The sequence below is a fragment of the Streptomyces sp. NPDC051286 genome (assembly GCF_044455345.1).
GTDB lineage: Bacteria > Actinomycetota > Actinomycetes > Streptomycetales > Streptomycetaceae > Streptomyces.
Map to the genome: position 1 here is coordinate 1 of NZ_JBITER010000021.1, position 113,543 is coordinate 113,543.

Annotated in this window: 97 protein-coding genes and 9 pseudogenes (1 of these 106 running past the window's edge); 42 read left to right on the top strand and 64 right to left on the bottom strand. The window is 70.3% G+C overall.

Annotation, left to right across the window (positions count from 1 at the left end):
- The 7 genes and pseudogenes from ACIBB8_RS21465 to kdpC form a co-directional block, all read left to right on the top strand.
- Positions 1-135 (top strand): annotated as a pseudogene (locus tag ACIBB8_RS21465) (IS110 family transposase); the annotation flags it as partial.
- Positions 136-213: 78 nt separating this feature from the next.
- Positions 214-750, top strand: a pseudogene (locus tag ACIBB8_RS21470) (HEAT repeat domain-containing protein); the annotation flags it as partial.
- 3 nt (positions 751-753) lie between these two features.
- Positions 754-1,173: pseudogene (locus ACIBB8_RS21475) on the top strand (MerR family transcriptional regulator); the annotation flags it as partial.
- Positions 1,174-1,419: 246 nt separating this feature from the next.
- On the top strand, positions 1,420-1,509 hold the full coding sequence (kdpF, locus tag ACIBB8_RS21480; protein WP_398954379.1) for a K(+)-transporting ATPase subunit F: 90 nt from the start codon (positions 1,420-1,422) through the stop codon (positions 1,507-1,509).
- Between the two features lie 12 nt (positions 1,510-1,521).
- The gene (gene kdpA, locus ACIBB8_RS21485; protein WP_398954381.1) at positions 1,522-3,186 is read left to right on the top strand and encodes a potassium-transporting ATPase subunit KdpA; all 1,665 of its coding nucleotides are present in this window, start codon (positions 1,522-1,524) and stop codon (positions 3,184-3,186) included.
- On the top strand, positions 3,186-5,315 hold the full coding sequence (kdpB, locus tag ACIBB8_RS21490) for a potassium-transporting ATPase subunit KdpB (RefSeq protein ID WP_398954383.1): 2,130 nt from the start codon (positions 3,186-3,188) through the stop codon (positions 5,313-5,315). The genes kdpA and kdpB overlap by 1 nt, the downstream gene beginning before the upstream one ends.
- A 43-nt stretch (positions 5,316-5,358) precedes the next feature.
- A complete protein-coding gene (kdpC, locus tag ACIBB8_RS21495; protein WP_398954385.1) occupies positions 5,359-6,027 on the top strand; it encodes a potassium-transporting ATPase subunit KdpC in 669 nt (222 codons plus the stop codon).
- Here kdpC and ACIBB8_RS21500 read toward each other — a convergent pair.
- The 3 genes from ACIBB8_RS21500 to ACIBB8_RS21510 all read right to left on the bottom strand — a co-directional run bounded on the left by ACIBB8_RS21500 (position 6,008) and on the right by ACIBB8_RS21510 (position 11,525).
- On the bottom strand, positions 6,008-6,754 hold the full coding sequence (locus ACIBB8_RS21500; RefSeq protein WP_398954387.1) for a DUF4118 domain-containing protein: 747 nt from the start codon (positions 6,752-6,754) through the stop codon (positions 6,008-6,010). The two genes, kdpC and ACIBB8_RS21500, sit on opposite strands and share 20 nt — an antisense overlap.
- Before the next feature lie 409 nt (positions 6,755-7,163).
- On the bottom strand, positions 7,164-8,489 hold the full coding sequence (locus ACIBB8_RS21505) for a geranylgeranyl reductase family protein (RefSeq protein ID WP_398954389.1): 1,326 nt from the start codon (positions 8,487-8,489) through the stop codon (positions 7,164-7,166).
- 489 nt (positions 8,490-8,978) lie between these two features.
- Positions 8,979-11,525, bottom strand: coding sequence for an ATP-dependent Clp protease ATP-binding subunit (locus tag ACIBB8_RS21510; protein ID WP_398954391.1), 2,547 nt, complete (start codon positions 11,523-11,525; stop codon positions 8,979-8,981).
- Positions 11,526-11,884: 359 nt separating this feature from the next.
- On the opposite strand from ACIBB8_RS21510, the gene ACIBB8_RS21515 reads away from it, so the two are divergent.
- Both ACIBB8_RS21515 and ACIBB8_RS21520 read left to right on the top strand, forming a co-directional pair.
- A complete protein-coding gene (locus ACIBB8_RS21515; RefSeq protein ID WP_398954393.1) occupies positions 11,885-12,514 on the top strand; it encodes an alpha-ketoglutarate-dependent dioxygenase AlkB in 630 nt (209 codons plus the stop codon).
- 105 nt (positions 12,515-12,619) lie between these two features.
- Positions 12,620-13,018: pseudogene (locus ACIBB8_RS21520) on the top strand (DUF4032 domain-containing protein); the annotation flags it as partial.
- On the opposite strand, the gene ACIBB8_RS21525 reads toward ACIBB8_RS21520, so the two are convergent.
- The 3 genes and pseudogenes from ACIBB8_RS21525 to ACIBB8_RS21535 form a co-directional block, all read right to left on the bottom strand.
- Positions 12,980-13,849 carry a hypothetical protein gene (locus tag ACIBB8_RS21525; RefSeq protein ID WP_398954618.1) on the bottom strand — a complete coding sequence of 290 codons (870 nt, stop codon included), beginning with the start codon at positions 13,847-13,849 and terminating at the stop codon, positions 12,980-12,982. The pseudogene ACIBB8_RS21520 and the gene ACIBB8_RS21525 sit on opposite strands and share 39 nt — an antisense overlap.
- Positions 13,850-14,364: 515 nt before the next feature.
- Positions 14,365-14,754: pseudogene (locus ACIBB8_RS21530) on the bottom strand (hypothetical protein); the annotation flags it as partial.
- Between the two features lie 614 nt (positions 14,755-15,368).
- Complete coding sequence (locus ACIBB8_RS21535) at positions 15,369-16,214, bottom strand: polysaccharide deacetylase family protein (protein ID WP_398954394.1); 846 nt, start codon at positions 16,212-16,214, stop codon at positions 15,369-15,371.
- Positions 16,215-16,474: 260 nt separating this feature from the next.
- Between ACIBB8_RS21535 and ACIBB8_RS21540 the strand changes: the two genes are divergently transcribed.
- Complete coding sequence (locus tag ACIBB8_RS21540; RefSeq protein WP_398954396.1) at positions 16,475-16,678, top strand: hypothetical protein; 204 nt, start codon at positions 16,475-16,477, stop codon at positions 16,676-16,678.
- 4 nt (positions 16,679-16,682) lie between these two features.
- Here the strand turns inward: ACIBB8_RS21540 and ACIBB8_RS21545 are convergent, their stop codons facing one another.
- Entirely contained in the window at positions 16,683-17,231 is a 549-nt protein-coding gene (locus ACIBB8_RS21545; protein ID WP_398954398.1) for a nucleoside-triphosphatase, read from the bottom strand.
- 111 nt (positions 17,232-17,342) lie between these two features.
- Here ACIBB8_RS21545 and ACIBB8_RS21550 point away from each other — a divergent pair, with 111 nt between their 5' ends.
- A complete protein-coding gene (locus ACIBB8_RS21550; protein WP_398954399.1) occupies positions 17,343-17,795 on the top strand; it encodes a YbhB/YbcL family Raf kinase inhibitor-like protein in 453 nt (150 codons plus the stop codon).
- A gap of 40 nt (positions 17,796-17,835) precedes the next feature.
- Here the strand turns inward: ACIBB8_RS21550 and ACIBB8_RS21555 are convergent, their stop codons facing one another.
- Complete coding sequence (locus ACIBB8_RS21555) at positions 17,836-18,933, bottom strand: hypothetical protein (protein WP_398954401.1); 1,098 nt, start codon at positions 18,931-18,933, stop codon at positions 17,836-17,838.
- Positions 18,934-19,588: 655 nt separating this feature from the next.
- Here ACIBB8_RS21555 and ACIBB8_RS21560 point away from each other — a divergent pair.
- Positions 19,589-20,413: an SAM-dependent methyltransferase gene (locus ACIBB8_RS21560; RefSeq protein WP_398954403.1), complete on the top strand. Its 825-nt coding sequence runs from the start codon at positions 19,589-19,591 to the stop codon at positions 20,411-20,413.
- A gap of 469 nt (positions 20,414-20,882) precedes the next feature.
- Here the strand turns inward: ACIBB8_RS21560 and ACIBB8_RS21565 are convergent, their stop codons facing one another.
- The 8 genes and pseudogenes from ACIBB8_RS21565 to ACIBB8_RS21600 all read right to left on the bottom strand — a co-directional run bounded on the left by ACIBB8_RS21565 (position 20,883) and on the right by ACIBB8_RS21600 (position 27,857).
- Positions 20,883-22,388 carry a hypothetical protein gene (locus tag ACIBB8_RS21565; protein WP_398954405.1) on the bottom strand — a complete coding sequence of 502 codons (1,506 nt, stop codon included), beginning with the start codon at positions 22,386-22,388 and terminating at the stop codon, positions 20,883-20,885.
- 132 nt (positions 22,389-22,520) lie between these two features.
- The gene (locus tag ACIBB8_RS21570; protein WP_398954407.1) at positions 22,521-22,727 is read right to left on the bottom strand and encodes a hypothetical protein; all 207 of its coding nucleotides are present in this window, start codon (positions 22,725-22,727) and stop codon (positions 22,521-22,523) included.
- Between the two features lie 205 nt (positions 22,728-22,932).
- Positions 22,933-23,124: pseudogene (locus ACIBB8_RS21575) on the bottom strand (hypothetical protein); the annotation flags it as partial.
- A complete protein-coding gene (locus ACIBB8_RS21580; protein ID WP_398954409.1) occupies positions 23,097-23,468 on the bottom strand; it encodes a hypothetical protein in 372 nt (123 codons plus the stop codon). The pseudogene ACIBB8_RS21575 and the gene ACIBB8_RS21580, both read right to left, overlap by 28 nt.
- A 40-nt stretch (positions 23,469-23,508) precedes the next feature.
- Positions 23,509-24,582, bottom strand: a complete 1,074-nt coding sequence (locus ACIBB8_RS21585; protein WP_398954411.1) for an acyl-CoA dehydrogenase family protein — start codon at positions 24,580-24,582, stop codon at positions 23,509-23,511.
- A gap of 250 nt (positions 24,583-24,832) precedes the next feature.
- Positions 24,833-25,831, bottom strand: a complete 999-nt coding sequence (locus ACIBB8_RS21590; RefSeq protein WP_398954607.1) for an acyl-CoA dehydrogenase family protein — start codon at positions 25,829-25,831, stop codon at positions 24,833-24,835.
- Positions 25,831-27,000, bottom strand: a complete 1,170-nt coding sequence (locus ACIBB8_RS21595) for an acyl-CoA dehydrogenase family protein (protein ID WP_398954413.1) — start codon at positions 26,998-27,000, stop codon at positions 25,831-25,833. Before ACIBB8_RS21595 ends, ACIBB8_RS21590 begins: the two co-directional genes overlap by 1 nt.
- On the bottom strand, positions 27,000-27,857 hold the full coding sequence (locus ACIBB8_RS21600; protein ID WP_398954415.1) for an enoyl-CoA hydratase: 858 nt from the start codon (positions 27,855-27,857) through the stop codon (positions 27,000-27,002). The genes ACIBB8_RS21595 and ACIBB8_RS21600 overlap by 1 nt, the downstream gene beginning before the upstream one ends.
- Positions 27,858-27,902: 45 nt before the next feature.
- On the opposite strand from ACIBB8_RS21600, the gene ACIBB8_RS21605 reads away from it, so the two are divergent.
- The 4 genes from ACIBB8_RS21605 to ACIBB8_RS21620 are packed head-to-tail and all read left to right on the top strand — an operon-like array spanning position 27,903 to position 31,675.
- Positions 27,903-29,069, top strand: coding sequence for an acyl-CoA dehydrogenase family protein (locus ACIBB8_RS21605; RefSeq protein WP_398954418.1), 1,167 nt, complete (start codon positions 27,903-27,905; stop codon positions 29,067-29,069).
- The gene (locus tag ACIBB8_RS21610; RefSeq protein WP_398954420.1) at positions 29,066-29,854 is read left to right on the top strand and encodes an SDR family oxidoreductase; all 789 of its coding nucleotides are present in this window, start codon (positions 29,066-29,068) and stop codon (positions 29,852-29,854) included. The genes ACIBB8_RS21605 and ACIBB8_RS21610 overlap by 4 nt, the downstream gene beginning before the upstream one ends.
- A 42-nt stretch (positions 29,855-29,896) precedes the next feature.
- Positions 29,897-30,484 carry a TetR/AcrR family transcriptional regulator gene (locus ACIBB8_RS21615; protein ID WP_398954422.1) on the top strand — a complete coding sequence of 196 codons (588 nt, stop codon included), beginning with the start codon at positions 29,897-29,899 and terminating at the stop codon, positions 30,482-30,484.
- A 33-nt stretch (positions 30,485-30,517) separates the two neighbouring features.
- Positions 30,518-31,675, top strand: coding sequence for an acetyl-CoA C-acetyltransferase (locus tag ACIBB8_RS21620; RefSeq protein ID WP_398954425.1), 1,158 nt, complete (start codon positions 30,518-30,520; stop codon positions 31,673-31,675).
- Here the strand turns inward: ACIBB8_RS21620 and ACIBB8_RS21625 are convergent.
- The 5 genes from ACIBB8_RS21625 to ACIBB8_RS21645 form a co-directional block, all read right to left on the bottom strand.
- A complete protein-coding gene (locus ACIBB8_RS21625) occupies positions 31,659-31,910 on the bottom strand; it encodes a VOC family protein (RefSeq protein WP_398954427.1) in 252 nt (83 codons plus the stop codon). The two genes, ACIBB8_RS21620 and ACIBB8_RS21625, sit on opposite strands and share 17 nt — an antisense overlap.
- A gap of 171 nt (positions 31,911-32,081) precedes the next feature.
- On the bottom strand, positions 32,082-33,146 hold the full coding sequence (locus ACIBB8_RS21630; RefSeq protein WP_398954429.1) for an NAD(P)H-dependent flavin oxidoreductase: 1,065 nt from the start codon (positions 33,144-33,146) through the stop codon (positions 32,082-32,084).
- A complete protein-coding gene (locus ACIBB8_RS21635) occupies positions 33,143-33,925 on the bottom strand; it encodes a CoA-transferase subunit beta (protein WP_398954431.1) in 783 nt (260 codons plus the stop codon). Before ACIBB8_RS21635 ends, ACIBB8_RS21630 begins: the two co-directional genes overlap by 4 nt.
- Positions 33,922-34,770 (bottom strand): CoA transferase subunit A, encoded by an 849-nt coding sequence (locus ACIBB8_RS21640; RefSeq protein WP_398954609.1) that lies wholly within the window; start codon positions 34,768-34,770, stop codon positions 33,922-33,924. Before ACIBB8_RS21640 ends, ACIBB8_RS21635 begins: the two co-directional genes overlap by 4 nt.
- A 14-nt stretch (positions 34,771-34,784) precedes the next feature.
- Entirely contained in the window at positions 34,785-35,558 is a 774-nt protein-coding gene (locus ACIBB8_RS21645; RefSeq protein WP_398954433.1) for an enoyl-CoA hydratase family protein, read from the bottom strand.
- Positions 35,559-35,636: 78 nt separating this feature from the next.
- On the opposite strand from ACIBB8_RS21645, the gene ACIBB8_RS21650 reads away from it, so the two are divergent.
- Positions 35,637-36,413: an SDR family oxidoreductase gene (locus ACIBB8_RS21650; protein ID WP_398954435.1), complete on the top strand. Its 777-nt coding sequence runs from the start codon at positions 35,637-35,639 to the stop codon at positions 36,411-36,413.
- A gap of 55 nt (positions 36,414-36,468) precedes the next feature.
- Positions 36,469-37,380, top strand: coding sequence for an SDR family oxidoreductase (locus ACIBB8_RS21655; protein ID WP_398954437.1), 912 nt, complete (start codon positions 36,469-36,471; stop codon positions 37,378-37,380).
- 208 nt (positions 37,381-37,588) lie between these two features.
- On the opposite strand, the gene ACIBB8_RS21660 is transcribed toward ACIBB8_RS21655, so the two are convergent.
- From ACIBB8_RS21660 to ACIBB8_RS21675, 4 genes are all read right to left on the bottom strand, one after another.
- Positions 37,589-38,041 carry a pyridoxamine 5'-phosphate oxidase family protein gene (locus ACIBB8_RS21660; protein WP_398954439.1) on the bottom strand — a complete coding sequence of 151 codons (453 nt, stop codon included), beginning with the start codon at positions 38,039-38,041 and terminating at the stop codon, positions 37,589-37,591.
- Positions 38,042-38,144: 103 nt separating this feature from the next.
- On the bottom strand, positions 38,145-39,047 hold the full coding sequence (locus ACIBB8_RS21665; RefSeq protein WP_398954442.1) for an iron-containing alcohol dehydrogenase: 903 nt from the start codon (positions 39,045-39,047) through the stop codon (positions 38,145-38,147).
- Positions 39,004-39,612, bottom strand: coding sequence for a CBS domain-containing protein (locus ACIBB8_RS21670; protein WP_398954444.1), 609 nt, complete (start codon positions 39,610-39,612; stop codon positions 39,004-39,006). Before ACIBB8_RS21670 ends, ACIBB8_RS21665 begins: the two co-directional genes overlap by 44 nt.
- A gap of 188 nt (positions 39,613-39,800) precedes the next feature.
- Positions 39,801-40,199 (bottom strand): hypothetical protein, encoded by a 399-nt coding sequence (locus tag ACIBB8_RS21675; RefSeq protein WP_398954446.1) that lies wholly within the window; start codon positions 40,197-40,199, stop codon positions 39,801-39,803.
- Positions 40,200-40,566: 367 nt separating this feature from the next.
- Between ACIBB8_RS21675 and ACIBB8_RS21680 the strand changes: the two genes are divergently transcribed.
- Complete coding sequence (locus ACIBB8_RS21680) at positions 40,567-41,250, top strand: response regulator (protein WP_398954448.1); 684 nt, start codon at positions 40,567-40,569, stop codon at positions 41,248-41,250.
- A gap of 161 nt (positions 41,251-41,411) precedes the next feature.
- On the opposite strand, the pseudogene ACIBB8_RS21685 reads toward ACIBB8_RS21680, so the two are convergent.
- Together ACIBB8_RS21685 and ACIBB8_RS21690 are read right to left on the bottom strand one after the other, a co-directional pair.
- Positions 41,412-41,720, bottom strand: a pseudogene (locus ACIBB8_RS21685) (cyclic nucleotide-binding domain-containing protein); the annotation flags it as partial.
- 360 nt (positions 41,721-42,080) lie between these two features.
- Positions 42,081-43,799, bottom strand: coding sequence for a SulP family inorganic anion transporter (locus ACIBB8_RS21690; protein ID WP_398954449.1), 1,719 nt, complete (start codon positions 43,797-43,799; stop codon positions 42,081-42,083).
- A 243-nt stretch (positions 43,800-44,042) separates the two neighbouring features.
- On the opposite strand from ACIBB8_RS21690, the gene ACIBB8_RS21695 reads away from it, so the two are divergent.
- The 3 genes from ACIBB8_RS21695 to ACIBB8_RS21705 all read left to right on the top strand — a co-directional run bounded on the left by ACIBB8_RS21695 (position 44,043) and on the right by ACIBB8_RS21705 (position 48,285).
- On the top strand, positions 44,043-44,663 hold the full coding sequence (locus ACIBB8_RS21695; protein WP_398954451.1) for a hypothetical protein: 621 nt from the start codon (positions 44,043-44,045) through the stop codon (positions 44,661-44,663).
- Positions 44,664-44,825: 162 nt separating this feature from the next.
- On the top strand, positions 44,826-45,731 hold the full coding sequence (locus tag ACIBB8_RS21700) for a universal stress protein (RefSeq protein WP_398954453.1): 906 nt from the start codon (positions 44,826-44,828) through the stop codon (positions 45,729-45,731).
- Positions 45,732-45,900: 169 nt separating this feature from the next.
- Positions 45,901-48,285, top strand: coding sequence for a phosphoketolase (locus tag ACIBB8_RS21705; protein WP_398954612.1), 2,385 nt, complete (start codon positions 45,901-45,903; stop codon positions 48,283-48,285).
- Positions 48,286-48,636: 351 nt separating this feature from the next.
- Here the strand turns inward: ACIBB8_RS21705 and ACIBB8_RS21710 are convergent, their stop codons facing one another.
- Entirely contained in the window at positions 48,637-49,221 is a 585-nt protein-coding gene (locus tag ACIBB8_RS21710) for a hypothetical protein (protein ID WP_398954455.1), read from the bottom strand.
- Positions 49,222-49,390: 169 nt separating this feature from the next.
- Between ACIBB8_RS21710 and ACIBB8_RS21715 the strand changes: the two genes are divergently transcribed.
- Entirely contained in the window at positions 49,391-49,591 is a 201-nt protein-coding gene (locus tag ACIBB8_RS21715; protein ID WP_398954457.1) for a hypothetical protein, read from the top strand.
- Positions 49,592-49,615: 24 nt separating this feature from the next.
- Here ACIBB8_RS21715 and ACIBB8_RS21720 read toward each other — a convergent pair whose 3' ends face one another.
- Together ACIBB8_RS21720 and ACIBB8_RS21725 are read right to left on the bottom strand one after the other, a co-directional pair.
- Entirely contained in the window at positions 49,616-49,771 is a 156-nt protein-coding gene (locus ACIBB8_RS21720; RefSeq protein ID WP_398954459.1) for a hypothetical protein, read from the bottom strand.
- 33 nt (positions 49,772-49,804) lie between these two features.
- Entirely contained in the window at positions 49,805-49,945 is a 141-nt protein-coding gene (locus ACIBB8_RS21725; RefSeq protein WP_398954461.1) for a hypothetical protein, read from the bottom strand.
- A gap of 386 nt (positions 49,946-50,331) precedes the next feature.
- Between ACIBB8_RS21725 and ACIBB8_RS21730 the strand changes: the two genes are divergently transcribed.
- Genes ACIBB8_RS21730 through ACIBB8_RS21740 form a run of 3 tightly spaced genes read left to right on the top strand, consistent with a single transcriptional unit; the run spans position 50,332 to position 52,510 of the window.
- On the top strand, positions 50,332-51,012 hold the full coding sequence (locus tag ACIBB8_RS21730) for a hypothetical protein (protein WP_398954462.1): 681 nt from the start codon (positions 50,332-50,334) through the stop codon (positions 51,010-51,012).
- Complete coding sequence (locus ACIBB8_RS21735; RefSeq protein ID WP_398954465.1) at positions 51,012-51,458, top strand: hypothetical protein; 447 nt, start codon at positions 51,012-51,014, stop codon at positions 51,456-51,458. The genes ACIBB8_RS21730 and ACIBB8_RS21735 overlap by 1 nt, the downstream gene beginning before the upstream one ends.
- A 32-nt stretch (positions 51,459-51,490) precedes the next feature.
- Positions 51,491-52,510, top strand: a complete 1,020-nt coding sequence (locus ACIBB8_RS21740) for an Acg family FMN-binding oxidoreductase (RefSeq protein WP_398954467.1) — start codon at positions 51,491-51,493, stop codon at positions 52,508-52,510.
- 303 nt (positions 52,511-52,813) lie between these two features.
- On the opposite strand, the gene ACIBB8_RS21745 is transcribed toward ACIBB8_RS21740, so the two are convergent.
- Entirely contained in the window at positions 52,814-53,236 is a 423-nt protein-coding gene (locus ACIBB8_RS21745; protein ID WP_398954469.1) for a pyridoxamine 5'-phosphate oxidase family protein, read from the bottom strand.
- 66 nt (positions 53,237-53,302) lie between these two features.
- Between ACIBB8_RS21745 and ACIBB8_RS21750 the strand changes: the two are divergent.
- A pseudogene (locus ACIBB8_RS21750) lies at positions 53,303-53,800 on the top strand (MFS transporter); the annotation flags it as partial.
- Positions 53,801-54,347: 547 nt separating this feature from the next.
- On the opposite strand, the gene ACIBB8_RS21755 reads toward ACIBB8_RS21750, so the two are convergent.
- Positions 54,348-56,036 carry a GAF domain-containing protein gene (locus tag ACIBB8_RS21755; RefSeq protein WP_398954471.1) on the bottom strand — a complete coding sequence of 563 codons (1,689 nt, stop codon included), beginning with the start codon at positions 56,034-56,036 and terminating at the stop codon, positions 54,348-54,350.
- Positions 56,037-56,468: 432 nt separating this feature from the next.
- Between ACIBB8_RS21755 and ACIBB8_RS21760 the strand changes: the two genes are divergently transcribed.
- The 3 genes from ACIBB8_RS21760 to ACIBB8_RS21770 all read left to right on the top strand — a co-directional run bounded on the left by ACIBB8_RS21760 (position 56,469) and on the right by ACIBB8_RS21770 (position 58,618).
- Complete coding sequence (locus ACIBB8_RS21760; RefSeq protein ID WP_398954473.1) at positions 56,469-57,086, top strand: dihydrofolate reductase family protein; 618 nt, start codon at positions 56,469-56,471, stop codon at positions 57,084-57,086.
- Between the two features lie 4 nt (positions 57,087-57,090).
- A complete protein-coding gene (locus tag ACIBB8_RS21765; RefSeq protein WP_398954475.1) occupies positions 57,091-57,933 on the top strand; it encodes an alpha/beta fold hydrolase in 843 nt (280 codons plus the stop codon).
- Between the two features lie 331 nt (positions 57,934-58,264).
- The gene (locus ACIBB8_RS21770; RefSeq protein ID WP_398954477.1) at positions 58,265-58,618 is read left to right on the top strand and encodes a hypothetical protein; all 354 of its coding nucleotides are present in this window, start codon (positions 58,265-58,267) and stop codon (positions 58,616-58,618) included.
- Between the two features lie 122 nt (positions 58,619-58,740).
- On the opposite strand, the gene ACIBB8_RS21775 is transcribed toward ACIBB8_RS21770, so the two are convergent.
- Positions 58,741-60,432 (bottom strand): ISAzo13 family transposase, encoded by a 1,692-nt coding sequence (locus ACIBB8_RS21775; RefSeq protein ID WP_398954479.1) that lies wholly within the window; start codon positions 60,430-60,432, stop codon positions 58,741-58,743.
- Between the two features lie 237 nt (positions 60,433-60,669).
- On the opposite strand from ACIBB8_RS21775, the gene ACIBB8_RS21780 reads away from it, so the two are divergent.
- The gene (locus tag ACIBB8_RS21780) at positions 60,670-61,410 is read left to right on the top strand and encodes a class I SAM-dependent DNA methyltransferase (protein WP_398954481.1); all 741 of its coding nucleotides are present in this window, start codon (positions 60,670-60,672) and stop codon (positions 61,408-61,410) included.
- A 96-nt stretch (positions 61,411-61,506) separates the two neighbouring features.
- Positions 61,507-61,620: a transposase gene (locus ACIBB8_RS21785; RefSeq protein WP_398954483.1), complete on the top strand. Its 114-nt coding sequence runs from the start codon at positions 61,507-61,509 to the stop codon at positions 61,618-61,620.
- A gap of 361 nt (positions 61,621-61,981) precedes the next feature.
- On the opposite strand, the gene ACIBB8_RS21790 is transcribed toward ACIBB8_RS21785, so the two are convergent.
- Entirely contained in the window at positions 61,982-62,764 is a 783-nt protein-coding gene (locus ACIBB8_RS21790) for an SDR family NAD(P)-dependent oxidoreductase (protein ID WP_398954485.1), read from the bottom strand.
- Between the two features lie 86 nt (positions 62,765-62,850).
- Here ACIBB8_RS21790 and ACIBB8_RS21795 point away from each other — a divergent pair, with 86 nt between their 5' ends.
- Positions 62,851-63,702: a helix-turn-helix transcriptional regulator gene (locus ACIBB8_RS21795; protein WP_398954487.1), complete on the top strand. Its 852-nt coding sequence runs from the start codon at positions 62,851-62,853 to the stop codon at positions 63,700-63,702.
- Positions 63,703-64,680: 978 nt separating this feature from the next.
- Here the strand turns inward: ACIBB8_RS21795 and ACIBB8_RS21800 are convergent.
- A complete protein-coding gene (locus ACIBB8_RS21800; protein WP_398954489.1) occupies positions 64,681-65,688 on the bottom strand; it encodes an AraC family transcriptional regulator in 1,008 nt (335 codons plus the stop codon).
- A 236-nt stretch (positions 65,689-65,924) separates the two neighbouring features.
- On the opposite strand from ACIBB8_RS21800, the gene ACIBB8_RS21805 reads away from it, so the two are divergent.
- From ACIBB8_RS21805 to ACIBB8_RS21840, 8 genes are all read left to right on the top strand, one after another.
- Positions 65,925-66,902 carry an alpha/beta hydrolase gene (locus ACIBB8_RS21805; protein WP_398954491.1) on the top strand — a complete coding sequence of 326 codons (978 nt, stop codon included), beginning with the start codon at positions 65,925-65,927 and terminating at the stop codon, positions 66,900-66,902.
- Positions 66,895-67,617: a GPR1/FUN34/YaaH family transporter gene (locus tag ACIBB8_RS21810; protein ID WP_398954493.1), complete on the top strand. Its 723-nt coding sequence runs from the start codon at positions 66,895-66,897 to the stop codon at positions 67,615-67,617. Before ACIBB8_RS21805 ends, ACIBB8_RS21810 begins: the two co-directional genes overlap by 8 nt.
- Positions 67,618-67,651: 34 nt before the next feature.
- A complete protein-coding gene (locus ACIBB8_RS21815) occupies positions 67,652-69,550 on the top strand; it encodes an amidohydrolase (RefSeq protein WP_398954495.1) in 1,899 nt (632 codons plus the stop codon).
- 50 nt (positions 69,551-69,600) lie between these two features.
- Positions 69,601-70,275 (top strand): hydrolase, encoded by a 675-nt coding sequence (locus tag ACIBB8_RS21820; protein ID WP_398954497.1) that lies wholly within the window; start codon positions 69,601-69,603, stop codon positions 70,273-70,275.
- A 16-nt stretch (positions 70,276-70,291) separates the two neighbouring features.
- On the top strand, positions 70,292-70,828 hold the full coding sequence (locus ACIBB8_RS21825) for a DoxX family protein (protein ID WP_398954499.1): 537 nt from the start codon (positions 70,292-70,294) through the stop codon (positions 70,826-70,828).
- Entirely contained in the window at positions 70,825-71,670 is an 846-nt protein-coding gene (locus ACIBB8_RS21830) for an alpha/beta hydrolase (RefSeq protein ID WP_398954501.1), read from the top strand. The genes ACIBB8_RS21825 and ACIBB8_RS21830 overlap by 4 nt, the downstream gene beginning before the upstream one ends.
- A 33-nt stretch (positions 71,671-71,703) precedes the next feature.
- On the top strand, positions 71,704-72,588 hold the full coding sequence (locus tag ACIBB8_RS21835; RefSeq protein ID WP_398954503.1) for an alpha/beta hydrolase: 885 nt from the start codon (positions 71,704-71,706) through the stop codon (positions 72,586-72,588).
- Between the two features lie 1,287 nt (positions 72,589-73,875).
- Positions 73,876-74,556: a phosphatase PAP2 family protein gene (locus tag ACIBB8_RS21840; protein ID WP_398954505.1), complete on the top strand. Its 681-nt coding sequence runs from the start codon at positions 73,876-73,878 to the stop codon at positions 74,554-74,556.
- A 17-nt stretch (positions 74,557-74,573) separates the two neighbouring features.
- Here ACIBB8_RS21840 and ACIBB8_RS21845 read toward each other — a convergent pair whose 3' ends face one another.
- The 21 genes from ACIBB8_RS21845 to ACIBB8_RS21945 form a co-directional block, all read right to left on the bottom strand.
- Positions 74,574-75,947, bottom strand: a complete 1,374-nt coding sequence (locus tag ACIBB8_RS21845; RefSeq protein WP_398954507.1) for a glutamate-1-semialdehyde 2,1-aminomutase — start codon at positions 75,945-75,947, stop codon at positions 74,574-74,576.
- A 7-nt stretch (positions 75,948-75,954) separates the two neighbouring features.
- Positions 75,955-76,506 carry a dTDP-4-dehydrorhamnose 3,5-epimerase gene (rfbC, locus tag ACIBB8_RS21850; RefSeq protein WP_398954509.1) on the bottom strand — a complete coding sequence of 184 codons (552 nt, stop codon included), beginning with the start codon at positions 76,504-76,506 and terminating at the stop codon, positions 75,955-75,957.
- Entirely contained in the window at positions 76,503-77,744 is a 1,242-nt protein-coding gene (locus ACIBB8_RS21855; RefSeq protein ID WP_398954511.1) for a polysaccharide pyruvyl transferase family protein, read from the bottom strand. Before ACIBB8_RS21855 ends, rfbC begins: the two co-directional genes overlap by 4 nt.
- Positions 77,741-78,688, bottom strand: a complete 948-nt coding sequence (locus ACIBB8_RS21860) for a glycosyltransferase family 2 protein (protein WP_398954513.1) — start codon at positions 78,686-78,688, stop codon at positions 77,741-77,743. Before ACIBB8_RS21860 ends, ACIBB8_RS21855 begins: the two co-directional genes overlap by 4 nt.
- Positions 78,685-79,974 carry a hypothetical protein gene (locus tag ACIBB8_RS21865; RefSeq protein WP_398954614.1) on the bottom strand — a complete coding sequence of 430 codons (1,290 nt, stop codon included), beginning with the start codon at positions 79,972-79,974 and terminating at the stop codon, positions 78,685-78,687. Before ACIBB8_RS21865 ends, ACIBB8_RS21860 begins: the two co-directional genes overlap by 4 nt.
- Before the next feature lie 5 nt (positions 79,975-79,979).
- Positions 79,980-81,263: a DUF4910 domain-containing protein gene (locus tag ACIBB8_RS21870; protein WP_376345357.1), complete on the bottom strand. Its 1,284-nt coding sequence runs from the start codon at positions 81,261-81,263 to the stop codon at positions 79,980-79,982.
- Positions 81,251-82,276 (bottom strand): NAD-dependent epimerase/dehydratase family protein, encoded by a 1,026-nt coding sequence (locus ACIBB8_RS21875; RefSeq protein ID WP_384140091.1) that lies wholly within the window; start codon positions 82,274-82,276, stop codon positions 81,251-81,253. The genes ACIBB8_RS21870 and ACIBB8_RS21875 overlap by 13 nt, the downstream gene beginning before the upstream one ends.
- Positions 82,277-82,279: 3 nt before the next feature.
- Positions 82,280-82,927, bottom strand: coding sequence for a PIG-L deacetylase family protein (locus tag ACIBB8_RS21880; RefSeq protein ID WP_398954516.1), 648 nt, complete (start codon positions 82,925-82,927; stop codon positions 82,280-82,282).
- Positions 82,924-83,754, bottom strand: a complete 831-nt coding sequence (locus ACIBB8_RS21885; protein ID WP_398954518.1) for a glucose-1-phosphate cytidylyltransferase — start codon at positions 83,752-83,754, stop codon at positions 82,924-82,926. The genes ACIBB8_RS21880 and ACIBB8_RS21885 overlap by 4 nt, the downstream gene beginning before the upstream one ends.
- Positions 83,751-85,025 carry a class I SAM-dependent methyltransferase gene (locus ACIBB8_RS21890; RefSeq protein ID WP_398954520.1) on the bottom strand — a complete coding sequence of 425 codons (1,275 nt, stop codon included), beginning with the start codon at positions 85,023-85,025 and terminating at the stop codon, positions 83,751-83,753. The genes ACIBB8_RS21885 and ACIBB8_RS21890 overlap by 4 nt, the downstream gene beginning before the upstream one ends.
- On the bottom strand, positions 85,022-86,296 hold the full coding sequence (locus ACIBB8_RS21895) for a glycosyltransferase (RefSeq protein ID WP_398954522.1): 1,275 nt from the start codon (positions 86,294-86,296) through the stop codon (positions 85,022-85,024). The genes ACIBB8_RS21890 and ACIBB8_RS21895 overlap by 4 nt, the downstream gene beginning before the upstream one ends.
- 2 nt (positions 86,297-86,298) lie before the next feature.
- Positions 86,299-87,531: an O-antigen ligase domain-containing protein gene (locus ACIBB8_RS21900; RefSeq protein ID WP_398954524.1), complete on the bottom strand. Its 1,233-nt coding sequence runs from the start codon at positions 87,529-87,531 to the stop codon at positions 86,299-86,301.
- Position 87,532: 1 nt separating this feature from the next.
- Positions 87,533-89,053, bottom strand: a complete 1,521-nt coding sequence (locus ACIBB8_RS21905; protein ID WP_384140079.1) for a right-handed parallel beta-helix repeat-containing protein — start codon at positions 89,051-89,053, stop codon at positions 87,533-87,535.
- An 8-nt stretch (positions 89,054-89,061) separates the two neighbouring features.
- Complete coding sequence (locus ACIBB8_RS21910; protein ID WP_376345369.1) at positions 89,062-91,008, bottom strand: alginate lyase family protein; 1,947 nt, start codon at positions 91,006-91,008, stop codon at positions 89,062-89,064.
- The gene (locus ACIBB8_RS21915; RefSeq protein WP_398954526.1) at positions 91,005-93,185 is read right to left on the bottom strand and encodes a bi-domain-containing oxidoreductase; all 2,181 of its coding nucleotides are present in this window, start codon (positions 93,183-93,185) and stop codon (positions 91,005-91,007) included. Before ACIBB8_RS21915 ends, ACIBB8_RS21910 begins: the two co-directional genes overlap by 4 nt.
- A 25-nt stretch (positions 93,186-93,210) precedes the next feature.
- A complete protein-coding gene (asnB, locus tag ACIBB8_RS21920) occupies positions 93,211-95,139 on the bottom strand; it encodes an asparagine synthase (glutamine-hydrolyzing) (protein WP_398954528.1) in 1,929 nt (642 codons plus the stop codon).
- Positions 95,140-95,141: 2 nt separating this feature from the next.
- Positions 95,142-96,662: a Wzz/FepE/Etk N-terminal domain-containing protein gene (locus tag ACIBB8_RS21925; protein ID WP_398954530.1), complete on the bottom strand. Its 1,521-nt coding sequence runs from the start codon at positions 96,660-96,662 to the stop codon at positions 95,142-95,144.
- On the bottom strand, positions 96,659-98,056 hold the full coding sequence (locus ACIBB8_RS21930) for a Wzz/FepE/Etk N-terminal domain-containing protein (protein ID WP_376345377.1): 1,398 nt from the start codon (positions 98,054-98,056) through the stop codon (positions 96,659-96,661). The genes ACIBB8_RS21925 and ACIBB8_RS21930 overlap by 4 nt, the downstream gene beginning before the upstream one ends.
- The gene (locus ACIBB8_RS21935; RefSeq protein ID WP_398954532.1) at positions 98,053-99,318 is read right to left on the bottom strand and encodes a glycosyltransferase family 4 protein; all 1,266 of its coding nucleotides are present in this window, start codon (positions 99,316-99,318) and stop codon (positions 98,053-98,055) included. Before ACIBB8_RS21935 ends, ACIBB8_RS21930 begins: the two co-directional genes overlap by 4 nt.
- Positions 99,308-100,624 carry a nucleotide sugar dehydrogenase gene (locus tag ACIBB8_RS21940; protein WP_376345381.1) on the bottom strand — a complete coding sequence of 439 codons (1,317 nt, stop codon included), beginning with the start codon at positions 100,622-100,624 and terminating at the stop codon, positions 99,308-99,310. Before ACIBB8_RS21940 ends, ACIBB8_RS21935 begins: the two co-directional genes overlap by 11 nt.
- Positions 100,625-100,697: 73 nt before the next feature.
- Complete coding sequence (locus ACIBB8_RS21945) at positions 100,698-102,176, bottom strand: sugar transferase (protein WP_398954534.1); 1,479 nt, start codon at positions 102,174-102,176, stop codon at positions 100,698-100,700.
- A 622-nt stretch (positions 102,177-102,798) separates the two neighbouring features.
- On the opposite strand from ACIBB8_RS21945, the gene ACIBB8_RS21950 reads away from it, so the two are divergent.
- Positions 102,799-103,809, top strand: coding sequence for a TetR family transcriptional regulator (locus ACIBB8_RS21950; RefSeq protein WP_398954536.1), 1,011 nt, complete (start codon positions 102,799-102,801; stop codon positions 103,807-103,809).
- A gap of 206 nt (positions 103,810-104,015) precedes the next feature.
- On the opposite strand, the gene ACIBB8_RS21955 is transcribed toward ACIBB8_RS21950, so the two are convergent.
- From ACIBB8_RS21955 to ACIBB8_RS21990, 8 genes and pseudogenes are all read right to left on the bottom strand, one after another.
- Positions 104,016-105,539 carry an aldehyde dehydrogenase family protein gene (locus ACIBB8_RS21955; protein WP_398954538.1) on the bottom strand — a complete coding sequence of 508 codons (1,524 nt, stop codon included), beginning with the start codon at positions 105,537-105,539 and terminating at the stop codon, positions 104,016-104,018.
- 103 nt (positions 105,540-105,642) lie between these two features.
- A complete protein-coding gene (locus tag ACIBB8_RS21960) occupies positions 105,643-106,893 on the bottom strand; it encodes a GAF domain-containing protein (RefSeq protein ID WP_398954540.1) in 1,251 nt (416 codons plus the stop codon).
- A 96-nt stretch (positions 106,894-106,989) separates the two neighbouring features.
- A complete protein-coding gene (locus ACIBB8_RS21965) occupies positions 106,990-107,583 on the bottom strand; it encodes an N-acetylmuramoyl-L-alanine amidase (protein WP_398954542.1) in 594 nt (197 codons plus the stop codon).
- A 197-nt stretch (positions 107,584-107,780) separates the two neighbouring features.
- Positions 107,781-107,963, bottom strand: a pseudogene (locus ACIBB8_RS21970) (acetamidase); the annotation flags it as partial.
- The gene (locus tag ACIBB8_RS21975; RefSeq protein WP_398954544.1) at positions 107,960-109,447 is read right to left on the bottom strand and encodes an APC family permease; all 1,488 of its coding nucleotides are present in this window, start codon (positions 109,445-109,447) and stop codon (positions 107,960-107,962) included. The pseudogene ACIBB8_RS21970 and the gene ACIBB8_RS21975, both read right to left, overlap by 4 nt.
- A 166-nt stretch (positions 109,448-109,613) precedes the next feature.
- Complete coding sequence (locus ACIBB8_RS21980) at positions 109,614-109,736, bottom strand: hypothetical protein (RefSeq protein ID WP_398954546.1); 123 nt, start codon at positions 109,734-109,736, stop codon at positions 109,614-109,616.
- 98 nt (positions 109,737-109,834) lie between these two features.
- Positions 109,835-111,217 (bottom strand): SWF or SNF family helicase, encoded by a 1,383-nt coding sequence (locus tag ACIBB8_RS21985; RefSeq protein WP_398954548.1) that lies wholly within the window; start codon positions 111,215-111,217, stop codon positions 109,835-109,837.
- Positions 111,214-113,543: the 3' portion of a DEAD/DEAH box helicase gene (locus ACIBB8_RS21990; protein WP_398954550.1), read on the bottom strand. 556 nt of this gene lie beyond the right edge of the window; the window shows 2,330 of its 2,886 coding nt (coding positions 557-2,886); its start codon lies off the right edge, out of view; it ends in the stop codon at positions 111,214-111,216. Before ACIBB8_RS21990 ends, ACIBB8_RS21985 begins: the two co-directional genes overlap by 4 nt.

Sequence of the window (113,543 nt, forward strand, 5' to 3'; positions counted from 1 at the left end):
CGCAAACGTGCGGAGGGGAAGAAGCACGTCCAGGCCGTACTCGCCCTCGCCCGCCGACGCGTCAACGTTCTGTGGGCCCTGATCCGTGACCGGCGGTGCTATCAAGTCGCACCTCCAGTGACTACGGCTGCTTGACAACAGCATTAGGAAGCGAAGCCGCCCTTCACGCCGACTGCGCCGCACGGGACTTGCCCGGCCCGACTCCCTCAGAGCAAGCTCATTGAGCGATGCGCGATCGAACCCGAGTTCTACGTGCGCGAAATGCTGACATGGGCACTTACCCGCCAGGCGGCATCGATGACGGTCCCGATGCTTCTCGACGAAGTCCGCTCGGAGCGTGCGCAGGCACGGAGCCAGGCGTTGCACACGCTGTCCAAGATCGGGGATCGCCAAGCGTGGCCGGCGATCACACCGGCGCTGTTGTCCGATGCCGACGACGAGGTGGCCCGGAGCGCCTGGCGGGCAGCGGTCGTGCTCGTGCCCGAAGGTGAGGAGCACGAGTTGGCCGTAAAGTTGGCGACACAGCTCGGGCGCGGTGAACGCGAGACGCAGCTGAGCCTCAGCCGGGCGCTGATCGCGCTCGGGGCGGTGATGTTGCCGGCACTGGGCGGCGCGACGACGGATCTCGACCCTTGCGTGCGCGCGCACGCGATCGCCACGGAACGGCTGTGGCGCGACCCGGATGCCGGATTCGAGTTCGCGATCGAGGAGGCGAAGCGCATCGCAGCCCTCGGCCAGGAGGGACGGTAGACAGTGTTGATCGGTGATGTCGCGCGACGGTCCGGGGTCAGCGCCCGCATGCTCAGGCATTACGAATCGGTCGGCCTGGTGAAGGCAACGGGTCGTACCGATTCTGGCTATCGAAAGTACTCCAGCGACGACATCCGGCGAATCTTCCACATCGAGAGCCTGCGGTCCTTGGGGCTGTCGCTGCGCGACGTCAGGCGCGCGCTCGATGAACCCGGCTTCGCGCCCGCGGAGCTCGTCGACGACCTCATTCGCCAGACACGAGACCGTATCGCAGCGGAGACGGAGCTGCTCACGCGACTCCGTCGGATCGGTGCCGCCGAACCCGCCCGCTGGGAGGACGTCCTTCAGGTCGTCGCGCTCCTCCAGGCGTTGGGGTCGAAGAGCGCGGGGGCGCGGCAGCGCGCGGCCCTGTCCGCGGAGGGACCCGCAACTGCCCGGATCGCTGACGCAATAGCCCGTCACCCCATCGGCCCGCATCACGGCAGGTCGATCCCGACAGCGCCTGATATAGCATCAGAAACGGGCATAACCCCATACGCGGGCGAGGCAAGACCTACTGCCCCTGATGACTCTGCGGGGTCTATAGCACATGTCGGACGTTGCGTACATCGGCCTTACAGTCGTCGTGTTTGTCCTCATCGGTCTGGCCGCCAAGGGGGTTGAACGCTTGTGAGCGTCGAGAACATCGCCGGCCTGATTGTTGCCGTCGGTCTGGTGAATTACCTGGTCGTCTGCCTGATCTTTCCCGAGAAGTTCTAGGGACGCGCCCGGATGAACGACACTCTCTCGGGCTGGCTCCAAGCGATCGCCCTGGTGGTGGCGCTGGCACTGTCGTTTCGCCCGTTGGGTGACTACATGGCCCGCGTCCTGACCACCGATCGCCACTGGAGGGCGGAACGCCTGATCTACCGGGTGGGTGGAGTGAACGGCGACGCCGACCAGGGCTGGCCGGTCTACCTGCGCAGTGTTCTGGCCTTCGCCGCCGTGTCGGTGCTGTTCCTGTACGGGTTCCTGCGTCTGCAGAACCACCTTCTGCTCTCCCTGGGCACGAAGCCGGCTGCTGCGGGCCTGTCGTTCAACACCGCCGCGTCCTTCGTCACCAACACCAACTGGCAGGCGTACTCGGGCGAGTCGACGCTGGGCCACCTGGTCCAGATGGCGGGCCTCGCCGTGCAGAACTTCACCTCCGCGGCCATGGGTATCGCCGTCGTCGCCGCACTGATCCGCGGCTTCACCAGGAAGAAGACCGATCGTGTGGGCAATTTCTGGGTGGACCTGACTCGGATCGTCCTGCGCCTCCTGCTGCCGATCGCATTCGTCTTCGCGATCGTTCTGGTGGCCGCCGGCGTCATCCAGAATTTCCATGGCGCCCAGGGCATCGCCACCATCGCGGGCGGCCACCAGAGCCTGACCGGCGGTCCCGTAGCCTCCCAGGAAGCCATCAAGGAACTGGGTACCAACGGGGGCGGCTTCTACAACGCGAACTCCGCCCACCCCTTCGAGAACCCCAATGCCTTCACCAACCTGATCGAGAACTATTTGATGCTGGTGATCTCGTTCTCGCTGCCGCGGACCTTCGGTGCGATGGTCGGCGACCACCGCCAGGGCTACGCGATCCTCGCCGTGATGGGAGCGATCTGGGCTGCCTTCGTCGCTGTCGCGACCGCCAATGAGCTCCACAGCGTGAGCAGCACGGCCGGGCACGCGGCCGGCGGAATGATGGAGGGCAAGGAGACACGGTTCGGGATCTGGGCCTCGGCCCTGTTCGCGGTGTCCACCACCCTCACGTCGTGCGGGGCGGTCAACTCCGCCCACGACTCGTACACGCCGGGCGGCGGCGGAATGACGATCTTCGACATGATGCTCGGCGAGATTGCACCGGGCGGTACCGGCTCCGGCCTCTACGGAATCCTGATCCTGGCGGTCGTCGCAGTCTTCGTCGCCGGGCTGATGGTCGGCCGCACGCCCGAGTACCTGGGCAAGAAGCTCCGCGGCCGGGAGATGAAGTTCGCCTCGCTCTACATCCTGACCACACCCGTCCTCGTGCTCGTAGGAGCGGGCCTGGCCATGGCGTTCCCGGGCGAGCGGGCGGCCATGCTCAACACTGGGGCACACGGCTTCTCCGAGGTTCTGTACGCCTTTACGTCCGCGGCGAACAACAACGGCTCGGCGTTCGCCGGTCTGAGCGCGAACACCGTCTGGTACAACACCACGCTCGGCGTGGTCATGCTGCTCGGCCGGTTCCTGCCGATGGTGTTCGTCCTCGCTCTCGCAGGATCGCTCGCCGGCCAACAACCCGTACCGGTCACCGCGGGCACTCTGCCCACCCACCGTCCGCAATTCGTCGGCCTGCTCACCGGCGTGATCCTCATCGTCGTAGGGCTGACCTACTTCCCGGCCCTGGCACTGGGCCCCCTCGCAGAGGGGCTGCGCTGATGTCCACAACCGCCGCTTCCGGCCCCACTCCGCCGGGTGCCGGCCCTCGGCAGGCCCGGCTCTCGGGCGGGCTGCTGGATCCGCGGCAGTTGTTGAGGTCCTTCCCTGATGCCTTGCGCAAGTTGGATCCGCGCTCAATGGTCCACAACCCGGTCATGTTCGTGGTGGAGGTCGGGGCGCTTCTGACCACACTGTCGGCGATCAGAACCCCCAGCGTCTTCGCGTGGGTGATCACCGCAGGGCTGTGGCTGACGGCCGTGTTCGCCAACCTGGCCGAAGCCGTGGCCGAGGGGCGGGGCAAGGCGCAGGCGGAGACATTGCGCCGCACCAAGACCACCTTGATGGCTCGGCGCCTCACCGGTTGGCGGGCCGGCGCGACCGACGCCGCAGAGGAAGAAGTGCGGGGCGTCGACCTGCGGGTGGGTGACCACGTGGTCGTCGAAGCCGGGCAGATGATCCCGGGTGACGGCGATGTGGTGGAGGGCATCGCGAGCATCGACGAATCGGCCATCACAGGCGAGTCGGCGCCGGTGATCCGCGAGTCGGGCGGCGACCGGTCGGCGGTCACGGGTGGCACGAAGGTGCTCTCGGACCGGATCGTAGTGAAGATCACCTCGAAGCCGGGGGAGACCTTCATCGACCGGATGATCGCCCTGGTCGAGGGGGCTGCCCGCCAGAAGACGCCGAACGAGATCGCGCTGAACATCCTTCTGGCATCCCTCACGATCGTCTTCCTGATCGCCGTGGTGACCCTGCAGCCCTTCGCCATTTTCGCGGGGGCCGAGCAGACCATCGTCATCCTCGTCGCCCTCGTCGTGGCGCTGATCCCGACGACCATCGGCGCGCTGCTCTCCGCGATCGGCATCGCGGGCATGGACCGGCTCGTCCAGCGCAATGTGCTGGCGATGTCCGGACACGCCGTGGAGGCCGCAGGCGACGTCAACACGCTCCTCCTCGACAAGACCGGAACCATTACCCTCGGCAACCGCCAGGCCGCCGAATTCCTGCCTGTGCACGGGGTGAGCGTCGACGAACTTGCGGACGCCGCCCAGCTGTCCTCCATCGCCGACGAGACACCCGAGGGCCGCTCGATCGTCGTTCTCGCCAAGCAGCAGTACGCGCTGCGCGGGCGCAGCGAGGGCGAACTGGACCAGGCCGAATTCGTCCCGTTCACCGCGCAGAGCCGGATGAGCGGAGTCGACCTCCACGATCCACAAGAGAACCGTGCACTGCGCAAAGGCGCTGCGACCGCGGTGATGCGCTGGGTCCGCGACAACGGCGGCCATCCCACCGCCGACGTCGGCCAAATCGTCGACGGCATCTCCGCGAGCGGCGGAACCCCGCTGGTGGTCGGCATGGTCTCCCGGGGCGACGGTACGCAGACCGCTCGCGTGCTGGGCGTCATCCACCTCAAGGACGTCGTCAAGGCAGGCATGCGTGAACGCTTCGACGAACTGCGGCGCATGGGCATCAGGACCATCATGATCACCGGGGACAACTCGCTCACCGCACGCGCCATCGCTGAGGAAGCCGGTGTGGACGACTTCCTCGCGGAAGCGACACCCGAGGACAAGATGGCCCTGATCCGGCGCGAACAGGAGGGCGGGAAACTCGTCGCCATGACCGGCGACGGCACGAACGACGCCCCGGCCCTCGCCCAGGCCGACGTGGGCGTGGCGATGAACACCGGCACGTCGGCTGCCAAGGAGGCCGGGAACATGGTCGACCTCGACTCCAACCCGACGAAGCTCATCGAGATCGTTGAGATCGGCAAGCAACTCCTCATCACCAGAGGTGCGTTGACGACCTTCTCCATCGCCAACGACGTCGCGAAGTACTTCGCGATCATCCCCGCGATGTTCGCGAGCGTCTACCCGGGTCTCGACCGGCTCAACATCATGCGTCTGCACAGCCCCACGTCGGCGATCGCCTCCGCGATCGTCTTCAACGCACTCATCATCATCGCGTTGATCCCGCTGGCACTGCGTGGCGTGCGCTACCGGCCATCCTCCGCCTCCCAGCTGCTCAGCCGCAACATCTGGATGTACGGGCTCGGCGGCCTGGTCATGCCGTTCGTCGGCATCAAACTGCTCGACCTTGTCATCCAGTTCATTCCCGGCCTGCGCTGACGAACGGCCCGACGAGAGAACGACGAGAGAACAAGGTGATCTCATGGCGCCCGCCGCCCTTCCCGCCGTACTCCGTCACCATCTGGCGGCTCTGCGGATGCTGCTCGTATTCACCGTGATCACAGGCCTCGCGTATCCCTTGCTCGTCACCGGCATTACTCAGGCCGGCCTCTCCCACCAGGCCAATGGCTCGCTGCTCACCACGAACGGCAGCCCCGTGGCCTCCAGCCTGATCGGCCAGAACTTCGCCCTGCCGAAGAAGAACCCCCGTGACCCGAACGAGGCGCTGCGCCCGGACCCCGCATGGTTCCAGCCCCGTCCGTCCGCTGGTGACTACGACCCCATGAGCTCCGGCGCTTCCAATCTCGGCCCGAACAGCACCGAACTGATCAGGGCTGTCCGGGACCGTCGCGCCGCCGTCGCCGCACTCGACGACGTCCCGCCGGCGTCCGTCCCCGCGGACGCCGTCACCACCAGTGGCTCCGGTCTCGACCCGGCGATCTCCCCGGCATATGCCTACGAGCAGGTCGACCGCGTCGCGAAGGCCCGTCACCTCGCCCCCGCCCGGGTAAGGAGCCTGGTCACCGAGCACGTCCAGGAACGTGTGCTGGGCTTTCTGGGGGAGCAGCGCGTCAACGTCGTCGAACTCAACCACGCTCTGGCCGGGTTGGGAGACTCGGCGCTCCTGGGTCTCAAGCGCGCACGTGACTGATGGTGTCGAGTGCGGTCCCGACCTGGTTGGCCAAGGTCACCGCGACGAGGCGGGCGGCAAGTGGAGGGGCGGCGCCGGGCGCGGCCTGGAGCATGTACCGGCCATAGAAGCGCCCGTTGTGGAAGACACGCAGTTCCAGCTCCTCGCCCGGCAGTCCGTTGCGGTCGACGTCCCAGCGCCGGCGGCCCCAGGAGATGCTGCCGTCCTCCCTCAGACTGGGCGGGTGTCCGATGAGGGTGCCGTATTCGAAGCGGCAGCCGCTCAGGCCGAGCAGTCCCACCAGCTGCCCACGCACGTGGTCGATCACGGTGTGCGGGTCGGTGGCGGTCTCGACAAGGCGGGCGGTGTGGTGGATCTGTGCCAGGTAGTCCTCGTCGGTGATGGCGATGACCTTCAGTTCCCGGGCGCGGGCCGCAAGCTGGGAGACGACGACGCCGACGACAAGGAGCAGCACGGCGGTGGTGATGTCGGCGGACTTGGTGATCGCGAACTGTTCGTAGGGGCGGGTGAGGAAGAAGTCGAACCACACGGCCGCGGACAGCGCGGTGAGTACGCCGGCGAGGCGATGGCCCAGCGCCGCCACGCCCACCACGGCCACGACGAGCACCAGAGCCGCGTTGGTGTTGGACATGCTGGTCCGGAAGGGCACCAGCACCGCGCACACGACCGGCGGCAGAGCCACAGCCGCCACGAGCGCCACCCGGTCCCGGGAGAGGTACGGAAGCATGGGGTTCACCTCCACCTCAGTTGTAGTCACAGGTGGCCGCTCGTGCGTTCCGTTCCGTCCCGCTTTGACGCAACCTTGATTGGGTGACTACCGGCCTGTCGGCCTTGCACGTCGCGGACAGGGTGGCCGCCAGCACAGGGTGCACCAAGGGGCTGGCCCCTTGCCGTCCCGAGAAGCCGAGGGGCGGTCCCCATCACCAGTGCACGCCGGAGCTCCTCCACCAGAGCCGCCACCGCCTGCCACTGGTCCTCCCACAGGACTGCCGAACCCCGGACCCACCGACGCACTCAGCGAGGACGGCGACCGGCGGCCCTCAGGTCCGCCGTCGACTCCATGGACCTGCTTTCCTCCGGCGTGGCGGCGTGCGGCCGGGACGACCACGCTGGGAGAGGCACCGCGGGCGGGCTGTTCAGTGTCTGCGCACATGCGGCGACGGGACCAGACGGACGACGGTGTTGAGTACATGGTCGATCACGTCGTGCGAGGGCTTGTCCGTGAGGTTGGTGAGCATCCGTGCCAGGGCGTTGAGCAGAAACGGCGATCCCATGACGTACCGATTGAGGATCGGCTGGAAGCCCGCACGGCTGAAGACGACGTCGGCGGCCGCGTTGCCGAGACGGTAGTAGCGCCCCCAGCGGCGGTTCATCTCGGCAGGGTAGCCGTGCAGCACTCGCTCCCGCCCGGGGCCCGGGGGAAGGGCGAGGGCGAGCGCAGCGCTCTCGGCTGCGACTTCGCCGGCTTCCATGGCCTGGCCAATGCCCTCCCCGTTCCAGGGGCTGATCATGCCTCCGGAGTCGCCGACGAGAAGGAGCCCCCGAGTGTAGAGGGGGTGACGGTTGAAACCCAGGGGCAGCGCCGCGCTCCGGACAGGGCCCTCGGCGTTCTCCTCGTGCAGCCCCCAGGCGTGAGGAGTACGGGCCAGCCACTGGTTCAACGTGGTCCGCAGGTCCGCGATTCCGTGCCGCCGGTGAGGCAGCGCACCGAGCCCGACGTTGACGCGGCCGTCTCCCATGGGAAAGATCCAACCGTATCCCGGCAGGTAGTGATCGCTCCCCGGGAAGCGGAGATCGGCCCACAACTCCAGGTACTCCTCTTGAGACCGTTCTGGGCTGCGGTAATAGCGGCGGGCGGCTGTCGCGATCTGCCTGCTCTTGTCCCGCTGCAGGCCCATGGCGAGGGCCAGGCGGGCGGAGGCGCCGTCGGCGGCGATGACGATCGGTGCCTGGAAGACCACCGGCTCCTTCGCTCCGGCCGTGGCGGTGACGCCGATGATGCGGCCCGCGCGGTCGGTCACGGGCTGGGTCACCTTCACCCCGTTGCGCAACCGTGCTCCGGCAGCAACCGCGTGGAGGGCCAGGATGTTGTCGAAGTCATGCCGGCTGCGCGAGAGCCCGAAGTCCGGGTAGCGCCCCAGGGCGGGCCAGTCGATGTGCACCTGATGCTCACCGGCCACCCATCGCATACCGCGTGAACGCGTCCACCCCGGAGCCTTGATGTCGATGCCCATCCGGATGAGCTGGTGCACCGCTCGCGGGGTCAAGCCGTCTCCGCACACCTTTTCCCGGGGAAAGCGGGCCTTTTCCAGGAGCAGGACATCGATGCCTGCCTTGGCGAGGTGGAAGGCCGCGGACGAGCCCGCAGGCCCCGCACCCACCACGATCACATCGGCTTCTTCGTTCGAGCTGTGGACGGAGCGGTCGTCCGACGGGGACTGCGCTGGCGTCGTTTCCCGCATAGGAAACCCCTTCCTGGGACAGCCGGTGGCGTACCGAGGACGGCAGCCCGGTACGTCATCATCGATCAGGACGAGCCGGTGCGGAACATGGCCGGATGTCCGGCCACGCCCCAGCACGCCGGTTCACCTCGGCCGATTTCCTCAGCACACTCGCGATCTTCTCCGCCGTCCCGCCCCATCGGTGACTCCGGCACTGGCAAGTCCCACCGGGTGGTCGCCCTCCCTGCCAGTCTCGGCGATATTTCCGAGCCGACTCGAGGCCACCCGATGCCGGAGGCCGTAAGCATCCGCTCTCGTAGGGGACCAACGCAGCCACCACCTCGTTTTCGGCACGTGGCGCAGTCCACGGCATCGGCCCGGCCCAAGGACGGTGCGATCGGCGGCTTCGCCGGGGCCGTTGCGGCCGTGTGCGCGGGGCGGCACTGTACCGACGACGCACGTGTCGTGAGGCGGCGGGTATGGGTGAGCTGTCCAGGACGCCGCCCGGGGTCAGGTCGCGGGGCGCGGTGGTTCTTCGTCTTTGTGGATGGTCAGCTCGCCGTTGGCGACGTCGATCCGGAGGCGGCTGTGGGGCTGCAGGCTGCCGTCGAGCAGCATGCGGGAGAGCCGGTTGTCGACCTCACGCTGGACCGTACGGCGCAACGGGCGGGCGCCGTATTCGGGCTGGTAGCCGCGTTGGGCGAGCCATTCGACGGCGTCCAGGGTGACCTCGACGGTGACGTCCTGGGCGCGGAGCCGGCGCCTGGAGTCGTCCAGCAGCATATTGGTGATCTGCCGTAGCTGCTGGTCGGCGAGTTGGCGGAAGATCACGATCTCGTCGATGCGGTTGAGGAACTCCGGCCGGAAGTGTTCGCGCAGTGGGCGCAGCACGCGCTCGCGGCGGGCCTGCTCGTCGGTGTCCGCGGAACCGGCGCCGAAGCCCATTGCGCCGCCGCGCCCGGTGATGGCCTGTGAACCGAGGTTGCTGGTCATGACGATGACGGTGTTCTTGAAATCGATTGTGCGGCCCTGGGAGTCGGTGAGCCGCCCGTCGTCGAGCACCTGCAGCAGGATGTTGAAGACGTCGGGGTGCGCCTTCTCGATCTCGTCCAGGAGCAGCAGCGAGTAGGGGTTCCTGCGTACCGCTTCGGTGAACTGTCCTGCCTCCTCGTGGCCGACGTAGCCGGGGGGAGCGCCGACCAGGCGGCTGACGGTGTGCCGTTCCTGGTACTCGCTCATGTCGAGACGGATCATCCGGTCCTCGCTCCCGAAGAGTGCCTCCGCGAGCGCGCGGGCGAGTTCGGTCTTGCCGACGCCGGTGGGACCGAGGAAGAGGAAGCTCCCGATCGGGCGGCCGGGGTCGGCCAGGCCGGCCCGCGAGCGCAGGACGGCGTCGGAGACGGCGGTCACCGCTTCGTCCTGGCCGATGACGCGCTGGTGCAGATGTTGCTCCAGGTTCAGCAGTCGGTCCCGCTCCTCCTGGGTGAGGCTGCTGACGGGAATTCCGGTACGGCGGGAGACGATGTCAGCGATGTCCTCGACGGTGACCTCGGCGACGTGGCTGCGCGGCTGCGGCGCGTGGTTTGCCTGGTCGATCTGCTGTTCGAGGTCGGCCAGCCGGTCGCGCAGCTCCGTCGCCCGCTCGTACTGCTCGGCGGCGACGGCCTGGTCCTTGTCCCGTGTGAGTTGCTCCACTTCGCGTTCCAGGGCGCGGATGTCGGTGCCGCGGGTGGAGGAGCGCAGCCGGACCCGGGCGCCGGCCTGGTCCATGAGGTCGATCGCCTTGTCGGGCAGATAGAAGTCGGTGAGGTAGCGGTCGGACAGCTCGACGGCGGCGAGCAGCGCCTCATCGGTGTAGCGGACCTGGTGATGGGCTTCGTAGCGGTCCTGCAGACCGCGCAGGATCTCGACGGCGTCCGCCGGGCTGGGCTCGGGCACCAGAACCGGCTGGAACCGTCGTGCAAGCGCGGCGTCCTTCTCGATGTAGCGGCGGTACTCCTCGAGCGTGCTGGCCCCCACGACATGGAGTTCGCCGCGGGCGAGGGCGGGCTTGAGCATATTGCTCGCGTCCATCGGGCCGCCCTCGGAGCCGCCGCCCGCCCCGACGACGGTGTGCAGTTCGTCAATGAACACGATCAGCTCGCCCGAGTGGGCACGGATTTCCTCGATGAGGCCGTTGAGCCGTTCCTCGAAGTCCCCACGGAAGCGGGTACCGGCAACGACTCCTGAGAGGTCGAGCTGGACGACACGCCGATCGAGCAGGATGTCCGGCACGTCGCTGTCCGCGATGCGCTGGGCCAGTCCCTCGACAATGGCGGTCTTGCCCACTCCGGCTTCGCCGATCATGACGGGATTGTTCTTGCCTCGGCGGGCGAGGACCTCAATGGTCTGCTCGATCTCCTCGTCACGGCCGATGACCGGGTCAATACGGCCCTCCCGGGCCAGGTCGGTGAGGTCGCGGCCGAACTTGTCCAGGTTGGGGGTGTTCCGCTCACCGGGGCCGGTACGCTGGCCGGCGCTGCCGGGCACGGGCCCGTGGCCCTCCCGGGCGCCGGCGGGCGGCGAGAAGTGCGCGGCGTTGAGCATTTGCCCCGCTGTGGAGTCGCGGTTGGCGGCGAGTGCCGCCAGCACGTGTTCCGGGCCGATGTAGGAGGCTCCGGTGGAGCGCGCGATCTCATGGGCGTCGAGCAGAGCTCGCTTGACCGCCGGCGTGACGGCGATGAAGTGGCTTCGTGGCCCTTCCCCGGCCTGCCGGTCGATCTCGGCGGCGAGCGCGTCGGGATCGGCGCCCGCTCGCGAGACCATGCGACGAGTCGGCTCGGTGGTGAGCGCGGCCCGCAGGAGGTGCTCCGTGTCCAGGTCGGTACTCCCGTGCCGGGCGGCGTAGGACGCTGCGACGGTGACGAGCTGGCGTGCGGGACCGCTCAGCATACGGCTGAAGTCGATGCGCCGCGGGTCGGGCGGCTCCCCACCCTGTCCGGTGCCGAGAAAGTGCGAGAGGAAGTCTCCGAGGGGGTCCGGACCGTTGTCTTCTGGACCCTGATGGCCGTCGGTCATGGGTATCCGTCCCCGTGGCCCGGCCGGACCGGGTCACGCTGTCTCAATACACGTGCAGCCGTGTCGACGCAGTCCCGCAAGTCCGGCGTGACCACAGACAGCCACGACCCCACTTGCACCAATTTAGACGATATAGGCGCTACGTGTCGGTATGTGTGACCAAGGGGCGGTGGGGGGGGCACGCCACGCATCGATTCGCTATTCCCGGCGCGCGGGGTGGCTGGTGCCTGCCGGGGCAGTCCCCAGGGTGGCCGGCCCGTACCGCGGCGCCCGCCCGTAACGCCCAGGCGTCCATGGATGGCGGAAGCGCGGGGTCCTTACCAATAGCGCACGTGTTCGATTCTGGGTAGGCTGCAGGTATGGCATCGCACCAGCTCCAGGGGTCCCTATTCGATCAGAGCGACGACGCCTTTCTGCGCCCACTGGACAGTCTCCGCAGAACGGGGCTCGGCGACGGCGCCTGGATCGACCTCCTGCCGGGCTGGCTGAGCGGCGCCGATGCCCTGTTCGAACAGCTGGCCACGGACGTTCCCTGGAAGGCCGAGCGACGGCAGATGTACGAGCGGGTCGTGGACGTCCCGCGCCTGCTCGCCTTCTACCGTGTCGGCGAAGCGCTGCCGCACCCCGTCCTCGACGAGGCGCGGCAGGCACTCTCCACGCACTACGCTGCCGAGCTCGGTGAACCCTTCACAACAGCCGGCCTGTGTTACTACCGCGACGGGCACGACAGCGTGGCCTGGCACGGCGACCGCATCGGCAGGGGCGCCCGCGAGGACACGATGGTCGCCATCCTCTCCGTGGGAGCGCCCCGCGACCTGCTGCTGCGCCCGTGCCGCGGCGGCGATGTCGTCCGGCGGTCGCTCGGACACGGCGACCTGGTCGTGATGGGCGGTTCCTGCCAGCGGACCTGGGAGCACGCCATCCCCAAGACCTCGCGGGCCGCGGGAGGGCGCATCAGCATCCAGTTCCGGCCGCACGGAGTGCAGTGACCGCTCCTGGTCAAGGGGGCGTACGCTTCCGCCCCCCTTGGCCACGGCGCGCGCGACTTGCTACGCCACATCGGTGGTCCCGTCACCAGACCAGCGAGGCGACCGATGGCTTTGCAGTTCAGCGCCACCAACCGCGAACACCCCGCGGTCCTTCTCGAACTGCCCTGGCGCCTACCGCTCGAGGAGCGGGTGGAGAAGCATCTGGTGACGCTGCCGCGTGGCATCTCCCGCCACGTCGTGCGCTATGCACGAGCGGGGGCCGACGTGGTGGCCGTCACGAAGCTTGCCGAACGGCCGGCGGCCCGCGAATACGAGCTCTTGCGCACCCTGGCCTGGGTCGGGATACCCGCAGTGGACCCACTCGCGGTGGTTACCGGGCGCACCGGCGCCGACGGGGGACCGCTGGAGCCGGTGCCGATTGCTCGTCATCTCAACGGGTCCCTGCCCTACCGATTCCGTAACGGCCTACACGACCTTCGGCGGCCAGTGCCGGAGCACCGCCTTCACCCCGTGCGCGGCCCCGGCGATCGGGGCGCCCAGGGAGGGGCTGCTGTTGCGCTGCCGGAACGCCGTGTCCAGCTCCAGGACCGTGGCGGCCAGCACCTCCAGCTGTCGCAGCTGGGTGAGGATTTGGGCACGGGCTTGCTCGCTCCGACGAGCGGCGATCACCAGGGCGTGCCACTGCAGGGCGTCCAGCTTCAGCGCCAGATCCGACTTGTCGACGAAGTCGCCGCCGTCGATCGCGCGGGAGCGACGGATCGCCGCGCATCCCTGCAGCACCTGAACCGCCATCTCGCCCTCCGGGCTGTCCAGGTCCCGCTGGATCACGTAGCTGTGGTGCAGGCGGCGCAGCACCTCCGCCTTGGAGGTTATGCCGCGCACCACTGCCTTCCCCCGGCTGGGCACGGCGTCGTTCCACAACGGCGCGGCCTCGAAGGGCTTGCCGCGCCCGAAACGGACCCGGTGTAGATGGTTCCACCGCTCGTAGGGCAGATCCGGGTCGGTCATCACCGGGTCGTCCAGGCGCCGCGCATAGTCCGGCAGATACAGCTCCACCAGCTCGTCGAGCGCCGTCCCGGACTCGGAGACCGCGCTCTTCGCCGACGGTACGGTGTCCTGCACCTCGGGCTCGCTCCGGTGCGACGGGGAGTCCTCGACGGCTTCCCCGTCCAGGCGCGCCAGCACGTTGTTCGTCAGGACCCTGGCTGCCGCCGACAACTCCCGCGCCCGTACGGCATCCGGATGCTCGGCCGCCGCCTCCAATAGTCCCGCGGCCATGCGCCGCAACCCCTGGGTCAGCTCCGCGACCCGCGCGTCGACATCCCGCTCACTCATGTGTTCCCCCTGCGTACGACTGAGGGCAGTGTGCCAGGGGGAGACACGGCATCCCACGCTTCCCCCACGCCTGCCGCGTCCCGCGCCCGACCCGGAGACCGATGATCTCCTCGCCCACCTGGAGGCCCTCGACACACCTCGCAGCGGCCCTCAGACATACGGCATCTGACGGGAGCTGTCTTCCAGGCATTCAGTAGGGTCGGGGACTGGCGCGGTGGCTGACGCTCCGTTTCCAGTCCTCGCCGCTTCACGTCGTGCATGCGTTGGGTAGGCCGCCAGCGAGGTACCTGTGACCAGGCCCCTTTCCAACGGCTTCCCACCGGAGATGCGGTACTTCGGCGTGAGCGCCTTGACCACGTACGCCGCATCACGTATTTCATCCGTCCAAGGCGGTCTTTACGGCCATGCGGACGCGGACTTGCCCGCCGGATACGCAATCTCGGTACCGCTACGTCGGCGACGATCGCGAGCCGCGTCAAGTGAGGGAGGGCCACCTGATTGGCCAGCGCGGCGAGCTACGCCCCGGGCTCCTCGGCCCACAGGCCGGCCTCCTGGGGCCGACCGGACGGTGCCGCCGTCACCAGGATGAGGGGGACGCCGTCGCAGGGCCGCAACCGCAGCCCGCTGTGTTCGGCGCCGCCTGCCGGTGCGGTCAGTACTGCCGCGAAGTTCGGGCCCTTGGTGAGCGATCCGACCAGGTGGTGGGGGTCGGTGGAGGCGGCGACTCGGCCGCGCGCGTTGACCAGGCGCGCGGGTCCCGTCAGGCGTTGGAGCAAGGGCATGACCACCGCTTCGAAGTGCCGCAGATAGACGTCCGCAGCGACCACCCCCATGAAGCGCCCCCCGACCGTCACCGGTGCGGAGAGGGTGAGGCTGTACTCGTCGGAGCAAAGGTAGTCGACATAGATCTACCTCGCCCAGCGGCTGTCGTCGGACACCGCCTCCGGCAGCCGCATCTGGCTACGGGAGCCTACGCACGGATTGACCGCGCCGAGGTCCTGCAGGTCACGAAGTCATCCGTGACCTGCAGGACCTCGGCGCCCTCGATTCGCAGCCGCCCGTCGAGCGAAGCCGGGGAATCGTCGTCCGCACCCGGGACGGGGGTCACTCCGGCGGAGGATCCGAAGCACGCCAGGCGAACGCGAGTCCTTCCAGCCACGCCGGAGGCAGTTCGGCGTCCTCCCGTTTTCTCCGCAGCGCTGACGGTGAGGTGGTGAGGCGTTCGAGCACGGCGACGCTGGTGGGAGAGTGAAGGATCGGTGCCGTAGCCCAGTGCCCGTTCCACCGTGCGTAAGTGACCCCGTGGTCCGCCAGGGTCTCGGCTACGACACCCGGACGTGCCGTCAGAGCCGCTGGATGCCGTCATCGTGGGGCCGGTGCGGATAACGGCCTGGTGCACGATAGAGAGTGGATCAGGCCGTAAGTGCCGGGTCGCCACCCCGGACCGCAGGTCAGCGATCCTGCGCGCCTTCGATGTGCCATACGGTGTCGACGGCTTCGGGAATGACCTGTCTGTGCGTCAGATGTAGTCCTCCAGACGTGCCACCGTGAAGCCCTGTTCCTGGATGTGGCGCAGCATGTTCGCCGTCATCTCGGTCATCGAGTGCCCCTTGAGCTCTCGGGGGCCACGGAAGTGGGCCAGGATGATGTCGCCGGGGTGGAGTTTCTTGTCGGCGCGCTGGTACTGCATGTTGGCGATCTGCATGGACTCGCGCCAGAGCACGATCGCCTCGACTCCGCACTGTCCCGCGGCGCTGCGGGTGTTCTCGTTCCAGTTGCCGTAGGGCGGTCGCAGCAGACCCGGGACGGTTCCGTACTCCTTGCCGAGCCTGGTCTGCTGGCCGCAGATCTCCTCGCGCTGCGCGGCCGCGCTCTTGGTCCGCAGGTTGGGGTGGGTCAGGGTGTGGTTCTGAATCGTGTTCCCGAGCTCCTGCAGCGGCTTGAAGTAGTCGTAGTCGGTGCTGATGATCGAGTCGGTCAGGAACATCGTGAAGGGGACCTTCAGTTCGCGCATCATTTTCACGAACCTGGGGTCCTTCTCGGCGCCGTCGTCGAAGGTGATGAAGACGATTTTGTCTTTGGTGGGTATGTCACTGATGACCGGAACCGGTTCACCCGCCCGGCGTTTTACCGGCCTGACCTTCGGCGGGGCGGGCGGTGCGGCGAGAGGTTTGAGGCCCCAGGCGTGGAAGGCCGCGGCGTCGTGCGCGGTGCCTGCGACGGGCGCTGTGTCTTCCGCCCGGGGGGACGCCGCCGGCGCGCGAACGGAGCTCGAAGCGGCAGGCTCTGCCGCCTGGAAGCCTGCCGAACAGCCCGATATGAGCAGGACGCCGGCGAGCGCCAGTCCCGCGATTTTCTTGTCCACCTGAGAACCTCAAGTCCCGTACACATCTTCTATGGCGTCCTGCTTGACGGAAGACGCGGCCGCGGGGTTCCCGCAGGTCCGTGTGATGTGAAAGGGGGTTCAGCAGGTCGGCGGACGAAGATCGGGACACTTTCCGGGACGCGAGTCCCGCTGACGGACCTCCAGCGGCCCGAAGCACCTGCGGTGGACCGGCGGGCGATCAAGTCGGCTGCGCGCCAGGGAGTTCGGGCTGTTCGGCGTCGGCCACCTCACGCCAGGTGATGACGAGGACCCGGGTCTGCCTGGCGCGGAAGATCAAGGGCCGGCTCAACCTCGAACAGCACCACGGCCGCACACCCGCCGGCGTCGTCGCCCGCGTCATGCAGCGCAGACTCACGCTGACCACCGTCATCTGGCACAACGACCAGCCTGGACAGCCAGCCCTGCGCTCACTGACCGCCTACGACCACTCACCCTTGGAATAGATCATCAAAGCCCTTCGTGCGCCCCGGGCTTCTGCAGTCGGGACGCGAGCTCCCCGGGCAGGGCGTCCCGGTTGGCCGGCGTGAGCTGGACGACCTCGATGTCGGCACGTCGCTTGAGGGCGTCGGTGAACGGGTCACGGTGTGCGTGGACCGTGGCGACGACGTCGACCTCCGCGGCGAACAGCGCCTCGACCGCGTCGCGGAACGCCGTGCACGCCAGTTCCATCCGGCCCAGCTCGTCGATGAGCACCAGTTGGCCCGGCGCCTCGTCGGTCACCGCCGACCGCAGCGACGGCAGCGCCAGTCGTTCCATGACACCCAGGTCGACCCCGTACTTCCCCACCCGCGGCGGACCGGGCAGGTCGACATGGGCGAGCACCTGCCGTCGACCCGCCAGGGTCTCCAGGGCGAAACCGACGCGGGCGCCGGACTGCCTGATCTCCTCCGTGGTGAAGCCGGTGGCCGCGCGGGTGGGCAGCAGCGCGGCCAGTCGGCGCAGGGCGGTCGTCTTGCCCGCGCCAGGGCGGGCCTCGAGCAGGATTCTTGTCGGCACACGGCCATCCTCACCCCCGCCTGCCGGAGGCGGGCCGGTCGGGCTCGGCCGAACGGGGGGTTTGCGGTGCGGACCGGTGGCGATGCCGTCCTTGCGGGTATGGCGGCGCACATGAGCGGAATTGAACTCAGCAGCACCGCGTTCGACGACCACACGGTGATCCCCCGGCGGTACAGCGGGGAGGGAGAGAACATCTCGCCGCCCCTGACCTGGTCGGGGGTGCCCAACGAGGCCACGGAGCTGGTCCTCCTCTGCGAGGATCCGGACGCACCGGGGAAGACCTTCCTGCACTGGCTGGTGACCGGCATCGATCCGGGGACCACCAGGGTGGTGGAGGGGCAGAAGCCCCGGGGCGGCCTGCCGTGGCCCAACGGTTTCGGGCACGTGGGCTGGGGCGGGCCGATGCCGCCACCGGGGCACGGGCCGCACCACTACTTCTTTCGCCTGTACGCCCTGTCCGAGCCGCTGCCGCTGCACGACCACCCGGGCGCCGAGGACGTGCACCGCGCCCTGCAGGGCCGGGAGCTGGCCTCCGGCACCCTGGTCGGGACCTATCAGCGCTGAGCGCATCAGCCGGTCATCCGGGCAGCGGAGCGCGTCGGCGTCAGGACGGGGTGCCCGCGTCGGTGTACCGCAGCAGGGCGCCCACGCCCTCGTACAGCCTCAGCGCGCTTTCCGGTACGACGACCAGCTCGGCACCGGTGCCGACGAGGGCCCGGACGAGGGCCTCGTCGGCGCGCTCCTCGCGCGGGGCCCGCACACCGAAGGACACCAGCTCCGCCTCGGTCAGGGCGAGCTGGGAAGGCCGGGAGCCGACCCAGAGCCGCAGCGAGGATTCGGGCGGCCGGTTCAACAGCAGCACCGCGACCTGACCCCGCTGGAGGGCGGCGACGGTGGCAGCCAGCCCCTCCGTCAGGGGCCCGTCCAGGGCACGCCGACTGATGAAGATATCCACGAGTTCCCAGTCGTGCGCGGCCATGCGGCCGCGGAAGACGCCGTCGAGCTGCGGCTCCAGCAGGGCGCGTCCGGTGTCGGTGGGGGTGGGGCCGCCCACGCGCACGACCTTGTCCCGCAGGGTGTGCGGCAGACGGCGGATCAGCACGTTGCACGCCCACTCGTCCCCGCCCACGACGACGGCGTCGGTATGGGCGCGCCGCGCCCGCTCGTCCAGTCGGTGGCCGAGCCGGACGGAGGCGCGGTGCCAGGTCGCCACCGCGACCCTGTGGTGCAGCCGCTCACCAGGAGTGACGGTCGATGCAGGCCAGGTGCCGGTCTCCGCCTCGAGCGTCACCCAGCCGTGGGTGGCGGCGGTCGGAAGGCCGCCGTAGTGGACGACCACGGCCATGTAGGGGATCTCTGGCACGTGCTGGGTGACCAGGGGCATCGCGTCCGGCAGGGTGCTGTAGCGCGCGGAGTCGTGCTCGGGCGGGCTCGGAAGCTCCCCGTCCAGGACGAGCGTGCCGTGGGCGGCGAAGACGGCTTGCCCATGCGCCCCCGGCACTTCCGTGTCGGCGCCGACGACCTCCTCCAGCGCGTTCAGCAGCGACCGGTCCGCGCCCTGACGGGACAGGCTCTCGCGCAGTCGCCGCCAGCGCAGCGCGATCGCCCGCTCGGGATGGTCGACGTCTCGGGAGGTGTCCAGGTACACGGAGACGTACGGGCCCGGCTCCGCGTAGAGGGGCTCAAGGAACGACAGCCTCATCGCCACTCCTCGTCGATGGTCTCCACACCTTCGATGATGCGCCCGCTGCCGCTGCCGCTGCCGCTGCCCAGCGGCCCACCTCGCCGATTGCCGCCCGGAGGTCGCCGCCATCTCGCTGCGCAGCACGCAGCAACCACTCAGCACGATCGCTCGCGAAGTCGGCTACACCTCCGAAGCCGCCTTCAGCAGGCGCTTCGGCACCGTTCCGGTGGACTGAGCAGGAGCGAGTCCGCTCGGCCGCACGTCCCGAACGGTGCTGGGCGCACTGGTCCCCGGCGTACTCGACCCCGGGGCGGCGACACGCATCCCGTGCGTGGTCCGGTCCCGGGAGGCCGGCTCCGTGACGACCCGGCCAGATGGGTACGGCCAAATGTGACGGGGAGGCCCCGAACCATCACTTCGGTGGAGCGGGGGCCCGCACACCGGCGCCGTACCCGGCGTCCCGGATCGCACGATCACCGCAGCCCGAACAGCCCAGGCCCCCGCACGCCCGGAAACCGACCCTCACACGATCGAAGGGGAAACAAGGCAAGGTGTCGTGCTGCCGCGCGGGGAACTGAACTGTGCCACCAGTGTCCGGAACCAGCCGCAACAACATGGACGTACAGGTAGGTTGTGGCCATCGTTTGATCGTTGGTGGGGCTTGGAGGTCTTCATGAGTGAGCAGCAGCCGTCCGTCAGTCGGCCCGCCACGCCGATGTCGGAACGGATCGACACCACCAGGCCGCACTCCGCCCGCTTCTGGAACTATTTCGTCGGCGGCAAGGACAACTACGAGGTCGACCGTGAGATCGGCGACCAGATCAAGACGTTCTTCCCGGGCCTTGTTGACGTAGCGGTAGCGGGACGGCAGTTCCTGCGCCGCTCGGTGAGTCACCTGGTGGAGGATCAGGGTGTCCGGCAGTTCCTGGACATTGGGACCGGACTGCCCACTGCGGACAACACACACCAGGTGGCCCAGGGCATCGCCCCTGAGTCACGCATCGTGTACGTGGACAACGACCCGCTCGTCCTCGCGCACGCTCGGGCCCTGCTCACCAGCTCACCCGAGGGAGCCACCGACTACATCGATGCCGACTTCTACGAGCCGGACGCCATTCTTGCCGAGGCCGCGAAGACACTCGACTTCGACCGGCCTGTGGCCCTGATGCTGCTCGGCATACTCGGTCACGCGGGCGACTTCTCGCAGGCGCGTGAGGTGGTGGGCCGGCTGATGGCGGGCCTGCCGTCCGGCAGCCACCTCGTGGTGTACGACGGCACGCGTACCAGCGAGGGCATGATCGCCGCAGAGAAGGCATACATCGAGAGCGGCGCAGTGCCCTATTACGTCCGTGAGCCGAGCGAGATCGTCACTCTCTTCGACGGGATGCGGATCCTCGACCCTGGCTTTGTCCGGCTCAGCGAGTGGCGGCCCGACGCCGAGAGCGCGACCGTTTCCGCCGATGTCGATGCCTTCGGTGGAATCGGCGTCAAGGAGTGACTCGGCGCGGGCACTGTCGTCGGCTGATCAGAGCCGAGGAGAAGGCCATATGACAGAGTGCGAGGCCAGCGCACACCACACCGACACCACCAGGCCGCACCCCGCCCGGGTGCAGGACTGATTTCTGGGCGGGAAGGACAAATACTCCGTCAGTGAGGAGCTCGGCACCCGGAGTGCCGCCCTGTCGCCGGCCACGAAGCGCATGACGCTCCACAATCGGTGTCCTGCTGCACGGCTGACGCATATCGAAGAGACACCGAGGGCCGCCCGAACCGTCCGGGCGGTCCTCAGGCCTGTCCGGAGGAGCACGGTCACCGACGGGCCGAGGGCTACCCGTAGTCCGGTTGATGGCTCTGTGCGAGACCGGCACCCGCAGTCTTTCGGGGGCCGTTTGCGGGCCGATGAGTACCGGCGAGCCTGGATACGCCAGGCAGTTGCTGCCGCTGCTCGGGGTCGGTTCAGTGGTGCGTCAGTGAAGGTTCTGAACCGCCGAGTCGGTGAACCCGACGGCGAAGACGGAGCGCAGCGACATGGTGGTGGTGCTGTTGTTGTGCGTGTAGCAGACGTCAGAATTGTCGGTGGCGGCGTGGAAGTCCTCGGGATAGCTCGATATCAGGGAGGCGCTGGGGCAGATGCCCTCGGTCAGTCCCCACAGCTCGTCGACCTGGGACGTGCCCAGCTTGGGCCAGTAGCTGAGGGCCTGCGGGGGGCCCGCCGCCCAGTTGCCGCCCGCCGCGCACGTCGTGCCCGCCTTGGTATCGCCGACCCAGGTGTGCGAGTAGACCCCGGGCTGCGTGCCGCAGCCTTTGTGAAAGGCGAAGTTGAGCACGCCCTGGCCGTCGGTCCAGGTCATGCCGCCCTGTAGGCCGCGGTAGCGCGAGGCCGCGTAGGCGTCCTGGATGACGGTCTTGCCGCCGGACATGTTCAGCAGGCCGGGGTAGGTGGACGAACTGGTCGGGTTGAGCTGGTACCGCACCACCCGGCCCCCGTCGACGCCGCCGTACCACTCACCAGTGACCAGCTTGTACGGCGCGCCGCCGGTCTTGTCCAGGGAGAGCCACGAGTAGCAGAGGTGGGCAGGGTCCAGAGAGCCGTTGTTCGCGTCGGAGTCGCACGCGCTGGGTGTGCCCGACTGTTGGTAGTAGTGCACCTCGGGCAGCACATACGGGTAACCGCACGCGCTGGAGCGGCCGTTGTTAATGCCGTACGTCCTCACGCCCGAACCGTAGTCGTCGACCTTGGCGAGCTTGTTGGTGTCGAAGACACGGACGCCGTGCGCGGTGTCGGTGACGTAGATGTAGTTGGCGTACCAGACGATGCCGCCGCCGTGGCCGGTGACGTACTTGAAGTCGGACGCGCTCGACGACGTGCTCGTGGGCTCGGCGAGCAGGACATGACGGTACTTGCCCGTGTCCCGGTCGATGAAGCTGAGCTTCAGCAGGTTGTCCGTCTTGCAGCCCGTGGTGTCCGAGGCCGCGTCACGCTCGAACGTCCTGTAGTGCCACGCCACCGCTGTGACATGGTCGCCCTGGATCGCTCCGTCGCCTCCGTCGGCCGTGCCGGTGGTGCTCAGCCCCTGCGGCCACCAGCGGGCCGTGGTGTCGTCGGAGTGGGCCGACGACCAGCACCAGGCCGTCGAGGTCGTCGCGGGCGGAAGAGCCTTGGTCTCGTCGCCGGCGCAGGAGCGCATTGAGCGCAGCTGGAGCCAACTGTCGGTCGAACCAGTCGAGTTCTTCGTGATGTCGGTGGTGATGACATCCGTGAGACTGGCGTGCTTCGTCAGGTAGCTGTCGTACAGGTGGCTGGTGGCCGACGAGTAGCTGGTGTCGGTCATCTTGAACTGATCGCCGCTGAGCGTCATTTTCGTTATGGTCGGCGAGTCCGCCGTCGCTGTCGCCTGCCCCGTCAGTGTGGCAAGGACGGCTGCCGCCGCCGCGATCGTGGCGAGGAGTCTGGGTCTGCGTATGAACGCCATGTACGCCTTCTGGGAATCGGTGTGGTGCGGATCGGAAACGACGAAAGCAGCGGAGCCGCATTCGTCGAATGCGGCTCCGCGGACCGGGAGTCAGTCGCTCCGGTACTGGCTTTGCGCGGGGTACTCCGGGTGTTACGACTGGACGCTGGCGCTGCGACAGGAGATGTCCGAGCCGCCCTTCTCGGTGCAGACCGTCATCGTGTACCAGTTGCCCTCCGGAAGGTTCCCGGTCACCCAGGCGCTGTAGTACGGGGACGAGTGGCCGGCGGTGCTGGCCATGCGTCCGTCGCTGAGGTAGGCGTGGATGCCGAGGCCGTCGGCGAGGCCGTCGTATGCCATGAGGGCGTCGCCCGGGTCGCTGCCCGTCGGGTTCTGACTCCAGATCGCCTCGCCCGCGCCACCGGCGGCGACGAGGTGCCAGTAGTTGCCCGCCGACGTCTGGACCAGCGAGAGCTGCGACCTCGGGGCCGGTGGTCAGGGCGCGCATACGGGTGAGAGGGACTTGCTGGCGGGCTGCCGGGATGGCATGGGCTTCGTCGGCGGGGCGTACCAGTGCGGTGAGGATCCGCTTGGCCGCCGGGCGGTGGTCGGCGGGCAGGTCGTTGAGGGCGCGGTTGCACCAGCTGGCCGGGCTGCCGGTGACCTCGCCGATGCTCTGGTAGGCGTGGTGGGTGAGCCGGCCGTGGTCGCGGCGTTCCCACAGCTGGCTCAGGGCCAGTTCCAGGGGCGGGAGCAGCGTGACCGGTGCCTGCCGTGCGGATCGGCGGCCAGGACGTCGGTGATGATCCGCTCGGTCAGGCCGTCCTCGATCCGCACGCCCGCGGTGTGCGCGGGGCGGGTGATGATCGCTTGGAGTTCCCGGACGCTCAGTGTGGCAGGCACGTTGAGCAGTCCGGGGGCTGCGGCCTCCATGAGCTGGGGGGCCAGGGCGGCCAGTCGTGGGTAGAAGTCGTCGCGCATGACCAGGATTACGCTGAGGGCTGCATGCGAGTCGGTGGCCGCCACAAGCTCCTCCGCGGCGGCCCGGCGACCCGCACATCGAGGGATACACCGTACGTGCGACGGAGGGCGGGGTGCCATGAGCGTGCAGGTGCCTGCGCCCTCGTCCGGCCGCGGTCCGTCATGTCGCGGGCAGGCCCAGGTCGGCTGCCAGGCGGGCGCGGTGCCAGGCCGGCGGGCCGAAGAGCTGTGCCGAGCCGTGCGCCCGCTTGAAGTAGCGGTGGGCGTCGTGCTCCCAGGTGATGCCGATGCCGCCGTGCAGCTGGATCATCTCGCCCGCCACCGCCGAGAACGTTTCCGAGCAGGCGGACTTGGCGGCGGCCGCGCGGCGGGTCAGCTCCGGGTCACCCGCGGCGGCGGCGAAGGAAGCGCCGAGCGCGGCCGAGCGCGCCGATTCCACCAGGACGTACGCGTCCGCGAGGCGGTGCTTGACGGCCTGGAAGGAGCCGATGGGCCGGCCGAACTGGACCCGCTCCTCGGCGTAGGCGAGCGTGAGTTCAAGGCAGCGCGAGGCGGCGCCGACCTGTTCGGCGGCAAGTGCCGTGCAGGCTAGGTCCAGTACGTGCGCCAGTACCCGGTCGCCCTCACCCTCCGTCCCGACGAGCCGGCCCTCCGCCTCGGTGAGCACCACGCGCGCCTGCGTCCTGGTGGAGTCCATCGTCACCGTCGCCGCACGGTCCACGCCCGTGCCGTCCCCGGGCACCTCGAAGAGCGAGACCCCCGCTCCCGAACGGGCCGCCACGAGCAGGACCTCGGCTTCCGCACCGTCCAGCACGTGCTCCTTGATCCCGGTGATCCGCCACCTCCCCCCGGGCCCGGGGGTGGCCTCGGCCCGTACGGCCGATGGGTCCCAGGAACCGCGCTCGGCCCACGCCAGGGTTCCCACCGTGGCGCCCGAGGCCAGTTCCGGCAGCAGCCGCCCGCACGCCGCCGCGTCGCCCGAGGCGAGCACCGCCTGCACCACGAGCACCGCGGAGCCGAGGTACGGGACAGGGCTCAGCTCCCGTCCCAGTTCCTCCACCACCACGTGGACCTCCTTGGCCCCGCACCCGGCGCCGCCGTACTCCTCCGGAACGGCGAGACCCGCGACGCCGATCTGCTCGGTCAACGGCCGCCAGGCCGCTTCCCCCGCATGGCGTCCGAGTACGGCCCGCACAGCGGACCGCAGTTCTTCCTGTTCCTCCGTCAGCCTCACGCCTCTGCTCCTCTCGATGCCGGATGGGTACGGATCTGCTCGGCCGGCGCCGCAAGGTCCCGGCCCCGCGTCTCGGCCGTGCGCCAGCGCAGCAGGGCGGGGTCCGAGGGTCTCTCGGTGACGTGCGGGGGCGGTGCGGGGGACACGGCTGACTCCCAGGTGCGGTAGGGATGCGGGGGACCAATGAGCGGTGCTGGGCCTGATGGGGTGGGTGGGTGCCCACTGCCCGGCCCGGGGCAGCGGGCACCGTTCAGGGTGCGAGGGCGCGGGCGCGGCAGGCCGCGGGGGTGCCCCAGGCGTCGCGGAGGGGACGGGCCTTGCGGATCCACAGGGCGAGGTCCAGCTCCTCCGTGTAGCCGACGGCCCCGTGGAGCTGCAGGGCAGTGCGGGCGGCGGCGTACGCGGCCTCGCCCGCAGTGACCTTCGCGGCGGCGACCTCGGCGGAGCCGTGGTCCGGCCCCTCCGCCAGCGCCAGGGCGGCCGAGTGGAGCAAGGGCTGGGCGAAATCCAGAGCGATGAGCGTGTCGGCGAGGCGGTGCTTCACCGCCTGGAAGGAGCCGATGGCGACGCCGAACTGGGTGCGCTGTGTGACGTACTCGACGGTCCGGTCGAGGAGGGCGCGGCCGAGGCCGAGGGACTGGGCGGCGGTGGCGAGGGCGGCGACCTCGGCGGCGTGCGCGGCAGCGGCGGCCACCGCCGGGCCCCGCGCCAGGACGCTTCCGCCGAGCGGGCGGGCCAGCCGGCGCGCGGGGTCGGCCGAGGGCTGGACGGGGCCGGCGGTCTCCGCGAGGCGTACGGTGTCGCCCTCGACGAGGAGTACGGCGTCGGCGGTGTCCGGGTCCAGCGCGTAGGGGCTGCCGGCGACCGGCACGCACAGGGAGACGGCCGCCTTCCCCGACGCGATCTGCGGCAGCCACGCCGCGGCGGCCCCCTCCGCGCCGGAGCCGTCGATACGGTCCAGGAGCGCCGCTGCGGCGACCGTCTCCACCAGCGGGCCGGGCACGGCATGGCGGCCCAGCTCGGTGAAGGCGACGGCCAGTTCGACGGGCCGTGGGCCGAGCCCGTCGTGCCGCTCCGGTACGGCGAGGGCGAAGACACCCGCCTCCGCGAGCCGTGACCAGAGCGCGCGGCCGGGCGTGGTGTCGCCGGCCGCCCAGGCCCGTACGGCTGTGGGGGTTTCGGAGGCCGTGAGCATTCCGTCGAGGGAGCGGGCGAACTCCCGCTGTTCGTCGTCGAGGAGGAACCGCATCACCGGCGTCCCTTCGGGAGGCCGAGCAGCCGCTCGGCGATGATGTCGCGCTGGATCTCGTTGGTGCCGGCGTAGATGGGTCCGGCGAGGGAGAAGGTGTGGCCTTCGGCCCAACCGCCGTGCGCGGGCGCGTCCGCGGCATCGTCGGCCAGTTCGCCGTACGGCCCGAGCAGATCGAGGGCGGTCTCGTGAAGCGCGATGTCCAGCTCGGACCAGAAGACCTTGTTGAGGCTGGACTCGGCGCCGATCGAGCCTCCGGCGGTGATGCGTGAGGCGCAGGCGTAGGCGAACAACCGGTAGGCACGGGCGCCGATGACCACGTCGGCGACCCGGTCGCGCAGGGCGGTGTCGGAGGGGTCGGCGGTCTCCCGCCACAGCCCGGTCAGCCGCTCGGCGGCGGCCGTGAACCGGCCCGGGCTGCGCAGGGTCAGCCCCCGCTCGTTGCCCGCGGTACTCATCGCGACCCGCCAGCCCTGTCCTGGTGTGCCGATCACGTCCTCGTCGGGCACGAACACGTCGTCGAGGAAGAGTTCGGCGAAGGCGGGCTTGCCGTCGAGACGCCCGATGGGCCGTACGGTCACCCCGTCGGCGTTCAGCGGGAACATCAGGTAGGTCAGGCCCTGGTGCGGCTTTCCGGCGTCGGGGTCGCTGCGGAAAAGGCCGAAGGCGCGGTCGGCGAAGGCCGCCCGGGACGACCAGGTCTTCTGGCCACGCAGGAGCCAGCCGCCATCGGTCCGTTCGGCCGTGGAGCGCAGCGAGGCGAGGTCGGAGCCGGACTCCGGCTCCGACCAGGCCTGGGCCCAGATGACCTCGCCGCTCGCCATGGAGGGCAGGACGCGGGTGCGCTGCTCGTCGTTGCCGTACTCGAAGAGGGTGGTGGCGAGCAGGTTGATACCGTTCTGGCTGACCCGGCCGGGGGCGGCGGCCGCGTAGTACTCCTCCTCGAAGATCAGCCACTGGAGGATCGAGGCGCCCCGGCCGCCGTACTCCTTGGGCCAGGAGACCACCGACCAGCGGTCCGCGAACAGGGTCCGCTCCCAATTCCGGTGGGCCGCGAAGCCCTCCTCCGTCTCCAGGGAGGGCAGGGGGGCGTCGGGCACATGGGCGGCGAGCCAGGCGCGGGCCTCGGCCCGGAATGCGTCCTCCGCCGCGGAGAAGTCGAGGTCCATCAGGCTCCCGCCCCCTTCATCGAGCGTATGTCCATGCCACCCAGCGCGTCGGGGGCGGTCTCGGCGTTGTGCGCGTGCGCGAGGTGGTGCAGCCCGAAGACCGAGTCCATGCCGGTGTGCAGGCCCTGCAGGTCCTCGGCCTGGTTGACGGCGCGCTTGGCCAGGGCCAGGCCCATGCGGGGCATCTCGGCGATCCTGGACGCCAACTCCATGGTCTGCTCCGTCAGTTGCTCGGGCGGGACGACCCGGTTGACCATGCCGACCTCGTAGGCGCGTCGGGCGTCCATCCGGTCGCCGGTGTACAGGAACTCCTTGGCGACGCGTGGTGGCATCACCCAGGGGTGGGCGAAGTACTCGACGCCGGGGATGCCCATGCGGACCACGGGGTCGGCGAAGAACGCGTCCTCGGCGGCGACGATGAGGTCGCACACCCAGGCGAGCATCAGGCCGCCTGCGACGCAGGCGCCCTGCACCGACGCGACCATGGGCTTGGGCAGTTCGCGCCAGCGTCGGCACATGCCCAGGTAGACCTCGGACTCGCGGGCGAAGCGGCTCTCCGCACCCTCCTTGTCCGAGTGGTCCCACCAGAGTCCGGCCCGTCGGTCGAACGGCACATGGGCGTCCCGCTCGGGGGTGCCTATGTCGTGGCCGGCGGAGAAGTGCTTCCCCGCCCCGGCGAGCACGACGACCTTGACCTCGTCGTCGGCGGCCGCGCGGTAGAAGGCGCGGTCGAGGGCGTACGTCATCGCGGAGTTCTGGGCGTTGCGGTAATCGGGCCGGTCCATCGTGACCACGGCCACCGGGCCGAGGCGTTCGTAGCGGACCGGTGCCGTGGATGCGGTGCGGGCAGTGGACATCCGCCCTCCTTCCCTAACAAGTGTTTGGTAGGTTAACGTACGGCCATGAGCAACGTCGAGGAGTTCCGCAGAGAGGTCCGCGGCTGGCTGCGCGCCAACCTCACGGGCGAGTTCGCCGCCCTGCGCGGGCGCGGCGGCCCCGGACGGGAACACGAGGCGCATGCCGAACGCCTCGCCTGGGAGCGGCACATGGCCGCCGCGGGGTGGACCTGCGTCGGCTGGCCCAAGGAATACGGCGGACGGGGCGCGACCCTCGAACAGCAGGTCGCCTTCCATGAGGAGTACGCCCTCGCCGGCGCCCCCGCCCGTGTCAGCCACATCGGCGAGCAGCTCCTGGGACCCACCCTCATCGCCTTCGGTACACCCGAACAGCGCGAGCGGTTCCTCGCGCCGATCGTCGCCGTCGAGGAGCTGTGGTGCCAGGGCTACTCGGAGCCGGACGCCGGCTCGGACCTGGCGAACGTACGGACCCGCGCCGAGCGAGACGGCGACACGTGGGTGGTCACCGGGCAGAAGGTGTGGACCTCACTCGCGCACGAGGCCGACTGGTGCTTCGTCGTCGCCCGCACCGAGCCCGGATCGACCCGCCACCGGGGCCTGTCCTACCTGCTCGTCCCCCTGGACCAGCCCGGTGTGGAGATCAGGCAGATCGTCCAGCTGACCGGGACCTCGGAATTCAACGAGGTGTTCTTCGACGGGGCCCGCACCCACGCCTCCCACGTCGTCGGCGCCCACGGCGACGGCTGGCGGGTGGCCATGGCCACCCTCGGCTTCGAACGGGGCGTGTCCACCCTCGGCCAGCAGGTCGGCTTCCGACGCGAGCTGGAAGCCGTCATCGAGCTGGCCAAGCGCAACGGCGCGGCCGCCGACCCGCTGATCCGCGACCGCATCGCCCGCGCCTGGATCGGCCTGGAGACCATACGGTTAAACGCCCTGCGCATGCTCGACGGAGCCGCGGCCGGAGCCCCGGGCCCAGAGGCGTCCATCGGGAAGATCTTCTGGGCCACCTGGCACCGGGAGCTGGGCGAACTCGCCATGGACGTCTGCGGCGCCAAGGGAATGCTGGCCGACGGCGAGCCGTACGACCTCACCGACTGGCAGCGGCTGTACCTCTTCTCCCGCTCCGACACCATCTACGCCGGCTCCAACGAGATCCAGCGGAACATCATCGCCGAGCGCGTCCTCGGCCTGCCCAAGGAGTTCCGCCCATGACCGGCACACCACCCCCCTACGTGCCGGGCCACGGTCTGCTCGCCGGCCGCGGCGCCGTCGTCACCGCCGCCGCGGGCGCCGGCATCGGCGGCGCGACCGCCAGGCGGCTCCTGGAGGAAGGCGCGCGGGTCGTCGTCTCTGACGCTCACGCCCGCAGACTGAAGGAGTCCGAGGCGGAGCTGGCTGCGGAGTTCGGCGCGGACCGCGTCGCCGCCCTGCCCTGCGACGTCACCGACGAGACCCAGGTCGCCGCGCTGTTCGACCTCGCCGTGGAGCGCCACGGACGCCTCGACATCGTCGTCAACAACGCGGGCCTCGGCGGTACCGCCGACCTGGTCGACATGGCCGACGAGCAGTGGGACCAGGTCCTCGACGTCACCCTGAACGGCACCTTCCGCTGCACCCGCGCCGCGCTGCGCCGGATGAAGGCCGCGGGCGCCGGGGGCGTCGTCGTCAACAACGCCTCGGTGATCGGCTGGCGGGCCCAGAAGGGGCAGGCCCACTACGCCGCCGCCAAGGCCGGCGTGATGGCACTCACCCGCTGCGCCGCACTGGAGGCCGCCGAGTACGGAGTGCGGGTCAACGCCGTCTCCCCGAGCCTGGCCATGCACCCGCACCTGGTGAAGGTCACCACCCCCGAACTCCTCGAGGAGCTGACCTCCCGCGAGGCGTTCGGGCGCTGCGCCGAGCCGTGGGAAGTGGCCAACGTGGTCGTCTTCCTCGCCAGCGGGTATTCGTCGTACCTGACGGGGGAAGTCCTCTCCGTCAGCAGTCAGCATCCGTGAGCCGGGAATGGCCGGACGCCGAAGTGCAGCAGGAAGACCATGATGAGCCCGGCGCCCGAGCGGCGCGAGGAGATCCTCTCCGCCGCCGCCGAGGTGTTCGCGGCCCAGGGGTACAACGCCACCACCGTCCGCAAGATCGCCGACGCGGCGGGAATGCTCGCCGGCAGCCTCTATTACCACTTCGACTCCAAGGAGTCGATGCTCGATGAGATCCTCTCCACCTTCCTGGATGAGCTGCGGGCCGGATACGACGCCGTGCTCTCCGCCGGACTCGGTCCCCGGGAGACCATCGAGGCCCTCGTCACCGAGTCCTTCCGGGAGATCGACCGGCACCGCGCCGCCGTCGCCGTCTTCCAGAAGGAGTCCAGACATCTCCAGGACCAGCCCCGCTTCGGCTACCTCGCCGACTTGCAGCACAGATTCGAGAAGGCCTGGCTCGGGACCCTGGAACGCGGCGTCGCGGCCGGGGTCTTCCGCGCCGACGTCGACGTCCGCCTCACCTACCGCTTCGTGCGCGACACCGTCTGGGTCGCCGCGTCCTGGTACCGCCCGGGCGGACAGCACAGCCCCGAGGAGATCGCCCGCCAGTACCTGTCGATGGTGCTGGAGGGCATCGCCCTCCGTACATGACATGACATCCTGGACATCGAAGAAGGAGCGGCCATGGCCGAGGCATACATCGTCGAAGCGGTACGGACCCCGGTCGGCAGGCGCAGCGGCGGACTGTCCGCCGTCCACCCGGCCGACCTCGGAGCACACGTGCTGAAGGCACTGATGGAGCGCTCGGGTGCCGACCCGGCCGCCGTCGAGGACGTCGTCTTCGGCTGCCTGGACACCGTCGGCCCGCAAGCCGGCGACATAGCCCGCACCTGCTGGCTGGCCGCCGGACTGCCCGAGGAGGTGCCCGGCGTGACCGTGGACCGGCAGTGCGGCTCCTCCCAGCAGGCCCTGCACTTCGCCGCACAAGGCGTCCTGTCCGGCACCCAGGACCTCGTGGTCGCCGGTGGCGTGCAGAACATGTCGCAGATCCCCATCGCCTTCGCCAGCCGCCAGGCCGCCGACCCGCTCGGCCTGGCCGAGGGCCCGTATGCCGGCTCGGAGGGCTGGCGCGCCCGCTACGGCGACCAGCCGGTCAACCAGTTCCACGGCGCCGAGCTCATTGCCGCCAAGTGGGGCATCTCCCGCCGGGACATGGAGGAGTTCGCCCTGCGCTCGCACCAGCGGGCCGCCCGTGCCATCGACGAGGGCCGCTTCGACCGCGAGATCGTCCCGTACGGGGATGTCACCACCGACGAGGGTCCGCGTCGCGACACCACCCTGGAGAAAATGGCCGGCCTGAAGCCGCTGGTCGAGGGCGGCCGGCTGACCGCCGCGGTCTCCTCGCAGGTCTCCGACGGGGCCTCGGCGATGCTGATCGCCTCGGAATGCGCCGTACGGGAGCACGGACTGACGCCGCGCGCCCGCGTCCACCACTTGTCCGTACGGGGCGAGGACCCGATCCGCATGCTGTCCGCCCCGATCCCGGCGACGGCCTACGCGCTGAAGAAGGCCGGGATGACGCTCGACGACATCGACCTGGTGGAGATCAACGAAGCCTTCGCCTCGGTCGTCCTGGCCTGGCTGAAGGAGACCGGCGCCGACCCGGAGAAGGTCAATGTCAACGGTGGCGCCATCGCCCTCGGCCACCCGCTCGGCGCGACCGGCACCAAGCTGACGACCACCCTGCTGCACGAACTGGAACGCACCGGCGGCCGTTACGGACTGCAGACCATGTGCGAGGGCGGCGGCCAGGCGAACGTCACCATCATCGAGCGTCTCTGACACGGCCGGGACCGCCGTCGGACTCCGCCGCGGCGAACACCTGCCGCCACACGGCGTGATCGGTGCGGGGACCGCCGAGATCGTGGTCGTTGGCGGAGCCCGCCGCCTGGAGGAAGGCCGCCCCGGGGAACGTCTGCGGCAGCGGCCGGAACTCGAGGACGTCGCGGTAGAAGGCGGTGCTGCGCGCCAGGTCGGAGACGAAGAGGACGGCGTGGTTCAGCCGCTGGATCGGCATGGCGGGGTCCGTTCGTGGTCGATGCGGAGGAAGTCGTTCAAAAGATGTGTCCGCCGGGGTTCCCTCACCCCGGCGGACATGTGTGTGGGGCCTGTCTACCGCACCGGTCTCGCGCGGAGCTTCGCCAGGGTCCGGGCGTCCAGGCCAAGGCCTTCCGTGAGGGAGCAGCGGTCAGCCCGTGGCGGGCAGGGCGCGGATCGCGGCCTGCGCCTCGGCCATGAGGCGGTCGAGGAGTTCGGCGCAGGACGGCAGGTCGTCGATCAGCCCCGCGACCTGTCCGGAGGCCATCACGCCCAGATCGGTACGGCCCTCCACCATGGACGCCTTGAGCAGCATCGGGGTGTTGGCGGCCAGCAGGATCTGGCTCCACGTCAGGTCCTTGCCATGCTTCATCGCCAGGCCGTCACGGACCATCTGCGCCCAGCTCATGCCGGTCTCCCGCCGGAAGGCCGCGGCGTGCCGGACCGCCCGCGACAGCGAGGCGGCCCGGCCCGAGCGCTCCAGCGCGTCGACCAGCTCCGTGCGCAGCATCCGGTGCGGCAGTCCGTCCACCTTCGTGGTGACGGTGACGTCCGTGACCGCCGCGGCGAGGTAACGGGCCTTCACCGCGTCGGGGACCGTGCTGTCGCAGGTGAGCAGGAAACGCGTGCCCATGGCGATCCCGGCCGCGCCATAAGCGAGCGCCGCGACCAGGCCGCGCCCGTCGTGGAATCCGCCGGCCGCGACGACCGGGATGTCCACGGCGTTCACGACCTGCGGGAGCAGGACGGTGGTGGCGACGCTGCCGGTGTGGCCGCCGCCCTCCCCGCCCTGCACGATCACCGCGTCGGCGCCCCACGCCGCGACCTTCTCGGCGTGCCTCCTGGCTCCGATGGAGGGGATGACGACGACCCCCGCGTCCTTGAGCCGCGCGATCAGCTCGCGGGACGGCGCGAGCGCGAACGAGGCGACCTTCACGCCCTCGTCGATGATGATCCGTACGCGCTCGGTCGCGTCCCCGGCATCCGCGCGCAGATTCACGCCGAAGGGCGCGCCCGTACGGGACTTCACCTCGCGCACCGCGGAGCGGAGCTCTTCGACGGTCATCGTCGCCGAGGCCAGGATTCCGAGCGCGCCGGCGTCGGCGGTCGCCGAGACCAGGCGGGGACCGGCCACCCACCCCATCCCGGTCTGCACGACGGGGTGCCGCACCCCGACGAGTTCGGTGAGCGGGGTGGCGATCGTGACGTCGCTCATGAGGGGACCTCCCGGTCGCGCAGCCCCTTCGGGTCGATCTCGTCGCGGATCAGCCGCAGTTCCTCGGCGGTGGGCTCGCGGGTGTACGGCACCTCGTCAGGGACGGTCAGCGCGAAGCCGGTGGCCGCCAGGACCTCCTCGACGGTGACGCCGGGGTGCAGCGAGCGCAGCCGCATGGTGCGGTCCGGGGTCTCGAAGTCGAAGACGCCCAGGTCGCTGATGACGTCCGGGACGCAGTGATAGCGGGTCGCGGAGGGCCCGGTCGCGGCGGCCCGGTCATAGCCGACGCCGGAGACCATGTCGACCCGCTCGACGAAGACGCGCGCCGAGTGCTTGGGGACCCAGTAACTGGTCGGGTTGTTCAAGGTGTTCACCGGCGCGCCGCGCACGCCGAGGAGCTGGCGTTTCGGCTGCGCCCAGTCGCCGATGCAGCTGATGTTCTGGTTGCCGTACCGGTCGAGCTGACTCGCGCCCATCATCACGTGCCGGCGCCCGGTGGCGACCAGGGCCAGGTGCTGCCGGTACGGCAGCCAGCCCTCCACCACCCGGGGCGCGGCGCCGACCGCGGGCACGTCGGCGACGAGCAGCGCCTCTCCGTCGGTCAGCAGCAGGTCGGGGGAGAACGTGAGCTTCGCGAGGCGGGCGCCGATCATCGGGACGGTGCCCATCGGACTGGCCAGGACCTCGCCCGCGCCCCGCCATGCCTCGGCGCAGGCGACGACGCAGTACTCGGCCCGCGTCGCCGTCGCGGCCGTCGTGGTCGTGTCGGTGCCGCTCATGCTTCCTCCTCGTGGAACGCCGCGACCGCGGCCCGGTAGGCGTCCTCGTCGCCGGACAGGAACCGGGCGGTGAAGTCCCGCCATGCCTCCGGGTCCCGGGCCGCCCGGGCGTAGGCGCGTTGGAAGGTCTCGTCCCGGTCGTAGTCGGGGGCGCAGGAGGTGAAGTGCGCGCCGTTCGGAGTCTCGACGACGCCGTCGACGAACGCGCGCTTGAGCAGCAGCGACTGCGGTCCCGCGTCCTCGAGCAGTTCCGAGGCCTCCACGATCCGCTCGCAGGAGACGTACGCGGTGTCGGCGGCCTCGCAGAACAGGTCGTCGAAGTACGGGTCGGGGCCCAGGTACTGGCCGTTGCCGTGCGCGTCGGCACGGTTGAGGTGGACCAGCGCGGCGTCCAGGCGCAGCGCAGGGACGGCGACGAGCTCCTCGCGGTCGCCGTACGGGGACGTGATCGTCCGCAGCGACGGGTTGACGGTCATGACGTCCGAGGCGAGCCCGGCCCGGATGGGCATGAAGGGCAGCCGGTGCACGGCGGCGGTCAGGCCCCACATGACCATGGCCTCGTCCAGCTCCACCAGCTCGAAGGCACCACGCTGCCGGGCCGCGCCGAAGTGCGGCTCCAGAGGGATGGAGTCGAGCGTGGCGAAGGCCGCGACCAGCTGGCGGATCTTCCCGGCCGCGGCCAGCAGCCCGACGTCCGGGCCGCCGTACGAGACCACGGTCAGATCGGTGACGTCGGACCGCAGCAATGCCCGTACCAGCGCCATCGGCTTGCGCCGGGAGCCCCAGCCGCCGATGCCGATCGTCATCCCGCTCCGGAGCCGGCCCACGACCTCCTCGGCGGTCATTGTCTTGTCCCTGCTCACGGCTGCTGCTCCTCTTCCGTGTCGATGGCGTCGTCCTTGCCGAACGTGTCGCGGACCCGGTCGGCGACGCCGCTGAGATTGGCCTCGAAGGTGAAGCCCTGCTCGAAGCGGTAGCTGCGGTGGACGTTCACCGGGTCGATGCCGTTGATCGCGGCCTTGGCGAGCCGGATCAGCTGTCCGTCCTTGGCGGCGATCTCCCGGGCGAGTTCCAGTGCCGCGTCGAGCAGCCGCTCGCGCGGGACGATCCGCCAGACGGAGCCGTGCCGGTGCAGCTCCTCGGCGGTGACCGTGCGCGAGGTGTAGTACAGGGCGCGCATCAGCTGCTGGGGGACAAGCCGGGCCAGGTGCGTGGCCGCGCCGAGTGCGCCCCGGTCCAGCTCGGGCAGGCCGAAGGTCGCGTCGTCGGAGGCGACGATCGCGTCGGCATTGCCGGCCAGGCCGATACCGCCGCCGAGGCAGAAGCCGTGCACGGCGGCGACCACCGGCACCTCGCAGTCGTAGACGGCGGCGAAGGCCTCGTAGCAGCCGCGGTTGGCGCCCAGGAGGGCGCCGTGGCCGGCTGTGCGCTGGATCTCCTTGATGTCGACGCCGGCGTTGAAGCCGCGGCCCTCGGCGGTGAGCACGACGCAGTGCACCCCGGGATCGGCTCCCGCCACGCGTACCGCGGTGGCGAGGTCGTACCAGCCCTGTACGGGGAGGGCGTTGACCGGAGGGAAATCGACGGTGACGACGGCGACGCCCTCGTCCGGGGCGGAGGTGGAGACACCCATGAGCAGATCAGCTACCTTTCCACCAAACGTTTGTTAGGCAGAACATAGCAGCGGTTCGCGCGCTGCGGGAGGTGTCCCTTGGCAGTCACCATCGATCTCTCGGGATCCGTCGCCGTCGTCACCGGCGGCACACGGGGCGTCGGCGCCGGGATCGCCCGGGCCTTGCTCGAAGCCGGCGCGGAGGTCGTGACCTGCGCACGACGGGCCCCCGACAAGCCCATCGAGGCTGCCGGGCGCACAGCCCGCTTCCTCCGCGTCGACCTGCGCGCCCCGGCCGACGTCGCGGACTTCTTCGACCGGGTGCGCGGCGACCACGGAAGGCTGGACGTCCTGGTCAACAACGCCGGGGGAACACCGTTCCGGATGCTCGGTGACGGGGGAGCCGAGCAACAGGCCCGGATCGTCGAGCTGAACCTCGTCGCCCCCTTGACCGCCTCCCTCGCCGCGTACGAGGTGATGCGCCATCAGCGTGGGGGAGGGGCCATCATCATGATCGGCAGCGTCAGCGGCACCCGCCCCTCACCGGGCAGCGCGGCCTACGGAGCCGCCAAGGCGGGCCTGGACAACCTCGCCCGGTCCATGGCGGTGGAATGGGCGCCGCTGGTGCGGGTCAACACGCTCGTCCCCGGCATGGTGCGCACCGAACTGTCCCACCTGCACTACGGGGACGAGGACGGCATCGCCTCCGTCGGCCGCACGGTGCCGCTCGGCCGGCTCGCCGAACCCGCCGACATCGGCGACGCCTGTGTCTTCCTCGCCTCCGACCGAGCCGCGTACATCAGCGGTGCCAGCCTCCTCGTGCACGGGGGCGGGGAACGTCCGTCCTTCCTGGACGCGGCCACGGTCAACCACTGACGACCCACTCATCGCCCATCACTCGTTGCTCATCACTCACCGAAAGGCACCCACCATGACAGGACTGTGCAACGGACGCGTCGTGATCGTCACCGGGGCCGGCCGCGGGCTCGGCCGCGCGCACGCGCTCGCCTTCGCCGCCGAGGGCGCCAAGGTCGTCGTCAACGACCTCGGCGTCGGACTGGACGGCACCGGAGGCGGCGCGGGGCCGGCCCAGCAGGTCGTCGACGAGATCACGGTGTCGGGTGGGGAGGCGGTCGCCCACGGCGGCGACATCGCCACCGCAGACGGCGCGGCCTCGCTGATCGCCAGCGCCCTGGACACATTCGGCCGCCTCGACACCCTCGTCAACAACGCGGGCTTCCTGCGCGACCGCATGCTGGTCAACCTCGACGAGGACGACTGGGACGCCGTCGTGCGCGTCCACCTCAAGGGCCACTTCCTGCCGCTCAAGCACGCCGCCGCGCACTGGCGGGCGGAGGCCAAGGCCGGACGCGGGCCCGTGGCGCGGGTGGTCAACACCAGCTCCGGCGCGGGCCTGCTGGGCAGCGTCGGCCAGGGCAACTACGCCGCTGCCAAGGCCGGGATCGTCGGCCTTACCCTCGTCGCCGCCGCCGAGACGGCCCGTTACGGCGTCCAGGTCAACGCGATCGCCCCCGCCGCCCGCACCCGGATGACCGAGCAGACCTTCGCCGAGACGATGGCCGCCCCCGAAGGGGCCGGCTTCGACGCGATGGCTCCGGACAACGTCTCTCCCCTCGTTGTCTGGCTGGGCTCCGCCGCCTCGGCCGGGGTCACCGGCCGCGTCTTCGAGGCCGAGGCCGGCCGGATCACCGTCATGGAGGGCTGGCGCTCCGGCCCGACGGCTGACAAGGGCGCCCGCTGGACCCCGGCGGAGGCCGGCGAGACGGCACTGAAGCTGCTCGCGGAGTCCGAGCCCCCGCAGCCGGTGTACGGGAGCCGCTGACCACCCGACCGGACACGTGCGCCGTACGGGCCCGCCGACACGGAACGGAGCCGTCGCCCGGAGGCGTCCCGGCGCAGGTGGTGGTTCCCGCTCACCGGGAAGGTGGTGGGACTTCCTCTCCTGTGACGCGCACGGGACGGCCGAGGGCCGAAGTGGTTCTGACCGACGAGGAGCGGGAGACTCTGCTTCGCTGGTCGCGGGACCGTGATCAGGCGTTCGCGGCGGTGAGTCGGATGCCGCTGATCAAGTCCGGGCGGATACGGACCGCATAGTCCATGGTTTGGTTCACCCAGGGGTTGAGCAGTGCGCGGTAGCGGGCCAGTTCGCCCGGCTCGGTCACCAGTTGGGCGTAACCGGTGACCATCACGCTCCAACCGAGGTGCATGTCCGGGTCGATGGCGTCGGCCTCGTAGGCGACGACCACGCCCCGGCCGTCGGTCTGCCGCGTGCGCGAGGTCAGCGCCGCGCCCTCGTGCGTGCGGATGACGATGTCGCCGTTGTCCAAGACGTGGTTCACTGGCCGGATGGTCGGCAGCGCGTGACGAGTGAAGACGATCCTCCCGAAGGACACGCTGCCCAGCAGCCGCAAGGCTTCCTCGCTGTCGAACTCGACGCTCCGGCGCGGTCCGGCAGGAAAGGTCTGGGCGTGGTCGATGGTCATGGCAGGCTTCCGTACGGTTTCGTTGATCACTGTGGTGTGTCTTCGGCCGACGCGCGGATGCTGTCGCGTGGCCGGTCGCCGTGGTGACGGCCGAGGCGCGCCGCTACGGCATGTAAGTGGTCGTGTTTCGAGTCGAGCCGTGGACGGCTGCCTCTCCGTGGCACCCGGGTGAAGTGGGCCCCACGGGCAGGCTCGACCAGGTCATTGGAACCGCACCAGAGCTCCTCATACCAGGGCCGTTCGGCCCTCGTCCGCGTCCGGCCGGCCCACCCCAGTAGTAGGCGGTGCGCAGGATGTCCTGCATGTCATCGAGCATGGGCATCCACGGGTTGGCGGGCGCGCACTGGTCCTCGTAGGCGTTCAGGGCCTGCTGGAGCAGCGCGTCGAGGAAGGATCGCTCGTCGATGCCGAGGGCCTGGAAGGACGGCTCGATGCCCACGGCGTTGCGCAGCCGCTCCACTGCGCAGGCCAGCGGCTCCACGTCCTTCTGCGGGTGGCGGCGGGCAGGCCGAGGGCGCGGGCGATGTCCTGGAAGCGTTCCGGAGCCCGGTAGTTCTCGTACCTGGGCCGGCCCGTCAGCTTGGTCGGAACGGTGCCGTTGTAGCGGATGACGTGCGGCAGTAGGACGGCGTTGGTGCGCCCCTGTGCGATGTGGAAGGTGGGCGCCGAGGGTGTGCGACATGGCGTGGACGATGCGGAGGAAGGCGTTGCAGGAGGCCATGCCCGCGGTGGTGCCCGCCTTGTGCATCTTCTCCCGCGCGTCCGGGCGGCCCGTGCGGTTGTTCACCGCCGCCTCGAGGTTGCCGGAGATCAGGCGGATCGTGTGCAGGGCGAGGCCGTCGGTGAAGCCGTTGGCGTACGCGACACGTACGCCTCGATGGCGTGGGTGAGCGCGTCGAGGCTGCTGTTGGCGGCCGGCGCCGGGGCAGGTCCGCGGTGAGCAGCGGGTCGACGATGGCGATTCAGTGCGCAGCCGGCTGCGCAGGGCGGCAGTCGTCGATGTCAAACCCGAGCCTGCTGACTACACCGACGACGCCTTCCACACGCCAGGTTGACCGAACGGCCAGAGGGATGTCACTACGGTGGTGGAGGCGTCCCTCCAGCATGACCATGCCGTCCCGGACGGAAACGGTGACGGCGCAGGGTGGCAGGCCCAGTGCGCTGACCAGGACCGCCTCCACCACCTGCTGACGGATCTCCTCGTCCGTACGCAGGAAGACCCGCAGCAGGTCGCGGCGGGTGGCGATACCGATGAGGCGATCCTCCTCATCCACCACGGGAAGACGGTCGACGACCTGACGTTCCATCAGCCGTGCGGCATCCGACACACGTTGCTCCGGATGTATGGTGACCGCCGGGGTCGTCATCAGCTCTCCCGCGGTCGTGGCCACAGGGCCGTGCGCGAGATCGGCGCCGGAGACCACCCCGACCACCTTGTCATCGTGGTCGACGACCGGTAGTGCGCGGATACGGTGCCGATCCAGCAACGCCGCCACGTCGTCCAACGGCGTCTGCGGGCTTGCGCAGACGACCTCGCTGGTCATGACTTCGCCGACGGTGCGCGTCTTCATGGCGCTTCCCTCCTTCACGGTGCGAGCGGGAGACAGGCAGACCTTGCTCCCCGCTGGGTGACAGTGCCGCTACCTCGAGGCACCTACCGGCCGCCTCGCCGCTCCTTCAGCCACCCTGCGCGGCGGCGCAGGGGCCAGACGTACCTGGTGGACGGCCGACCCGCCTCGCACCGGACGGCCGGGAGACTCTAATCCCGCCCGCTGATGGCCTGGCCACCGCGCCACGGCGGGGGAGTGGCCGACCTGCGGGCCGCCTCCTTGCGGTGCAGGACCCGAGTCATCTGGCTGCGGATGCGGTCCTGCAGCCGGTCCGCCAGTTCATGTGCCGTCGCCTCCTGGGCGTGCACGACCACAAGAGTGTTGCCCACGACGAACTCGGCCCCGGCAGACCAGGGCTGCCCCTCGTGGTGCGCCGCTGCCTTCGCGATCCTCACCTCGCCGCTGACGTCTGGAACTCCGGGCCGGTCGAGGGCCGTGCCGACCTTGGTCCGAACGTACGCGAGCGCTTCTTCGTCCACATCGCCTGCCGCTCGCACCTGTACTGCGACGGTGGAGGTGATGTGGGTGCCGGTGTCCTTCGCAGTCATCTGCTCCGCTCCTTCGATCGTTGGGCAGCGACTTCAGACTTCTGCGAGGACCGGCGTGGGCCCAGGGCTGTCAGGCCCCGGGAACGGGGCCATAGGGCCTCCCCATTCAGGGCCGCCGGACTCGCCCTTCGGCAGTGTGGGTCCGACCGGCTGCCGGGAGCCGCCAGGGGGCGTGGTCCGCGACGTGGACGTGTCCGGCCCGCCAGTTCGTCCCCGCGCGGCACCACTTCTTCTGGCTGCGGGAGGCCCTGTGGAAACAGGGCCGACTGGCCCTGGCCCTTCGGTCCGGATCCGGGAAAGCTCCCGGCACGGAGACCGATACGTCCAAGTGGACATCGACGAGGAACGCGGAACCAGGGAGCGAATGATGGCAGACAGCAAGCAGCCCGGCCCCGACAGCCCGATCCGGGTCTTCCTGCTGGACGACCACGAGGTGGTACGACGTGGAGTGCGCGACCTGCTGAACGACGAGCCGGACATCGATGTGATCGGCGAGGCCGGCACCGTGGAGCAGGCGCTGGTGCGCGTCCCCGCACTGCGCCCGCAGGTGGCGGTCCTGGACGTCCGGCTGCCCGACGGTGACGGCGTGACCGTGTGCCGGGAGCTGCGCTCGCGCATGCCGGAGCTGGCCTGCCTGATGCTGACCTCCTTCGACGACGAGGAGGCGCTGCTGGACTCGATCATGGCGGGCGCGTCCGGATACGTTCTGAAGCAGATTCAAGGGTCAGACCTGGTGTCCGCAGTACGCACCGTGGCCCGCGGCCAGTCACTGCTGGATCCGAGCGCCGCCACCAGGCTGATGGCCCGTCTTCGGGGCGGGCGGCAGCAGGAGGAGGAGGAGCCGGACGCCCTATCCGGTCTGACCGAGCGGGAGCGGGATATCCTCGCCCTGATCGGCGAGGGCCTCACCAACCGCCAGATCGGCCAGCGGCTGTACCTCGCCGAGAAGACGGTGAAGAACCACATCTCCCGCCTGCTCGCCAAACTTGGCGTGGAGCGCCGTGTCCAGGCCGCGGTCATAGCCACCCAGGTCCAGGACCAGCAGAGGTAGGAAGGGCGCTGAAGCCCCGGGGCCCAGCAACTGGGCGGAAAGCTGGAGCTGTCCAGCCCGGCCGACGGCGGCGGCACCACGCTGACCTGGCGGGTGCCCGTGGAGGAGGGCTGGGCGGGGCGCTCCGCGGATCAGCTGTACGCTCCGCGGAGCGTCGAGACAACGCCGTCGAACTCGTAGGCCCGCGCCGGTGTCGTCGCCGTGTCACCCAGATGCCACACGTGCGGTGCGAACAGCCAGGACAAGCCGACGAGTTCGTTGTCGCGGAGGGTCTCGACGACGGCGCTGCGGCGATCGGGCACATGCGTGTCGAGTTCGATCGAGCCGGTGCGGATGATCCAGAAGCGGTTCGCGTTGGCACTCTCGTTGAACTGGCGCTTTCCCTGCGGGAAGGACACCTCCCGGGCGACACGCAGAAGCCGTTGCCGGTGCTCGGCGGGCAGCGCTTCCAGCGTGCTCGGGGTGTTCATGGCCTGCCTCCCGGACGGGTGTCGGAACCTGGCAACTCCAGCGTGTGGCGGCCGAGAGCAGACGAGGGGCCATCCCGCCGGGAGCACGGGCCACCCCGTCCCGAGGCAGAGTTTGATCCGTCCGGCCGGCAGGGTTCCAGCGGCGGCGGCTGACCTGCGACCGGAGTTACGGCCTGGGGCACGATAGCGAGTGGGCTCCCGGCGTCATGCGACTCCGCCTCCGGCGTTGTCGTCAGTCGACGACTCCCCCATAGCCCTGAGGCATGGGGGGACTCCCTTCGCGTCGCCTCCCTCCTCCGCCTTGGATTCGAAGCCGCATGACGCCGCTCGCTGATCCACTCATTATCGTGCACCAGGCCGTTAGCCGGGCCGGGCCTCAAGCCACCGACGGTAGGCGGCAACCGCCGTCGGAAGCGTCGGGAAGATGAGATCCGTCCCGACCGAGCCAGCGAGACCGTACGCCTTCAGGTCGTCCAGCAGGTCCTGTTTGACCCGGGCGAGGGCGAACACGATGCCGCGGCCGTTCAGTTCGCGGCGCAGTTCGTCGACCGCGTCGAGGGCAGTGATGTCGACCTCAACGTTCGCCTCGGTGTTGAGGACGAACCAGTGGACGGGATCGGTCTGTCGGGCGACCGCGGCCAGCGCACGGCGCCGGAAGTCCTCCGCGTTGGCGAAGAACAGCGGCGAGTCGTAGCGGTAGACCAGCAGACCGGGAATCGTGCGGGCCTGGGGGTAGTCGTCCACGTCGTGCATGCCCGCCATGCCGGGCACCAGCCCCTCCACCGCGTCGTGCGGGCGGGCCACCCGGGTCAGCAACTCGGCGACCGACAGGCCCACAGCCACGATCACGCCGTACAGGATGTCCAGGGCGAGCACCCCGGCCAGGCAGCCGAGCGCGAGCAGCAGTTCGCGGCGGCGGAAGGACGCCAGGCGGCGGAAGCCCGCGAGGTCGATCATCCGCACGGCGGCGTAGACGACGAGCGCGCCCAGCACGGCGGAGGGGGTGCGGGTCAGGAGGGGGCTGAGGAAGAGCAGGACGGCCAGTACCGCTACCCCGGCGACCAGGGAGTACGCCTGGCTGCGGGCGCCTGTAGAGGAGGCGAGGGCGGTGCGGCTGGCGCTGCTGCTCACCGGGAAGCCGTGCAGGGCAGCGGCGCCCAGGTTAGCCGCGCCCAGGGCGAGGAACTCCTGGTTGGCGTCGAGCCCGGGCTCATCTGCCTCGCGGCCGGTGAACGCCCGTGCGGTGAGGATGAAGTCGGTGTAGGCGACCAGGAGCACGCCGAGAGCGGGCAGCACCAGGTGCGGCAGCTCGCTCAGGTCCGGCAGGGCGAGGTCCGGCAGCCCCGAGGGGACCTTGCCGATCACCTTGATGCCGTAACGGTCGTCGAGGTCGAAGGCCACCACGGCCGCCGTACCGAGGACCATGGTGAGCAGCGGCCCGGGCAGCGCACGGACGTAACGGGTCACCAGGAAGAGAAAGACGAGCGCGGCGGCCGAGTAGACGACGGTGCTCCGGTGGACGTCCGTCAGATGGCTGGCGAACGACCACAGTTGGGGGAAAAACCCGGAGCCGGTAGTCCTCACCCCGGTGAGTTTGGGCACCTGGTCCACCATCATGATCAGGGCCAAGCCCGCGAGGTAGCCGATCAGGACGGGACGGGAGAGCAGGTCCGCGAGGAAGCCCAGCCGCACCGTCCGCGCCACGAGGCACAGCAGCCCGACTGTGGCCGCGAGGGCGGCCGCCAGCGAGGCGTAGCGGCCGGAGTTCCCCGCGGCGAGCGGGCCGACCACGGTGGCCGTCATGAGGGCGGTCGTCGACTCGGGACCGACCGACAGCAGGCGCGAGGAACCGAACAGCGTGTACAGCGCCAGGGCCGGCAGGATCGCCCACAGCCCGGCAACCGGTGGCAGCCCCGCCACACCCGCGTACGCCATGACCTGCGGCACGAGGTAGGCCGCCACGGTCACTCCGGCCAGCAGGTCGCCCTTCAGCCACGCACGCCGATAGCCGAGAAGCGCGGCGAGGCCAGGCACCAGGCGGTGCCACCCGGGAATGTGCCCGTCCGAGCCGTCGGTCATGCGCCGCCTTTCGCCCTCACGATCCTCCGGAGCGCCGCCATCCCTCCAGCCGGGGGCGTGATCCGCGAAATGCCCACAAGGTCCCACGTGTGCCGTGCACAATGCGTTCGCCCAATGGGCCCCGCAGAAAGGGACCTTCAGCCAAATGGCCGCAGACCTTCGGCATCCGGCGGTGCGCGGCGCCCGCGACAAGAGTGAGGAGCGTCAGGACAACGACCAGACACCCCCGAAGGGATCACCGCCATGGCCGTGCACGAGCACCCTCACCGGAGTCCCGGCTTCCACCTGTCCTTCCGCAGGAACCGTACCGGCTCCGCGATCGCCGTGTCGGCACGCACCGACACCCACGCCGTGGGGGCCTACGCCCTGGCGTCCCTGCGTCTACTCACCGGGTTCGTCTTCCTGTGGGCGTTCCTGGACAAGACTTTCGGCTTCGGCTACGCGACCGCGTCCGGCAAGGGCTGGATCGACGGCGGGTCGCCGACGAGGGGCTTCCTCGGTTCCGTTGCCGCCGGGCCGATGGAGTCGACGTTCCACTCGTGGGCCGGTGACGCCTGGGCGGACTGGCTGTTCATGCTGGGCCTGCTCGGCATCGGCGTGGCCGTCATGGCCGGTGTGGCTCTGCGGCCGGCGGCGGTGGCGGGCACGGCGATGATGGTGTTGATGTGGATCGCCGAGTGGCCGCCGGCCAAGCACCTGTCGGACGGGTCGCCGAGCATGTCGACGAATCCCTTCGCCGACTACCACGTCATCTACGCGGTGGCACTGATCGCCGTGGCGGCCGCGGGCGCGGGTGCCACCTGGGGCCTGGGCCGGCTGTGGGCGCGGCTCCCGATCGTCCGCGACCACACCTGGCTGCGCTGAAAGCCCACGGTGCGACGGCCGCTCGTTCGGGGACCGTCGCACCGAGCACTGCGCAGGCCCATCGGCCCGGCTGAAGGACCAATGGCCCCTACCCCGAAAGACCCCCTGAACACGACGCTGGAATCGGGTCCCTTCGGGTCCCCGATTCAGGAGGTGGAGATTATGCCCCGTACCATTACCGTAGGTTTCGACGGCTCGCCCGAGAGCCGGGCTGCCGCCGAATGGTCTGCCCGCGAGGCGAAGCTGCGCGGACTACCGGTGAGGCTCGTTCAGGTCTGGGAACCGGTACCGGGGCCCATGGCCCAGGCCCCGCTCCTCGGCGTCGAGACCCAACAGCACTGGACCGAGAGGGTGCCGCGCGAGGCCGCCGAAGGGCTGCGGCTGCGCCACCCCGGCGTCGAGGTGACCACCGAACACGTCACCGGAAGGCCCGCCGAGGCCCTGGCCCGCGTCGCGCAGGACGCCGAACTGCTCGTCCTCGGCTCTCGCGGCTTGGGCGGACTCGGCGGGTTTCTGGTCGGCTCGGTCGGCCTCGCAGCCGTGGCGTCCACCGAGCGACCCGTCGTCCTGGTCCGCGCCGGAGAGCAGGCCACCGACGAGCACGAGATGGACAAGGGCGGCATCCCGTCCACCGCCGCTCCCTTCCGCCCCGTCGTCCTGGGACTCGACGTCGGCAGCCCCGACGAGGCGCTGATCGGGTTCGCCCTCGACGCCGCCACGCGCCGGAACGTGCCGCTGCGCGTCGTGCACGGCTGGAACCCGCCGCCCTACTACGCCTACGGCATGGCCCTGGAGGCCGCGGTCCAGCGGGAGCTGGCGGAGGTCAACTCCACCGTCCTGACCGAGGAACTGCGCCCCTGGCGGCAGAAGTTCCCCGACGTCGAGATCGTGGCGGAGTCCCGCTACGGCAGCCCGTCCAACCTCCTGATCGACGCCTCTCGGGAGGCCTCCCTGGTCGTCGTCGGCCGACGCATCCGCCGCTCTTCCGTCGGCGCCCACATCGGCACTGTCACCCACGCCGTCCTGCATCACGCCACCGCCCCCGTCGCCGTCGTCGCACACGACTGACGCGCCACTGCAGAAGGAGAGTGCAGATCCTCTCTCAGCTTTGCGAGCGGTCCGGTCTCCGTGAACCGGTGTGTCGCGGTGAGCCCCCTGGCGGGCGCCGGTCGGGTGGGGGAGGGTGGAAAGCATTGCGGACCTGCCGGACCATCTGTTGTGGAAGAAGGGATTCCTCATGTCCGTCGACACGCAGCAGGCGCCCGCCCAGCTCTCCGACGAAGAGCTGTGGACGCTGGACGCCCACTGGCGCGCCGCGAACTATCTGGCCGTCGGCCAGATCTACCTCATGGCCAACCCCCTGCTGACCGAGCCACTGAGGCCCGAGCACGTCAAACCGCGGCTGCTCGGCCACTGGGGCACCTCCCCCGGGCTGAACCTGGTGCACACCCACCTCAACCGTGTCATCAAGGCCCGCGACCTGAACGCCCTGTGCATCTGGGGGCCGGGCCACGGCGGGCCTGCCGTGGTCGCCAACTCCTGGCTGGAGGGCTCGTACTCCGAGACCTACCCAGACATCACGCGGGACGCGGCAGGCATGGGACGGCTGTTCAAGCAGTTCTCGTTCCCCGGCGGCGTGCCCAGCCACGTAGCGCCCGAGACACCCGGATCCATCCACGAGGGCGGCGAACTGGGCTACTCGCTGTCGCACGCCTACGGCGCCGCCCTGGACAACCCCGACCTGCTGGTCGCCTGCGTCGTCGGCGACGGCGAGGCGGAGACCGGCCCGCTGGCCGCCTCGTGGCACTCCAACAAGTTCCTGGACCCAGTGCACGACGGCGCCGTCCTGCCGATCCTCCACCTCAACGGCTACAAGATCGCCAACCCGACGGTGCTCGCCCGGCTCCCTGAAACGGAACTCGACGCGCTGCTCCATGGGTATGGCCACGACCCGATCCACGTCACGGGCGACGACCCGGCCGCCGTCCACCGTTCCATGGCCTGCGCCATGGACAGCGCGCTGCACCGCATCGCCGCAATCCAGCGCACCGCCCGCCAGGACGGCGCCACCGAGCGCCCGCGCTGGCCCGTGATCGTGCTGCGCACCCCGAAGGGCTGGACCGGTCCGGCCGAGGTCGACGGCCTGCCGGTCGAAGGCACCTGGCGCGCCCACCAGGTCCCGCTGGCTGCCGTCCGCGACAACCCCGACCACCTGCGGCAGCTGGAGGCATGGCTGCGCTCCTACCGCCCGGAGGAACTGTTCGACGAACACGGCCACCCCCGTCCCCAGGTGCTGGCCTGCATTCCCGAAGGCGACCGCAGGCTCGGCGCCACCCCGCACGCCAACGGCGGACTGCTGCTGCGCGGACTCCCCCTGCCACCGCTTGAGACGTACGCCGTCGAAGTCGACAAGCCCGGCGCGACCCTCCACGAACCCACCCGCGTCCTGGGCGACCTGCTCGAACACGTCATGCGATCCACCGCCGACCGGCGCGACTTCCGCCTGGTCGGCCCCGATGAGACCGCCTCCAACCGCCTTCAGGCCGTCTACGCGGCCAGCGGCAAGGCGTGGCAGGCCGAGACCCTGCCCGTGGATGAACACCTGGACCGGCACGGCCGGGTGATGGAGATCCTGTCCGAACACACCTGCCAGGGCTGGCTGGAGGGCTACCTGCTGACCGGCCGGCACGGGCTCTTCTCCTGCTACGAGGCGTTCGTGCACATCGTCGACTCGATGGTCAACCAGCACATCAAATGGCTGCGCGTCACCCGACGGCTGCCCTGGCGGGCCCCCATCGCCTCCCTCAACTACCTGCTCACCTCGCACGTGTGGCGGCAGGACCACAACGGCTTCTCCCACCAGGACCCCGGTTTCGTCGACCACATCCTCAACAAGAGCCCGGAGGTGGTACGGGTCTACCTACCGCCGGACGCCAACACCCTGCTGTCCGTTGCGGACCACGCGCTGCGCAGCCGCGACTACGTGAACGTGATCGTCGCCGGAAAGCAACCCTGCTTCGACTGGCTGTCGATGGACCAGGCCAAGGTCCACTGCGCGCGCGGCGCCGGCATCTGGGACTGGGCCGGCACCGGGGACGGCACCCGTGAACCGGACGTGGTGCTCGCCTGCGCGGGCGACGTCCCGACCCAGGAGGTGCTGGCTGCCGCCCAGCTGCTGCGCCGACACCTGCCAGAACTGGCGGTGCGCGTGGTGAACGTCGTCGACATCGCCCGCCTGCTACCGAGCGAGGAACACCCGCACGGGATGAGCGACTTCGAGTACGACGGCCTGTTCACCGTCGACAAGCCGGTCATTTTCGCCTACCACGGCTACCCGTGGCTGATCCACCGGCTCGCCTACCGGCGCACCGGGCACCGGAACCTGCACGTGCGCGGCTACAAGGAGATCGGCACCACAACCACCCCGTTCGACATGGTGGTGCGCAACGACCTGGACCGCTACCGGCTGGTCATGGACGTCATCGACCGCGTCCCGGGGCTCGCCGTCCGTGCCGCTGTCGTGCGCCAGCGGATGGAGGACGCCCGGCTGCGCCACCACGACTGGATCCGGGAGCACGGCACCGATCTGCCCGAGGTCGCCGACTGGACCTGGGACGGCTGACCGGATTGGTTTGACCATGGGGCCTGCGGGACCGCACTGCGCGAGGAAGCCACCACGCCCCGTCGTACCGTCGCCGTGGGCCGGGGCGTCTCATGCGCGGTGCTCCATTCCCCCGTCCCGTCCGCTTCGGGGAGCCGCGCGGCCTCAACCTGCGTTCATGCGCTGAAGGCCCCGGGCCTCCGTCGGGGGCAGGAGGCCCGGGAGCGTCAGCCCTCACCGTCCGGGTGGAACCGGATGCGTTCGCGGCCCCGACCCTGCGCCGGGAGGAAGCCCGGGACGCGTCCGGCCGCCAGGGCGTCCGGACGGGGCCGCCATGCGGGGACGGTGCGGCGGTACGCCTCGTAAACCGCATCACGCGTGCCGGTGGCCACGGCGCGCGTCGAACGCGGCCCAGGCACGGTCCCACTGCACCCCGCGGTGCCTGTCCAGTCGTCGCCGGGCGGCCCAGCAGACGCCCACCACCAGCACGCCCGTGCCCGCTGCCGAGGCCGCACCGAGGGCGGCTCCTTGCGACTTGGCCTGGGCGGGGGTGGGCGGCGCGGGCTGGACACGGCCGACGTCGTCGAGCCACACCGTGGTGGGAGAGCCAACCTTGCTACCCGCTGCTACGGAGGCGGTGTCGGACCTGGGGGAGCCGCCGGGCGTTGTCCACCGTACGGTCGCTCGCACACGGCTGTCGGTCGCCGCCACGGAGAACCGTGACAGCGCTGGGGGAGCGTCCTCCATGAGGTGCGCGGTGACCCGATGCAGTCCTCGGGCCTCGTCGAGCGCCGAGCGCTCGGCGACACCAGCCGTCACGACGCCCACAGTCGGCGTGGCGAGCAGCAGTATCGCCGTCGCTGCCACACCGATCCAGGCTTCGGCGGTGTCGGAGCGGCGTTTGAGCGGATTGCGCCGCCAGCGCCACCACAACACTCTGCCGTTCCGTTTCAGCATGCGTGCATCCCTCCCTGTCCGACCGGCGTGAACTCCATTTCGCTACGGTGACGCATCTTCGAACTGCGGGCGCAGAGCCCACTGGGCCGTCGTGGCAGGGCCGTTCGGCCCTGATTGCGGAGCCAACGGGTGTGGGGTTGCTGAAGTGCTCCATCGCACAGTGCCGTTCATGAGGGGCGAAGTGAAGGACGGCCTGGGGGCGGGGGAACTGCGTGACGCGGTCGCACTGCTGGCGGCTTTCCTGGGCACCGCGCCGCTGACCGAGGTCATCGCCGGACTGGAACGGGATCTGGAAGGCACATGCGCAGGGGATGCGGGGCCGCGGCCGCGGCCAGAGGCATCGGTCCCGACCTGTTGGTGGCCGGGCTGACCGTGCGTGAAGGGCTCGGCCGTGTCAACGACCGGTAGAGGCTGATCTTGCGGCGCAGACGAACATCTCGACGTAATAGCGTTCCAGCGCCTTGGGCTCCTGCCCGGTGAACCACGTGACGAAGGCGGCCGGGCGCTCGGCGGCAGGCGAGGACGGCAGTGCCTCGACGGTAGCCTTCAATACCCGTCGGGCAGCGGTGAGTTCGGCGTCCGGTTACTGCAGCAGCAGCGAGCACAGCCGCAGCAGCAGAATGCGCGCCTTGCTCACCTCGGATGTGAGCCGGGCGGGACGGCGTACGGCCGCCCAGACGCGCGTCCGCACGAGGGCGGGAATCGTTGCGGGCAGCGAGCTCACAGGTGGCCTCCGGCGGGGGTTTCGGCAATGGTCCAGGCGCTGGGGTGCGGTCGGCCGGGGGTGGGTGTGCCCCTGCACCTGGCGCGATGCATCCGTGCCGACGGACCGTCCGGCCCTGGCACGAGTGCCGGATCGAGGGACTGTCGGCCCACCGGGAAGGACCGGTCGGCCGCCGCGCCGGTCGGTCCCGACTCCGCATGCTGATCAGCGACCGATCCGGAGGTATCCGTGTACTACTGCAACCAGCGTCTGTGCGGCCTGCACCGACGTCGCCCCTCATGGGTGCTGCGCACGGTCTGGGCCGGTTATCGGCCGGCCGCCCGCTTCGTCTGCCCTGACTCCAGGGCGGCCGGAAACAGCCTCAGGGCGCTGGGAGGGGCTGTGGGGTGAGCACAGCCGCCCGTGCCATCCGCCGCCAGCGGCACGACGCGGGGGAGCGGCCGTTCATCGTCAACTGGGAGTTCACCCGGGCTTGCCCGCTGGCCTGTCTGCACTGCCGGGCCGAGGCCGTGCCCGACCGCAACCCGAGGGAGCTGGACACCGCCGCCGCGCAGGACCTGCTGCACCAGGTGGCCGCCTTCGGGCAGCCCGCGGTCGCTGCGCACGTGGTGGTACTGGTCCGCATGGGCCGGAAGACGGTCGACCACGAGTACGTGCTGGTCTCCTCCGAGCTCTACCTCGGCACGCCGGGCAGCGCGGCCCAAGTGGCGAAGATGAGTCAGGAAACCCCGGACGCCTGGGTGTTCAACGGCGCCGCCGCCCAGTGCGCCAAGGCACCGTTGACGCTGAAGGCCGGCGAACGGGCCCGCTTCTGGGTGGTCGCCGCCGGACCGCGCGACGGCACCGCCTTCCACGTCGTCAGTACTGTCTTCGACGCCGTCTACAAGGAAGGCACTTACTCACCGAAACCCGGTGACTCCAGAGGATCGCAGGTGCTCGACCTGGCCCCGGCCCAGGGCTGGTTCGTCCAGACCACCTTTCCCGAGGCCGTCCCCTACTCCTTCATCGACCACGACTCGCGTCACGCCGAAGCCGGGGCCATGGGCATGGTGGAGGTGAGCGACTGATGGACACCGTTGGCCTGTGGTCCCTGGTGCGGTTCGTACACGTGGCCGGCGGCGCCCTCTGGGTCGGCGGCCAACTTGCCCTTTCCCTGGTGATCCTGCCGCTGGCCCGCCACCTGCTCGCACCGGAGGCCAAGGACCGCTTCACCGCCGCGGCGGGCCGTCGGTTCGGCATGCTGACCGGGGCGGTGTTCCTGCCGACGCAGGTGGCCACCGGCTGGGCCATGGCCTGGCACAAGGGCGTCACCGGGGCCTCGCTCACCGAACCCGGCTACGGCCGTACCTTGGCGGCCAAACTCGCCCTCTTCGTAGTGGTGATGCTCGCCGCGGGCGGCCACGGCATCGCCCACGCGAAGGGCCACTCCGAACTTGCCCGGATCCTGGCGGTCGTCTCCCTCGTCGGCTCGCTCGGCGTCGTCCTGCTGGCCACCGCCCTGCCCGCCACCTGACCCGTGGCCACGACGAAGAGAAGAGAGGCATCATGCGTACCCAAGCCCCACTGGACGCCGCCACCGTGGAGTCGCTCCTGACGGCGGCCGTGGCAGCCCCGTCGATCCATAACACACAGCCCTGGCGCTTCCGCCTGGACCCCGACAGCCAGGCAGTGGAGGTCCGTTCGGCGCCGGAGCGAACACTGCCGCTGACCGACCCGATGCACCGCGCCCAGTATCTGTCCGTGGGCGCCGCGGTCTTCAACCTCCGGCTCGCCGCCGTCGACCAGGGCTGGCGGCCGGAGGTGAGACTGCTGCCGGATCCGCACGAATCAGGGCTGTTGGCCACCGTACGACTGACCGGTCGACTCGGCGCGGACGACCAGCCGTCGGCCCCTGGCCTCTATGAGGCCATCGCGCGGCGCCACACCAGCCGGATGCCGTTCACCGGCCGACCGGTGCCCGAGCCGATCGTGGCGGAGATGGCGTCGGCCGCGCATGCCGCCGGCGCACGCCTGCACGTGCCGGCCATCGCAGGAACACGGCGGCTGCTCCGTCTGACCGCCGCGGCCGAGGCACGCAACCACGCCCACCCGGGGCGCACCGCCGAAACCCGGACCTGGATCACCGCCCCGGGAGCAGACACCCCCTACGGCATACCCGTCACCGCCCTCGGCCCGCCCGACGCGGCCGCGCGGATGCCGGTGCGGGACCTCACCGGCGCGCTGCCTGCCCTCCGCCTACCCGCCCTGTGGTTCGAACGCCACGTTCAGGTGGCCCTGCTGTGGACGTCCCATGACCGGCGGGAGGACTGGCTGCGGGCGGGCCAGGCCCTGCAGTACGTCCTGCTCACGGCCACCGCCCACGGGCTGCGCACGTCACTCCTGCATCAGGCCATGGAATGGCCCGACCTGCGGGCGGCGACGGCCCTTCCGGGACACAAGCGGTGTCATCCGCACATACTGATCAGATTCGGCTACGGACCGGACGGCGGCCGCACTCCGCGAGCACCCGGGCACTGCGCCGTTCGTCGCGCAACACCGCCTGCAACCGATACCGAAACGAGCTGAGTACACGGTCTCTTACGGCCTGGTGCACGATAGAGAGTGGACCAGGCCGTAACAGCCATGGGTCCGCGGGAAGCATCCGGGTGGACACCGGTGTGCCACCCGCGCCACGGCTGTCCGCCCTGCGCCTTGAACGCCATGCCCAGGCGGCCTGCTGCGGACATCCCATGACTTCGTTCCCTCGCGGTCTGCAGTCGGCGGTCGGTCATATGGGTACTGGGCCGACGGAGTGACTTCGCGCCGTCGGGACGCGCCTGTGCCCGCGCGCGGCCGCAGTCAGAGCCCGCGGTCGCTGCGGGCTGCACCTCACTGCGTGCCGAGCACTCCCCTGAGCTCGCGTCCGGTGACCATCTCGGACTTGATCCGTACGAACACCGCGTCCCGCAGGGGCATCCAGGAGCTGGGGCCGGTCTGCGACAGCTGATCGTGCTCGGCGGGATCGGTCAACACGGTGGCCCGTCCGGTGACGACCACGCTCCAGCCGGACCGGGCTGCCGCGTCGAACTCGTCCGCCTCGAAGGCGACTACGACGCCGTCAATGGCGTGTGCGAGGTCGGAGTCCGGCGATGTGCACAGCAGGACGGAGGCGTCCGTGTCCAGGGAGAAGTTGATGGGGAGGACTGCGGGCAGTGCCTGTCGGGTGTAGACCACACGGCCGACCGGTACCTTGGCCAGGAGGCGCAGGCACTCCTGCCGGTCGAGGGTACGAAAGGCGTCGTTCGGGGACATCAAGTCATCGTCCCTGTGGGCGCCGGGCAGGGGGTAGGGCCGGTCGGCCCTCTTTTTGCCGATCGCGCCATCGGTGTCTTCGGCGCCGGCACGGGCGGAACCGCGATCAGCGCCCTGGCCACCATGGAGCTGGGAAAAGCGCACAGCATGTCGACACCCTTCCTGATCACCGCCGCGGTGCTCGCCGTGTATGCCGTGGCCGCGGCGCTGCTGCTGCGCGACGCGCCCGGACACATCGTGCCGACCGAGCCGCTGGGGCGCCGCCTGGCCGCCACTGCCCGTCTGGGCATCACCTGGCAGGCGTCCGCGCTGTACGCGGTGGCCTTCGGCGGCTACGTCGCCTTCTCCGTCTACCTGCCGACCTCCCTCAAGACCGGCTACGGCCTGACCCAGGCGGACGCCGCGAACCGGATGGCCGGGTTCGTGCTGCTCGCGGCGGCGATGCGCCCGATCGGCGGCTGGCTGTCGGACCGGCTGGGCCCGGTCCGGGTGCTGGCCGCGTCGCTGATCGTGGTGGCCGCCGAGGCGGTGGTGCAGTCGTCCACCCCGTCGCTGGCCCCGGTGGACAACGAGCTGACGGACGCCCTGGTGCGCACCCGCTGGTTCCTCACCGCACAGATCTCGAACGACCACTCGCTGCACAGAACCGGCGGCCGGCAGGCGGACGACTTCTACCGGGACCGCTGATTGCACGACAAGGTGGTGCGCCCGTTCGTGGTCCCCCGGGTACTGAAGTGTGGCGGACCAGGCCAAGGGCTGTCTGTCATGGCATCGGCCCAATAGCGGGAAGCAAGCCGGGGACCTGCCGACGGTGGTCACGCGTCTTGCCCGCGGCAACGCTGAAGAGGCCGATCAGGTCACCAAGGCGTCAACCGGCCGCTTCACCCGTCCTGGTGAACCCTGGCGGCGGCCCACATCCCCAATCGCCTCGGCGGCCGGCATCGCCGCCGCCACCAGCGCTTGCCCACCGGCTCGCGGTACACCTCGAAGCGCTGGCAGATGGCCATGACAAGCTCCAGACCGTGCTGACCCATTCTCATCACCGGCGTTCATCATGCGAAACCGACGCAGGTGACTCCTGACTCACGTCGAAGCGACATCCACGGAAAAGCTACACAACCAGCGGGACGACCCACTCGACGACGGTGCCATTCGGTTCGTTCGAAGACAGGCTGAACGTGCCGCCCATCTCCTCCGCGCGCCTGCAGAGGTTGGCCAGGCCGCTGCGGCGGGTGACCGCCGGGTCGATCCCGCGGCCGTTGTCGGCCACGCGCAGCTGCAAGGCGGCATCGGTGACATCGACGCTGACGTCGACGGTGGTGGCGTGCGCGTGCCGAGCGGCGTTGGAATGGGCCTCGCCGAGCACGGCCAGCAACTGCTCGGCCTGTTCGGCGGACACGGCCGTGTCCAGCAACCCGGTCATGCGTAGAGCCGGGGCAAAGCCAAGCGATTCGGTGGCCCGTTCAGTGGCCGCCACCAGCTGGGCGCGCAACCCGCTGCCGCGACGGGTCTGATCGTGCTCGCGTAGGCCGTAGATGGTGGAACGGATGATCTTGATGGTGTCATCCAGGTCGTTCACAACCCGCTGGATCCGCTCGCTGACCTGCGGCTGGTCGGCTACTCGGCCCAGTGTGGACTGTAGCGACAGCGCGCCGGCGAACAGCCGCTGGATGACCAGGTCATGGAGGTCTCGGGCAATCCTGTCGCGGTCATCGAGCACGAGCATGCGCTCCGTGTCCCGCCGGTGCTCAGCGACGTCCAAGGCCAACGCAGCCTGGTTTCCGAACCCGGTGACCATGTCGACAACGGCGTCCGTGAAAAAAGTGCTGCCCGGTACATTCGCCACCTGCAGCACCCCGCGGACGTGCTCCCGGGTGCCGAGCGGTACGAAGAACGCCGGCCCCAGCTCCACCACCGAGGCGCTGCCGCCCTCGGCGCGCGGGTCGGCGCTCACGGCATCACTGGTGATCCTCTCCCCGGACGTGAAGACCTTCGCAGCCAGCGCCGCGGCGGGCAGTACCAGCCCGCGGACCTCCTCGGCCAGCGCTCCCGAGGCGGCCTCGATGACCAACTCGCCGCGGTTACCGATCGGCACCCCCAAGGTGACCAGGTCCGCACCGGCCATCTCCCGGACGGTGGCCGTGACAGACTCAAGCACCGCGGCGGGCTCCGCACCGGACAGCAGGCTACGCGTCAGCTCGTTGCTCGCCGCCAGCCACCGCTGTCGGCGGTCCGCATCCTCGTACAGCCGGGCGTTGTCGATCGCCACACCGGCCGCCGCGGCCAGGGTCCGCAGCACCGCCTCGTCGTCGGTGTCGAACTCCGCCCCGCTCTGCTTGTTGGTCAGGTACAGGTTGCCGAAGACCTGGTCGCGGACCCGGATGGGGGCGCCGAGGAAGCTGGTCATCGGCGGATGCCCGGACGGGAAGCCGACGGACGCTGGATGCTGGGCCAGGTTCGCCAGGCGCAGCGGCTCCGGGTGACGGATGAGCTGCCCGAGGATGCCCTCGCCGCGCGGGTAGTGGCCGATCCGGGCGATGGCCTCGTCGTCGATGCCGACTGTGACGAACTGCTTGCTCGTGCCTTCCTCGCCCAGGACGCCGAGCGCCCCGTACTGGGCGTCGACCAGGGTGACCGCCGACTCCACGATGCGGTGCAGCACCACCTCCAGGTCCAGGTCGGAGCCGACCGCGAGCACCGCGTCCAGCAGCGTGTGGACCCGGTCCCGGGCCCCCCGAACCTGCGCCACCTGCTGCTGCAGATCCTCCAGCAGCGCATCCAGCCGCCGCTGTGGAGACATCCCGGTTGTCTCCACCTCACGCCAATCCTGCGCGCGCTCGTCCACCACAGCTCCCTTTACCGTCTCGCTGGCCTACCTCCAGGATGCCCGACGAGCCGAACCCGTTCGACGGCACCCCGGAGAGCAGCGAGGTTAAACATCAAGATGAGCGACGCGGCCGTGACGGTCCCGCAGCACTGGAGTGTGCCTGGCGTGCGGACGCGTCAGCCCCGCAATCTGTTCGGCGAAGGTGACCGCCGAGCAGTCGGCCGACAAGCACTTGAAGCGCCGAATCAGCACCGCGATCACCACCGCCCTCCCGCCCAACGGCGTTTCCGCCAGCCGTCGTTCGTACCGTCTGTGTATGCGCGACGTCGTGCTGTCGAGTTCGCATCCGCCACATGCTTCATGCCTGAGCGATGAGTTTGGGCGGCGGATCGGGTCTGCCCTGGCATGACTCAAATCATGGCTGACATCTCGGTCTCTCTCGACGGCTTCGTCACCGGGCCCGACCCCAGCCCGGACAACGGTCTGGGCAACGGTGGCGAGGCCCTGCACACGTGGGCGTTTTCCGACGACCCCGACGACCGCCGGGTCCTGCGCGAGGGGACCGTCCGCTCGGGCGCCGTCGTCCTCGGCCGCCACCTCTTCGACGTGGTCGACGGGCCGAAAGGCTGGGGCGACACGATCGGCTACGGCGCCGGCGAGGTCGGCAAGCCCGCGTTCGTTGTCGCGACGAGCTCGCCGCCAGAGTCGGTGCGGACTACCAACCTCGACTGGACGTTCGGCACCACCGGTCTGCCCGACGCCGTCGCCGCCGCGCGCGAGCGCGCCGAGGCGGCGTCGTCGGACAGCGGCAAGGACCTCGACGTCATCCTCATGGGCGGCGGCGCCACGGTCGGCTCGGCGCTGGAGGCCGGGCTGGTCGACGCGCTGACGCTGCACCTCGCGCCCATCGTGCTGGGCGCCGGGACACCACTGTTCACCGGCGGAGCGCCGCGCACGCTGATGCAGCGGAGCGTGATCTCGACATCGACCGCGACGCACCTGACCTACGACGTCTTCCGGTGATCCGATGACCACTGTCAACGCCAATGAGATCGCCTTGGGCATCGAGTCGTTCGGTGACGACGACGCGCCACTCGTCCTGCTCGCGGGCGGGACGACGATGCTCTCCTGGCCCGACGCGCTTTGCGAGAGCCTCGCCGCCGGCGGGCGCCGTGTGGTGCGCTACGACCTGCGCGACAGCGGGGAGTCGACGACGACGGATCCTGAGGCGCCCGCCTACACCCTGCGCGGCCTCGCCTCCGACGCGGCGGCTCTTGCTGACGCGCTCGGCGGGGGACCTGCGCACCTCGCGGGGATCGGCGTCGGCGGGATGGTCGCCCAGGTGGCCGCGCTCGACCATCCGGGCGCGTTCTCGGCGCTCACCCTGGTCGGCACCCGCGCGGTTGCCCCTGGCCCGCCCGACGATGACCTCCCCGACCATGACCAGGCGACGATGAGACGGCTGTTCGCGCGTCCGATGCCCGATTGGACCGACCGCGAGGCGGTTGCGGAGTTCGCCGCCGCCGGCGCGGAGATCCTCGGCGACGACCCCGTCGCCGCGCGCGCAATCGCTGCGCGCATCTGGGACCGCACGCCCGGCACCGCACCCCCGGTCCAGATGGCCAACCAGATGCGCATGGTGTTTTCCAGGCTCGACTGCAAACCCCGCTGGCGCGAGCGCCTGCCCGAGATCGAGGTCCCCACGCTCGTCGTCCACGGCCGCCGCGACCGGTTCTTCCCCGTCGGCAACGGCGAAGCGATCGCGCGCGAGATCCCCGGAGCACGGCTGCTCGTCCTCGAGGAGGCCGCCACTGCGATCCCCGATGCGGCGGTCGGCGAGGTGACCGAGGCGATGCTCACGCTCGGATAGAGAACGGCGGGTGCCGCGCGGGTCCGGCCTCCACGCAGCAGTGGACGTCGGAGGCTCGATCCGGCCGCGCGCCCACGATCGGCACGAATCCAACCCGAGGTTGTCCAGGATGCTTCTCTCGATCCATGTCCCGTAAACCCACGGCTTCTGTGCGATGGGGGATACATCGGGGAGTGCCGTGGCCGTGCTCGGGCAGGATGAGAGCATGCCCCCGGAAGCCACCAAGACCTCGCTCGCCCAGCGACTGACCGGCCGCGCCCGCGCCGCTTGGCCCCAGCTGGCCGCCGTGCATGTGGGCAGGTGAACCACACGACGCGGGAAGAGAGACACCATGACACGTGAGACCGACAGTGCCGCGACGAGTCCGGCGTCCTGGGCCGCACGTTTCGCCTGGGGCGCGCTCGGGCTCCTCCTGCTCGCCTGGACGGTCTTCGAAGCGGCGAAGCACACTGGCCTCACCATCCCGTTCGCCGTGTTCGGGCTCCTCGTCCCTTTCCTGACCAGGCTCGCGCCGGGCTCGACAGCCGTTCAGCACACGCTGCTCCGGGTCTGGATCCCGCTTGTCGTCATGGTGATCTGCTCCGCCATTCCCGGCCCCGCCGACAACACCGCCACGCCCTTCACCTTCGGGATGGCCTGGCTGACCCATATCGCGCTGAGGCGCGCTCTGGGAAACAGGATCTGACAAGTATGAAGACACCATCCTGCCCATCGGCGGCTTCGTCGCCACCCCGGCCGGAACGAAGCCTGCAGCCAGGGTCAACCCCTGAAGGACTTCCGGAGCCGACCACTTAGGCCTGTCGGTAATTAACACGCATCTTTGATCTTGTTCTGGTCGTTGCTGGTTGGGATGTATCGGGGGATGCGTGTCGGGAGGTGCATCGGGGCTGCGACGCGCTCGACCGTGCTGCCGTGCTGCTTGAGTAGCTGTCGGGTCTCCTTGACGACTCGGTGGATCGTGCTCGGACTGGTCTGCAGGAGCCGGGCGAGGGCGTCGTCGGACAGTCCTAGCCGCAGATGGAGCAGGGTCGCCACGACACAGTCGGGGAAGAGGAAGGTGGGCGGACGCCCGGTTCGGGGCTTGTGTCGGGGGTCGTTGGCCGGGTGGTTGCGGGCTCGCTCGTCGCGTTGTGCCTGGCGTAGGTCAGCGAGCTGCGAAATCAGCTCATCCAGCTCAAGGGCGGTCAGCCCGGTCAGTTCGGGGATTGTGGGTGCCCGATGCCACTCATGGTCCACGGCGTCTGGGGAGTCGGCAGCAGTTGCGGGGGCAATAGCGGCCTCGGCTGCGTCGGTGGTGGGGTGAAGGGTGTAGTTCCAGTCTCCGTGGAAGACGTGGCGGCTGATCGGCAGGGAGGCCATGTGCGCGTTGCTGATCTGGACTCCGGTCGGGTAGGAGCCGGTGTCGAGGTGGGCGTCCACCCGCAGGCCGGTGCGGGTGGTGGTCGCGGCGATGCTCTGCACGATGACCTCGTGGCTGGTCAGGGGGCGTCCGCGCCAGTTCATGGTGATGTGGGAGAAGAGCCGGTGCTCTATTTTGTTCCATTTCGAGGTGCCCGGTGGCAGGTGGCACACGGTGATCGCCAGTCCGGTCTCGGCGGCCAGCCGGGCCAGCTCCGCCTTCCAGGCCCGGGTGCGGTACCCGTTGGAGCCGCCCGCGTCCGCAGTGATCAGCAGCCGCGTCGCGTAAGGGTATTGGGTGCGTCCGTCTGCGTCCCACCAGCGCCGGATCGAGGCCACCGCGAACGCGGCAGTGTCGTGGTCGCACCCTACGTTGACCCAGCCGGTGTTCGCGGCCACGTCGTAGATCCCGTACGGTACGGCCTTGCCCAGTTCCTTGTCGGGGAAGTCGTGGACCTCTACCTCGGCCGGTGAGCCGGCGGGCCGCCACTGGCTCCCGCCGTTCTTGAACTGCCCGACCAACTCTTTCTTCTTGGCGTCCACGCTGATGACCGGCTGCCCGCCGTCGCGGTGCTCGCGGGCCTGCTCGTTGAGGTAGCGGAACTGAGCGTCGCGGTCGGGGTGCTGGCTTCCCTCGAGGGTCTTGGCGTTGGCCTGCAGACTGAAGCCCTCCTCGCGCAGCAGGGCGCTGACGGTGTCCGGACCGACACGGTGGCCCTGGCCTGTGAGCTCGCGGGCCAGCTGCCGGACCGACTTGACCGTCCATCGCAACGGCGACATCGGATCGCCGCGCTCCTCCGGCTCGACCAAGGCGAGCAGCGCCGGACGCAGTCCTGGATTCATCTCTGCCAGGCGCTTGCGGCCCCCGCCGGCTTTGCGCACCCGCTCTTGGGGTTCTGCTCCGCCCTCCAGCTCGCGTACGCCGCGCGAAACAGTGACGACCCCAGCCCCAGCCGCCCTTGCCACCAGCTTGATCCCGCCGTGGCCGATCACCCGGGCCTCCGCCCCCATGAACAAACGCCGTTGACGTTCATTCAGGTGTGGGAACAGTGCACCGAACTTCGCCGCCAGCGCCCCTTCGAGTCCATCGGCCTCGCCCATACCACAATCATGCCGTCAAACCCGTGAAGCGATGGGTAATTTGCCGACACGCCCTTAGAATCCTAACGAAATGATCTCCAAGGTGGTTGGATCACTCCGGGACTGATGATCCGGGGTGCGGGGTGGTTCGGCCGAAGTTGTGTGAAGGTGGCGACGAGTTGTGGGCGGTGCACGCTGCGCCGAGGAGAGCGTAAATACGTCGACAGCGCCCCTCGGCACCCGGCAAAGTGTCCGTCCGTGACGAGCAGTGAACTGTGGACCCGTGCGACCGCCGACCGCTACGACACCGAGGAGACCGAAGCGTCCTCGGCTGCCGTTCTAGGACCGACTCTCGCCTTTCTCGCCGAGCTCGCCGGAGACGGCCGGGCACTGGAGTTCGCCATCGGAACCGGACGAGTGGGCGTCCCGCTCCGGGAACGCGGCGTGCAGGTAGTGGGAATCGAACTGTCCGAGCACATGGCAGCGGTGCTGCGGCGCAAGATCGACGAGAGCACGCTCCCGGTAACCATCGGGGACATGGCCACCACCGTCGTCCCTGGCGAGTTCACCCTTGTGTATCTCGTCTACAACACCATCACGAACCTGCTCACGCAGGACGAGCAGGTCGAGTGTTTCCGCAACGCCGCACGTCATCTGGAGCCCGGCGGCCGATTTGTCATCGAGCTGGGCGTGCCGCCGCTGCGGTTCCTGCCGCCCGGCCAGGTCGCGGTGCCGTTCGACGTCTCCGAGCGGCATCTCGGATTCGACACCTTCGACCTGGTCGAGCAGATTCTCGTCTCGCACCACTTCACCCGCGAAGGCGACGACGGCCGCTACCGGCGCGACAGCTCCCGGCACCGGTACGCCTGGCCGGCAGAGCTCGACCTGATGGCACGGATCGCTGGGCTCGAGCTGGAACGTCGCGTCGCGGACTGGGACGGGGCTCCGTTCTCCCAGGACTCCGCGAAGCACATCTCCGTGTGGCGCAAGCCAACTTGAGGTCGGCCATCGCGGGCCGTCAACGTAAGTGAAGCTTTCCCTTGATCGTGGACACCTGGAGACTGGGACCTGGGGTTCCAGAGGAAGTAGCACCAGGTGGGAAGCAAGTACACGAAGCGGTACACCGAGGAGTTCAAGCGGGACGCGATCGCGCTCGTCGACTCCTCGGGCAAGACGTTCACTGCCGTCGCCCGGGAACTCGTGGGATAGCGGCGGGATGGAGTGGGAGTTACCGCGTATTCCCGACCCTGCTCTGAGCGGACCGAACGAAAGGCGCCTGACGGGTGAAAGCCCAGCGCAGGCGCCCTTCTTCGTGCGTCTACAAGAAGCCCAACTTCTTCGGCGAGTACGACACCAGAAGATTCTTCGTCTGCTGGTGGTACAGCGCTCGCATGCCTCTGGCCTGCATGAATCACGCAACTGGCGGGAGCCGCCGCCTCGCCGGCCCGTGGCGACGGCTAGCGTGAGGCGCTGATCATGGTTGGACCTGGGAGTTCTCGCTTTGACTGGGGCTCTGCGCTGCTGCTGGGGTCCGGCGCAGTGCCGCCAAGGCTTACCCGGGCTCTCACTTTCAGGCGCCGGCGCCGCCGTCGACCGGTACGATCGCGCCGGTCACCATCGAGGCACGGTCGCTGAGCAGCCACGCGGCCACCTCGGCCACCTCTCTGGGCTCGGCCATGCGGCCGAGTGGGGTCGCTGCGTTATTGCGCTCGATGATGCCCGGGGACACCGCCTCCCACGCGTCGATCATCTCCGTGGCTGTGCCGCCGGGGGTGATGCCGTTCACTCGGATTCCCTGACGGCCCCAGGTCACTGCCGCGGTCTCGGTGATGCTGTTGAGCGCGCGCTTCATGGCGCCGTATGCGGGGAGGGCGGGGTTCGCGCGGCGGCTGCCGATGCTCGAGGTGTTGACGATCGCCCCGCCACCGTTCCGTCGCATGAGTGCGGCCTCGGCGGTCATGGCGGTCCAGTGCGAGCGGAAGTTCACGGCGAACTGCTCGTCGATGTCCTCGTCGCTCGTGGTGTCGAGCGGGCCGGGCTGCTGGATCGCCGCGCCGTTGTTGAAGGCGCCGTCGAGCCGTCCGTGCAGCTCCTCGACGCGGTCGACCGCCGCGCGGATGCTCGCACGGTCGGCGAGGTCCAGGGTGACGGCGTCGGCGACGCCTCCGTCGGCGCGGACTTCGGTGACGATGCGGTCGAGGGCGTTGGTGCTGCGGGCGGCGAGCACGACGGCGGCGCCCTCGGAGGCGAAGAGCCCGGCCGCGGCCGCCCCGATGCCGCGGCTGGCGCCGGTGATGAGCACAACCTTGCCGGTGAGCAGGCCGACGGGTGCGATGTCCGTGTTGTTCGTCATGACGACAGTGTCAGGCTGGCCTTCTGGTCGGATGCAGGCACAGGCGGTACCAGGATCCGTCGCCGCGCAGCGTGCAGACTTGGGGTATGGACAAGCAGGAGCTCGGGGCGTTCCTCCGTAGCCGTCGCGAGCGGATCCGGCCGGAGGACGTCGGCCTTCCCTCCGGACCGCGACGCCGGACACCGGGTCTGCGCCGCGAGGAGGTGGCGGTCCTCGCGCACATCTCCACGGAGTACTACGTCCGGCTCGAGCAGGGAAGGGCGCCGCGGCCGTCGGGCGAGGTCCTCGCCGGGATCGCAGGCGCGCTGCTGCTCACCGACGCCGAGTCCGACCACCTCCATGTCCTCGCGGGCACTGCGCCGAGGCGTACCGGACTGCACCGGCGCGACGTCCGCCCGAGCATCCTCGCGCTCCTCGAGCGGCTGCCGCAGACGGCCGCTTTGGTCATGTCCGCCGCGTTCGAGGTGCTCGCGTGGAATGACCTCGCGGCCGCGCTCATGGAGGACTTCGCTGAGCTCGCCCCGAAGGACCGCAATCTCGCGCGCCGGGCATTTCTCGGGCCGACGCTCGCCGATGCGACGCTGTACGGGATCTCCGACGCCTCCGAGTTCCGGTGCCAGGTCGTCATGGAACTCCGTGCCACCGTCGCCCGCTACCCGAGGGATCCCGCAGTGACCGGCCTCGTCGAAGAACTCCGCTACGCCAGCCCCGACTTCGCCCGGCTCTGGGAGCTGCACGACGTCCAGGCCACGCCGATGCTCACGAAGACCTTCCGCCACCCCGTCGTCGGGGAGATCACCGTCGACTGCGACAGGCTCACACTCACAGACCGCGACCAGCACCTCGTGCTCTACAGCGCGCCGCCAGGATCCCCTGACGCCGAGGCTCTCGCTCTCCTGAATGTACTTGGAGCCGAGGCTCGTGATTATCTGCGGTAGCGTCGCAGTCGGCCACAGCGCGCACCGGCGGCGGCAGGCGTGACTTGCGAGCCGAAGGGCGGCCGTCACACACTCACGGCCCCGAAGTTCCTGGCTCGGACACCAGGGAGCAAGCAACTGGCTTAATTCCCTGTCCACCGGGCCCCATCCCTGTGCGTCGGCCAGCGCCGTCGGCCAACCAGCGATGAAGTCCCGCCATGCCCGCTGAACAGTTTGGACGCTGGATCAACCCCCGGGGGGCCCGAACCGTCCGGGCGGCCCTCCGGCCTGTCCAGAGGAGCAGGGTCGGACAGGCCACCGCGGCTGCGCCTGCCACGCCGGTCGTGCACCAGCCAGCCAACTGTTTTTCGGCGGATCGCCACCGTGTCCACATCGCATCCGTCTTTCGCAGCCCGGCGGACTCTGGAAGACTCCAGTCGCATTCGCCCCCACAACTCCTCGTCCCATAGAGGTCCGCTGCCGTCCGCGGGCTACAGTTCTCGTCAGTCATGAGTTCCAGTGCGCAGCCCCGGCTAGCTGGACGGGGCCATTCACATTCGACGCTGGCAGTGCCACCTGCCCAAGACCGGGTGCGGGATGCTCAACCTGTCGGGTGGAGTGGTCACCGCCGGCAAGGAGTGGACGGACGGCGGCGAAGTCCACGAGGTGCACTCACTGAAGCGCCGCGCGGCTACGGCGACCCGCCCTTTGCTCATCCGGCCCAGTTCGTGCGCATGCTGCGCGCGCGCATCGAGCGCTTCGACGTGGTGCCGGACAACGGGACGCGGTGTGCCGCAGGCCTGCCTCCGGCACCATGGGGTGGTCCGGTGCGGGCGCCGGGTAGGCTCCGCCGGGCCGGGCTGACGCCCGTTGTGAGCGTCTCAGGCCTGACCGTGCGCCGGGTTGACGGCCCGGCGGCCTGACACTGAACTGCGCCCCGAGGGGACCTGACGACAGGGTAGCCATCTGGGCGCCGATGGGCCATGCGTCGGGGGAGGGCTACGGCAGCTTTCGCTGGGGGCGCGGCGGTGCAGGCGCGTTGTGTGTTGAGTCCTGGATACGGTGGCGCCGCCATTCACGGGGAGTAACGCCGTAGGCCGCCCGGAACCGGCGGGTGAAGTGGCTGGGGCTGGTGAATCCGCAGCGGGCCGCCACAGCCGACACGGGGAGTCCGGCGTGCCGCGGGGAGGCCAGCAGGCGGCATGCCGCTTCGAGTCGTTCGCCGATGACCCACTGCTCAAGCCTGATGTCGGCTCGGCTGAGCACCGCATACAACTGCCTCCGGGAGATGGCGTGTTCCTGCGCTATGCGGTCCGGCGTGAGGTCGGGGTCGGACAGATGGCGGCGTACGTAAGCCATGATCCGGTTGGCGAGGGAGCCATCCATGACCGCGCGGACACGCCGGTCGTCCTCGTCGTGCGCCGCCGAGGTCAGCAGGGCCCGGACCAGCTCGATGGTGGCATTGCCCAGGGCGGCGGTGCCGGGGTCCGCCTCCAAGCGGCCGGGGCCCCGCCACAGGGCGCGCAGGTGGTCCAGGACCAGGTCGTGCATCGGGCTGGCCCGCAGCCGTACGGAGGCCCGTACGACGGTGTCCACCGGCACCCCGAGATGTTCCATGTCGATGGTGATGGCCTGGGCGGCCCCCTCGCCGGACCAGCCGTAGCGTCGGGGCGCTAGCTCGTGGAAGACGCCGATGTCGTCCGGGCCCAGGACGTACCGCTCGCCTCCGTTCTCGGCATTGTGGACGCCCAGGGTCTGGAGCGAGACCGAGACCACGGGACGGTCGCGGTGCCATCGCACGTGCCTGGCCGTCCGCCGGACCTCGAACCCCGTGCTCCGGGCGTCGAAGAGGTCCAGTGAGCCGACCCGCCATGCCTCGAACCGGGCCCGGACCCCCGTTTCGGGTGATTCGTGGACGATGTCGTTCGGTACCGATGTGTCGTTCATCGCGTGGTGGAACGCGTCCACCCGGTCCTTCGGTGCGAAGGTGTCCAGATCCAGCAGCACGAAGTCCTGCCTCCATCAAGCCTGTTGGGTGTCCCACGCGCCATTCTCCGGCAGGTGCCGGCGGTCTCCGAGGCGAACACTGCACGGAGGGGCAAGACCCTCGCACTCAAGGGCGACCGGGGCGGCTTGATCGCGTCTAGTTTTCGGAACTGCCCCCGCAGCCCCGGTGCGGGGAAGGTGGCATCGGCGGCGTTCTTGCCGCTGTGCCATGCCCGTCCCCAGTGAGAGGCCGGATCATGACCGACCAGAACCCAATCGCGCCCGTCACCCCCGTCCTGGAGCCGGCCGCGGCCGAGTTCGCGCAGGCCACTGCGAAGCCGCCGTTCCTTTTCCAGATCGCGCCGGCCGAGGGTCGCAAGGCCGTCGACGAGGTGCAGTCCGGCCCGGTCGACCTGCCTGCCGTGGACGAGGAGTGGGTGACCGTGCCCGGCGGCCCCACTGGCGAGGTCCGGGCCCGCATCGTGCGCCCTGCGGGGGCCGCGGGTCCGCTCCCGGTCGTCATGTACATCCACGGCGCGGGCTGGGTGTTCGGCAACGCCCACACCCATGACCGCCTGGTGCGCGAACTCGCCGTCGGCGCTGCGGCGGCCGTGGTCTTCCCCGAATACGACCTGTCCCCCGAGCACCGCTACCCGGTGGCGATCGAGCAGAACTGGACCGTGGCCCGCTGGATCGTCACGGACGGCGTCGGCCACGGCCTGGACACGTCCCGGATCGCCGTCGCGGGCGACTCGGTCGGTGGCAACATGAGCGCCGCGCTGACCCTGATGGCCAAGGAGCGCGGCGGCCTGGACCTGCGCGGGCAGGTGCTTTTCTACCCGGTCACCGACGCATCCTTCAACACCGGCTCCTACCACCAGTTCGCGGAAGGGTACTTCCTGCGCCGGGACGGCATGCAGTGGTTCTGGGATCAGTACACGACCGACGAGAACGAGCGCGCCCAGATCACCGCCTCCCCGCTGCGGGCCACCACCGAACAGCTGGCCGGCCTGCCTCCAGCCCTGGTCATCACCGCCGAGGCCGATGTCCTGCGTGACGAGGGTGAGGCCTACGCCAACAAGCTGCGCGCCGCCGGCGTCCGCGTCACCGCCGTCCGCTACCAGGGCATCATCCACGACTTCGTCATGCTCAACGCCCTGCGTGGGACCTGCGCCGCCCAGTCGGCGATCGACCTCGCCATCGGCACGCTGCGGCAGGCCCTGGCCGATGACTGAGCCGGCGGCGGACGCGGCCGCGGAAGACGATCCGCTCGGCGGCGGGCGGCACTTCGAGCCCGACCTGCGCCGGATGACCCGGATCACCCTGAGGCCGATCGCCTCCCCGATGCCCCTCGGCTTCTACGCCGTGGCCATCGCCTCGGTGATCGTGGGCTGCTTCCAGCTGGGCGTGTTCGAGGAGGGCGCACGCCGGGCCGTGGGCCTGGCGATCCTGCCCGCCTTTGTGCTCCAGCTCCTGGTGGCCGTCTTCGCCTTCGGCGCCCGCGACGTGCTGGCGGCCACCCTGATGGCCTGCTTCTCCGGTCTGTGGCTGGCGACCTCGCTGACCTTGGTGCTGGATCCGCCGGGCGGGGTGCGGGTGCTGGGCGTGCTCAACGCCGTGTTCGCGTTGTTCGCCGTGCTGATGGCCTCGGTGGCGGTACGGAAGCGGGCCCTGTGGCTGGTGCTGTGCACGGCGGTGCCCCGGTTCGCCGTGGCGGCCGTCGCGAACCTGAGCGGCGCCGCGTGGGTGGGCACCCTCTCCGGATGGCTCGGGCTGCTGTTGGCCGCCGTCGCCCTGTACACGGCGTTCGCGCTGATGCTGGAGGACATGCGCGGCGAGGAGGTCCTGCCCATCGGCCGCAGCGGACCCGCCCACCACGCCGTCGACGGCGACCTGTCCGTCCAGCTGCGCAACCTCGAACGCCAGGCAGGCGTACGGCGCACGCTCTGACCCCTGACCTCGTGACGCATCGAAAGCGAGCACCATGAGCAGCATGCCCGTCGGCGGGATATCCGCCGCCCACGATTCGCCGGACGGGGAGTACGCCGACCTCGTTCTGCGCAACGGGAAGATCCACACCCAGGACCCCGCCCAGCCCGCCGCCACGGCACTGGCGGTACGCGGCGGCCGGATTGCAGCGGTGGGTGACGACGCCGACATTGCCGGTCTCGTCGGGCCCGCCACCCGGGTCGTGGACGCGATCGGCCGGCGGGTCGTCCCCGGGCTCAACGATTCCCACCTGCACGTCATCCGGGGCGGCCTGAACTACGTACTGGAGCTGCGCTGGGACGGCGTACCGTCGCTGCGCCAGGCCCTGGCCATGCTGCGCGAGCAGGCCGGGCGCACCCCGAAAGGCCAGTGGATCCGCGTCGTTGGCGGCTGGACGGCGGAGCAGTTCGCCGAACGACGGATGCCGACCCCGGCCGAGCTCACCGCCGCCGCACCGGACACACCCGTGTTCGTGCTGCACCTCTACCAGTCCGCGGTCCTCAACCGGGCCGCCGTCCACGCCGCCGGGTTCACCCGGGACACCCCCGACCCGCAGGGCGGGCAGATCGTCCGGGACCGCACCGGCGTCCCCAACGGCCTGCTGCTGGCGGCCCCCAGTGCGCTGATCCTCTACTCCACGCTGGCGAAGGCGCCGGTGCTCGACGAGACCGACAAGAAGATCTCCACCCGGCACTTCCTGCGCGAGCTGAATCGATTCGGCCTGACCTCGGCAGTGGATGCCGCAGGCGGGTTCCAGAACTTCCCCGAGAACTACGCCACCGTTACCGCGCTGGCCCGGGCCGGCGAGCTGAGCGTGCGGATCGGCTACCACCTGTTCCCGCAGACCGCCGGGCAGGAGCTGGCCGACCTGCGCCGCTGGACGGAGGCTGTCCGGCCCGGTGACGGCGACGAGTGGCTGCGGCTCAACGGCGCCGGGGAGAACTTGACCTGGGCGGCGGCGGACTTCGAGAATTTCTCCGAACCCCGGCCGGAGCTCGCGGCAGGCTACGAGGGCGAGTTCGAGCAGGCGGTGCGGCTGCTGGTGGAGCACGGCTGGGGCTTCCGGCTGCACGCCACGTACGACGAGACCATCCGCCGGGACCTGGCCGTCTTCGAGAAGCTCGCCGCCGACGGGCTGTTCCCCGCCGGGAACCGGTGGCTGTTCGACCACGCCGAGACCGTCTCACCGGACAGCCTGGGGCGGATCGCCGCGCTCGCCGGCGGCATCAGTGTGCAGAACCGGATGTCCTTCCAGGGCCGGGCGTTCGCCGAGCGGTACGGCGCCACGGCAGCGGCCGCGGCGCCGCCCGTCACGGACATGCTCCGCTTCGGGCTCCCCGTCGCGGCCGGCACCGACGCCACCCGTGTCTCCTCGTACAACCCCTGGGTGGCACTGCACTGGCTGGTCACCGGCCGCACCGTCGGCGACCGGCTGCTCCGCCCCGCAGACAGGCTCGTCACCCGCGAACAGGCCCTGGAGCTCTACACCCTCGGTGGGGCCCGCGTCACCGGCGAGGAGGCGGACAAGGGCGTCCTCGCGGAGGGCCGGTTCGCCGACTTCGCGATCCTCTCCCACGACTACCTCACCGTCCAGGCCGCGGACATCCCGCACATCGAGTCCGTACTCACCGTGGTCGGCGGCCGGATTGTCTACGCCGCGGACACCTACGAGGGCCTGGACGAGGCACTGCCGCCCGTCACCCCGGCCTGGAGTCCGGTCGCCCACTTCGGCGGCTACCAGACCACGCTTCCGCCGTCGACCACCGGAGCCCGCCAGGCCGACCTGCTGACCGAGGCCGCCGCCGAATCCGAGCGGCACCGCCAGTGGCGCGTCGCCCGCGGATTCGCTCCCGAGGAGCCGTCGCGGGTCTTCGACCCCTGCTTCGTGCTCTGACCCGAAATCTTCCCGTCACCGCTGTCGATCACCATCGGAAGGAATGCCTTATGACCGACTTCGTACTCGACCTCGATTCCGTCCGGGCCGCCCCGAGCCCGGACCTGATCACCCCCGACAACGCGATGATGCTGTTCGTCGACCACCAGCCGCAGATGTTCTTCGGCGCCGGCAGCACCGACCGGGTCTCCGTCATCAACGCCACCATCGGACTGGCCAAGGCCGCCCGGGTCTTCGACGTCCCCGTCGTGCTGTCCACCGTGGCCGCCGAGTCCTTCTCCGGACCGATCCTGCCGCAGCTGCGTGAGGTCTTCCCCAAGCACGAGATAGTCGACCGGACCACCATGAACGCGTGGGAGGACCCCGCGCTGGTCGAGGCCGTGAAGGCCACCGGCCGCAGCAAGATCATCCTGTCCGGGCTGTGGACCGAGGTCTGCCTCGTTCTGCCCGCCCTCTCCGCCCTCAACCAGGGCTACGAGGTCTACGTCGTCGCCGACGCCTCGGCCGGAGTCACACCGGCCGCCCACGAACACGCCATGCAGCGGATGACCGCCGTCGGCGCCGTGCCCGTCACCTGGCTGCAAGTGCTACTGGAGCTCCAGCGCGACTGGGCGCGCACCGAGACGTACGCGGCGACCACCGACGTAGTCAAGGAGCACGGCGGCGCGTACGGCTTGGGCGTGTTCTACGCCCACTCCATGATCGACCCGCACGCCGTCGGCTGAGGCGGGAAGGACAGCCGTGGACACCGGTCTGCTGATTCTCCGCCTCGTGGCGGGCCTGCTTATCGCCGGACACGGCGTACAGAAGGTCAGCTTTCGTCTGAGTGGCAGCGGGCTGGCCGGCGGGACCGAGGAGTTCCGGCACGACGGCTTCCGCGGCGGGGCGCTCACCGCCCTCGCCGCGGGAGCCGGCCAGATCGGCTCCGGACTCCTGCTCGCCGCCGGCGCCCTCACCCCGCTCGCCGTCGTCGGCGCGATCGGCGTGATGACCGTCGCCCTCACCGTCAAGTGGCCCAACGGACTGTGGGTGCAGAAAGACGGCTACGAATACCCGCTGGTCCTCATCGCCCTCGCCGCGGCCCTGGCCTTCACCGGCCCCGGACGCCACTCCGCCGACCAGGCCCTGGGCCTGCTGCCCTGGCCCGCTTGGTGGGCCGTGACCGCCGTGGCCGTCGGCGCGGGCAGCGGACTGGCCGTACGCGCCCTGCTGCACCGCCACGCCCCGCTTGTCCCCGTCCCTTCCGACATCCCCTCCGAAGGAGAACGTCCCCGATGACCACACGCTCTGCCTTCTCCCGGCGCACCGCCCTGGTCAGTGCTGCCGCCGCGGCCGCCGGCGCCGGACTGACCGCGGTTCCGGCCGCCCCCGCCGCAGCTGCGGGGACCGCGAGCACGCCCGGGCAGGACGGCTCGAAGTCGACGGTTGTCCTCGTGCACGGCGCGTTCGCCGACGCCTCCAGCTGGAGCCCGGTCACCGAGCGCCTTCAGCGCTGCGGCCACCAGGTGATCGCCGTACCCAACCCGCTGCGCGGCTTGGCCCACGACGCCGCACAGGTCGCGGCCCGGCTCGCCGCCGTCCCCGGCCCGGTCGTCCTGGCCGGGCACTCTTACGGCGGGGCCGTCATCACCCAGGCCGCCGCCGCGGCCGCCAACGTCAGGGCCCTCGTCTACATCGCGGCGTTCATGCCCGACGCCGGGGAGGTCCTGGGCGAGCTCGCCGGCCGCTTCCCCGGCTCCCAGCTCGAGGCGGCTCTCACCCCGGTCCCGGTCCCGGGCCCCGAAGGCGGCCCCACCGCCGACCTGTACATCCGGCCCGACCGTTTCCACGACGTCTTCGCCCAGGACGTGCCGCACTCCGTCACCCGTGTCCTGTCGGCAGGCCAACGCCCGCTCAATGGAACGGCGTTCACCGATCGCTGCACTGCTGCCGCCTGGCGTACTCTGCCCTCCTGGACCCTGATCTGCGGCCAGGACCGGGGGATCGCCCCGCAGCTCCAACGCTTCCAGGCCCAGCGGGCGGGTTCGCGTACGGCCGAAGTCCTCTCCTCCCACCTGCCGATGCACAGCCGGCCCGATGCCGTCGTCTCGTTGATCCGGGCCGCAGCCCGGGCAGTCTGATCCCGTCCGATCCGCCATGTCGAGGAGTGACCCATGAGCACGACTTCGTCCAGCCCCTCCTACGCCCGCGATCTCGCCGAGATCGAACATGCCAACGCCACCGGCCGCATCCCGGCGGTTTTCATCCATGGCCTGTGGCTGCTGCCCACCAGCTGGGAGCGGTGGGCCGCCGTGTTCGACGAGGCCGGCTTCGCCCCCGTCATGCCGGGCTGGCCCGATGATCCCGAGACGGCCGGGGAGGCCAATGCCCACCCGGAGGTGTTCGCTGGCAAGAGCGTCGGGCAGGTCGCCGACCACTTCTGCGATCTGATCGGCCGGCTGGAGCGCAAGCCCGTCGTCGTCGGCCATTCCTTCGGCGGCCTGGTCGCCCAGATCAGTGCCGGACGCGGTCTGGCGCAAGCGTCCGTCGCCATCGACCCGGCCCCGTTCCGTGGGGTCCTGCCACTGCCACTGTCCTCCCTGCGTGCCGCGAGCGTGGTCCTCGGCAACCCGGCCAACTACCATCGGGCGGTACCGCTGACGTTCGATCAGTTCCGGTACTCCTTCGCCAATGCGGTCAGTGAGGAGGAGGCCCGCGAGCTGTACGACACGTTCGCCGTCCCCGCCCCTGGCGAGCCCCTGTTCCAGGCTGCCGCGGCCAACATCAACCCCTGGACCGAGGTCAAGGTGGACACCACCGCCGCCGACCGCGGTCCCCTCCTGATCATCTCGGGAGAGAAGGACAACACCGTCCCCTGGGCCATCGCCAACGCCTCATACAAGAAGCAGGTGCAGAACGAGCACGCCGTCACCGAGATCACCGAGATCCCCGGCCGCGGCCACGCCCTCACCATCGACCACGGCTGGCGCGAGGTCGCCGACACCGCCCTCACCTTCATCCGGCGGTTCGTCGACCCGGCCGCCGAGTCCGGCTCCTGAGCCGGCGAACCCTGATGGAAGGGTGGCCCCGGGCGGACTGCCGGGGCCATTCCGCGACTCGCTCGGCGGAGCGCAGCAGTTCTGTAGCGAGCGGCAGGAGGAGTCCTTGCTGGAACGGCATGAACGTTTGCCGCACGGATGCGATGGGTCGCAGGGTGTCGCATGAGCAAGAGCGAGCTGAAGCGCACGGACGTCGGACATCGCATCGGTACCCTCCTCCGCCTCGTAGCAGCATGCACCGTACGCCGCTCACCTGCACTGCCCAGGCACCATTGAACCGTCGTGACCTGCGGAAACCGTAGAACGATGCTCGCTGCCCTTGCACGAAAAGGGCGTGATTCGGCTCGCCGCTTGGATGTGCGCCGAGAAGGGCGCCTGACGGGCATCTTCTCTGGTCAGGCGCCCTTTTTCCGCGTCTAGAAGAAGCCCAGCTTCTTCGGCGAGTACGACACCAGAAGATTCTTCGTCTGCTGGGAGTACAGACTCGATACCCGGTTGACCAGCGGAAACGGCGGACGTTGAGGCCCGAGAAACGGTGTTGGCCCGCGTATGGTCCGGTTCTTGGGAGGCGGAGCCGATTGGCGCTGTCAGTTCCTCTGCTTTGGGGCTTGCCCGCAAGCGTCATGAGAGCGTCAAGAATCGTGAACAAACCCCGCCACCGACGCCGTCCAACGTTCGCCTTGCGCGGGCTTGGAGAGGGAAGGTTCGTGGAGTCGAGGCCAGACGAGGTTGGCCGTATCCCGTTTCGTAGCGTCCCTGAAGCCAAGACAGCGGCCGCTGCGCAGCCGGAGTCCTGCAGGAAGGCATCATCCACGACGTATCACGATCGCGGTTTCGGCGACACTCTGTGGCGCCGGCACGGAAAATCGATCCGGAACCAAAATTCGCGGACTGTTGACCCGCGGACTATCCAACGGCGGTTTGCCGCGACCGCATTGTATTGTCAGTTCTCGTGGGCGCGGCATCGCGGTAGCGGCGGGTAGTGCACGCGTTCATCGGCCCGCGCGGTGGTGGTCGCGACCATGTCGTTTCGGACCTGCCCGCGGGAGCCGGGGTAGTGACGGGACACATAGGCCGTGGCGTGCCCGGGCTCACGGTCACCGGAGTCGTCCGGGAACAGCGACCCGCCGTCGTGGGGCGCGGTCGGAAACAGGAAGGCGCTGATTCATGGCTGCCCACCGGTCCGATGAAGGGCCGCACCTTCACCCTGCCTCAAGAAGTCAAGACCCGGAACACCATTCACCGATCACGGCAAACCACCGCAGGTCGACCGGACGCGGTGGGCATGTGGCCGGCCGGCCGGCGCCCGCGGTGCTGCCCCCATCGCTGCGCGCGTGGCTCGGGCTGATCGCGGCCCTCGCCGCGCTGGTGGTCGTCGTGCTCGGGGTCCTGTACGCCGGCCACAGCGAGCCCGGCAGCGTGGACGTGTGGATCCAGTCGGCGGTGGACGGTGTGCGGTCGCCGTGGCGGAACATCGCCCTGGCCATGGAATTCTTGGGGGAGCCCGTGGGAGCGGCGACGCTGGTCGTGGCCACCGTGACGGGCTGCCTGCTGCTTCGGCGTCCTCGCGCAGCGGTGCTCATCGTTGCCGGCGCCGCCATGGCCGTGGGGGCGGCGACGCTGCTGAAGTACCTGGTGGGACGCACCATCCACGGCGACAATCTGTCCTACCCGAGCGGGCACACCGCCTTCCTCGCCGCGCTCGCCCTCGTGGTGGCGCTGCTCGCGACCAGCCTGCTCGGCCTCGGCAGGACGGCCGGCACGCTACTCGTCCTCGCCGCGGCGCTGGTTGCCGGCGCCGCCATGGGCTGGGCGCAAGTCGCCCTGGGCGCGCACTACCCGACCGACGTCCTCGGCGGCTGGTGCACCGCGCTGGCGGTGGTACCGGCGACCGCATGGCTGGTCGACCGGATGGCTGACCGGCTGGTCGATGGGATGGCCGACGCCGGTCGGCGGGAGCGTCGCTGACGTCACGTCACGTCACGTCACGCCAGCCGGCGGAATACGGGCTTCACCGGTCGTCCGGCCAGCCAGGGGGTGGGGTCTGCGGCGTCCAATGCCTTCCGGTACACCGCACATGCCTGGGCCACCACGTCGACGGTGTGATCGATGTCGGCGTCGCTGAGCGCGCTGCTCACCACGAACGACGGGGCCAGCACCCCGCCCGCGAGGAGCCTGCGCAGGAACAGGGTGCGGTACTGCTGCGACGGCTGCCGGTTCTCGTCGAGGGTGGCGAAGACCAGGTTGCTGGCCCGGCCCCGGACGACGATGTGGTCGCCGACGCCCATGCCGGCGGCGGCGTCGCGGACACCGGCGGCCAACCGCTGGCCGAGGGTGTGGAGCCGCGCGGTGACGCCCTCTTCGACGTAGGTGGTGAGCACGGCCATCGCGGCGGCCAGCGAGTGCGTTTCCGCACCGTGCGTGGTGGACAGCAGGAACACCCGGTCGCCGGAGTGACGCAGCCCGCCCTGCTCCATCAGATCGCGGCGCCCGGCCAGCGCGGAGATGGCGAACCCGTTGCCCAGTGCCTTGCCGAACGTGGAGAGGTCGGGGACGACGCCGTACAGGCCCTGGGCGCCCGCCTCGGACCAGCGCAGGCCGGTAATCATCTCATCGAAGATCAGTACGCAGCCGTGCCGGTCGGCCAGCTCGCGCAGGCCGGCGAGGTACCCGGGAGTGGGGTCTCCCCTGCTCGAACGAAGTTGAGAGCTTGGGGAAGGCTCGGTGTGACCGGAAGGTTCGAGGATCAGACAGGCGACCTCGTCCTGGTACCGGGTGAGCAGCTCCTCCGCGGCGGCCAGGTCCCCGTAAGGGAACGCAACGGTGAGTTCGGTGGTCGCCGCCGGAATACCTGCGGACATCGGCGTGGTGCCGATGAACCAGTCGTCGACGGAGAAGAACGGATGGTCGCCGCAGATGGCCACCCGCGGGCGCCCGGTGACGGCGCGGGCGAGTCGCACCGCGGCGGTGGTGACGTCGGAGCCGTTCTTCGCGAACTTCACCATCTCGGCGGTCGGCACCGTGGCCAGGAAGCGTTCCGCGGCCTCGACCTCCACGATGGACGGCCGGACGAAGTTGCTGCCGCGGTCGAGTTCCCGCCGCACCGCCTCGATCACGCGTGGGTGGGCGTGGCCGAGGCTGACCGACCGCAGGCCGGAGCCGTACTCGACGTAGCGGTTGTCGTCGATGTCCCACACGTGGGCACCGCGGCCGTGGCTGATGACCGGGGCCAGGTTCTCGGGGTACTGGTCGTCGCCCTTGGCGTAGGTGTGCGCGCCCCCGGGGATCATGGCGTGCAGCCGCTCGTTCGCCATCCGCGACCGGGGCAGGAGGAACTCTTCGGTGCCTTTGGTGTCCACGCCAACCTCAACTCTCTTTTTGCTGCAGGGCTTCGGCGAGGCTCGGCGCCTCCCGGTCCCGCTGGGACATCGATGTGACCGGTAGCGGCCAGGGAATGGCGAGCTCCGGGTCGTCGAAGGCGATCGTCACGTCCTCGGCCGGATCGTGCGGGCGGTCGATCCGGTACGAGACGTCGGCGGTTTCGGCCAGAGTCTGGAAGCCGTGCGCGCACCCCGCCGGGATGTACAGGGTCACCTGCGTCTCGTCGGACAGCTCGAAGAAGGCCCGGCTGCGGTAGGTCGGCGAGTCCGTCCGCAGGTCCACGACGACGTCGAAGATCCTCCCGTACGAGCACCGCACCAGCTTGGCCTCGCCGGCGCCGGAGCGCAGGTGCAGGCCGCGCAGCACGCCCCGGGCCGAGCGGGACAGGCTGTCCTGGACGAAGGCGTCCGGGTCGAGGCCCACCGAGCGGACCACGTCGGCGTCGAAGGTGCGGCAGAAGAAGCCGCGCTCGTCGGCGTACGGCGTCGGCTCGAACAGGTACGCGCCGGTGATTTCCGGGACTTTGGTCGCCTTCATGGAGCCTTCCGCAAGGTGTGGGCGTGGTCGGCCGCAGGGAACAGGGCCGCGGTCAAGGAGTTGAACTGGTGCTCGAGTCGCCGGGCGGCGGCCAGGTTCCGCTCGGTGAGGGTCTGCCGCAGCCCGGCCGAACGCTTCTCCAGCGCACGGAACTGCTCGAGAAGCCGGTCGGCGTCGACATCGCGCGCCGGGTGGCAGTACGCGCCAAGGCCCATCTCCGCCATGAGCGCGTCGCTCTTCGCTGCATAGCAGAGAGCGAGCACCGGCGTACCGGTCTTCAGCGCGCAGATCAGGTTGTGGTACCGGATCGCCACCACGGTGTCGGCAGCCGCCATCTCCTTCATCAGGTCGGCCAGTGAGGACGGCTCGGCAGCGGTGACCAGCGGCGAGTCCACCGCGTCGAGGATCGCGGCGACCACCGACGCGTCGCACTCGTCACCGGTGAGCAGCCGGACAGCCCTGCCTTCCTCGACCAGCGCGCGGACGAACCGGATCGTCCCGTCGAGGTAGCGCCGGTATATCTCATCGGCCCGAGCGCGATCGTCGTTGCCGCCGTGGAAGTCCATGACGCCGACGCAGACCGGGCCCGGCGGGGCCGACGGGTCCGAGGGCGCGCTCGCCCGCGGCGTCGGCAGGGCGAACGCGAGGTCCGGGTAGACCTCGTCGCGCGCGGTGTCCACGCCCATCGCCCGCATCGCGTCGCGAGACTGCGCGTCCCGGTACGACCGATATGCGGCCAGCCGTGCCGACCAGCGCACCAGGGCCCGGGTTGGCCGGTTGCCGATCGTCGCGGCGCCTACGCTGACCAGCGCCACCCGGGTGCGCAGCAGCCGGCCGCTCGCGCAGAGCAGGAACAGCGAGTACGGGAAGCCCCACGGCCGCAGCGGCAGCGTGGCCTCCAGGACGCCCATGCCCGGGACGATCACCACGTCGTGCCGGCGCACCCAGGCAGCGGTGCGGAAGACGTCGACGAGTTTGCCCAGCCCCTTCGCCGCGATCGCGCTCGCACGCGACGCGGTCCGGTACTCCCCGCGGTACCAGTGCAGCCGCGTCGCGGGGATCCCGAACCGGGTCGTCACGGCCTCGGGTCCGCCGCACAGCGCGTCCACGACCACCTCCGGATGTTCGGCGCGGAGGTACCCGAGCACGGCCTCAAGCGATCCGTCGTTGCCGAGGTTGCCGGAGCCGAGCAGACCGAACACCCCGACGCGCACCGGGGTTTCGTTCGCGGGCGTCATGCCTGCCTCCCCTCACGGCCGGCGACGAGGGCGTCGACGGACACGGTGAGCCGGTCCGGGGAGACCGGGGCGCGGTCCTCGACCCGCTCGCCGGCGCCGGGCCGGACCCGGCTGGTCATCCATGCGGCCAGGCGGCGGTAGCACGCGCGCCGGTCGGCCGGGGACAACGGCGCCCGCCGGATCGCCGCGACGAAGCCCCAGACGTACTCGGCAAGCAGCCGGGGCGTCGGGTGCAGCAGACCGGCCCGGCGCGGGTCCAGGTTGACGCACCGGGAGCGCTTGGACGGGTTCGCCCGCTCGGCGCGGGTGGGATGGTCGCGCCGGAAGTACAGCAGCTCGGGCACTTGGTGGAAGGGCCCGTGCAGGGTGATCTCGGCGACGAACGTGCGGTCCGCGTGGTGGTAGCTGTCGTGCGGCTTCACCCGGCGCAGCACGTCGGCCCGCATCACCCCGTAGAAGTCGTCGCCACCGGGCTCGAACAGCAGACTGCGGAAACGCTCCGGCGCGTTGGGCGAGTCGGTGGCGAGCCCGTACTCGTACGGGACCTTCACCTGGCCCTCGCCGTCGATGACCGCCTGGCCGCTGTGCGCGAGGATCACGTCCGGCCGCTCGTCCAGCGCCTGAACGCAGCGCCGCAGCAGGTCCCGGGCGTACAGGTCGTCGTGCGAGGCCCATTTGAACAGTTCGCCGCGGCACTCGGTGAACACGTAATTGTGGTTCGGCGCGGCGCCGATGTTCCGGGGCAGCCGGAGGTACCGGATGCGCGAGTCCTTCGCGGCGTACCGGCGGCAGATGTCCTGGGTCCCGTCGGTCGAGGCGTTGTCGGAGATGACCAGCTCGAAGTCCTCGTAGGTCTGGCCGAGCAGGGCGTCGAGCGACTCGGCCAAGTACTCCTCGCCGTTGTACACGGGCAGGCCGATGCTCAGCCTGGGTTGCGCGGTCATGACGTCCTCACTTCGCGGATCGGTTCTTGAGCGTGCTCGCGCAGGGCGGACCGCAGTTGCAGCCACCACACGGCCGAGCCGCTGACGGTCGCGGCGGCGACCCCCCAGGCCGAGCCGACCGCGCCGCCGGCGGCCGCGCCGCCGAGCCCGCCGCCGACGTAGCAGGCGGAGGCGAACAACTGGCAGCGCAGGCTGCGCCGGGCCGCGCCGAGCGCGCGCAGCCCGGCCGCCGCGCCGGTGCCGAGGCCCGCGCCGGCGACGCCGAGGCTGATCGGCACGATGAGCTGGGAGGCGGAGTGCCAGACGTCGCCGAGCACCATCTCGCCGAGCCGGCCGGGCACCAGCAGAAGCGCCGAGCCCCAGAGCAGCGCGCCGACAGCCTGCCCCCCGCCGAGGAGCAGGCAGAACCTGCCCAGTTGGTGCGGGGCCTGCCGCAGTACCCGTGCCGCCTCCGGGACGGTGACCAGTGAAAGCCCCATGAGCACGGCCAGGAACGGGCCGAGCAGGAGCTCGGCGCCCCGCACCGCACCCACCGCGCCGACCCCGACGATCACGCCGAGCCCGTACGCCCGCAACTGGCTCGCGCCACTGAGGCTGACGTTCTCGACCAGGTACCGGTAGCCGAGATCGCGCTGCTCGCGCAGCCACCCGCGCGCCTCGGCCATCCGGGGCCGGATGCCGGACTGGACGCAGCCGTACCCCGCGGCCACCGTGGCGGACGCGCCCCAGGCGAGCACGAAGGCGGCCACGGTGCCGACGCGGGCGGCCACCACCATGGCCAGGACGAGCGCGACACCCCACACGACGTCGTTGAGGAACGCCTTCCGCCCGGTGCCCGCGGCGAAGAACGAGTACCGCCAGGCGTCCTGGAGCAGCAGCCCCGGCAGCATGACACCGAGGGCGGCGAACGCGGGCCCGACCCGGCCGCCGAGGCCGAGCCCGGCCACCAGACACACCGCGCCGAGGACGCCGCCGACGCCGAGCGCGGTGCCCGTCGAGCGGCCCACCGCCCCGCGCCAAGCCGCGCCGGGCGGGCCGCTGAAGCGCACCGTGAGCGGATCGGTGGCCAGCCCGCGGGAGACGTTGAGCACCACGCCGTACGTCACCCAGGCGAGGCTGAACACGCCGAACGCGGTCACCCCCAGCGAGCGGGCCACGTAGATGCCCACCGCGAAGTTGCTCACGCTGGAGGCGGCCTGGTCGGCCAGTCCCCAGGACAGCCGGCCGACGAGGGCCCGCTTGGCGGACCCGGCCGGTGCCCTCGTCTTCTCCCCCTCGATGGTCATCGGCGTCACGTCTTGATCAGGTCGGCGTCGCGCAGGGCACCGGCCGCGGCGGCGACGGTGTCGAACGGCAGCCCGGACCGCTCGGCGACGTCCAGCAGACTGTGCTCGCCGTCGGAGAGGTTGAGCACCCACAGCATGGCCATCTGGGCCTGCTTGGTGTCGCTGCGGCCGCCGAGAGCGTCGTACAACCCGCGCCGGCCCAGCTGCGGCTCGCCGTAGGGGCTGAGGTTGACGTACCGCCGGTTGCGGTCAAGGAGGGCGAATGCCTCGCGGCAGAGGGCGAGCGTGTCGGCCATCGCCTCCGGGGAGACGAAGTCCAGGTTGTCCGCCGAGGTGTGGTACTCGGGGTAGCCGGCGTACGGGGTCCGGCTGAGCGAGCCCACACCGAGATCGAACCCGGGCGAGCAGAACTGCCGCTCGTCGTAGCCGTACGGAGTGAACTCGGCGACGTGGTGCGGGCGTTCGGAGGCTTCCAGCACATGCCGCATCACCCGGTCGATCTCCGCGTCGCCGCGTCTGCTCTGTTTGTACGTCAGTTGGCCCGGGTCGCCGGCGCAGGCCAGCACAAGGCCGTGCTTGACCCGTTCGATCCGCTCCGCGTTGCGGGCTAGCCAGGTGATCGCCCCGATGGTGCCGGGCGCGTAGATGAACCGGTAGGTGTAGTACGGCGTTTCCTGCGCCAGCGCTCGGGCCAGGAATGTGGCCACCGCGATGCCGGCCAGGTTGTCGTTGGCCAGCGACGGGTGGCAGACGTGGCAGGAGACGATCACCTCGTCGGTTACCTGCCCGGGGACCACGTGCTCGGCGTAGGTGAGGTGGCCGTCCGTGAGCGTGGAGTCGATGCGCACCTCGTACTCGCCGTCCGGTAGCGCGTCCAAGGTCTTCTGGGCCAGGCAGAACCCCCATTCCGGCGTGTAGTAGCTGGTGCGGTACGGCACCCAGGCCGGGTGGTCCGGCAGGGTGTGTAGGTGCGCGCGCAGCTCGGACAGCGGCATGGTCGCCGACACCGGCACGCTGTAGCCGAGCACGTGCAGGCTGGACGCGGCGAAGTCGACGACCCGGTTGCCGGCGGGGTCGGCGATGTACGCGTCCCGGATGTTCCACTCCTGCGGCACCGTCCAGTCGAGCACTTGAGTCCCGGTCGGCACCTCGTTCACCTGCAGAGGGATGTACTCGCCGACGATCTCCAGGGTGGCGCGCACACCGTCGCCGGTGATGCTCCGGCACAGCGGGTACAACCGCTCCACCAGCGCGTGCATCTCTTCGCCGGCCGCGGTCATCGGCGCCACCGCAGGGTGTCGTCGACGGCGCCGGCGTCGGACGCCGCGCGCAGCACGGCCAGCCGGGTGAAGCGTCGCTCGAAGTCCTCCCGGTTCAGCCCGTGCTTGCGGTAGGCGTCGGCGAGTTCGAGCGCGCCCTGCTTGACCGTCCACTCGCAGTCGAAGCCGGGCACCGCGGCGCGGAACCGGGAGAAGTCCACCCGGTACGACCGCGGGTCGGCGCCGTTCTCCCCGGTGATCACCACCTTGGCGCCGGACACCGCCTCGGCGACCTGCTCGGCGATCTCGGCGACCGTGGCGTTGTTGATCTCGCTGCCGATGTTGAACGCCCGGTCGTGCACCGCCTCGCGCGGCGCGACCAGCGCGGCCGCGAAGGCCCGCGCGATGTCGGCGGCGTGCACCAGCGGGCGCCAAGGGGTGCCGTCGGAGAGCACAAGGACTTCGCCGGACAGAAGGGCGTGCCCCACCAGGCTGTTCAGCACGATGTCGGCGCGCAGCCGGGGCGAGTAGCCGAAGGCGGTGGCGTTGCGCATGAACACCGGACTGAAGTCGCCGTCGCAGAGCTCGTGCAGGTCGTCCTCCACCCGCACCTTGGACTCCGCGTACGGCGTCACCGGCCGCAGCGGGGCGTCCTCGGCCACCAGCTCGTCGGCCCCGGCGGCGCCGTAGACCGAGCAGGTCGATGCGTACAGGAAGCGCCGCACTCCGGCGTCGCGGGCCAGCCGGGCCAGCCGCACGGACGCGTGGTGGTTGATGTCGTAGGTGAGCTCCGGCGCCAGCGATCCCAGCGGGTCGTTGGACAGCGCGGCCAGGTGGATCACGGCGTCCACCCCGGCCACGTGTTCGGCCGTCACGTCGCGCAGGTCCACCCGCCGCGTCGGCGGGTCCGCGGGCGTCGGGCCCAGCACGCAGTCGGCGAACAGGCCGGCGTCAAGACCGACGACCTCGTGCCCGGCGGCCGCGAGGACCGGGGCCATGACGGTGCCCAGGTAGCCCTGGTGCCCGGTCAGTAGTACGCGCAAGGTTCATTCCCCCAGGTCGAGAGTGAGTTTGGTGACGGCGAACGCCTCGGCGTAGCGCGCGTTGCTTTCGATACCGCGGATCCGGGCCAGCCCGAGGAAGGCCTCCCGGTCGTACCAGGGCCGGTGCTGCTGCGAGGGGTAGTGCTCCTGCAGCAGCCGCACCTTCTCCTCGGCGATCTCCGGTGCCAGCGGCTGGTACGCCGCCGGACGGCCGAGATCGCCGTCCCACTTGACGATCTCGTAGCCGAGCACGAGGTGGTCGCGGAACGCGGTGGTCATGAGCTTGGCCAGACCGCGGTGGTCCTGGTGCGCGTCGTCGGTGCGCGGGGCGAGGACGAGATCCGGCTCCGTGGTCGCGCGCAGCTCCTCGACCGTGCCCTTGGCCTCGTCCCAGTGCGCGGGCAGCCGGCCGTCCGGCAGCTTGTGCATGGTCAGCCCGAGGTCGGCGCCCGGGCAGAAGGCGGCGAGCGCGGCCCGCTCCTCCTGTTCCCGCTCGCTGCCGCCGCCGCTGAGCACCAGCGCGTCGACGCGGAGGCCCGGATGCGCGCGGCACAGCGTCAGCAGCGTGCCGCCGGCGCCGATGGCGATGTCGTCGCAGTGCGCGCCCACCGCGACGATTCTGTTCAGGCGCCCGGCCCCGAGCCGGATCACGCGGTGCCCGCCCCGGCGCCGGCCCGGCTCTTGGGCACGCCCGCCCTTGTGTCGCCGTGCTCCCACACGGCCCACGGGCGGTCGCCCCGCGCGAAGGCGTCGTCGAGCGCGGCCCGCTCCTTCACGGTGTCGGTCGGCTTCCAGAAGCCGCGGTGCTGGTGCGCCACCAGCCGTCCGCGCTTGGCCAGTTGGGCGCAACCGTCAGCGACCAGGTCCCCGTTCTCCGGGATGTGGTCGAAGACCTCCTGGCGGAGCACGAAGTAGCCGCCGTTCTCCCACAGCGGCATGTCACTCACCGCGGTGATGCCTCCCACCAGGCCGTCCTCGCCCAGTTCCACGCAGTGGAACGAGGACTGCGGCGGCACCACCATCATCGACGCACCGGCGTCGCGCCGGGCGAACCGGTCGATCATCTCCGGCAGCGGGGCGTCGGTGAGCACGTCGGCGTAGTTGGCGAGGAACATCTCGTCGCCGTCCAGGTGGTGCCGCACCCGTCGCAGCCGCTCCCCGATCGGTGACTCGATGCCGGTCTGCGCGAACGTGATCGTCCAGTCGGCGATGTCGGTGGACAGCAGCTCGGCCCGCCCGCCCCGCAGCACGAAGTCGTTGGACGTCGTCTCCTCGTAGTTGAGGAAGAAGTCCTTGATGTGGTGAGCCCCGTACCCGAGGCACAGGATGAACTCCGTGTGTCCGAAGTGTGCGTAGTAGCGCATGACGTGCCAGATCAGCGGCCGCGGGCCGACCATCGCCATCGGCTTCGGCACGTCGTCGGAGGCTCCGTTGCGCATACGCATCCCGTAACCGCCGCAGAACAGGACGACCTTCATCGCTTGACCTCGACAATGCTCAGTTCCGGAATGGGAAACACGAGTCGGCCGCCCCATTCGTGTACGAAGGACAACTGCTCGGTCAGCTCGGCCCGCAGGTTCCACGGAAGGACCAGGACGTAGTCCGGCTTGTCGGCGGCGATCCGCTCGGGTGCCAGGATCGGGATGCGGGTGCCCGGCGTGAACCGGCCGTGCTTGTAGGGGTTGCGGTCGACCGTGTACGGGAGCAGGTCGGGCCGGATGCCGCAGTGGTTGAGCAGGGTGTTGCCCTTGCCCGGGGCGCCGTAGCCGACGACCGTCTCGCCGCGCTCGGCCGCCTCGATGAGGAACCGCAGGAGGTCCCGGCGCACCTTGGCCACCCGAGCGGAGAACTCGGTGTACCCGGACAGCTCCTGCAGCCCGGCGGCCTTCTCCCGGTCCAGCACGTCGGCCACCCTTCCCCAAGCTCTCGACTCCGCTCGAGCAGGGGATACCCCATCGGTCGGCTCGCCGGCCACCTCGGCCGGCCGGGCCCACAGCCGGATGGATCCGCCGTGCGTGGGCAGCAACTCGACGTCCACGAGCGCGAGTCCGCCGCTCGCCAGCGCCCGGATCGCGGACGCGACCGTGTAGTACTGGAAGTGCTCGTGGTAGATCGTGTCGTACTGGTTCTCCTCGATCAGGGTCAGCAGGTGCTGCACCTCGATGGAGACCCAGCCGTCGTCGGCGACCAGGGCGCGCAGCCCCTGGGTGAACCGGACCACGTCGGGGATGTGCGCGTACACGTTGTTGGCCACGACCAGGTCCGCCGGGCCGTGCTCGGCGCGGACGGCCGAGCCGGTGTCCGGGGACAGGAACTCCGTGAGCGTGGGCACACCCGCGTCCCGCGCCGCGGCGCCGACGTTCACCGAGGGCTCGATGCCGAGGCAGCGGATCCCGCGGTCCACCACATGCCTCAACAGGTACCCGTCGTTGCTCGCGACCTCGACCACGAAGGCGTCGGGGCCGAGACCCAGCCGCTGTACGGCGTCGTCGACGAACGTGCGCGCGTGCTCCACCCAGGAGGTCGAGAAGGAGGAGAAGTACGCGTACTCCGTGAACGTCTCCTCCGGCTTGATCAGCGGAGGGATCTGCGCGAGCCAGCAGTCCGTGCAGACCCGCAGGTGCAGCGGGTACGCCGGTTCCGGCTGGTCCAGTTGGTCCGCGGCGAGAAAGCTCTCACACGGCGGGGTCGCCCCCAGATCGACGACGCTCCCCATCGCCGCCGAGCCGCAGAGTCGGCATCGTGTCATTTACTGCTCCCATCTCTGCTCGCGCGGGTGCCCCGCCGCGAGCCAGCGTTTCCGTTCCCTACCGGCGGCGGGCTGTCCCCGCCGCCGGACCGACCCGCGATCGCGGTGCGGTATTCCTCCACCAGGCGCTCCAGCCCGACGGCCGGGCTGAAGTGCTGCTCGTAACGGCGACGGGCCGCCTGGCCCATCTCCCGGTTGCGGTCCTGTTCGGCCGTGATCCGGCGCAGGCAGGACGCGAGCGAGGCGGGCTCGCCCGGCCGGTGCAGCAGCCCGGTCGCCCCGTCCTCGACGAGTTCGACGAAGGCGCCGTGACCGGCGGCGACGGCCGGGACCCCCGCCGCCATCGCCTCCACGACCACCAGGCCGAACGCCTCCAGCCACGTCGAGGGAGCCACCACGGCGATCGACCGCGCGATCGCCTGCCGGCACTCCGCCTGGTCGTACAGGCCGACGTAGCGGACGTCGTCCCGGTCCGCGGCCCAGGCGGTCACCTCCGGCTCCAGCGGCCCCGTACCGGCGATCACGAGGGGGACGCCCACCCCGCCGTCGGCGGCGAGTTCGTCCCAGGCGGCCATGAGCAGCCGCACGCCCTTGGCCTCCGCGAGCCGGCCGAGATAGAGCAGATGCTCGCCCGCGCCCGAACGCAAGGCGCCCGGGTCGGGCACGAAGTTGTGCTTCAACGCCAGTCGCTCGGCCGGCATGCCGGCCCGCACCAGGACGTCGCGCTGCGCCGCGGAGATGCAGAAGAACCGCTCCACGCCGGACCACCACCGCCGTCGGTTGACCGACATGCTGACCGCGAGCGGTACCGTCGCCAGCCGGGAGTTCCGGTAGCAGCCGTGCCGGACGGCGGGCAGCGGCGCCGACCCGACGCACTCGGTGCACGGCCGGCCGTTCCGCTGCAGCGTGCCGGGCGGGCAGACCTGGGTGTAGTTGTGCAGCGTGGCGACGACGGGCACTCCGGCGTCGGCGCAGGCGGCCAGCACCGCGGGCGACAGGAGCGGGAAGACGTTGTGGACGTGGACCACGTCCGGCCGCTCGGTGCGCAGCCGGGCGGCGAGTTCCGTGCGGACCGCCGGGTTCCACGGCACAAGGAGCGGCACCGCGGCCTTGCCCAGCAGGGACCGGGCGGCGATGTCGTCGCTGCGCCGCTCGAACACCTCGACCTGGTGGCCGGCCCCGCGCAGCAGCGCCACCTCCTGGTCGACGACCTTGTTCTCCCCGCTCGGCTGCGCCGAGGCGTAGCGGTTGTGCACCACGAGGACGTGCATGCTCAGGTCACCTCCGATCTCTGGGCCCATCGCGGGACGCGTCGTCGGGGGACTTCGGGCGCCGAGAGGGGAGTGGCCGCGGCAGGTGCCGCCAGCAGTGAGGCGGCCAGGGCCAGATGCAGCAGATACGGCGAGGCGTCGCCCAGCCCGGCCTCGGTGTACGACGCGATCGCGCAGTAGCTGATCAGGAAGATCGCGCAGGCCCTCGACAGCGACGGTGGCCGCAGCAGCGCGACACCGCCCAGCACGATGATGATCGCCGCCACCAGGGCGACGCCGGTCATACCCTGCTCGTTGTAAACGGCCAGCCAGCTGTTGTCGATCGGCAGCCCGCCGAACGACTTGTCGCCCAGGCCCGCGCCGAACAGATACTCCGAGGTCGTCCGGGGGGCTGCCAGCAGGGCGTGCCAGACCTTGGCCCGACCGGTGAGGCTGGTGAAGTTCTCCTGGCTCTGTCCGCGCAGGAACCACGCCTGCAGCGCGGAGGCGAACCCCACAGCGGCCACGGCGGCGCACAGCACCGCCCAGGCGAAGAACCGGCGGGCGGGGGCGCTGGTCAGGATGAGCGAGCTGATCGCCAACGCCAGCCCGATGAGCAGGCCGAGCGTGGCCGTCCGGGTATGGGTCAGCGCGAGCAGGACGAGTGACGGCACGATGACCACCGCCGCGCTGGTCCTGTCGGTCCGGCGCCCCAGAACGAGCAGCACGGTGAGCCCGATGATCACCGCGGCGTACTGTCCGATCTGCGGCGGGGTGAGCGGCCACAACGCGCCGACCAGCCGCCCGCCGTAGAGCCCGGGCAGGGCCGCGCCCGGTGAGATGACCAGGCCGGCGGCCACCGACCCGAGCACCGCGAAGTACATCCGGATGTGGCACCGGACGAACGTCAGGCTGCCGTCCCACCAGCGGCTGAGCAGCCACAGCGTGCCGATGAAGAGAGCCAGCCGGGCGCAGCGGAACAGCGCGCCGAACCCGGACTCCAGGTTCGCGCTGGAGATCACGCTCGGCACCAGCAGCAGGGTGAGCAGGAACACGAAGGCGCTGGCTCGGATGCGCAGCCGGAGATTGGCCGCGAGCGCCAGCGCGAACGCGGCGACCAGCGCGCCCATGGTGACCATCTGGATGAGGGAGCGGGGCAGCGGGATGATGGTCTTCGCCCCGGTGGAGCCGAGCGTGTTGAGGATCAGCAGCCCCCAGACGATCCCGACGATCTTCGGTGTGTGGTCCGTGCTCATCTCAGCCACCGTCCCCTGCGCGGAAGGTGCTGCCCGCGTCCTGCTGGTACGGCGCACCCTGCCACTGCCCGGAGTTGAGGATCCGGCTCGGGTTGTGGGCGACGAATTTCCATGGTCCGAGGTAGACGTTGTCGTGCCAGCGGTTGTGCTGCTTGCTGGTGATCGCCTCGGCCACCCGCTCGCCCTGGTACGGCGACCAGTCCGGATAGGTGCCGTAGTTGGCCAGCACCGCCATCCGGTCGCACTTCACCGTGCAGTCGACGACGGACTTGTCCAGCACGAAGCGGTTGTTGTGGATGTCCACCCGCTGGGTCTTCCACCGGCAGTCGGCGTAGAGCGGTGCGGTGGCGATCGCCGGCTTCGCGCAGCGGTCGGTGTCCCGCACCAGCAAGGTGCAGTCACCGGACGAGGTGTTGGCCAGGCTGTTGCAGAACCGGTCGGCGTTCTCCCACAGGGTGATCCCGGACCAGTTGTTCTCCAGCACATTCCGGTAGATCTCGATCTTGTTGGTGCGGGCTCGGATCCGTGGTTCGCCGCCGGACTCGGACAGGTAGATGGTCGCGTACGGGAAGCTGTCGCCGCGGTCGGCTTCCCTGCGGCCCTCGACCCAGTTGTTCCGCCGGATCGTGTTGTTCCGGATGACCGCGTTGTAGCTGGTCTCGTAGATCAGCGCGGCACCGTCGTTGGCCTCGAGCACGTTGTTCTCGATGCGGAAGTCGTTGTTGTTGGTGTCCGCCCACAACCCGGTCCCGCGGTTGTCGTGCACCCAGTTGCCGCGCACGTCGGCGCCGTTGACGGCCCAGAACTTGATGCCTCCGGTGCAGCCGCAGCCCTCCCGCCGCCGCTCCCAGTCGCCGGTGTTGTTGCCCACGATCTCGTTGCCCTCGACCACCAGGCCGGTGATACGGCCGTTGGCCTTGTACGCGTTCATGCCGTACTGACCGTTGTCGCGCAGGCAGCTGGCGCGGACCTGCTGGCGGGCACCGGCCATCAGCCCGGCGCCGGAGTTGTTCTGGATCGTCGCGTGCTCGATCACCCACCCGTCGGCCGAGTCATGGTTGACCACGCCCTCGTCGGGCGGCGCCACGAAACGTTGCACGGTCAGGTAGCGGATGGTGACGTTGTGGGCGCTGCCGCCGAACGCGTACTGGTTGGTCTTCCGGCCGTCGAGCACCGCGCCCGGCGCACCGAGGTAGCGGTTCCCCTCCTTGGGGATGACCTGGGCGTAGCGGTCCGGGTCGAGCCTGTGCTTGCCCGGTCGAAGCCAGAACGTGGTGTTCGGGGGGCTGCTCTTGGTCTTCGCTGCCAGGTCACCGACCACCGCGGGGTCGACCGTCACCGCGCCCGCCGGTGCCTTCGCCGGCCCGGCCGCGGGCTTGGCGCACACCCGGGCTGCGGGCGTGGACGGCGCAGCGTCCGGCTCCGCCCCCGCGCCCGGCGTGCTCTCACAGCCGGTCGCCGCCAGCAGGGCCAGCGCCAGCGGTGCCGCCGCCAACGCCCAGTGTCGCCTCTTCATCCTCACGCGCCCCCCTAGCCGCGGAACCTGAGCACGGTGGTGAACCCCTCCGCGCCGTCGCCGGCGAAGCCGCTGCCGACCAGCGTTGTGGTGGGTTCCTTGCGCCCGAAACCGGGGGAGTACCAGCCCAGCGGCGGGTTGCTCTCGCCGCGATGCGCCCGCCAGCTCAGCTGCCCGGGCAGGTTGAGCGCCGCGGAGCGGTCCTCGCCGTCCCGAGTCCAGGTGAGCACGGCCCGGTTGCCCGCCAGGTCCGCGGTGATCGCCGGGCCGAGGTGGAACGCCAGGCGCACGTCCCGGCGCGGGCCGCGCACCTCGTCGACCACCCTCAGCTCCTGGCTCGCGGCCGTCAGTTCCACCCGGCGGCGGTGCACGGAGCGCTGGTAACCGTCGTGCTCGGCGCACCAGCGGGCCACACCCTCGTCGGATGTGTCCGCGGCCAGGACGCGGCTGCGTGCATGCCGGGTCCACAGGAACGGGCCGCCGGAGACGGACTGGTCACTGCCGTCCAGTTGCAGGGTGTTGTGGCCGAGGGTCGACCGGAAGTACTGCCGCCACTCGGGTTGCCCGTGGTAGCAGTACGTCCCCGGGTCGGCGAGCACGTCGACACCGTCGTGCCGGACCTCCACGGACAGCGCGTCCGCGTGGGCATGCGCGGCGATGGACAGGAAGCCGTGCGGACCACCGTCGCAGCGGCACCAGATCTCTCCAGGACCGCGCAGGATGGTGAGCCCCGCGTCGGCGAAGTGGGCCGGTCGGCTTGCCGGGCGGGTCACGGCCGGTGCGGTGGGCCGGATGAGCGCGGCAAGGAGCGGGGTGCGCACATCGGTGCCGGTCACCGCGGGCCACCAGGCGAGCCGGCCGAACACGGCGTCCCCGGTGGCCAGCAGCGAGGCCCAGCGGTCGGTGTCCGCGCCGTCCACGACCAGGCCGTGCCCGTTGTCCGCGTCCCCCTGGCGCGGCGGCCGTAGCCGGCTGTCCACGATGGCCGCGAGTGCGTCGGTCATCCGCAGCAGTACCAGCCGGATCGACGCGGGGACCGGCACGTCGGCGGCATCCGCCTCGGCCACCGCGGCCAGGCCGAGTTCCAGCACCAGTCCGTGATACTCGGTGGCCAGCTCGCGGTTGAGGCCGGAGTCGACGGTGTTGTCGCGCAGATGCGCCTCCAGCGACCGCAGCGCGTCGGCCCGCCAACGCGCCGAGGAGGGGAACCACCCGAACGCGCAGGCTGCGGCGAGCTGCCCGGCGGCCTCGGCGATGACGTGGTTGTTCGCCGAGGACCCCCGGCTGGGGAAGGCGGCCAGCCAGCGCTGGTGGTGCCAGATCTGGTTCAGCGCCACCGGGTTGCCCTCGAACAGCCCGGCCGCGCCCGGCCAGCCGTCGAGCAGCCGGCGGATCCACACCCAGGACAGCAGCCGGATGCCCAGCTCGATGCCGCTGATCCAGTGCACGCCGCGCAGCGGTGGGTTGGCCGTCCACCAGGACCGCAGGTGCTCGGCCACCCGCTCGGCGTACCGCTCGTTCCCGGTGATCGCGTAGGCGGCGGCGAGCACGGTGAGGTACTGATGCCGGGACAGCTCCCAGATCTGCTTGATGTCCCCGACCACGTCCTCGTTCCGGTACGGCACGTCGAAGGCATAGCCCCACGGAGCCCGGCGCCCGGTCTTCGGGTCGCACCACCAGTCCGGGTCGTCCAGGTCGTCGCGGACCACCCCGAAATACTCGGCGTGCCCGTACATCAGCCGGTCCGCCTCGGCGATGAGACGTTTCGCGGCGTCCGGCGGCACCGCGGCGAGAGTCCCCGCGGGCAGCGAAGCGGTGAACCGGGCGCCGGTCACGCTCGGGCAGTCCGGCGGCGCCGAACGCCACCGCCGCCTGCGCACCGCGTCGCCCGCCCGGCCGCCGACCTCCCGCGGTCCCATCCGCGACAGCCGCCGCAGGTACCAGCCCGCGCTCATGGTCATCGCGTCCTCGCCAACGTCACCGGCGCGCCGCCGGCCAGGCCGGCCTGCACGGCGAGGGTGGCCGCCGTGGTGGCGACCAGCGAGTCCAGCGGCACCGGCATCGGCCCGCCGGTCCGCACGGCCTTGATGAACGCGGCCAGCTCGGCGGACTGGCCCTTGTCCCGAGCCTTGGGCAGCCGCGAACTGACCCACCGCTTGCGGCCGTACACCGAGGCACGGACGAAGTCGTCGAGCCGCAGCACTTTGTTGTACGCGACGAGGTCCAGCGTCTCCTTGGGGAAGCTGGGCGCGCCGGTGGTGACGTAGCTGATGGTGGCGGTGGACCCGTCCGGGTAGTGCAGCACGACCTGCAGGTCCTCGTTACCGGACAGGGCGACCGCGTACACCGATACCGGGTCGGCCTCGAGCAGCCAGCTCGCCGTGTCGATGAAGTGTCCGCCCTCGCCGGCGAAGCGCGAGCCCTCCGTGCCTTGTTGGAGGTACCAGCTGCCGTGCTGCAACCGGCCCGCGTTGACCAGGTAGCGCAGGCTCGCCGGTCCGGTCCGGGCGCCGAACCGCTTCCTGGCCTCCTGCAGCAGCGGCGCGAACCGGCGGTTGAAGCCCACCTGCAGCCGGTCGTTGCCGGACTCCTCCACCGCCGCGAGCACGCCGGCCAGCTCGTCCTCGGTGAGCGCCAACGGCTTCTCCACGAACACCGTCTTGCCGGCCAGCAGCGCCTTCCGGGTCAGTTCGGCATGCGAGCTGTGCCGAGTGACCACGAACACCGCGTCGATGGACTTGTCGCCGAGCACGGCGTCGAGATCGGTGGTCGCGTCGGCGAAGCCGAACTTCCGCTTCGCGTTGGCCGCGGACAGCGCCGTCGTGGTGACGACTGTCGACAACTCGACGCCGTCGCGCTGTGCCAGATGCGGCAGCAGCATCGACGTCGCGTAGTTTCCCGCGCCGACGAACGCGAGGCGCACCGGCGTCTTGGCGGACCGGGCCGGGGTGGACGCTCCGCCGCTGCGTCGCACCGCGGGCACGGCCACCGCCGGGGCGTCCGCTTCCCCCTTATGTTCGGGGTACCGGAACAGCACAGCCACGGCCTTGAGGTCGCCGTCCTTCAGGCGCTGGTACGTCTCGACGGCGTCATCGAAGTCAGCGATGTGGGAGACCAGGGGCTCCACGTCGACGCTGCCCCGGGCGACGAGATCGAGGAAACACGCCATGTTGCGGCGCTCGGTCCAGCGCACGTAGCCGATCGGGTAGTCCCGCCCCTCGAGCTCGTACTCCGGGTCGTAGCGCCCGGGGCCGTAACTGCGGGAGAACCGGACGTCGAGCTCCTTCTCGTAGTACGCGTTCCACGGCAGGTCCAGGCGGCACTTGCCGATGTCGACGACTCGGCCGCGGTCCCGGCAGAGCCGCGCGGCCAGCTCGACGGGCTGGTTGCTGCCGCCGCCGGCGGCCAGGTACACCTGGTCCACGCCGTGACCGCCGGTGAGTTCGGCGACGACGGCTTCCACGGCCGCGGACGCGGGATCGCCGCAGGCCGCGGCGCCAAGGCGTTCGGCCAGCTCGCAGCGCACGGGGTCGGGGTCAACACCGACGACGCGGACCCCTGAGGCCGCAAGGAGCTGCACCACCAGCTGCCCGATCAGCCCGAGGCCGATGACCAGCGCCACTTCGCCGAGCTGTGACTCGCCTTGGCGCACGCCCTGCAGCGCGATCGACCCGACGGTGCCGAAGGCCGCGTGCCGCGGCGCGAGGCCGTCCGGCACCCGGGCGTAGAGGTTCTTCGGCACCCAGTTCAGCTCGGCATGCAACGCGTGCTCATTGCCGGCGCAGGCCACGAGGTCGCCGACCGCCACGTCGTCGATCCCGGTGCCGACCTGCTCGACCACCCCGCACAGCGAGTAGCCCAGCGGCGTGTAGGAGTCCAGCTTGCCCATCACCTTGCGGTAAGTGGCGGGCACCCCGTTGGTGGCCACGCTCTGCATGACCTTGGCGACCTGGTCCGGACGGGAACGGGCCTTGCCCACCATCGACATGCCGGCCTCGGACACCTTCATGAGCTCGGTCCCGGTGGAAATCAGCGAGTAGGCGCTGCGGACCAGCACCCCGCCCGGCTTGCACCCCGGCATCGGCACGTCGAGCACCGCCAACTCGCCGCTCTTGTAGTTCTGCACAACCTGTTTCACCCGAGCTCCTCTTGTTTCTATGCCGTCAAGCCGTCTGGCTCTGGCCGGAGCCAGAGGTCGCGCCGCGATACCAGTACTCCAGGGTCAGCACGTGCCACAGATGCTTGGAGAAGTCCCGCTGCCCGGCGGCGTCCTCGGCGACCATGCGCGCCAGCGCGTCGCGGCGCAGGAACCCGGAATTGACGAGCACGCCGTCGTTTACCACCTCGCGCACCAGCGGTGCCAGATCCCGGCTCATCCAGGCGCGCAGCGGGGCGCTGAACAGGCCCTTCGGCCGGTACACGATCTCCCGGGGCAGAATCGAGGTGGCCGCCTCCTTGAGGACGGCCTTGCCCTGTCGTCCGACGATCTTGCGATCGCCGGGCACGGCGAACGCCGCCTTGACCACCTCGACGTCCACGTACGGCACCCGCACCTCGGTCGATGCGGCCATGCTCGACCGGTCGGTGTACGTGAGGTTCAGGCCCGGCAGGAACATCCGGGCGTCGCCCAGGCACATGCGGTTGACGAAGTCGTCGAGGTCGTTGTCCTGGTAGATGTCCGCATGCTCGGTCAGCACGTCCTCGACCGTCCCGGCCAAGTCCGGATTGACCAGGGCGAGCAACTCCTCCTGGTCGTACATGGTGTAGCTGCGCCGGAACGCGGTCTCCTCCGGCAGGTCGGCGAAGGAGAGGAACCGCTTCGCGAAGCGCACCGACCGGTACCCCCGGCGGGCCGTGGCGACCGGTAGCCGGTCCACGGTCGCGGACAAGCCGCGCCGCAGGGGTCGCGGGATGCGCTGGTAGCGCAGCGCAAGCAGGTTGGCCAGGTGCTTGCGGTAACCGGCGAACAGCTCGTCGGCACCCATCCCCGAGAGCATCACCTTGACCCCGGCCTCTCGTGCGGCCGAGCAGATCAGGAACGTGTTGATCGCGGCGGGGTCGCCGATCGGCTCGTCCAGGTCGTACGTCATCTGCGGCAGCAGGTCGAGCACATTCGGGGCGATCTCGATCTCATGCAGGTCGACGCCGAACCGCTCGGCCACCTGCCGGGCATGGCGCAGGTCGTTCGGCATCGCCTCGAACTTGGCGTCCTCGGCGCGGAACCCGATCGTGTAAGCGGAGATCCCGGGGCGGTCGCGGGCCGCCAGCGCGGTCAGGTAGCTGGAGTCAAGACCGCCGGAGAGGAAGGTCGCCACCGGTACGTCGGAGAGCAGGTGGCGCCGAGTCGACTCCTCGACGATGGCAGCCAGGTCCGGCTGTTCGCCGCTCCGGGCCCGCTCCCGGCCCTCGGCGGCGACGTCCTTCAGATGCCAGTACCGGCCGAGTTCCACCCGGCCGTCGGGCCGGCACCGGAGCCAGCTCCCCGGCGGCAGCTTCTCCGCTTCGCGGAACGCACACCGTGAGTCCGGCACCCAGTAGTACAGCAGTGAGGCCACCAGCGCCGCATGGTCCACCTGCAGCGACCTACCGGTCACGGCGGCGAGCGCCTTGAGCTCGGAGGCGAACACCAGCCCCTCGCCGCGCCGGAGCAGGAACAGCGGCTTGATGCCGAGCTGGTCGCGGGCGAGCACCAGTTCACCGGTGCGCTCGTCGAAGATCCCGAACGCGAACATGCCGCGCAGCCGAGGCAGGCAGTCCGTGCCCCAGCGCCGCCAGGCCTCCAGCAGCACCTCGGTGTCGGAGGTACCGCGGAAGCGCACCCCAGCGGCTGCCAGCTCGGCACGCAGCTCGGGCGCGTTGTACAGCTCGCCGTTGTACGTCAGGACGAGGCCGCCCGAGACCATCGGCTGGGCGCCGGTCTCCGACAGGTCGATGATGGCCAGCCGGCGGTGCCCGAGGTGCACTTCGCCGTCACCGACGGGGTGGCTGTACCGGCCCGCTCCGTCCGGACCGCGGTGGGCGAGGGTCTCGGTGAGTCGGTCGGTCACGACCTTCCCGTCCGGCCATCGGTACGTGCCTGCGATGCCGCACATGTCTACCGCCCCTCCTGGTCGCTGTCCGGGACCCGTGCCGCCCACATCGGCAGCCGCTCAGCCCGCGGCCGGCCTGTCCCGTTCTGTCGGGCCAGCAGCTCGTTCTGGCCGCGCAGCGCGGTGTGCAGCCCGTCCCACAGCGTGCCGTCGGTCCGGTCACGCGGATCGGGGTCGATCAGCACCACACCGATCACCGGAATACGCTGGTCCGCGAGCTGCCGCGCCACGGTGTGCAGCCATGCCGCGCTGCCGTGCCCGGCCCGCACCACGAGCACGGTCTGCGTGCCGAGGTACTGGAGGTCGGTCCACGCCGTGCCGGGCGCCACCGAGCCGACCCCGACCCTGCGGTCCTGGTGCGACACGGGCGCGGCACGCTCGCCGCTGACCACGGTCGGGTCTCCTGGTTTCTGGCGGCGGCCTGCGAGCTGCGGGCGGGGCAGACCATCGATGATGACCACTGGCCCCTCCGGCGCCAGTGCCCTGGCGAGGTCCAGGGCGATCACGCTCGTGCTGCGCGCACACCCAAGTTCCAGCAGCGACACCGGTTCCGCGGAGCTGCGCACGGTGCGGGCCAGTGACGCGGTGAGCCGTTCGCGTGCCGCCCGGATCCGTCGGCGCTGCCACAGCCTGCCCGACCGGCGGGGCAGCTCCGCGATGACCGAGGCGCCCAGGTTCGCCGCGATCTCCCGGCGCAGCACGGGGCGGTCCGCCACCACCGCGCCGACCGCGGCCACCGCGAGCCCGAGGACGAGCCCGAGGACGAGCCCGATCGCGGCATTGGTGACAGCCGCCCTGGGCATTGAGTGCCGCACCGCGCGCGGGGTGTCCACGATCTGTGTACGGGCGATGACCTTGGGCGTGCCGATGCGTGCCTCCGCGGCGCGCTGGCCGAAATCGCTGATCCGCTCGGTGAGTTCGGTCCGGCGGGCGAAGAGGGACTCCAGGTCCGCCGACGCCGTCGGCTCACTCTTCGGCGATCCGTTTCTGATCGCCTTGTTGACCTTGGCGAGATCGTCCCGCATTCGGTCACGCTGGTCGAGCAGGGCCTTGGACTCGGCGTTCGCGGCTTCCTGCATCCGCCTCAGATGGTCCGCGACGAACGCATCGGCCAGCGCCTTGGCGCGGGCCACCGCTTCCGCATCGCTGTCAGCCGTCACATTGATCTGCAGCAGGTTGTTGGTCAAGCCGATGGCCTGGTAGTTCCGCATGAAGTCCTCTGGTTTTTCCGGGGAGTCGAGGGACTTCAGGGCCTTGTCGGCGATCCGCGTGGTTTGCAGCAGCGCGATGTCGGTGCGGATCAGCGTTCCGGGGTCGTTCGGCTGGTCCTCCTGATGCGCGACCAGCACCTTGGTCACCGCGGTCGGCGGCGATGGCAGCAGGACCGCCACCGCCGCGCCGACGAGCAGCCCCAGCAGCGCCATGGAGCACCAGAGGCGGCGCCGCCTCCGCACCGCCACTACCAGCGCCTGCAGGTCCAGCAGCGGAGCGGCGGCCGACGACTCCGAAGATGTGCTCGTCGTCACCTTGAACCTCCCGTTGCGTCGCCGCCCACCGCGAGCGCCGGCGTGGCGGCATTTCGAGGACGGCCGACGGATTGCGTCGAACGGACCCGGACCGTGCCGGCGAGGACGATGCCGACGACCTCGTGCTTGGCGTCCGCACATGCCTCGGCGATGCCGGCGAGGTCCCCTGCGGTCCAGCTGCCCGCGCTGAGGACGACCAGGGCACCGGACTCGTTGTCGCGGTCCGGCACCATCGGCTGGGACACCGAAACCTCCACTACCCGCAGCACGGGGTATCCCCTGCTCGAAGAGCTTGGGGAAGGATCGCTCTCGGCCTCGGCGGCGAGCTGTCCGGCGGCCCGGCGGGCGATCGTGTCGCCGTCCGGGACGACAACCAGCAGCCGCCGGGGGGCGGGCAGTTGGTCCCGGAGGCGGGCGCACACCCGCCGGTAGCGGATCTGTCTGCCGGCCTCGTCGCCGGACGTCTGCGGGGTCGGTAGGTCCCACCGGGTGTCGACACCGAGGAGTCGGCGGATCCGGGCCCGTTGGCCACGGTCTTCCGGCCGGTGCGCGGGCCGTTCATCAGGTACGTCGACGGTGCCTAGCAGCGCCGAGCCCAGTGCCGCGGCGATTTCCGGTTGGGTGCGCAGTCGGCGGTTCATCCGGGCGGCGGTGAGATGGCCGATGACCGCGAGCAGGAAGAACAGCAGCGCCCCGGCGACGATGAGCTGCATCCTCGTTGGCGGCGCCTCGCCGGTCGGCCGGGCCGCCGGCCCCATGACGACCATGTTGGCCTTGCCGGTCGCCGGGTCGGCCTGGTCCAGCTTGGTGATGGCCTCCTGCAGTGAGGTGCGCAGCTTCTCGAGCTCGGTGCGGGTCTGCACGCTCTCCACGGTCTGCCCCGGATCGGCCGCATTGGCCAGGTCGGTGATGCGGCGGTTGGTCTCCACCGCCTTCTGCCGCAGCACCTCGGTCCCCGTAGCCGCGTCGAGGTCGGTGCTGCCGCCTGCGATCCGCGCGGCGAATTTGATGAATTGCTGGGCCATTTGGTCGGAGAGCTGCTGCGCGCGCTTCGGGGTGTCGGCTGTACCCGAGATCTTGATGATGTTCCCGTCGGCGGCCTTGGCACTCACTCGATCCCGCAGTTCGCCGCCGCTGACGCCCTTCCAGCCGAGCTTGGCGGCCGCGCGGTCGACCACCGACGAACTGGTCGCGATGTCCACCTGAGTCAGCAGCTCGCGCTCTTCCCACTGCCCCGGCAGCAGTACCGATGCCGACGCCGTGTACCGCGGCGGGAACACCACCGAGGCGCCGTAGCCGACGAGCGCGCCCACCACGGCGAGGACCGCGAGAAGCCGCCACCGTCGACGGAGAATCCGCCCGATCGTGACCAGACGGATCGTGTCATCGCTCAACTGCGCTGCCTCTTCCCCGTTCGGACCGGGTCGCCCGTCGACACCGGGGTGTGGTCACGGCAGGCGGCGGCGTAGGCAGCGAGCAGCGACGCTTGCGAGTTCCGCCAGGAAAGCTGCCCGCTGACCCGCTCCTGGCCGATCTTGCCCATCCGGGCCCGCTGCTCCGGATCGTCAAGGAGCAGCGCGATGAGCTTGGCGAATTCGGCCTCGTCGTTGGCGGGCGCGTAGACGGCGGCGTCACCGGCGGAGACGCGCGCCTCCTTCAGGTCGAACGAGACGATGGGTCGGCCCATTGCCATGTACTCCAGGACCTTGTTCATGGTCGACACGTCGTTGAGTGGATTGCGCGGGTCGGGGGAAAGGCACACGTCCGCGGTGGACAGGTAGCGCACCAGGTCGGCGTCCGGAATGCGCCCGGTGAACTGCACCTGCTCACCGAGCTCGAGCCGCCGGGACAGCTCCACCATCGCGTCGAAGGCGTCGCCGGAGCCGACGAACACCGCATGCCAGTCGGTCCTCCCGAACTCGTCGCGGAGCTTCGCAAGCGCCCGCAAGGCGTAGTCGACGCCGTCCTGAGGGCCCATGACGCCGAGGTAGCACAGCAGATGAGGCTTGCCGCGCTTCAACTCCGGCTCGGGCGGCACCGGTTGGAACCGGTCGGTCTGGGGCGCGCTGCGCACCACGAAAACGTCCGATGGCCGCCGACCGCCACGGCGCACCGCGACGTCCCGGTAGCTCTCGTTCGTGGCGAGGACGACGTTCGCGGCCCGGTAGGTCAGCCGTTCCAGCGCGCGCACGGCGCGGTAGAGCAGATCCTCGCCGCGGCCGAACCGGGAGAGGTACAGCTCGGGTACCAGGTCGTGCTGGTCGAAGACGAACCGTGCCCCGCGCCGCTTCAGCCACAGTGCCGGCAGGAACAGCAGGTCGGGCGGGTTGCAGGCGTGGACCACGTCGACCGGGCCGACCTTGCGGGCCAGCCGGGTCGTGTGCCACAACGCCGATCCGTACTCCCGCAGGTAGCCGGCAGGCCCTCCGGTGGCCGCGCGCAACGGGTAGCGGTGGATCCGCACCCCGTCGACCTCTGCCTCCGGCTCCGTGTCCCGCGTACTCCCCTGGGGACAGATGATGTGCACCGTCCAGCCCGCGTCGCGCAGCGTCGTGCACTCCTGCCACACCCGCCGGTCGAAGGGCACCGACAGGTTCTCAACCAGGATCAGCGCGCGACGGGCCGGCCCGTCGCCGCTGGTTGCGTTACCAAGCAAGGCCCATGTACCCCGGTTCGGTCCGGCGCGTCTCGGCGTCGGGAAGGTGGATGAGGTCGACGATCACCGGTCCGTCGCCATGGGGCAGCGCCGACAGCACGGCCGGGTCTCTGGTCCCGACCAGGCACACCTCGGCGTGCTCGAGCACCTCGTCGACGGAGTCCGCGAGCAGCTGCGCGAGGTGCGGCAGCCGGGTCTCGATGTACTCGCGGTTCGCGCCGATCAGCCGGGAGAGGCTCACGTTGGCGTCGTAGATCCGCAGGTCGTAACCCTTGCCGAAGAGCCTCTCCGCCAGCTCGACGAGCGGGCTTTCCCGGAGGTCGTCGGTGCCGGGTTTGAAGGACAGCCCGAACAGGCCCACCCGGCGCTTGCCGGTGCGCTCGACGAGGTCCACCGCGCGCTGCAGATGGTCGGAGTTGGAGGGCAGCACGTGGGCGAGGATGGGTACCGAGACGTCGGCCCGCTGTGCCGCGTGGACCAGGCTGCGCAGGTCCTTGGGCAGGCAGGAGCCACCGAAGGCGAAGCCGGGCCGCAGGTAGGCGGGGCTGATGTTCAGCTTGCGGTCGGCCAGGAACACGTCCATCACCTGGTGCGAGTCCACCCCGAGCGCCTGGCACACCGCGCCCAGCTCGTTCGCGAAGCCGATCTTGAGGCCGTGGAACGCGTTGTCCGCGTACTTGATCGCTTCGGCCGTCGGGACCGGCACCCGGAACACCTCGCCGGGCAAGCCGTCGTACAGCGTCATCACCGCATCGCCGCTTGCCGGGTCGAGCTCACCGATGACGGTCTTGGGCGGGTCGAAGAAGTCCCGCACGCTCGTGCCCTCGCGCAGGAACTCCGGGTTGACCGCGACCCCGAAGTCCATCCCGGCTGTGCCGCCGACGTACTTCTCCAGGATCGGTACCAGCAGGTTCAGGCAGGTGCCCGGGAGCATGGTGCTGCGGAACACAACGGTGTGCCAGCCACCCCGCTCGGCCAGCGCGGCGCCGATCTGCTCGGTGACCCGCTCCAAGTACGTGGTGCACAGGCTGCCGTTGGGCTCCGACGGCGTGCCCACGCAGACCAGTGAAATCTCGCTGCCCATGATCGCCTCGCGGACGTCGCCGGTAGCGCGTAGCGCTCCGGTCCGCACGACCTCGGCGATGAGCTCGCCGATACGCTCCTCGACCACCGGGGCCTTGCCGTCGTTGACCAGGTCGACCTTCACCTGGTTCACGTCCACTCCGATGACCTCGTGACCCATGCTGGCCAGGCACGCGGCCGACACGCAGCCCACGTAGCCGAGCCCGAAAACGCTGACTCTCATGACCCGTTCCTCCCTCCAGGCAGGCCCTCTCGGCCTGCGGTCCGTGCGCCGGCCGGACGACGACCCCTGCGCATCAGTAGGCCCCCTGCCCGTAGAGCACCGCACGCAGCGTCTTCCACAAGATCACTGTGTCCAGGGCGAGCGACCAGTCCTCCACGTACCGAAGGTCCAGCCGCACCGCCTCCTCCCACGGCAGGTCGCTGCGTCCGCTGATCTGCCACAGGCCGGTCAGCCCGGGCTTGACCAGCAGCCGCCGCCGGATGTCCGGGCCGTACGCAGCGGATTCCCCCGGCAACGGAGGCCGCGGACCGACGAGCGACATCGATCCGGTGAGCACGTTGAAAAGCTGCGGGAGCTCGTCGATCGAGTACCGGCGCAGCACTGCTCCCACCCGGGTCACCCGCGGATCCCGGCGGAGCTTGAACAGCAGGCCGGCGCCCTCGTTGCGGTCGGCCAGCTCGGCACGTGCCCTGTGAGCCCCGGCGGCCATGGTGCGGAACTTGAGAATGGTGAACTCGCGGCCGTCCTTGCCGACTCTGCGCTGGCGGTAGAACGCCCCGCCCCGACTGTCCACCAGCACGAGCAGCCCGACGAGCACCATCAGCGGCGCGAACAGCACCAGCAGGATCGCCGCGCCCATCCGATCGACGACCTCTTTGATCGCCCGGCGGCCCCCGGTGAAGGTCGGCATGCTGACCCGCAGCAGCGGGATCCCGAGCACCGCGTCGATGCGCAGCCGCGGGCCGGCCACCTCCATCAGCACGGGGGCCACGACCATCTCGGCGTCGCTGTCTTCGAGGTTCCAAGCAAGCCGCTGCAGCCGGTCCGGTGACCAGTGCGGGTCCGGTGTGACCGCGACGACACGGTAGCCGTCGCGGTGGACGTGGCTCGCGACATCGGCCAGTCGGCCGACGACCGGCACTCCGTCCAGTTGGTCACCGTCGAGCCCGAGACCGTCCGTCGTGCACACCGCATCCACCCGCCAGCCGAGGTGCGGGAACTTGCGGGTTCGGGTGACCAGGTCGCGCACGGTGGCCAGGCTCCCGGCAGCGAGCACCGGTCGCAGGCACCGTCCTTCCTTCCGTTGTTTGTGCAGCCAGAGGCGCAGCAGATACCGCTCCGTCATGGTGATGAGCGCGATCGCGGGGATCGCGACGAAGATCCAGAGCTTGATGTTGCGCGAGGTGAGGGCGATCCCGCCGAGCGCCAGTACGACGGTCGCCGCGAACAGTGAGCGTCCGAGCCGGCGGAATTCCTCGGCGCCCTGGCCGAGTACGGCCGGAGCCCACGACCGGCTCACCGCAAGCGCCCCCAGCACCAGCAGCTCGGTGCCGAATGCGAGAATTCCCCACTTCTCATGCCAGTTGGCCGCGTCCCGGGCCCCGAAGAAGTTGCCGATGGCCGCCACCACGAAGGCGGTGGCCACGGTATCGCTGGTGATCACGGCACGGCGGTACCGCTGCTCCCATTCGAAAGCGGGCTGTCTGATCGCGCCGTTCGCCAGACGCTCGCGCGCCGACGAAAACGGGCTGACTAGTCCCCCTTGCCGCACAGAACCCCCCAGGTCCCCTGTGGCTCGACGTGTTCGCCCAACACTGTTCCTCCTCCCGGGAGGCCCACGCCTCCCGCACTGTTCCTCCCTTCGGGAGGCCCACGCCCGCCCCGCACTGTTCCTCCCCTCGGGAGGCCCACGCCGGCCGTATGACATCCCGGCTAGGCCCGGACCGTGCGGCCCGAGCGTTGATCGGTCCCGGCGTGACGCCGAGAGCGCACACTTTGGCCCGATCGCCCGATTTGCGACAGACACATCGATGCGTGTTACGAAATGCAGACATTTCCGTCACACGCGCATGCGCTTGGCACGCATTCGACTGCCCGGGTACCTGTCAATCACTGAGCACTGCACCCACCCGTTCGGGACCGGCGCATCCGGCACGGTGCGCGCCACGTCAACCCGCGCACACCATGGTTCACCCCTGCGTGACCGGCACGGAATTCTGTAACAGCCGTCGCCCACCCGGCCTCGAACGGGCTTTCTGTCGCCCGGGGAAAAGAGAAAGGGGGTTCTACCTCTCTGCCGCCACCGACGGCCGCCGACAGCCGCCGATCATTGCGCGGCGGACACAACGGTGGTGCAGTGGGAGCTGAAGTTATGAATCGCGGTTCAGATCATCGTGGCCTACCGACCCACCGCCCGTACCGAGGCGACCCGGCTCGTGTATCGCCAGCGGCTGCTGGACGCCGCGCGGCGGCTGCTGGCCGAGGGCGGATACGCCGCGGCCGGCATCTCCGCGCTCGCCGAGCGGGCCGGAGTGGCCACCGGCAGCGTCTACAACCGCTTCGCCTCCAAACAGGAGCTGCTCGCCGTGGTCTTCCGTCATGTGGCAGGTCATGAGCTCACCGCGGTGCAGCAGGCCTGGGCCGATCCGAAGCCGGGTGCCGCGGTCGCGCGGGCGGCGTCGTTCATGCTGTTCGCCCAGATCGAGCCGGGCCACGCCTGCCCGATGTCGATGTCGCACGCCGTCGTCCCGGTGCTGCAGCGCGACGGCGAGGTGGGCCGTGACTGGCTCCCAGGCCTGCTGAGCCGCTCGTACGACCCGCGGCTGATCGCCCCGGGCAGCAAGTCGGGGCTGACGTTCGGCATGGGCATGACGGAGAAGCAGGGAGGTTCCGACGTCCGCGCCAACACCACCCGCGCGGTTCCGATGGCCTCCGACCCCGACGGCCGGGCCCACCTGCTGACCGGCCACAAGTGGTTCTTCTCGGCCCCGCAGTCGGACGCCTTCCTTGTTCTGGCCCAGGCCCCGGCCGGGCTGACCTGCTTCCTCGTGCCGCGTGTGCTGGCCGACGGCACCCGTAACACCGTCCGTATCCAGCGGCTGAAGAACAAGCTCGGCAACAAGTCGAACGCGTCCTCCGAGGTGGAATTCGACGGAACCTGGGCGGTGCGGGTCGGCGAGCCCGGTCGCGGCGTTCCCACCATCATCGACATGGTCAACCACACCCGTCTGGACTGTGTCCTCGGCACCACCGCGGGCATGCGCCAGTCGGTGTCCGAAGCCATCTGGCACGCGCGGCACCGCAGCGCCTTCGCGGCCAGAGCATCGAGGTTCTCTTCCGCCACTACGCCAAGTTCCTTGACGGCCTTCGAGAGCAGGCGAACCGCCTCATCGAGCAGTCCATGAACGAGTGGCAGCGCGTCAGCCAAGGTGACGCACCCGAGGGCTGAACCGGGGGTTTGGTCCGTGACTGGTCCGGAAGCACTGGTCAGGAGGGGTACCGCAGTGGGAGGAACTGGGAGTTAGCGCGCCAGCCGGGCTCGGTCGAGAGCGGGCTGAGCGAAGGGCGCCTGACGGGTGAAAGCCCAGGTCAGGGGCCTTTCTTCGTGCGTCTAGAAGAAGCCCAGCTTCTTCGGCGAGTACGACACCAGAAGATTCTTCGTCTGCTGATAGTGCTCAAGCATCATCCTGTGGTTCTCCCTGCCGATACCGGACTGCTTGTAGCCGCCGAAGGCGGCGTGAGCCGGGTACGCGTGGTAGCAGTTCGTCCAGACCCGACCCGCCTGGATCGACCGGCCCGCGCGGTACGCGGTGTTGATGTCCCGGGTCCAGACGCCCGCCCCGAGCCCGTACAGGGTGTCGTTCGCCGTCCTGATCGCGTCGTCGAAGTCCGAGAAGGAGGTGACGGCGACGACCGGGCCGAAGATCTCCTCCTGGAAGACCCGCATCCGGTTGTCGCCCTCGAAGACCGTCGGCTGGACGTAGTAGCCGCCCGCCAGTTCTCCGTCGTACTCGATCCGCTGTCCGCCCGACAGGACCTTCGCGCCCTCCTGCTGGCCGATGTCCAGGTACGAGAGGATCTTCTGCAGCTGGTCGTTGGAGGCCTGGGCGCCGATCATCGTGTCCGTGTCCAGCGGGTGGCCGGGCACGATCTGCTCGGTGCGGGCGATGCCCGCCTCCAGGAACTCGCTGTAGTGTCCGCGCTGGATCAGCGCCCGCGACGGGCAGGTGCAGACCTCGCCCTGGTTGAGGGCGAACATGGTGAACCCTTCGAGGGCCTTGTCGCGGAATTCGTCGTCGGCCGACCAGACGTCGTCGAAGAAGATGTTCGGGGACTTGCCGCCCAGTTCCAGCGTCACCGGCTTGATGTTCTCGGATGCGTACTGCATGATCAGCCGCCCCGTCGTGGTCTCGCCGGTGAAGGCGATCTTTGCGACGCGCGGGCTGGATGCGAGGGGCTTGCCCGCCTCCGCGCCGAAGCCGTTGACGATGTTGACGACACCCGGCGGCAGCAGATCGGCGACCAGGCTCAGCCACACATGGATCGAGGCCGGGGTCTGCTCCGCGGGCTTGAGGACCACCGCGTTGCCCGCGGCGAGCGCCGGGGCGAGTTTCCACGTCGCCATCAGGATCGGGAAGTTCCACGGGATGATCTGGGCAACCACGCCGAGCGGCTCGTGGAAGTGATACGCGACGGTGTCGTCGTCGATCTCGCTGAGCGAGCCCTCCTGGGCGCGCAACGCGCCCGCGAAGTACCGGAAGTGGTCGATCGCGAGCGGGATGTCGGCGGCCAGGGTCTCCCGTACCGGCTTGCCGTTGTCCCAGCTCTCGGCGACCGCCAGCTCCTCGAGGTGTGCCTCCATCCGGTCCGCGATCCGGTTGAGGACCGAGGCGCGCTCACCGGCCGCGGTGGCGCCCCAGGCGGGGGCGGAGGCGTGGGCCGCGTCCAGGGCGCGTTCGACGTCCTCGGCGGTGCCGCGGGCGATCTCGGTGAACGGGCGCCCGTTGACGGGGCTCGGATTCTCGAAGTACTGGCCGAGGGCCGGCGGGACGTACGCGCTGCCGATCCAGTGGTCGTAGCGGGACTCGTACGAGACGATGGCGCCCTCGGTGCCCGGCGCAGCGTAACGGGTCATCTCTGTGGCCTCCCGGATCCGGTGCCGCCCGCCGTTGGACGGCCCTCGGCGCGAGGCTAGGGACGGGAACGTTGCAGTCTCGTTGCGCCGGACAGCAGAGGTGTCAGCGCTGTTCGGCGTCGAGCGTGCGGGCCCTTGCCAGCAGCGCCGGCCGCTGCCCGGGAGGTGCCGCCGCGGCGAGCGCCTGCCACACCGGCAGGTCGTCCTCGCCCCAGGGGCTGTACGCCCAGTCCGCCAGCAGCCCCGGGTCGCCGCGCGCGATCAGCGAGGCCCGCAGCTGATCGTCGAGACGGCGCCGCAGCCGGACGACGGACGGTGCCTGCGAGCCCGGCAGCAGCGGTCCCGCGTACGCGCTGAGTGCCGCTGCCAACGCACCGGACGCCAGTCTGCGCGCCACGCCGTCGAAGTCGGCGTCGACCGGCGCGGCGAACCGGTAGGGGCGGGAAAGCAGCAGTTCGTGGCCGAGCAGCCTTCGCAGCCGGGAGAGTTCGGCCCGCAGGGTCACCGAGGTCACCGACTCGTCCTCGTACAGCTCGACGAGCAGTTCGTCGCCTCCGAGGCCCTCCGGGTGACGGGCGAGTGCCACCAGGATCTCGCTGTGCCGCCTGCTGAGCCGGATCTTGCGGCCGCCCACGACGAGCAGCGCCTCGTCCCGGCCGAGCGCGCTCAGCTGCACGGACTCCGCGGCTGATTCGGGCGCGAGCAGGGCGAGCTGGGACTCGGCGGCGCGCGCCACCGCCTGGACGAACGCCAGGCTGTGCGGATGGGCGAGCCGGTTGCCGCCGGTGATGTCGACGGCGCCCAGCACCCGTCCCGTGCGCGGGTCGTGCAGTGGCGCCGCGGCGCAGGTCCACTGCTGGACCGGGCGCAGGAAGTGCTCGGCGGCGAACACCTGCACCGGACGGTCCACGGCGATCGCCGTCCCCGGCGCGTTCGTCCCGGCCACGGACTCGGACCACCGGGCACCCTCCACGAAGTTCATCCGGTCGGCGCGTCGGCGGGTCGTCGCGTGGCCTTCGACCCAGAGCAGTCGGCCGTGCGCGTCGCACACAGCGAGGAGATGTTCGCCGTCGGTCGCGTACGCTCCCATCAGTTCACGGATCACCGGCATGGCGCGGGCGAGGGGGTGGCCCTCCCGGTACGGCCCGAGTTCGTCCGGACCCAGCTCGACCAGGGCCGCACCGTCCGGGCTGACCCGGGCCCGCGCGGAGCGCCGCCACGACTCGCCGACCACGGAGCGTACCGGCCGTTCCAGCCGTCCCGCGGTGGTGAACACCTCGTGTGCGTGGCGCAGTTCGCCGAGCCGTTCGCCGGGGTCCGCGTCGGCGGTCAGCGCCACCCAGGGGTCCGTCAACTCACTCTCCCGTCCGGGGGACTCGTGCACCCCATGGTCGTCGCAGCCGGGCTCGGCGACAACCTAGGTGCGGAGAGTAATCGGACCCGCGCCGGGTCAGCCGGTGCTGTAGAGGTTGACGAGGCGGATGTAGCGCACCCAGTCCCAGTTGGGGCCGGGATCGGTGTGGTCGGTGCCCGGGACCTGGGCGTGACCGAGAATGTGCGCGCGGTCCTTGGGGATGCCGTACCGGTCGCAGACCGACGCGGTCAGCAGAGCGGACTGCTCGTACAGGGCGTTGGTGAAGTACGCCGGCTGGTCGACCCAGCCCTCGTGCTCGATGCCGACGCTGCGGGTGTTGTAGTCCCAATTGCCCGCATGCCAGGCGATGTTCTGCTCCCGCACGCACTGCGCGACGTACCCGTCCGCCGAGCGCACCACGTAGTGTGCGGAGACCCGCTTCGCCGGATTCTGGAAGATGCCGATCGTGTCCGAGAAGTTCTCCTGCGTGACATGGATGATCACGTACTGCACCGGATAGGCCGAGGGCCGCGTCGACGCTGTGTAGTTGGACGTGGAAGCGGGTGCCCAATGCGCGACCGGGTAGTCGGTGCTGCCCGCCTCCGCTGAGGCCATGGCACGGGTGGAAGCCGGCAGCAGGGCCGCCGCGGCGGTCGCCGCAGCGCCCTGAAGAATCCTTCTGCGGTGCATCAACGCTCCTGTGTGTGGGGGGAAAGGGGAGACGGTGTACAGCGTCAGGGGGCGGGGAGCAGGGTAGCGGTTTCACGGAGGTGTCGGTGCAGTCCACGATGAGGATCACCCGCGGGCAGCCACTCCTTGCGAATCTTCGCCACGCAGGTGTAGTTGGTGTCGCAGACGTTCGCCAGCGGTGCTTCACCGGCCTGGCTCGGAAACTCGCAGACGGCGGAGACCAGGTCCTTCTCGGAGCGCACCCGGCCCGCGAAGCAGTCCTCCGTGTACACATCGAGGAAGGTACCGGGCTCGATCCGGGCCGCCGGCGCCGCACCGCCGAAGGTCCAGGCGTACTCGCCCTCCTTGGGGCGCACGGTCAGGATCCGCGGGTCGCTCATCGCTGTTCTGCTCCTGTTCCGATATCGACGACGGCCTCCGGCGCCTCGTCCAGATGGATCCGTCCGGTCTGGGCCACCCGCTCCGGATGTCTGCGCACCAGTACCACCAGCACAACGATGCCGATGAGCATCCAGACACCGACGACCGGACCGGCGTACGAGACGGGGGCGCTGAGCTCCGAGACGAAGTCGAAGGCCGGGATCCCGGCGGCCGTCAGCAGCGCCGGTATGAACGCCGCGATGCCCAGTACCGGGAAGAGAAGATGAAGTACGGGGTTGAACGCCTCGCGACGCCGGCGCAGGAAGTACCCGGCACAGGCCAGGTTGACGACGATGTACACGCCGATGATCACGGTGACGATGACGGTCGCCAGGAGGACGAACGCAGTCACCGGGTCATAGCCGAAGCCGAGCCCGAGGGCCGCGCCGACCGCGATCACGAACTGCACCGCCACACCGGTGACGGGCGAGCGGCGGCGCGGATGGAGCCGCGCGAACGCCTGTGGGAAGACGCCGATACGTCCGAGCGCGAAGGCCGTGCGCGTCGACACGTTCGCGCACGCATTGGCATTGGCCACGGTCGAGTTGACGACGGCGAGAAAGAGCAGGACCCAGAACAGCCCGAACGAGGCGCGCGCCACGCCTTCCCATGACGCCGCCCCCGAGGAGCCGAATCCGGCGAACCGGTCGGGCCCGAAGTACACGGACATGGCATATGTGGTGAGGATGTACACCAGGCCGATCGACAGCGCGGCGCCGAGCACCGCCCGTCGCATGGTGCGCCGCGGGTTCTTCGTCTCCTCGGCGAGCGGCGCCGCCGCTTCGAAGCCCGCGAACGCCAGCACGGTGTAGACCGAGCCGGCGAAGATTCCGCTGATCCCATCGAAGCCGTCCGCGGTGTGCGACGGACCGAACACCGACAGCGTGTTGTCGGAACCGGCCTTCCCGATCAGCAGCACCGCGAATGCGACGAAGACCAGCACCTCGAAGATGCCGAGGACGGTGCCGAATCGGGCGGACGCCCGTACCCCGAAGTAGCCGGCGAGTGCGATGATCACTGCCCCCAGCAGCGACCAGGGCCACCACAGGTCCGCCGGGTAGGACGACCACTCCTGGTGCAGCGTGCCCGCCGTGGTGAAGCCGAACTGCAGCAACAGCAGCGCCGGCACCAGCGCCTCGACAAAGACATAGCCCCAGCCGGCGAGGAAGCCGACGGCCGGATGCAGGCCCTGCGCGGAGTATGCGGCGACCGAACCGGCCGCGGGTAGATGGCGGGCCAGTTCCGCGACACACGACGCGGTGAACAGACAGGCCACCAGCGCCACCAGCACGGACAGCGGCAGACTGCCGCCGGCGAACGCGGCACCCGACGGTATGGACGCGGCGATGGCGGCGGCGGGCGCCATCGCCGTGATGCTCTGGAAAAGGACTTCGCGCAGCCCTACGGCGTCGCGCAACAGGCCCGAACCCGATCCCTCCGACACCCCGTGACCCCCTCTGGTCCGCTGACCGGAATGCGTTGTCCGATGTACGGCCGAGCGTCTCGCGCGCCTTACCGTACGGGCGCCGCGCGAGTGGCGGAAGACGGTCGGACGTCGAAAGTCGCCAGGGGGAGCGGAAATTGGGGGTGCGGGGCGTGAGGAACGCGGATCAGCGCAGGGGGCGTGGCACCTCGACAGCCGTCAGCGAGGTCTCGATTCCGCTGCCAACGAGCCCGGTACGCCCGACGAAGGGCGAGTCCGCCAACTGCGCAACCGGAACGGTTCCCCTCATCCCCGGTACCTTCTCCGCCGCCACCTGCGCAGATGCCCGATCAAGCACCCGATCCCCGGGCCGAAGGACCAGCGGGCCGTCGCCACGGCGGCGTCCGATCATGGCTCTGTCACTGACCCCCCTGCCGGGATGTGACCGTCGCCGAGCGCGCCCGCCAGCACCGCCGCCGGATCGTGGCCCGCCGGGCCCGCCGGGTTCCAGCGACCACGTTCCTTGCGGTACGGCCACCAGCGCCCGTCCTGTCCGTACCGAAGCTGTACGCCCCCACCCGCAACGGTCCAGCGGTTGCCCGCCGCCCGCAACTGCGGGCGCTCGCCGTCTTCCCACGCCTCGGCGAGCCGAGCACGGGCCCCGGCGAGGGACTCGGGATCGGGCGCCCATTCCTCGTCGAGCACTGCGAGCGCGGCCGCTCCGCCGTAACCCCAGGCTCGCACCGCCGCGTCAAGTTCGGCCCGCTGCCGCCCCGATCCGGTGCTCAGCCGTGCCACGATCCCTGGCTCGGGACGGGCATCGGCGACCAGCCGTACCACGTCCTGCGCAGGCGTCAACTCGTGCTGCACCGGCCGCTGTTCGTGGCCCGGCGCAAGGGCGTCCGCCAGCATCCGGTAGGCGCGTACCGCACTGTCCGTCACCAGTACCTCCAGTGCCGCCGGGTCGAGACCGGGCTCCGGTTCGGTCTCCGTGCGCAGCGACGGGGCGGGACCTGGCTCCGCGGGCAGCGGCGGGGGAGCGGGCAGTGGCGGCAGGATGTCCCGTGCGGCGAACGTCTCGTCCGCCCGTACGCCGCGCACATGACGGTCCTCCGCGGCGGAGGACTCCGCAGGTTCCCGTTTCGCAGCTCGGACCGCGATGCGCACCTGGAGATCGTCGAGCAGCCGCCGTTCGCCGCGCCCACGCATCAGCAGGAGTACGAACGGGTCCTGGTCCAGCAGCCGCGCGACCTGGTAGCAGAGGGCGGCGGCGTGCGGACAGTGGTCCCATGCCTCGCATGTGCACTCAGGATCCAGGTCTCCGATGCCCGGCAGCAGATCGACTCCGGCCGCCGCCGCGTCCTCCACCAGATGCGGTGGCATCTCCCGGTCGAGCAGTGCGGCGATGTGCCCGGCCCGGTCGGCGGCCATGTCCAGGAACCGGTCCCACTCGTCCTCGCTCAGCTGCTGAAGCAGCACATCACTGCGGTACGCGGTCGAGTCCCAGTCCTGGACGACCGCGGTGATCCGACCGGGCCGTACGGAGACCGCGCCGACCCGCCCCTCGCGGGCGAACTGGCGCCCCTGCTTGACCTGTTTGCCGTCCAGCGCCGTGTCCTCCATGGCCTTCAGCCATGCCCGACCCCACCAGGACTCGGCGAAACCGCGGCCCGGCGTCGGGGGCAGGGCGGCGAAGGTACGTTCCTGTTCCGGTGCCGACTCCTCATCGGCGATGTCGTCGGATTCGTACCCGTCGATCTCGTATGCGTCGTTCTCATAGCCGTCACTCATCGCGCGCCCCCTCGCAACTCCACCAGATCCGCCAGTTCCGCGTCGGTCAGTTCTGTCAGCGCCGCCTCGCCGGAACCGAGTACCGCATCCGCGAGACCCTGTTTGCGGGCCAGCATGTCGGCGATCCGGTCCTCGATCGTTCCCTCGGCGATCAGGCGGTGCACCTGGACCGGCTGGGTCTGCCCGATGCGGTACGCGCGGTCGGTGGCCTGTGCTTCGACCGCCGGGTTCCACCAGCGGTCGAAGTGCACGACATGGCCGGCCCGGGTGAGGTTGAGCCCCGTGCCCGCCGCTTTCAGCGACAGCAGGAAGACGGGGGCCTCGCCCGCCTGGAACCGGTCCACCATGGCCTCGCGTTCGGCGATCGGCGTGCCGCCGTGCAGGAACTGAGTACGCACTCCGCGCGCCGCCAGATGCTGTTCCAGCAGCTGTGCCATCTGTACGTACTGGGTGAACACGAGCACGCTCGCATCCTCCGCGAGGATCGTGTCGAGCAGTTCGTCCAGGAGCTCCAGCTTTCCCGAACGGTCCGCGATCCGCGGCCGCTCCTCCTTGAGGTACTGCGCCGGGTGGTTGCAGATCTGCTTCAGCGCCGTCAGCAGTTTCACCACCAGACCGCGCCGGGCGAACCCGTCCGCGCCGGAGATCTCGGCCAGGGTCTCCCGTACCACCGCCTCGTACAGACCGGTCTGTTCCGCCGTCAGTGACACCGCACGGTCCGTCTCCGTCTTCGGCGGCAGTTCCGGAGCGATGCCCGGGTCGGACTTGCGCCGTCGCAGCAGAAATGGCCGGACCAGCGCGGCGAGCCGTTCGGCCGCCGCCGGGTCGCTGCCGTCCTCTGCGGCCCGCGCGTACCGGGTGCGGAACGTGCCGAGCCGGCCCAGCAGCCCGGGCGTCGTCCAGTCGAGGATCGCCCACAGTTCGGAGAGGTTGTTCTCCACCGGGGTGCCGGTGAGTGCCACCCGGGCTCGCGCGCTGATCGTCCGCAGCTGCTTCGCGGTCGCCGAGTACGGGTTCTTGACGTGCTGTGCCTCGTCGGCGACCACCATGGACCACCCGGCTTCGGTGAGCCTCGCCGCGTCGAGCCGCATCGTGCCGTACGTGGTGAGGACGAACTCGCCGTCCACCAGACCCTCCAGGCTGCGGGACGCGCCGTGGAAGCGGCGCACCGGCGTGCCGGGGGCGAACTTCTCGATCTCCCGTTGCCAGTTGCCCATCAGTGAGGCCGGGCAGATCACCAGGGTCGGTCCGGCTGCCTCGTCGACGCTCTGCCGGTGCAGATGCAGGGCGATGAGCGTGATGGTCTTGCCCAGACCCATGTCGTCGGCCAGACAGCCGCCGAGGCCGAGCGAGGTCATGGTGTGCAGCCAGTTCAGACCGCGCAGCTGATAGTCCCGCAGCGTCGCGGCGAGCGCGGCCGGCTGACCGATCGTCTGCTGCTCGCCCGACTCGGGTTCGGCGAGCCTGGACCGCAGCCGGGCGAGCCAGCCGGTCGCCTGTACGTCGACCCTGCGGCCGTCGACCTCGGTGGAACCGGTCAGTACGGCGCCGAGCGCGTCGATCGGGGCGACCTTGCGGTCCTGCGCCTCGCGGGCGCGGCGTGCCTCCGCGGGGTCGATGAGCACCCACTGGTCGCGCAGCCGGACGATCGGCCTGCTGGCCTCGGCCAGGCGGTCCAGTTCGGCGCGGCTCAGCTTCTGGTCGCCGAGTGCGAACCACCAGTTGAACGCCAGCAGCGCGTCGGCGGACAGGAACGACGGGATGTCCGACGCGGACCGCCCGTTGCGGGATTCGCCGTCGTCGTTCTCGTCGTCCGGCGGGCCGATCACCGCGCGTGCGGTGAGGGTACGGGCGAGCTCCTTGGGCCAGTGCACCTGGACCCCGGTCGCGGCGAGCGCCCGCGCGGCAGGGCCGAGCAGTTCGGTGATCTCCTCATCGGCCGGATCGACGGAATCCGGTACGGCGGCCGACAGCAGCGGGGTCAGCGGCGGCCAGGCGCGGGCGGCGCGGCGCAGCGCGAGGAGGGCGTCCATCCGGGCCCGAGGGCCGAACGCCGCCGCGGTCGGTGCGTTGCCCGCCCAGACGTCGGCGGCATCGGCGACCAGTGTCGGATCGCTGACGCTGTGGATCTGCAGGACTGCACGGAACGACGGCCCGACACCCGGCTCGGTGTCCTCATGCACCCTGGGAGGACCGGTGAGCTCGATACGCAGCGAGAGCCGCACTCCCGCGTCGTGCCCGGCCGCGACATCAGCGGCCCAGTCGCGACGGTCCGGCAGCCGCTGCGGCGTGTCGACGGCGAACGCCGGGCTGCCGGTGGCGAACA

Coding starts and splice junctions, on each gene's coding strand:
- kdpA (WP_398954381.1), top strand. CDS start 1,522: ATGAACGACACTCTCTCGGGCTGGCTCCAAGCGATCGCCCTGGTGGTG.
- kdpB (WP_398954383.1), top strand. CDS start 3,186: ATGTCCACAACCGCCGCTTCCGGCCCCACTCCGCCGGGTGCCGGCCCT.
- kdpC (WP_398954385.1), top strand. CDS start 5,359: ATGGCGCCCGCCGCCCTTCCCGCCGTACTCCGTCACCATCTGGCGGCT.
- ACIBB8_RS21500 (WP_398954387.1), bottom strand. CDS start 6,754: ATGCTTCCGTACCTCTCCCGGGACCGGGTGGCGCTCGTGGCGGCTGTG.
- ACIBB8_RS21505 (WP_398954389.1), bottom strand. CDS start 8,489: ATGCGGGAAACGACGCCAGCGCAGTCCCCGTCGGACGACCGCTCCGTC.
- ACIBB8_RS21510 (WP_398954391.1), bottom strand. CDS start 11,525: ATGACCGACGGCCATCAGGGTCCAGAAGACAACGGTCCGGACCCCCTC.
- ACIBB8_RS21515 (WP_398954393.1), top strand. CDS start 11,885: ATGGCATCGCACCAGCTCCAGGGGTCCCTATTCGATCAGAGCGACGAC.
- ACIBB8_RS21525 (WP_398954618.1), bottom strand. CDS start 13,849: ATGAGTGAGCGGGATGTCGACGCGCGGGTCGCGGAGCTGACCCAGGGG.
- ACIBB8_RS21540 (WP_398954396.1), top strand. CDS start 16,475: ATGACGAGGACCCGGGTCTGCCTGGCGCGGAAGATCAAGGGCCGGCTC.
- ACIBB8_RS21550 (WP_398954399.1), top strand. CDS start 17,343: ATGAGCGGAATTGAACTCAGCAGCACCGCGTTCGACGACCACACGGTG.
- ACIBB8_RS21555 (WP_398954401.1), bottom strand. CDS start 18,933: ATGAGGCTGTCGTTCCTTGAGCCCCTCTACGCGGAGCCGGGCCCGTAC.
- ACIBB8_RS21560 (WP_398954403.1), top strand. CDS start 19,589: ATGAGTGAGCAGCAGCCGTCCGTCAGTCGGCCCGCCACGCCGATGTCG.
- ACIBB8_RS21565 (WP_398954405.1), bottom strand. CDS start 22,388: ATGGCGTTCATACGCAGACCCAGACTCCTCGCCACGATCGCGGCGGCG.
- ACIBB8_RS21570 (WP_398954407.1), bottom strand. CDS start 22,727: ATGGCATACGACGGCCTCGCCGACGGCCTCGGCATCCACGCCTACCTC.
- ACIBB8_RS21580 (WP_398954409.1), bottom strand. CDS start 23,468: ATGGCACCCCGCCCTCCGTCGCACGTACGGTGTATCCCTCGATGTGCG.
- ACIBB8_RS21590 (WP_398954607.1), bottom strand. CDS start 25,831: ATGCGGTTCCTCCTCGACGACGAACAGCGGGAGTTCGCCCGCTCCCTC.
- ACIBB8_RS21595 (WP_398954413.1), bottom strand. CDS start 27,000: ATGGACCTCGACTTCTCCGCGGCGGAGGACGCATTCCGGGCCGAGGCC.
- ACIBB8_RS21600 (WP_398954415.1), bottom strand. CDS start 27,857: ATGTCCACTGCCCGCACCGCATCCACGGCACCGGTCCGCTACGAACGC.
- ACIBB8_RS21605 (WP_398954418.1), top strand. CDS start 27,903: ATGAGCAACGTCGAGGAGTTCCGCAGAGAGGTCCGCGGCTGGCTGCGC.
- ACIBB8_RS21610 (WP_398954420.1), top strand. CDS start 29,066: ATGACCGGCACACCACCCCCCTACGTGCCGGGCCACGGTCTGCTCGCC.
- ACIBB8_RS21615 (WP_398954422.1), top strand. CDS start 29,897: ATGAGCCCGGCGCCCGAGCGGCGCGAGGAGATCCTCTCCGCCGCCGCC.
- ACIBB8_RS21620 (WP_398954425.1), top strand. CDS start 30,518: ATGGCCGAGGCATACATCGTCGAAGCGGTACGGACCCCGGTCGGCAGG.
- ACIBB8_RS21625 (WP_398954427.1), bottom strand. CDS start 31,910: ATGCCGATCCAGCGGCTGAACCACGCCGTCCTCTTCGTCTCCGACCTG.
- ACIBB8_RS21630 (WP_398954429.1), bottom strand. CDS start 33,146: ATGAGCGACGTCACGATCGCCACCCCGCTCACCGAACTCGTCGGGGTG.
- ACIBB8_RS21635 (WP_398954431.1), bottom strand. CDS start 33,925: ATGAGCGGCACCGACACGACCACGACGGCCGCGACGGCGACGCGGGCC.
- ACIBB8_RS21640 (WP_398954609.1), bottom strand. CDS start 34,770: ATGACCGCCGAGGAGGTCGTGGGCCGGCTCCGGAGCGGGATGACGATC.
- ACIBB8_RS21645 (WP_398954433.1), bottom strand. CDS start 35,558: ATGGGTGTCTCCACCTCCGCCCCGGACGAGGGCGTCGCCGTCGTCACC.
- ACIBB8_RS21655 (WP_398954437.1), top strand. CDS start 36,469: ATGACAGGACTGTGCAACGGACGCGTCGTGATCGTCACCGGGGCCGGC.
- ACIBB8_RS21660 (WP_398954439.1), bottom strand. CDS start 38,041: ATGACCATCGACCACGCCCAGACCTTTCCTGCCGGACCGCGCCGGAGC.
- ACIBB8_RS21670 (WP_398954444.1), bottom strand. CDS start 39,612: ATGAAGACGCGCACCGTCGGCGAAGTCATGACCAGCGAGGTCGTCTGC.
- ACIBB8_RS21675 (WP_398954446.1), bottom strand. CDS start 40,199: ATGACTGCGAAGGACACCGGCACCCACATCACCTCCACCGTCGCAGTA.
- ACIBB8_RS21680 (WP_398954448.1), top strand. CDS start 40,567: ATGGCAGACAGCAAGCAGCCCGGCCCCGACAGCCCGATCCGGGTCTTC.
- ACIBB8_RS21690 (WP_398954449.1), bottom strand. CDS start 43,799: ATGACCGACGGCTCGGACGGGCACATTCCCGGGTGGCACCGCCTGGTG.
- ACIBB8_RS21695 (WP_398954451.1), top strand. CDS start 44,043: ATGGCCGTGCACGAGCACCCTCACCGGAGTCCCGGCTTCCACCTGTCC.
- ACIBB8_RS21700 (WP_398954453.1), top strand. CDS start 44,826: ATGCCCCGTACCATTACCGTAGGTTTCGACGGCTCGCCCGAGAGCCGG.
- ACIBB8_RS21705 (WP_398954612.1), top strand. CDS start 45,901: ATGTCCGTCGACACGCAGCAGGCGCCCGCCCAGCTCTCCGACGAAGAG.
- ACIBB8_RS21710 (WP_398954455.1), bottom strand. CDS start 49,221: ATGCTGAAACGGAACGGCAGAGTGTTGTGGTGGCGCTGGCGGCGCAAT.
- ACIBB8_RS21715 (WP_398954457.1), top strand. CDS start 49,391: ATGAGGGGCGAAGTGAAGGACGGCCTGGGGGCGGGGGAACTGCGTGAC.
- ACIBB8_RS21735 (WP_398954465.1), top strand. CDS start 51,012: ATGGACACCGTTGGCCTGTGGTCCCTGGTGCGGTTCGTACACGTGGCC.
- ACIBB8_RS21740 (WP_398954467.1), top strand. CDS start 51,491: ATGCGTACCCAAGCCCCACTGGACGCCGCCACCGTGGAGTCGCTCCTG.
- ACIBB8_RS21745 (WP_398954469.1), bottom strand. CDS start 53,236: ATGTCCCCGAACGACGCCTTTCGTACCCTCGACCGGCAGGAGTGCCTG.
- ACIBB8_RS21755 (WP_398954471.1), bottom strand. CDS start 56,036: ATGTCTCCACAGCGGCGGCTGGATGCGCTGCTGGAGGATCTGCAGCAG.
- ACIBB8_RS21760 (WP_398954473.1), top strand. CDS start 56,469: ATGACTCAAATCATGGCTGACATCTCGGTCTCTCTCGACGGCTTCGTC.
- ACIBB8_RS21765 (WP_398954475.1), top strand. CDS start 57,091: ATGACCACTGTCAACGCCAATGAGATCGCCTTGGGCATCGAGTCGTTC.
- ACIBB8_RS21770 (WP_398954477.1), top strand. CDS start 58,265: ATGACACGTGAGACCGACAGTGCCGCGACGAGTCCGGCGTCCTGGGCC.
- ACIBB8_RS21775 (WP_398954479.1), bottom strand. CDS start 60,432: ATGGGCGAGGCCGATGGACTCGAAGGGGCGCTGGCGGCGAAGTTCGGT.
- ACIBB8_RS21790 (WP_398954485.1), bottom strand. CDS start 62,764: ATGACGAACAACACGGACATCGCACCCGTCGGCCTGCTCACCGGCAAG.
- ACIBB8_RS21795 (WP_398954487.1), top strand. CDS start 62,851: ATGGACAAGCAGGAGCTCGGGGCGTTCCTCCGTAGCCGTCGCGAGCGG.
- ACIBB8_RS21805 (WP_398954491.1), top strand. CDS start 65,925: ATGACCGACCAGAACCCAATCGCGCCCGTCACCCCCGTCCTGGAGCCG.
- ACIBB8_RS21810 (WP_398954493.1), top strand. CDS start 66,895: ATGACTGAGCCGGCGGCGGACGCGGCCGCGGAAGACGATCCGCTCGGC.
- ACIBB8_RS21815 (WP_398954495.1), top strand. CDS start 67,652: ATGAGCAGCATGCCCGTCGGCGGGATATCCGCCGCCCACGATTCGCCG.
- ACIBB8_RS21820 (WP_398954497.1), top strand. CDS start 69,601: ATGACCGACTTCGTACTCGACCTCGATTCCGTCCGGGCCGCCCCGAGC.
- ACIBB8_RS21830 (WP_398954501.1), top strand. CDS start 70,825: ATGACCACACGCTCTGCCTTCTCCCGGCGCACCGCCCTGGTCAGTGCT.
- ACIBB8_RS21835 (WP_398954503.1), top strand. CDS start 71,704: ATGAGCACGACTTCGTCCAGCCCCTCCTACGCCCGCGATCTCGCCGAG.
- rfbC (WP_398954509.1), bottom strand. CDS start 76,506: ATGAAGGCGACCAAAGTCCCGGAAATCACCGGCGCGTACCTGTTCGAG.
- ACIBB8_RS21855 (WP_398954511.1), bottom strand. CDS start 77,744: ATGACGCCCGCGAACGAAACCCCGGTGCGCGTCGGGGTGTTCGGTCTG.
- ACIBB8_RS21860 (WP_398954513.1), bottom strand. CDS start 78,688: ATGACCGCGCAACCCAGGCTGAGCATCGGCCTGCCCGTGTACAACGGC.
- ACIBB8_RS21865 (WP_398954614.1), bottom strand. CDS start 79,974: ATGACCATCGAGGGGGAGAAGACGAGGGCACCGGCCGGGTCCGCCAAG.
- ACIBB8_RS21885 (WP_398954518.1), bottom strand. CDS start 83,754: ATGAAGGTCGTCCTGTTCTGCGGCGGTTACGGGATGCGTATGCGCAAC.
- ACIBB8_RS21890 (WP_398954520.1), bottom strand. CDS start 85,025: ATGACACGATGCCGACTCTGCGGCTCGGCGGCGATGGGGAGCGTCGTC.
- ACIBB8_RS21895 (WP_398954522.1), bottom strand. CDS start 86,296: ATGCACGTCCTCGTGGTGCACAACCGCTACGCCTCGGCGCAGCCGAGC.
- ACIBB8_RS21900 (WP_398954524.1), bottom strand. CDS start 87,531: ATGAGCACGGACCACACACCGAAGATCGTCGGGATCGTCTGGGGGCTG.
- ACIBB8_RS21910 (WP_376345369.1), bottom strand. CDS start 91,008: ATGACCATGAGCGCGGGCTGGTACCTGCGGCGGCTGTCGCGGATGGGA.
- asnB (WP_398954528.1), bottom strand. CDS start 95,139: ATGTGCGGCATCGCAGGCACGTACCGATGGCCGGACGGGAAGGTCGTG.
- ACIBB8_RS21940 (WP_376345381.1), bottom strand. CDS start 100,624: ATGAGAGTCAGCGTTTTCGGGCTCGGCTACGTGGGCTGCGTGTCGGCC.
- ACIBB8_RS21955 (WP_398954538.1), bottom strand. CDS start 105,539: ATGACCCGTTACGCTGCGCCGGGCACCGAGGGCGCCATCGTCTCGTAC.
- ACIBB8_RS21965 (WP_398954542.1), bottom strand. CDS start 107,583: ATGCACCGCAGAAGGATTCTTCAGGGCGCTGCGGCGACCGCCGCGGCG.
- ACIBB8_RS21980 (WP_398954546.1), bottom strand. CDS start 109,736: ATGAGGGGAACCGTTCCGGTTGCGCAGTTGGCGGACTCGCCCTTCGTC.
- ACIBB8_RS21985 (WP_398954548.1), bottom strand. CDS start 111,217: ATGAGTGACGGCTATGAGAACGACGCATACGAGATCGACGGGTACGAA.